This is a genomic window from Nocardiopsis metallicus, assembly GCF_014201115.1.
Classification (GTDB): Bacteria; Actinomycetota; Actinomycetes; order Streptosporangiales; family Streptosporangiaceae; genus Nocardiopsis; species Nocardiopsis metallicus.
Genome location: NZ_JACHDO010000001.1, coordinates 5,494,933 through 5,608,948, shown reverse-complemented (window position 1 = coordinate 5,608,948; position 114,016 = coordinate 5,494,933). Strand labels below are relative to the sequence as shown.

Annotated in this window: 100 protein-coding genes, 4 tRNA genes, 3 rRNA genes and 1 pseudogene (1 of these 108 cut by a window edge); 51 read left to right on the top strand and 57 right to left on the bottom strand. The window is 69.1% G+C overall.

The window, feature by feature from the left end; translation table 11 throughout:
* Together HNR07_RS24590 and HNR07_RS24585 are read right to left on the bottom strand one after the other, a co-directional pair.
* Positions 1–431, bottom strand: the 5' end (the start) of a protein-coding gene (locus HNR07_RS24590) for a helix-turn-helix domain-containing protein (protein WP_184366988.1). The gene continues 1,570 nt to the left of window position 1, outside the view; the window shows 431 of its 2,001 coding nt (coding positions 1–431); its start codon is at positions 429–431; its stop codon lies off the left edge, out of view.
* Positions 416–1,273: a 3-hydroxybutyrate dehydrogenase gene (locus HNR07_RS24585; protein WP_184366987.1), complete on the bottom strand. Its 858-nt coding sequence runs from the start codon at positions 1,271–1,273 to the stop codon at positions 416–418. The genes HNR07_RS24590 and HNR07_RS24585 overlap by 16 nt, the downstream gene beginning before the upstream one ends.
* A 235-nt stretch (positions 1,274–1,508) precedes the next feature.
* Here HNR07_RS24585 and HNR07_RS24580 point away from each other — a divergent pair, with 235 nt between their 5' ends.
* Positions 1,509–2,783, top strand: a complete 1,275-nt coding sequence (locus HNR07_RS24580; RefSeq protein WP_184366986.1) for an extracellular catalytic domain type 1 short-chain-length polyhydroxyalkanoate depolymerase — start codon at positions 1,509–1,511, stop codon at positions 2,781–2,783.
* On the opposite strand, the gene HNR07_RS24575 is transcribed toward HNR07_RS24580, so the two are convergent.
* The 6 genes from HNR07_RS24575 to HNR07_RS24550 form a co-directional block, all read right to left on the bottom strand.
* Entirely contained in the window at positions 2,780–3,010 is a 231-nt protein-coding gene (locus HNR07_RS24575) for a hypothetical protein (protein ID WP_184366985.1), read from the bottom strand. The genes HNR07_RS24580 and HNR07_RS24575 overlap by 4 nt on opposite strands.
* A 148-nt stretch (positions 3,011–3,158) precedes the next feature.
* Entirely contained in the window at positions 3,159–3,644 is a 486-nt protein-coding gene (locus tag HNR07_RS24570; RefSeq protein WP_184366984.1) for a MarR family winged helix-turn-helix transcriptional regulator, read from the bottom strand.
* A 188-nt stretch (positions 3,645–3,832) separates the two neighbouring features.
* Complete coding sequence (locus HNR07_RS24565; RefSeq protein ID WP_184366983.1) at positions 3,833–5,506, bottom strand: AMP-binding protein; 1,674 nt, start codon at positions 5,504–5,506, stop codon at positions 3,833–3,835.
* A 238-nt stretch (positions 5,507–5,744) separates the two neighbouring features.
* The gene (locus tag HNR07_RS24560; protein ID WP_184366982.1) at positions 5,745–6,416 is read right to left on the bottom strand and encodes a hypothetical protein; all 672 of its coding nucleotides are present in this window, start codon (positions 6,414–6,416) and stop codon (positions 5,745–5,747) included.
* A 205-nt stretch (positions 6,417–6,621) separates the two neighbouring features.
* A complete protein-coding gene (locus tag HNR07_RS24555) occupies positions 6,622–7,125 on the bottom strand; it encodes a DUF6114 domain-containing protein (RefSeq protein WP_312893969.1) in 504 nt (167 codons plus the stop codon).
* On the bottom strand, positions 7,116–7,778 hold the full coding sequence (locus HNR07_RS24550; protein WP_184366981.1) for a DUF6230 family protein: 663 nt from the start codon (positions 7,776–7,778) through the stop codon (positions 7,116–7,118). The genes HNR07_RS24555 and HNR07_RS24550 overlap by 10 nt, the downstream gene beginning before the upstream one ends.
* 1,217 nt (positions 7,779–8,995) lie before the next feature.
* On the opposite strand from HNR07_RS24550, the gene HNR07_RS24545 reads away from it, so the two are divergent.
* From HNR07_RS24545 to HNR07_RS24520, 6 genes are all read left to right on the top strand, one after another.
* Positions 8,996–10,528, top strand: a 16S ribosomal RNA gene (locus HNR07_RS24545).
* 332 nt (positions 10,529–10,860) lie between these two features.
* Positions 10,861–13,956, top strand: a 23S ribosomal RNA gene (locus tag HNR07_RS24540).
* A 91-nt stretch (positions 13,957–14,047) separates the two neighbouring features.
* Positions 14,048–14,163: ribosomal RNA gene (gene rrf / locus HNR07_RS24535) — 5S ribosomal RNA — on the top strand.
* The 16S, 23S and 5S rRNA genes sit together here, the layout of an rRNA operon.
* Positions 14,164–14,462: 299 nt before the next feature.
* Complete coding sequence (locus HNR07_RS24530; RefSeq protein WP_184366980.1) at positions 14,463–15,500, top strand: iron ABC transporter substrate-binding protein; 1,038 nt, start codon at positions 14,463–14,465, stop codon at positions 15,498–15,500.
* The gene (locus HNR07_RS24525) at positions 15,497–17,167 is read left to right on the top strand and encodes an ABC transporter permease (protein WP_184366979.1); all 1,671 of its coding nucleotides are present in this window, start codon (positions 15,497–15,499) and stop codon (positions 17,165–17,167) included. Before HNR07_RS24530 ends, HNR07_RS24525 begins: the two co-directional genes overlap by 4 nt.
* A 4-nt stretch (positions 17,168–17,171) precedes the next feature.
* Positions 17,172–18,302 carry an ABC transporter ATP-binding protein gene (locus HNR07_RS24520; protein WP_184366978.1) on the top strand — a complete coding sequence of 377 codons (1,131 nt, stop codon included), beginning with the start codon at positions 17,172–17,174 and terminating at the stop codon, positions 18,300–18,302.
* 422 nt (positions 18,303–18,724) lie between these two features.
* Here HNR07_RS24520 and HNR07_RS24515 read toward each other — a convergent pair whose 3' ends face one another.
* The gene (locus HNR07_RS24515) at positions 18,725–19,033 is read right to left on the bottom strand and encodes a hypothetical protein (RefSeq protein WP_017584205.1); all 309 of its coding nucleotides are present in this window, start codon (positions 19,031–19,033) and stop codon (positions 18,725–18,727) included.
* Between the two features lie 447 nt (positions 19,034–19,480).
* On the opposite strand from HNR07_RS24515, the gene HNR07_RS24510 reads away from it, so the two are divergent.
* The 3 genes from HNR07_RS24510 to HNR07_RS24505 all read left to right on the top strand — a co-directional run bounded on the left by HNR07_RS24510 (position 19,481) and on the right by HNR07_RS24505 (position 20,963).
* Positions 19,481–20,314 (top strand): helix-turn-helix domain-containing protein, encoded by an 834-nt coding sequence (locus HNR07_RS24510; RefSeq protein ID WP_184366977.1) that lies wholly within the window; start codon positions 19,481–19,483, stop codon positions 20,312–20,314.
* 189 nt (positions 20,315–20,503) lie between these two features.
* The gene (locus HNR07_RS35945; protein ID WP_014912962.1) at positions 20,504–20,626 is read left to right on the top strand and encodes a DLW-39 family protein; all 123 of its coding nucleotides are present in this window, start codon (positions 20,504–20,506) and stop codon (positions 20,624–20,626) included.
* 264 nt (positions 20,627–20,890) lie between these two features.
* A tRNA-Ala gene (locus tag HNR07_RS24505) sits at positions 20,891–20,963 on the top strand.
* 242 nt (positions 20,964–21,205) lie between these two features.
* On the opposite strand, the gene HNR07_RS24500 is transcribed toward HNR07_RS24505, so the two are convergent.
* A complete protein-coding gene (locus HNR07_RS24500) occupies positions 21,206–21,601 on the bottom strand; it encodes a RidA family protein (RefSeq protein WP_184372598.1) in 396 nt (131 codons plus the stop codon).
* 97 nt (positions 21,602–21,698) lie between these two features.
* Between HNR07_RS24500 and HNR07_RS24495 the strand changes: the two genes are divergently transcribed.
* The 3 genes from HNR07_RS24495 (at position 21,699) to HNR07_RS24485 (ending at position 24,703) form a co-directional block, all read left to right on the top strand.
* The gene (locus HNR07_RS24495; RefSeq protein ID WP_184366976.1) at positions 21,699–22,685 is read left to right on the top strand and encodes a helix-turn-helix transcriptional regulator; all 987 of its coding nucleotides are present in this window, start codon (positions 21,699–21,701) and stop codon (positions 22,683–22,685) included.
* A 672-nt stretch (positions 22,686–23,357) separates the two neighbouring features.
* Positions 23,358–23,714: a WhiB family transcriptional regulator gene (locus HNR07_RS35680; RefSeq protein WP_184366975.1), complete on the top strand. Its 357-nt coding sequence runs from the start codon at positions 23,358–23,360 to the stop codon at positions 23,712–23,714.
* Positions 23,715–24,040: 326 nt separating this feature from the next.
* On the top strand, positions 24,041–24,703 hold the full coding sequence (locus HNR07_RS24485; RefSeq protein WP_184366974.1) for a DUF1707 and DUF4870 domain-containing protein: 663 nt from the start codon (positions 24,041–24,043) through the stop codon (positions 24,701–24,703).
* A 97-nt stretch (positions 24,704–24,800) separates the two neighbouring features.
* Here the strand turns inward: HNR07_RS24485 and HNR07_RS24480 are convergent, their stop codons facing one another.
* Entirely contained in the window at positions 24,801–25,391 is a 591-nt protein-coding gene (locus HNR07_RS24480) for a hypothetical protein (RefSeq protein ID WP_184366973.1), read from the bottom strand.
* A 315-nt stretch (positions 25,392–25,706) separates the two neighbouring features.
* On the opposite strand from HNR07_RS24480, the gene HNR07_RS24475 reads away from it, so the two are divergent.
* Complete coding sequence (locus HNR07_RS24475) at positions 25,707–26,231, top strand: peptidylprolyl isomerase (protein WP_184366972.1); 525 nt, start codon at positions 25,707–25,709, stop codon at positions 26,229–26,231.
* Positions 26,232–26,277: 46 nt separating this feature from the next.
* Positions 26,278–27,216, top strand: coding sequence for a rhomboid family intramembrane serine protease (locus HNR07_RS24470; protein ID WP_184366971.1), 939 nt, complete (start codon positions 26,278–26,280; stop codon positions 27,214–27,216).
* 304 nt (positions 27,217–27,520) lie between these two features.
* On the opposite strand, the gene HNR07_RS24465 is transcribed toward HNR07_RS24470, so the two are convergent.
* From HNR07_RS24465 to HNR07_RS24430, 8 genes are all read right to left on the bottom strand, one after another.
* Entirely contained in the window at positions 27,521–27,775 is a 255-nt protein-coding gene (locus HNR07_RS24465) for a cell division protein CrgA (protein ID WP_026117153.1), read from the bottom strand.
* A gap of 200 nt (positions 27,776–27,975) precedes the next feature.
* Positions 27,976–29,781, bottom strand: coding sequence for a Stk1 family PASTA domain-containing Ser/Thr kinase (gene pknB / locus HNR07_RS24460; RefSeq protein WP_184366970.1), 1,806 nt, complete (start codon positions 29,779–29,781; stop codon positions 27,976–27,978).
* A gap of 80 nt (positions 29,782–29,861) precedes the next feature.
* Positions 29,862–31,367, bottom strand: coding sequence for a serine/threonine-protein kinase (locus HNR07_RS24455; RefSeq protein ID WP_184366969.1), 1,506 nt, complete (start codon positions 31,365–31,367; stop codon positions 29,862–29,864).
* A complete protein-coding gene (locus HNR07_RS24450; protein ID WP_184366968.1) occupies positions 31,367–32,833 on the bottom strand; it encodes a peptidoglycan D,D-transpeptidase FtsI family protein in 1,467 nt (488 codons plus the stop codon). Before HNR07_RS24450 ends, HNR07_RS24455 begins: the two co-directional genes overlap by 1 nt.
* Positions 32,830–34,236, bottom strand: coding sequence for an FtsW/RodA/SpoVE family cell cycle protein (locus tag HNR07_RS24445; protein WP_184366967.1), 1,407 nt, complete (start codon positions 34,234–34,236; stop codon positions 32,830–32,832). Before HNR07_RS24445 ends, HNR07_RS24450 begins: the two co-directional genes overlap by 4 nt.
* Before the next feature lie 4 nt (positions 34,237–34,240).
* Positions 34,241–35,614, bottom strand: a complete 1,374-nt coding sequence (locus HNR07_RS24440) for a Stp1/IreP family PP2C-type Ser/Thr phosphatase (protein ID WP_184366966.1) — start codon at positions 35,612–35,614, stop codon at positions 34,241–34,243.
* The gene (locus HNR07_RS24435) at positions 35,611–36,111 is read right to left on the bottom strand and encodes an FHA domain-containing protein FhaB/FipA (protein ID WP_184366965.1); all 501 of its coding nucleotides are present in this window, start codon (positions 36,109–36,111) and stop codon (positions 35,611–35,613) included. The genes HNR07_RS24440 and HNR07_RS24435 overlap by 4 nt, the downstream gene beginning before the upstream one ends.
* Before the next feature lie 293 nt (positions 36,112–36,404).
* The gene (locus tag HNR07_RS24430) at positions 36,405–37,169 is read right to left on the bottom strand and encodes an FhaA domain-containing protein (RefSeq protein WP_425572587.1); all 765 of its coding nucleotides are present in this window, start codon (positions 37,167–37,169) and stop codon (positions 36,405–36,407) included.
* A gap of 230 nt (positions 37,170–37,399) precedes the next feature.
* On the opposite strand from HNR07_RS24430, the gene HNR07_RS24425 reads away from it, so the two are divergent.
* A tRNA-Leu gene (locus HNR07_RS24425) sits at positions 37,400–37,482 on the top strand.
* Between the two features lie 445 nt (positions 37,483–37,927).
* On the opposite strand, the gene HNR07_RS24420 is transcribed toward HNR07_RS24425, so the two are convergent.
* The 8 genes from HNR07_RS24420 to HNR07_RS24385 all read right to left on the bottom strand — a co-directional run bounded on the left by HNR07_RS24420 (position 37,928) and on the right by HNR07_RS24385 (position 48,645).
* On the bottom strand, positions 37,928–38,827 hold the full coding sequence (locus tag HNR07_RS24420; protein ID WP_184366964.1) for a DUF6807 domain-containing protein: 900 nt from the start codon (positions 38,825–38,827) through the stop codon (positions 37,928–37,930).
* 3 nt (positions 38,828–38,830) lie between these two features.
* Entirely contained in the window at positions 38,831–40,750 is a 1,920-nt protein-coding gene (locus tag HNR07_RS24415) for an ABC transporter substrate-binding protein (protein WP_246420483.1), read from the bottom strand.
* Positions 40,750–41,790: an ABC transporter ATP-binding protein gene (locus HNR07_RS24410; RefSeq protein WP_184366963.1), complete on the bottom strand. Its 1,041-nt coding sequence runs from the start codon at positions 41,788–41,790 to the stop codon at positions 40,750–40,752. The genes HNR07_RS24415 and HNR07_RS24410 overlap by 1 nt, the downstream gene beginning before the upstream one ends.
* Positions 41,780–42,787 carry an ABC transporter ATP-binding protein gene (locus tag HNR07_RS24405; protein ID WP_184366962.1) on the bottom strand — a complete coding sequence of 336 codons (1,008 nt, stop codon included), beginning with the start codon at positions 42,785–42,787 and terminating at the stop codon, positions 41,780–41,782. The genes HNR07_RS24410 and HNR07_RS24405 overlap by 11 nt, the downstream gene beginning before the upstream one ends.
* Positions 42,788–42,797: 10 nt before the next feature.
* On the bottom strand, positions 42,798–43,940 hold the full coding sequence (locus HNR07_RS24400) for an ABC transporter permease (RefSeq protein ID WP_184366961.1): 1,143 nt from the start codon (positions 43,938–43,940) through the stop codon (positions 42,798–42,800).
* Between the two features lies 1 nt (position 43,941).
* Complete coding sequence (locus HNR07_RS24395) at positions 43,942–44,943, bottom strand: ABC transporter permease (protein ID WP_184366960.1); 1,002 nt, start codon at positions 44,941–44,943, stop codon at positions 43,942–43,944.
* Positions 44,944–44,980: 37 nt separating this feature from the next.
* On the bottom strand, positions 44,981–46,117 hold the full coding sequence (locus tag HNR07_RS24390; protein ID WP_184366959.1) for a Gfo/Idh/MocA family protein: 1,137 nt from the start codon (positions 46,115–46,117) through the stop codon (positions 44,981–44,983).
* Between the two features lie 77 nt (positions 46,118–46,194).
* A complete protein-coding gene (locus tag HNR07_RS24385; RefSeq protein ID WP_184366958.1) occupies positions 46,195–48,645 on the bottom strand; it encodes a beta-xylosidase/alpha-l-arabinosidase in 2,451 nt (816 codons plus the stop codon).
* Between the two features lie 307 nt (positions 48,646–48,952).
* On the opposite strand from HNR07_RS24385, the gene HNR07_RS24380 reads away from it, so the two are divergent.
* Positions 48,953–49,564 carry a TenA family protein gene (locus HNR07_RS24380; protein ID WP_184366957.1) on the top strand — a complete coding sequence of 204 codons (612 nt, stop codon included), beginning with the start codon at positions 48,953–48,955 and terminating at the stop codon, positions 49,562–49,564.
* Positions 49,565–49,669: 105 nt separating this feature from the next.
* Here the strand turns inward: HNR07_RS24380 and HNR07_RS24375 are convergent, their stop codons facing one another.
* A complete protein-coding gene (locus HNR07_RS24375; RefSeq protein WP_184366956.1) occupies positions 49,670–50,173 on the bottom strand; it encodes an SSI family serine proteinase inhibitor in 504 nt (167 codons plus the stop codon).
* A gap of 82 nt (positions 50,174–50,255) precedes the next feature.
* Between HNR07_RS24375 and HNR07_RS24370 the strand changes: the two genes are divergently transcribed.
* From HNR07_RS24370 to pheA, 7 genes and pseudogenes are all read left to right on the top strand, one after another.
* Complete coding sequence (locus HNR07_RS24370; RefSeq protein ID WP_184366955.1) at positions 50,256–50,588, top strand: rhodanese-like domain-containing protein; 333 nt, start codon at positions 50,256–50,258, stop codon at positions 50,586–50,588.
* A 108-nt stretch (positions 50,589–50,696) separates the two neighbouring features.
* Positions 50,697–52,622: a sensor histidine kinase gene (locus tag HNR07_RS24365; protein ID WP_184366954.1), complete on the top strand. Its 1,926-nt coding sequence runs from the start codon at positions 50,697–50,699 to the stop codon at positions 52,620–52,622.
* Between the two features lie 227 nt (positions 52,623–52,849).
* Positions 52,850–53,464 (top strand): ATP-binding protein, encoded by a 615-nt coding sequence (locus HNR07_RS24360; RefSeq protein WP_184366953.1) that lies wholly within the window; start codon positions 52,850–52,852, stop codon positions 53,462–53,464.
* Between the two features lie 153 nt (positions 53,465–53,617).
* Complete coding sequence (locus HNR07_RS24355; protein ID WP_184366952.1) at positions 53,618–53,974, top strand: STAS domain-containing protein; 357 nt, start codon at positions 53,618–53,620, stop codon at positions 53,972–53,974.
* 56 nt (positions 53,975–54,030) lie between these two features.
* Positions 54,031–54,829: pseudogene (locus HNR07_RS24350) on the top strand (glycosyltransferase family 2 protein).
* 42 nt (positions 54,830–54,871) lie between these two features.
* Positions 54,872–55,510, top strand: a complete 639-nt coding sequence (locus tag HNR07_RS24345; protein WP_184366951.1) for a DUF4446 family protein — start codon at positions 54,872–54,874, stop codon at positions 55,508–55,510.
* A 37-nt stretch (positions 55,511–55,547) separates the two neighbouring features.
* Positions 55,548–56,495 carry a prephenate dehydratase gene (gene pheA / locus HNR07_RS24340; RefSeq protein WP_184366950.1) on the top strand — a complete coding sequence of 316 codons (948 nt, stop codon included), beginning with the start codon at positions 55,548–55,550 and terminating at the stop codon, positions 56,493–56,495.
* 269 nt (positions 56,496–56,764) lie between these two features.
* Here pheA and HNR07_RS24335 read toward each other — a convergent pair whose 3' ends face one another.
* A complete protein-coding gene (locus HNR07_RS24335; RefSeq protein ID WP_184366949.1) occupies positions 56,765–56,947 on the bottom strand; it encodes a hypothetical protein in 183 nt (60 codons plus the stop codon).
* A 147-nt stretch (positions 56,948–57,094) separates the two neighbouring features.
* On the opposite strand from HNR07_RS24335, the gene serS reads away from it, so the two are divergent.
* A complete protein-coding gene (serS, locus tag HNR07_RS24330; RefSeq protein ID WP_184366948.1) occupies positions 57,095–58,375 on the top strand; it encodes a serine--tRNA ligase in 1,281 nt (426 codons plus the stop codon).
* A 115-nt stretch (positions 58,376–58,490) separates the two neighbouring features.
* Here the strand turns inward: serS and HNR07_RS24325 are convergent, their stop codons facing one another.
* A complete protein-coding gene (locus HNR07_RS24325; protein ID WP_184366947.1) occupies positions 58,491–59,045 on the bottom strand; it encodes a bacterial proteasome activator family protein in 555 nt (184 codons plus the stop codon).
* A gap of 33 nt (positions 59,046–59,078) precedes the next feature.
* Positions 59,079–60,053, bottom strand: a complete 975-nt coding sequence (locus HNR07_RS24320) for an NAD(P)H-quinone oxidoreductase (RefSeq protein WP_184366946.1) — start codon at positions 60,051–60,053, stop codon at positions 59,079–59,081.
* Between the two features lie 182 nt (positions 60,054–60,235).
* Here HNR07_RS24320 and HNR07_RS24315 point away from each other — a divergent pair, with 182 nt between their 5' ends.
* The 3 genes from HNR07_RS24315 to HNR07_RS24305 all read left to right on the top strand — a co-directional run bounded on the left by HNR07_RS24315 (position 60,236) and on the right by HNR07_RS24305 (position 64,191).
* Positions 60,236–62,113: a MinD/ParA family ATP-binding protein gene (locus tag HNR07_RS24315; protein WP_184366945.1), complete on the top strand. Its 1,878-nt coding sequence runs from the start codon at positions 60,236–60,238 to the stop codon at positions 62,111–62,113.
* 106 nt (positions 62,114–62,219) lie between these two features.
* Entirely contained in the window at positions 62,220–63,140 is a 921-nt protein-coding gene (locus HNR07_RS24310; RefSeq protein WP_184366944.1) for a universal stress protein, read from the top strand.
* Positions 63,141–63,258: 118 nt separating this feature from the next.
* Positions 63,259–64,191 carry a universal stress protein gene (locus HNR07_RS24305; protein ID WP_184366943.1) on the top strand — a complete coding sequence of 311 codons (933 nt, stop codon included), beginning with the start codon at positions 63,259–63,261 and terminating at the stop codon, positions 64,189–64,191.
* 64 nt (positions 64,192–64,255) lie between these two features.
* Here HNR07_RS24305 and HNR07_RS24300 read toward each other — a convergent pair whose 3' ends face one another.
* Complete coding sequence (locus tag HNR07_RS24300; RefSeq protein ID WP_184366942.1) at positions 64,256–64,471, bottom strand: hypothetical protein; 216 nt, start codon at positions 64,469–64,471, stop codon at positions 64,256–64,258.
* 1,278 nt (positions 64,472–65,749) lie between these two features.
* A tRNA-Ser gene (locus HNR07_RS24295) sits at positions 65,750–65,838 on the bottom strand.
* 139 nt (positions 65,839–65,977) lie between these two features.
* Between HNR07_RS24295 and HNR07_RS24290 the strand changes: the two genes are divergently transcribed.
* Together HNR07_RS24290 and dnaN are read left to right on the top strand one after the other, a co-directional pair.
* Positions 65,978–66,436, top strand: coding sequence for a DUF4442 domain-containing protein (locus tag HNR07_RS24290; RefSeq protein ID WP_184372589.1), 459 nt, complete (start codon positions 65,978–65,980; stop codon positions 66,434–66,436).
* A gap of 183 nt (positions 66,437–66,619) precedes the next feature.
* On the top strand, positions 66,620–67,762 hold the full coding sequence (gene dnaN / locus HNR07_RS24285; protein ID WP_184366941.1) for a DNA polymerase III subunit beta: 1,143 nt from the start codon (positions 66,620–66,622) through the stop codon (positions 67,760–67,762).
* Between the two features lie 212 nt (positions 67,763–67,974).
* On the opposite strand, the gene HNR07_RS24280 is transcribed toward dnaN, so the two are convergent.
* The 3 genes from HNR07_RS24280 to HNR07_RS24270 form a co-directional block, all read right to left on the bottom strand.
* Positions 67,975–68,787 (bottom strand): DUF2786 domain-containing protein, encoded by an 813-nt coding sequence (locus HNR07_RS24280; RefSeq protein ID WP_184372585.1) that lies wholly within the window; start codon positions 68,785–68,787, stop codon positions 67,975–67,977.
* Positions 68,788–68,934: 147 nt separating this feature from the next.
* Positions 68,935–69,372 (bottom strand): membrane protein, encoded by a 438-nt coding sequence (locus HNR07_RS24275; RefSeq protein WP_026117087.1) that lies wholly within the window; start codon positions 69,370–69,372, stop codon positions 68,935–68,937.
* A 293-nt stretch (positions 69,373–69,665) separates the two neighbouring features.
* Entirely contained in the window at positions 69,666–70,157 is a 492-nt protein-coding gene (locus tag HNR07_RS24270) for an NUDIX hydrolase (RefSeq protein ID WP_184372582.1), read from the bottom strand.
* 112 nt (positions 70,158–70,269) lie between these two features.
* Between HNR07_RS24270 and HNR07_RS24265 the strand changes: the two genes are divergently transcribed.
* The gene (locus HNR07_RS24265) at positions 70,270–71,577 is read left to right on the top strand and encodes a hypothetical protein (RefSeq protein WP_184366940.1); all 1,308 of its coding nucleotides are present in this window, start codon (positions 70,270–70,272) and stop codon (positions 71,575–71,577) included.
* A gap of 1 nt (position 71,578) precedes the next feature.
* On the opposite strand, the gene HNR07_RS24260 is transcribed toward HNR07_RS24265, so the two are convergent.
* The 4 genes from HNR07_RS24260 to HNR07_RS24245 all read right to left on the bottom strand — a co-directional run bounded on the left by HNR07_RS24260 (position 71,579) and on the right by HNR07_RS24245 (position 74,940).
* Complete coding sequence (locus tag HNR07_RS24260; protein WP_184366939.1) at positions 71,579–72,145, bottom strand: hypothetical protein; 567 nt, start codon at positions 72,143–72,145, stop codon at positions 71,579–71,581.
* Positions 72,146–72,467: 322 nt separating this feature from the next.
* Entirely contained in the window at positions 72,468–73,082 is a 615-nt protein-coding gene (locus HNR07_RS24255; RefSeq protein WP_184366938.1) for a hypothetical protein, read from the bottom strand.
* 1 nt (position 73,083) lies between these two features.
* Positions 73,084–73,689, bottom strand: a complete 606-nt coding sequence (locus HNR07_RS24250; protein ID WP_184366937.1) for a hypothetical protein — start codon at positions 73,687–73,689, stop codon at positions 73,084–73,086.
* A 117-nt stretch (positions 73,690–73,806) separates the two neighbouring features.
* Positions 73,807–74,940: an ISAs1 family transposase gene (locus tag HNR07_RS24245; RefSeq protein ID WP_221318711.1), complete on the bottom strand. Its 1,134-nt coding sequence runs from the start codon at positions 74,938–74,940 to the stop codon at positions 73,807–73,809.
* A 704-nt stretch (positions 74,941–75,644) separates the two neighbouring features.
* On the opposite strand from HNR07_RS24245, the gene HNR07_RS24240 reads away from it, so the two are divergent.
* Positions 75,645–75,797: a hypothetical protein gene (locus HNR07_RS24240; RefSeq protein WP_184366936.1), complete on the top strand. Its 153-nt coding sequence runs from the start codon at positions 75,645–75,647 to the stop codon at positions 75,795–75,797.
* Positions 75,798–76,002: 205 nt separating this feature from the next.
* A complete protein-coding gene (locus tag HNR07_RS24235; RefSeq protein ID WP_344076766.1) occupies positions 76,003–78,903 on the top strand; it encodes an AfsR/SARP family transcriptional regulator in 2,901 nt (966 codons plus the stop codon).
* A 37-nt stretch (positions 78,904–78,940) separates the two neighbouring features.
* Here HNR07_RS24235 and HNR07_RS24230 read toward each other — a convergent pair whose 3' ends face one another.
* Together HNR07_RS24230 and HNR07_RS24225 are read right to left on the bottom strand one after the other, a co-directional pair.
* Positions 78,941–79,744 (bottom strand): oxygenase MpaB family protein, encoded by an 804-nt coding sequence (locus HNR07_RS24230; protein ID WP_184366934.1) that lies wholly within the window; start codon positions 79,742–79,744, stop codon positions 78,941–78,943.
* An 88-nt stretch (positions 79,745–79,832) separates the two neighbouring features.
* Positions 79,833–80,921 carry a DUF4037 domain-containing protein gene (locus HNR07_RS24225; protein ID WP_184366933.1) on the bottom strand — a complete coding sequence of 363 codons (1,089 nt, stop codon included), beginning with the start codon at positions 80,919–80,921 and terminating at the stop codon, positions 79,833–79,835.
* Between the two features lie 627 nt (positions 80,922–81,548).
* On the opposite strand from HNR07_RS24225, the gene HNR07_RS24220 reads away from it, so the two are divergent.
* From HNR07_RS24220 to HNR07_RS24210, 3 genes are all read left to right on the top strand, one after another.
* Positions 81,549–82,073 (top strand): lytic polysaccharide monooxygenase auxiliary activity family 9 protein, encoded by a 525-nt coding sequence (locus HNR07_RS24220; RefSeq protein WP_184366932.1) that lies wholly within the window; start codon positions 81,549–81,551, stop codon positions 82,071–82,073.
* Between the two features lie 281 nt (positions 82,074–82,354).
* The gene (locus tag HNR07_RS24215; protein ID WP_246420481.1) at positions 82,355–83,299 is read left to right on the top strand and encodes a hypothetical protein; all 945 of its coding nucleotides are present in this window, start codon (positions 82,355–82,357) and stop codon (positions 83,297–83,299) included.
* 74 nt (positions 83,300–83,373) lie between these two features.
* A complete protein-coding gene (locus HNR07_RS24210; RefSeq protein ID WP_184366931.1) occupies positions 83,374–84,099 on the top strand; it encodes a hypothetical protein in 726 nt (241 codons plus the stop codon).
* Here the strand turns inward: HNR07_RS24210 and HNR07_RS24205 are convergent.
* The 3 genes from HNR07_RS24205 to HNR07_RS24195 all read right to left on the bottom strand — a co-directional run bounded on the left by HNR07_RS24205 (position 84,083) and on the right by HNR07_RS24195 (position 85,686).
* Complete coding sequence (locus HNR07_RS24205; protein ID WP_184366930.1) at positions 84,083–84,529, bottom strand: hypothetical protein; 447 nt, start codon at positions 84,527–84,529, stop codon at positions 84,083–84,085. The genes HNR07_RS24210 and HNR07_RS24205 overlap by 17 nt on opposite strands.
* An 88-nt stretch (positions 84,530–84,617) precedes the next feature.
* Positions 84,618–84,691, bottom strand: a tRNA-Pro gene (locus HNR07_RS24200).
* Between the two features lie 74 nt (positions 84,692–84,765).
* A complete protein-coding gene (locus HNR07_RS24195; RefSeq protein ID WP_184366929.1) occupies positions 84,766–85,686 on the bottom strand; it encodes a metallophosphoesterase in 921 nt (306 codons plus the stop codon).
* A gap of 99 nt (positions 85,687–85,785) precedes the next feature.
* Between HNR07_RS24195 and HNR07_RS24190 the strand changes: the two genes are divergently transcribed.
* Positions 85,786–86,238, top strand: coding sequence for a GatB/YqeY domain-containing protein (locus tag HNR07_RS24190; RefSeq protein ID WP_184366928.1), 453 nt, complete (start codon positions 85,786–85,788; stop codon positions 86,236–86,238).
* A 210-nt stretch (positions 86,239–86,448) separates the two neighbouring features.
* Here HNR07_RS24190 and HNR07_RS24185 read toward each other — a convergent pair whose 3' ends face one another.
* Positions 86,449–88,845 (bottom strand): penicillin-binding protein, encoded by a 2,397-nt coding sequence (locus HNR07_RS24185; RefSeq protein ID WP_184372575.1) that lies wholly within the window; start codon positions 88,843–88,845, stop codon positions 86,449–86,451.
* 437 nt (positions 88,846–89,282) lie between these two features.
* Between HNR07_RS24185 and HNR07_RS24180 the strand changes: the two genes are divergently transcribed.
* Entirely contained in the window at positions 89,283–89,600 is a 318-nt protein-coding gene (locus HNR07_RS24180; RefSeq protein WP_184366927.1) for a WhiB family transcriptional regulator, read from the top strand.
* A 69-nt stretch (positions 89,601–89,669) separates the two neighbouring features.
* Here the strand turns inward: HNR07_RS24180 and HNR07_RS24175 are convergent, their stop codons facing one another.
* Complete coding sequence (locus tag HNR07_RS24175) at positions 89,670–90,878, bottom strand: ArsA family ATPase (protein ID WP_184372573.1); 1,209 nt, start codon at positions 90,876–90,878, stop codon at positions 89,670–89,672.
* 50 nt (positions 90,879–90,928) lie between these two features.
* Positions 90,929–91,996 carry an ArsA-related P-loop ATPase gene (locus tag HNR07_RS24170; protein ID WP_184366926.1) on the bottom strand — a complete coding sequence of 356 codons (1,068 nt, stop codon included), beginning with the start codon at positions 91,994–91,996 and terminating at the stop codon, positions 90,929–90,931.
* 262 nt (positions 91,997–92,258) lie between these two features.
* Between HNR07_RS24170 and HNR07_RS24165 the strand changes: the two genes are divergently transcribed.
* From HNR07_RS24165 to HNR07_RS24150, 4 genes are all read left to right on the top strand, one after another.
* On the top strand, positions 92,259–92,432 hold the full coding sequence (locus tag HNR07_RS24165; RefSeq protein ID WP_017546677.1) for a DUF4177 domain-containing protein: 174 nt from the start codon (positions 92,259–92,261) through the stop codon (positions 92,430–92,432).
* Positions 92,433–92,894, top strand: coding sequence for a RidA family protein (locus tag HNR07_RS24160; RefSeq protein ID WP_184366925.1), 462 nt, complete (start codon positions 92,433–92,435; stop codon positions 92,892–92,894).
* Positions 92,895–92,953: 59 nt separating this feature from the next.
* Positions 92,954–93,856: an NUDIX hydrolase gene (locus HNR07_RS24155; protein ID WP_184366924.1), complete on the top strand. Its 903-nt coding sequence runs from the start codon at positions 92,954–92,956 to the stop codon at positions 93,854–93,856.
* Positions 93,857–93,964: 108 nt separating this feature from the next.
* Complete coding sequence (locus HNR07_RS24150) at positions 93,965–94,771, top strand: MBL fold metallo-hydrolase (RefSeq protein ID WP_184366923.1); 807 nt, start codon at positions 93,965–93,967, stop codon at positions 94,769–94,771.
* Between the two features lie 196 nt (positions 94,772–94,967).
* On the opposite strand, the gene HNR07_RS24145 is transcribed toward HNR07_RS24150, so the two are convergent.
* Entirely contained in the window at positions 94,968–95,651 is a 684-nt protein-coding gene (locus HNR07_RS24145) for a Crp/Fnr family transcriptional regulator (RefSeq protein ID WP_017583862.1), read from the bottom strand.
* Between the two features lie 278 nt (positions 95,652–95,929).
* On the opposite strand from HNR07_RS24145, the gene nth reads away from it, so the two are divergent.
* The 3 genes from nth to HNR07_RS24130 all read left to right on the top strand — a co-directional run bounded on the left by nth (position 95,930) and on the right by HNR07_RS24130 (position 98,793).
* Complete coding sequence (nth, locus tag HNR07_RS24140) at positions 95,930–96,718, top strand: endonuclease III (RefSeq protein ID WP_376769941.1); 789 nt, start codon at positions 95,930–95,932, stop codon at positions 96,716–96,718.
* A 219-nt stretch (positions 96,719–96,937) separates the two neighbouring features.
* Positions 96,938–97,591, top strand: a complete 654-nt coding sequence (locus HNR07_RS24135; RefSeq protein ID WP_184366922.1) for an NUDIX hydrolase — start codon at positions 96,938–96,940, stop codon at positions 97,589–97,591.
* Positions 97,592–97,614: 23 nt separating this feature from the next.
* On the top strand, positions 97,615–98,793 hold the full coding sequence (locus HNR07_RS24130) for a MarP family serine protease (protein ID WP_184366921.1): 1,179 nt from the start codon (positions 97,615–97,617) through the stop codon (positions 98,791–98,793).
* 139 nt (positions 98,794–98,932) lie between these two features.
* Here HNR07_RS24130 and ltrA read toward each other — a convergent pair whose 3' ends face one another.
* The 3 genes from ltrA to HNR07_RS24115 form a co-directional block, all read right to left on the bottom strand.
* Positions 98,933–100,180, bottom strand: a complete 1,248-nt coding sequence (gene ltrA / locus HNR07_RS24125) for a group II intron reverse transcriptase/maturase (RefSeq protein ID WP_184361336.1) — start codon at positions 100,178–100,180, stop codon at positions 98,933–98,935.
* A 652-nt stretch (positions 100,181–100,832) separates the two neighbouring features.
* Positions 100,833–101,387: an ATP-binding protein gene (locus HNR07_RS24120; RefSeq protein ID WP_184366920.1), complete on the bottom strand. Its 555-nt coding sequence runs from the start codon at positions 101,385–101,387 to the stop codon at positions 100,833–100,835.
* A 13-nt stretch (positions 101,388–101,400) separates the two neighbouring features.
* Positions 101,401–101,748: an STAS domain-containing protein gene (locus HNR07_RS24115; protein WP_026117083.1), complete on the bottom strand. Its 348-nt coding sequence runs from the start codon at positions 101,746–101,748 to the stop codon at positions 101,401–101,403.
* A gap of 232 nt (positions 101,749–101,980) precedes the next feature.
* On the opposite strand from HNR07_RS24115, the gene HNR07_RS24110 reads away from it, so the two are divergent.
* The 5 genes from HNR07_RS24110 to HNR07_RS24090 all read left to right on the top strand — a co-directional run bounded on the left by HNR07_RS24110 (position 101,981) and on the right by HNR07_RS24090 (position 106,180).
* On the top strand, positions 101,981–104,362 hold the full coding sequence (locus HNR07_RS24110; RefSeq protein ID WP_184366919.1) for a DEAD/DEAH box helicase: 2,382 nt from the start codon (positions 101,981–101,983) through the stop codon (positions 104,360–104,362).
* Between the two features lie 151 nt (positions 104,363–104,513).
* Positions 104,514–104,702: a DUF4244 domain-containing protein gene (locus HNR07_RS24105; RefSeq protein ID WP_184366918.1), complete on the top strand. Its 189-nt coding sequence runs from the start codon at positions 104,514–104,516 to the stop codon at positions 104,700–104,702.
* Positions 104,680–105,036 carry a TadE family type IV pilus minor pilin gene (locus HNR07_RS24100; protein ID WP_184366917.1) on the top strand — a complete coding sequence of 119 codons (357 nt, stop codon included), beginning with the start codon at positions 104,680–104,682 and terminating at the stop codon, positions 105,034–105,036. Before HNR07_RS24105 ends, HNR07_RS24100 begins: the two co-directional genes overlap by 23 nt.
* The gene (locus HNR07_RS24095) at positions 105,033–105,452 is read left to right on the top strand and encodes an Rv3654c family TadE-like protein (RefSeq protein WP_184366916.1); all 420 of its coding nucleotides are present in this window, start codon (positions 105,033–105,035) and stop codon (positions 105,450–105,452) included. The genes HNR07_RS24100 and HNR07_RS24095 overlap by 4 nt, the downstream gene beginning before the upstream one ends.
* Before the next feature lie 494 nt (positions 105,453–105,946).
* Complete coding sequence (locus tag HNR07_RS24090; RefSeq protein ID WP_184366915.1) at positions 105,947–106,180, top strand: hypothetical protein; 234 nt, start codon at positions 105,947–105,949, stop codon at positions 106,178–106,180.
* On the opposite strand, the gene HNR07_RS24085 is transcribed toward HNR07_RS24090, so the two are convergent.
* The 5 genes from HNR07_RS24085 to HNR07_RS24065 form a co-directional block, all read right to left on the bottom strand.
* Complete coding sequence (locus HNR07_RS24085) at positions 106,158–106,889, bottom strand: type II secretion system F family protein (protein WP_184366914.1); 732 nt, start codon at positions 106,887–106,889, stop codon at positions 106,158–106,160. The genes HNR07_RS24090 and HNR07_RS24085 overlap by 23 nt on opposite strands.
* A gap of 10 nt (positions 106,890–106,899) precedes the next feature.
* Positions 106,900–107,601, bottom strand: a complete 702-nt coding sequence (locus HNR07_RS24080) for a type II secretion system F family protein (RefSeq protein WP_184366913.1) — start codon at positions 107,599–107,601, stop codon at positions 106,900–106,902.
* The gene (locus HNR07_RS24075) at positions 107,589–108,758 is read right to left on the bottom strand and encodes a TadA family conjugal transfer-associated ATPase (protein ID WP_221319804.1); all 1,170 of its coding nucleotides are present in this window, start codon (positions 108,756–108,758) and stop codon (positions 107,589–107,591) included. The genes HNR07_RS24080 and HNR07_RS24075 overlap by 13 nt, the downstream gene beginning before the upstream one ends.
* A 104-nt stretch (positions 108,759–108,862) precedes the next feature.
* Positions 108,863–110,026, bottom strand: coding sequence for a septum site-determining protein Ssd (ssd, locus tag HNR07_RS24070; RefSeq protein WP_184366912.1), 1,164 nt, complete (start codon positions 110,024–110,026; stop codon positions 108,863–108,865).
* 893 nt (positions 110,027–110,919) lie between these two features.
* Positions 110,920–111,732: a Fic family protein gene (locus HNR07_RS24065; protein WP_184366911.1), complete on the bottom strand. Its 813-nt coding sequence runs from the start codon at positions 111,730–111,732 to the stop codon at positions 110,920–110,922.
* A 206-nt stretch (positions 111,733–111,938) separates the two neighbouring features.
* Between HNR07_RS24065 and acs the strand changes: the two genes are divergently transcribed.
* Positions 111,939–113,909, top strand: coding sequence for an acetate--CoA ligase (gene acs, locus HNR07_RS24060; RefSeq protein WP_184366910.1), 1,971 nt, complete (start codon positions 111,939–111,941; stop codon positions 113,907–113,909).
* The last annotated feature ends 107 nt before the right edge of the window (positions 113,910–114,016 follow it).

The window sequence follows — 114,016 nt, the reverse complement described above, 5'->3', positions numbered from 1 at the left end:
GTGGCGGAGACCGACCCCGACGTCACCCGCATGTAGGTGTCGCCCGCCTCCGGGTCGCTCAGCGTCAGATAGGCGACGTCCGTCCCCAGCAGGTGCCGGGCCCGCTCCACGATCGCCCGCAGCACCTGGTCCAGGCTGCGCATCCCGGCCAGGTCGTTGGCGGTCTCGAACAGCGCGCTCAGCTCCGACTCGCGCCGCTGCCGGTCCCGCAGCACCGTTCGCACCCGAAGCGCGGCCAGCTTGGCGTTCTCCAGGGCCGCGACCGTCGTGCCGTCCGCACCGCCGGAGCGCGCGCGAAGCACCGGCCGCTCGTACTCCACGGCCGGCGCGTCGCGCAGCAGCAGTTCCAGGAAGAGCGCCTGCTGCTCGGCCCCCGACCTCTCGGGGGAGGTGTCCTGGGGGTCAGGGGTGGTGTTCAGCTCGAACTCCAAGCTCCGTCGATGGGCAGGGACGCCCCGTTGACGAACGAGGCGTCGTCGGAGCACAGGTAGGCGACCATCTCGGCGACCTCGTACGGTTCGATCAACCGCTTCACCGGGCTGCGGGCCAGCAGCACCTCCGACACCACCTGCTCCTCGGGGATGCCGTGCGCCTCGGCCTGGTCCGCGATCTGCCGCTCCACCAGAGCGGTCCGCACGTAGCCGGGGTTCACGCAGTTGGAGGTCACCCCGTGCGGCGCGCCCTCCAGCGCGACCACCTTCGAGAAGCCCTCCAGCCCGTGCTTGGCCGCCACGTACGCCGACTTGTAGGCGGAGGCGCGCAGCCCGTGCACCGAGGAGATGTTGACGACCCGGCCCCACCCCCGCTCGTACATGTGCGGCAGGGCCCCGCGCACCACGCGGAACGGTGATTCGACCATGAGTCGAAGGATGAGGGAGAAACGCTCCGGAGGGAAGTCCTGCACGGGGGAGACCGTCTGCACCCCGGCGTTGTTCACCACGATGTCCGCGCCCCGGGCCGCCGCCTCGGCCGCGTCCAGGTCGGTCAGGTCTAGCTGGACCGCCTCGCCCACACCCTGTTCGGCGAGTTCGGCGAGGGCGGGTCCGTCGATGTCGGCCAGCCGGACGTCGGCCCCGGCGGCGGACAGGCGCAGCGCGCACGCCCGGCCGATCCCGCCGGCCGCCCCGGTCACCAGCGCGGTCCTTCCGGTCAGGTCGACCCGCGTGGTGTGCGGGGGCGGGGCGGGGTCGACCCGGCCGGAGGGCGCGGAGTCGTCGGCGGGGGAACCGGGGGCCTGCCGCGCGGTGTCCGGCAGGAACTCGTGCGTCGTCATGCCAGAAAACTAGGCCGGGCCCGCATCCCGGGGGATAGGGCATGGGAACACACCCCCGGCGGCGCACATGTGGCCCTCGCCCATGCGGGGAAAGGCGACTGTGGACTTCCCACGGGCCAGGGGTAGGTGACCAGAGTCCCTCCTACATGGTGCGCGGGCCACTTCGACTCTAGGCTTCGGGGCACCGGTTCGGCCGAACCTCCCCCCGCTCACCGTCCGATCCCGGAGCCGCACCATGCACTCCCCCACTCACTCCCCAGCCCTGAGACCCCTGCCCGTACTTCTCGTCCTGGCCGCCGTCCTGCTGCTGACCGCGGCCGCCCTGGTCGTCGCCGCGCCGCGCGCCTCGGCCGCCGAACTCGCCCCGGTGCCCTCCTTCGGCGCCGACCCCGGCAACCTCGCCATGTACGAGTACGTACCCGACGCCCTCCCCGCGGGTGCTCCCCTGGTCGTGCTCCTGCACGGCTGCGCCCAGGACGCCGCCGCCTACCACCGGCACTCCGGCTGGGCCGAACAGGCCGAGGAGTCCGGCCTCGCCCTCGTCTACGCCGAACAGAGCAGAGCCAACAACGCCACCGGCTGCTTCAACTGGTTCGAGTCCGGCGACGTGGCCCGGGGCTCCGGGGAGGCGCAGTCGGTGGCCTCGATGGTGCGGCACGCCGTCGCTGAACACGGCCTGGACGCCGACCGGGTGTACGTCTCGGGTCTGTCCGCGGGAGGCGCCATGGCCGCCGAACTCCTCGCCGCCTACCCCGACCTCTTCGCGGGCGGCAGTATCGTCGCGGGCATCCCGGTCGGCTGCGCCACCAGCATGGTCGACGCCTTCATCTGCATGAACCCCGGCAAGACCCAGACACCCGAGCAGTGGGGCGACCGGGTCCGCGCCAAACTCCCCGACGGCGCCGGCCTGCCCCGGGTGGCGGTCTGGCACGGCACGTCGGACACCACGGTGGCCCCGGCCAACGGCGACGCCAGCACGGCCCAGTGGGTGAACGCGTGGGATCTGCCCACCACCCCCGACAGCACGGTGAGCCTGCCCGGCTCCACCACGGCCGAGTACTACGGTGGCGGCGCGGGCGACGCGGCGGTCGCGTACTTCTCCGTCTCCGGAATGGGCCACGGCACCCCCGTCGACCCGCCCGCGGGCTGCGGAACGGCGGGCGCCTACTTCCTCGACACCGTCTGCTCCACCGGCTACACCGCCCAGTTCTGGGGCATCGGGGGCCCTGCCGGCGGAGAGCCCACCGACCCGCCCACGGAGGAACCGACCGACCCGCCCACGGAGGAGCCCACGGACCCGCCGACGGAGGAGCCCACGGACCCGCCCGCCGGTGAGTGCGTGACCGCCAGCAACTACGCGCACGTCAGCGACGGACGCGCCGAACACCGGGTCGGAAACGCCTACGCTCTGGGCTCCGACGACCTGCTCGGACTCTGGAACGTCGCGGTCACGACCTCGGTGACCGAGACCGTACCGGGCTACTGGGAGCTCACCCCGGGCGGCTGCTAGGGCGCTCCGTCGCGGGCCAGGTCGCCGAAGTGCGCGGTCGCGGCGCCCAGGGCGAAGTGCGCGGCCTGATGCTCGGTCATCGGGATGATCCCGGCCGGCACCTGAACCCGGAAGGGGAACTCGTCGTCCGGACGGATCCGGAAGTCGTCGATCACCCCCTGGGACAGCAGGAGGGTCAGGGCCTCGCGGACGTGGCCGTTGCGGTTGTCTGACGCCCATATCGACATGTGACCACGGTAACCCGAAGAACCCCGGAAAAGCCGGTGCGGGCGGGCTTTCCAGCCCGCCCGCACGGTTTCCCCTCCCCTGGTCCCGGGGCGGGCACGACCCCCGTGGTGCCCCTCCTCCGAACGGCGCCCACGCGGTGGGGTCGCCCTAGGTCTCCTCGCTGACGCGGGCCTCGCCCGCCAGCACGTGGGAGGTCAGCCGCCGCAACGCGAGTCTGGTGGCCTCGAACTCCTCCTCAGGGAGGTCGATGACCCGCCCGATGGCCTCCGGGATGCCCCGGGTGCGCGCTCGCAGCGCGGCCCCCTCCTCGGTGGTGGTCACCAGCACCGAGCGTTCGTCGGCGGGGTCGCGGTCCCGTCGCAGGAGGCCGTTGGTCTCCAGGCGTTTGAGCAGCGGGGTGAGCGTGCCGTAGTCGAGCTGCAGCACCGCACCGATCTCCTTGACCGCGCACTCCCCGCGTTCCCACAGGAGCATCATCACGAGATACTGCGGGTAGGTCAGGCCGAGCGGGTCCAGCAGCGGGCGGTAGAGGTTCGTGACGGCACGCGAGGCCGCGTACAGCGCGAAGCACATCTGCTCGTCGACTGCCGGAAGTTCGAAGTCGCCCACGGGGGCGGGGGGTCGCTCGGGCATCAGTCATCATCGTAGTAACCACGCACCCGATGTCAAAGCCCACAATTACCTTGCGCACGAGTGAAAAATGGACAACGGGGACAGAGGGTTGCAGGCGAGTACACGACGACGCCGACGCGCTGCGGCACCGGCGTCGTCACGCGAACATCGAGGTTCGTGGCGGCTGGCCGCGGAAGCGGGCCGCGCCGCTACTCCTGCTTCGGCAGACTGCTCGGCAGCCGCCGCTTGACCACCTTCCCGGTGGCGTTGCGCGGCAGCTCCCCCAGCACCACCACGTCACGCGGCACCGAGAACCGGCCCAGCACCTCGCGCACGTGCATCCGGAGCTCGTTCGGGTCCACTGAGGAACCCTCATACGGCACCACGTAGGCCGCGAACCGCTGCCCGAACTCCTCGTCCGGGACACCGGTCACCACCACCTCCCGCACCGCGGGCATCGTCACGATCGCCTCCTCCACCGGACGGGGGAAGACGTTCTCACCACCCGAGACGATCATGTCGTCGTCCCGTCCGGCCACGTGCAGCAACCCGTGCGCGTCGACGTAACCCCGGTCGCCGGTCTCCATCAGCCCGTCGGCCATCCGCTTGGTGTTGCCGTTGGTGTAGCCGTCGAAGAGCATCTCGTTGCCGACGTGGATCGCGCCCTTGCTCCCCCGCGCTACCTCCTCGCCCCGGTCGTCGAGCACCGCGATCCGGGTCCCCAGCGGCGGCCGCCCCGCGGTGGTCGGTGCCAACCGCAGGTCCTGCGGGGTCGCGATGGTCGCCCATGACACCTCCGTCGACCCGTAGAGGTTGTAGACCACGTCCCCGAACGCGTCCATGAAGTCGCTGATCAGCTGCGGGCTCATCGCCGAACCGCTGCACGCCACGATCCGCAGCGACGAGGTGTCGTACCGGTCCCGTGTCTCCCGGGGCAGGTCCATGATCCGCCGCAGCATCACCGGCACCGCGAACAGCGCCGTACACCGCTGCTCCTGGATCGTCCGCAGCGCGTCCTCCGGCTCGAACAGCCTGCGCATGACCAGGGTCGCCCGCATCGACATCCCCAGCTGCAGCCCGGCCAGCCCCCAGGTGTGGAAGACCGGCGCCGACACCAGGATTCGATCCTTGGAGTTCAACGGGATCCGGGACAGCACCGAGGCCGCGTCCTGCGGCCCCTTCGGCGTGGGACGGCGAGCGCCCTTCGGTGTACCCGTCGTCCCCGAGGTCAGCACGATCAGTTTCCCCGGCCGCTCCGGCGGCTCCGGATCCGCCTCCGCGGAGTCCTTCGCCTCGGTCGGGATCCGGGGCCCCGGAACACTCGGCTCGCCCCACGCCGTCACCCGGGGGATCTCCGGCGGCAGCTCCTTGTACAGCTCCTCGAACTCGGCGTCCGCGATGAGCAGCGACACCTCGTTCCGCCTCACCACGTCCAGCAGCTGACCGGCCGCCAGCCCGGTGTTCAGCAGCACCGTGTCCGCGCCCAGCCGGCCACAGGCGACGGCTGCCTGAACCATCCCGCCGTGGTTGCGGCACAGCAGCCCCACCCGGGACCCCTGCCGCACACCCATGCGGTGCAGTTCGCGGGCGAGCTGGCGTCCGAGCAGGTTCATCTCGCCGAAGGTCGTGCTCCCGGCCTCGTCGACCACCGAAACCTGGTCGGGCACACGCTCACCGGCGGCGGCGTACCCGCCCGCGATGGTCGCGCCCCATGTCCTCAACGCCCGCAACTGACGGACGATCTTGTCCGGGCGGGCGGGAGAGAGCACCCCGGCTCTCACCAGGACCCGCACCACCCTGAGGGTGTGGCGCAGCTTGGACGGAGCGGGCGCGTTCGAGGACGGGCCGGACGGCGTGGGCGGGCTGCTGGCTTGGGACGCCATGGGGTCTCCGGGGTTCTACGGGTCCGGGCGAAGCGGTCCGCGCCCTCCGGGGAGCCTTCGCCTCGTGACTCCACGGAGTACTGCGACCGTAGGCGAGGCGGACACGGAGTTTCTTCTTCACCGGGTGAGTGACTACCCGCGCGTAGTTGTCACCCGGGAGAGTGACGGGGGCCGGGCCAACACGGTCGGGCGCGCTGGCCCCGCCCCCTCTCAGCGGTCAGGAACAGGGGTCAGCGGTTCAGCCGCTCACCGTGATCGGAGCGGCGGGGTCGTCCGCGTTGGTCACCGCGTAGGTGGCGCTGAACCCGGCCTCGTTCGTGTTCGGGCAGCCGAAACCGCCCTCCACCGAGACCGGTGTCGTGGTGTCGAAGGCCAGCGAGGACACGGGATCGCCGTTGGTCCACTCGCCCTCGATCGGCGCGTCGCCATCAGGGCTGACCGTCGCGGTGCAGGTGGCCAACCCGGACGTGCTCACCACGATCCCCGCGGCCGGGACCAGCATGGTCGCGACGGAGGGGGACCCGTGCCGCATCGTCATCTGCCACACGGGGTCGTTCACGGTGACGGTCGCGTTCACGAGGAAGACGTTGGTCGTGCAGTCGGTGAAGTCCGGGGCGTTGATGGGACCGCCGACGGCGCCGTCGGGGTTGTGGTTGTCGGGGGCTTCGGGGACCAGGTTGTTGCCGTCCCCCGGGGCGCTGGTCGACACGTCGCAGGTGATCGTGACGTCTCCGGCGGTGAAGACGGCCGAGCCGACGAGCTCGGCGGAGAAGGCGGCCCCGGCGGGCTCGACCGTGGTCGGGCCCTGCTGGGCAGCCAGGGCGGTGCCGCCCCAGGCCAGGACGAGCGTTCCGGCCGCGGCGACGGCGAGGAAGGAGCGGTTGCGGGATCTCGGTCGCGGAACCGACATGGGTACTCCTTGGTTTTTGCGGCTTGTGCGTGGCGGCCGGGCGGCACGCGAAGCGGACGCCCGGCGCAACGGGGGTTGGGTACGCGCCGACGTAGGTAGACGTCACTTGCCTGACAGGGAACCGGGGCCACGCGGGCGGGGTAGGAGCTCCCGCACGCCCCGGCCGATCAGTCGATCGCCCGGTGGAACCGACCCGATGTGCGAGTCAGCCCTCGGACCGTGCGACCGGAGGCAGGGGCTCGGTCCTGTCCGTCTGGTCCGTGCTTTCAGCCATGCCTTCCTCCGTGCCCCGCTCCTGTTCCTGCGCCCGCCTGCGGCGCCGACCCCTCCGTTCGCGCGGGGGCCGGGCGACCGGCCGCCAGGCGAAGGCGAGCCCGCCTCCGGCCAGGGCCAGCAGGGTTCCGATCACGAGACCGCCGAGGTTGGACAGGATCAGCGCGCCCAGCGCGATGAACCCGGCGAAGCTGCCGGTGATCATGTGCTGGTTCGGGGTGAACCAGGTGACCAGCCCGAGGACGACCAGCATTCCGCTGAACACGAGCGTGGACACCGCACCGACACCGAGGTAGACCATCATCTGGACCGGTATCTGGGTGATCAGGACCATCTCGATCCCCGCGAGGATCATCAGCAGGCCCCCCAGGAAGGGGCGCCGCTTGCGCCACCGCCCCCACCCGGCCCACAGGTTCCGGGTTCCTCTCAGAAGCACTCGTCGTCCCCGAGGGAGATACCGAGGCTCAGGTTGTGCAGTTTGAAGGTTCCTGCGGAGGCCGCCCGTGCGGTCTGCTCCAGGTCCTGCACATAGATGGTGTCGGACTGCATGCCGAACAGATCGGTGTAGCCGCGCCCCGAACCGAACCCGTCCGGTCCCTTGTCCAGGGTGGAGGCGTCCCGGCCGATCTCCATGTTGGTGAACTGGGCGTTGCCGTCCATCTGCTCCATGTCGATGACCAGGTCTGAGGCCTGGACCGGGGTACCGGCGTCACCGGCGGTCAGCATCAGCGAAACCGGGCCGACCAGGGGGAACTCGGTGGTCAGCACCGACTGGCACAGGCCGTGGATCTCGGCCTCGCTGATGCCGGCGGTCGCCGTGGGAACCGGTTCATTGCGGACGGTCGCGTTGATCCAGCCGAACTGGCTGAAGCCCTCGCCGTACATCTCGTCGGCGGAGATCTTGAACTGCTGACCGGAGATGCTGAAGGAGGCGGCGAGAGCCCCGCTGGCCATCGCCACCAGGATGCCGCCGATGGCGGCTCCAGCCGGGACGGAGAAGAGCGCGAAGCGCTTCCAGCTGGTGTGGCTCTCCGGTGTCTCCGTGGCGTCGGTGGAGCCGTCGAGCACGTCGGGGGATGTGGTGTCCATGCGTGTCCTTCCAGGGTGCATGGCCGCGCTGCGCCTGCCGTCCCCCCGAACATCCGGCACGCGGCCTGGTCTGATTCCTCCCCGCGTACGGGGCGGCACCGGAGCAGAACCTGTTCCGGTAACGCTGCACATCATGTATCGGGCCCAGCTTAATTACAAGGGTGTTTCCAGAACTTTCCCGCCTTTCCCATCAATGATCTTGAAGCAGATTCTGGCGCCCCTGACGTGCGGTGATGTTAATGGGAGAAGGTTGTTCCGAATTGGTTGCGGGTTGAGGAAGCGTGTCATCCGGAAAGGCGTGAATTTTTGTCAACGAGGTGAGGAATCGGGCAGTGCGGATTCGTCATCGCGGTGAGTGGTAGTGACGGCTGGGGTCGGAGAGGCGGGAACGGGGGCAGGGAACGGGGGCGGTCGGGGACGGGAGGATTGGCCGGGGTCGTGGCCGACAGGAGGGGCGCGGGGAGACCAGAGACGGACGCGCGTTTCCGCGCGCACGCCCGCGCGCGGAAGGGCGGAGAGAGCGAGCGCGTGGGGACGTTCTCGCGGGACGGGGGTCCGGGCGCTGCGGAGGGGGAGAGCGGCGGTGACCGGTGACACAGGAGTTCCGGTTTGCTTGGGCTGGGGGCGGCGGGTAATGTTCTCCAGGTCGCCGCGGAACGGTGAGCGGCCCGCGAGGGTCGACTCGGAACCGGGTCGCGATCACAGACACCCTCTTCCAAGCGAGATGGTCCGAGCACACACTCGGAGCATGTAGGCTCGGGGAGTTGCTTCGAACAGGCCAGCGGAAACAACGCGGTGAAAACACCGCCGAGGAAACGCTAGGCTGGGAAAGGCACAACGGGCTTTACCCCGATTAGGAACAACACAAACCGCCGATTTGGCGGGGCGCGGAACACCTGATAAAGTAAAGACACAACACAGCGTATCTGCCGCTCACGCGGTGGACCGGACGCGAAAGCGGCCGAAACGCAGAAAGCCTTCCGCGGAAGAGCAGACGGAACCAGCTGGTTCCGGCGCTTGTACGGGAAGAGTGATTGTTTCTTGAGAACTCAACAGCGCGTGTTTGATTTTCTTTAAGCCATGTTTGTTTTGGCCCCGACGCACTTCGGTGCGTAGGGTTCCTTTGATTGGTCATCGCGAGATGATCGGTCAGGATTTCTTCTAGGTTTACTCACCCCAGGCTGACCCTCGCGGTCGCCGGGATGGGTTGTTTGACCTTTATGGAGAGTTTGATCCTGGCTCAGGACGAACGCTGGCGGCGTGCTTAACACATGCAAGTCGAGCGGTAAGGCCCTTCGGGGTACACGAGCGGCGAACGGGTGAGTAACACGTGAGCAACCTGCCCCTGACTCCGGGATAAGCGGTGGAAACGCCGTCTAATACCGGATATGACCTGTCACCTCATGGTGGCGGGTGGAAAGTTTTGTCGGTCAGGGATGGGCTCGCGGCCTATCAGCTTGTTGGTGGGGTAACGGCCTACCAAGGCGATTACGGGTAGCCGGCCTGAGAGGGCGACCGGCCACACTGGGACTGAGACACGGCCCAGACTCCTGCGGGAGGCAGCAGTGGGGAATATTGCACAATGGGCGAAAGCCTGATGCAGCGACGCCGCGTGGGGGATGACGGCCTTCGGGTTGTAAACCTCTTTTACCACCAACGCAGGCTCCACGTTTTCGTGGGGTTGACGGTAGGTGGGGAATAAGGACCGGCTAACTACGTGCCAGCAGCCGCGGTAATACGTAGGGTCCGAGCGTTGTCCGGAATTATTGGGCGTAAAGAGCTCGTAGGCGGCGTGTCGCGTCTGCTGTGAAAGACCGGGGCTTAACTCCGGTTCTGCAGTGGATACGGGCATGCTAGAGGTAGGTAGGGGAAACTGGAATTCCTGGTGTAGCGGTGAAATGCGCAGATATCAGGAGGAACACCGGTGGCGAAGGCGGGTTTCTGGGCCTTACCTGACGCTGAGGAGCGAAAGCATGGGGAGCGAACAGGATTAGATACCCTGGTAGTCCATGCCGTAAACGTTGGGCGCTAGGTGTGGGGACTTTCCACGGTTTCCGCGCCGTAGCTAACGCATTAAGCGCCCCGCCTGGGGAGTACGGCCGCAAGGCTAAAACTCAAAGGAATTGACGGGGGCCCGCACAAGCGGCGGAGCATGTTGCTTAATTCGACGCAACGCGAAGAACCTTACCAAGGTTTGACATCACCCGTGGACCTGTAGAGATACAGGGTCATTTAGTTGGTGGGTGACAGGTGGTGCATGGCTGTCGTCAGCTCGTGTCGTGAGATGTTGGGTTAAGTCCCGCAACGAGCGCAACCCTTGTTCTATGTTGCCAGCACGTTATGGTGGGGACTCATAGGAGACTGCCGGGGTCAACTCGGAGGAAGGTGGGGACGACGTCAAGTCATCATGCCCCTTATGTCTTGGGCTGCAAACATGCTACAATGGCCGGTACAATGGGCGTGCGATACCGTAAGGTGGAGCGAATCCCTTAAAGCCGGTCTCAGTTCGGATTGGGGTCTGCAACTCGACCCCATGAAGGTGGAGTCGCTAGTAATCGCGGATCAGCAACGCCGCGGTGAATACGTTCCCGGGCCTTGTACACACCGCCCGTCACGTCATGAAAGTCGGCAACACCCGAAACTTGTGGCCTAACCCTTCGGGGAGGGAATGAGTGAAGGTGGGGCTGGCGATTGGGACGAAGTCGTAACAAGGTAGCCGTACCGGAAGGTGCGGCTGGATCACCTCCTTTCTAAGGAGTCTTTTGAAGGCCAACGCTTCCTATTGTTGGTCGGACTCGAAAGTGGACCTGAGCGTCCGGGCCTTGAGGGTCTGGTGCGACTCGGGAGTGGCTGAAGTGAAATCGGACTTGAACCCCTGGCGACTAGAAGCGTCGGGGGGCGCGCTGTTGGGTATCTGAGGAAGCAATCCCGGCCATCGGCTCCTTTCGGGGGGCGGGTGGTCGAGTTGGTTCCCGCTACCACCTCTGAGAACTCCCAGCTTTCGGGTTGGTGTGAGGTATCGGGGTTTGTGGTTGGTGTTTTGATTTGTGAATAGTGTGCGCGAGCATCTTATTATCTGTAGTGGCCAAGTGATAGTGGCACACGGTGGATGCCTTGGCATCAGGCGCCGATGAAGGACGTGGGAGGCCACGATAGGCCGCGGGGAGCTGTCAACCGAGCTTTGATCCGCGGGTGTCCGAATGGGGAAACCTAGCCCGAGTTGTGTCGGGTTGCCGCTACCTGAATGTATAGGGTAGTTGGTGGTGACGCGGGGAAGTGAAACATCTCAGTACCCGTAGGAAGAGTAAACAACAGTGATTCTCCTAGTAGTGGTGAGCGAACGGGGAAGAGGCTAAACCGCATGCGTGTGATAGACGGCAGTCGTTGCGTGTGCGGGGTTGTGGGATGCATCTTTTCAGGTCTGTCGGCCTGGAGCGCCGATGATTTTTCTAGCTGAATCCGTTGGGAAGCGGTACCGGAGTGGGTGAGAGTCCCGTAGGTGAAGGAAGAGTCTAGGTGTTGATGTTCTCCCGAGTAGCGCGGAGCCCGAGAAATTCCGTGTGAATCTGGCAGGACCACCTGCTAAGCCAAAATACGTCCTGATGACCGATAGTGCACTAGTACCGTGAGGGAAAGGTGAAAAGTGCCCCGGTGAGGGGTCGTGAAATAGTACCTGAAACCGTGTGCTGTCAAGCCGTCAGAGCTGAAGCTTGTCTTTGGTGATGGCGTGCCTTTTGAAGAATGAGCCTGCGAGTCATGGTGTGTGGCGAGGTTAACCCGGGTGGGGTAGCCGTAGGGAAACCGAGTCTGAATAGGGCGTTTGAGTCGCATGCTGTGGACCCGAAGCGGAGTGATCTACCCATGTCCAGGGTGAAGCGGGGGTAAGACCTCGTGGAGGCCCGAACCCACCAGAGTTGAAAATCTGGGGGATGAGGTGTGGGTAGGGGTGAAAGGCCAATCAAACTCCGTGATAGCTGGTTCTCCCCGAAATGCATTTAGGTGCAGCGTCACGTGTTTCTTGCTGGAGGTAGAGCTACTGTTTGGCTGATGGGCCCTACAAGGTTACTGACGTCAGACAAACTCCGAATGCCGGTTAAGTGAAGCGTGGCAGTGAGACTGCGGGGGATAAGCTTCGTAGTCGAGAGGGAAACAGCCCAGATCATCAGCTAAGGCCCCTAAGCGTGTGCTAAGTGGGAAAGGTTGTGGAGTTGCTGAGACAACCAGGAGGTTGGCTTAGAAGCAGCCATCCTTTAAAGAGTGCGTAATAGCTCACTGGTCAAGTGGTTCTGCGCCGATAATGTAGCGGGGCTTAAGTACACCGCCGAAGCTGTGAAGTTCAGTCCTTAGGGACTGGGTTGGTAGGGGAGCGTCGTGCATCCAGTGAAGCTGCCGAGTGATCGAGTGGTGGAGGGTGTGCGAGTGAGAATGCAGGCATGAGTAGCGAAAGCAACGTGAGAAACGTTGCCGCCGATTGACTAAGGGTTCCTGGGGCAGGTTAATCCGCCCAGGGTGAGTCTGGACCTAAGGCGAGGCCGACAGGCGTAGTCGATGGATAACGGGTTGATATTCCCGTACCCGTGCACGAGCGTCCAGTACCGAATCAGGTGATGCTAACCACGCTGGATCCTTCAAAATCCTTCGGGAGATTGTTGGTGTCTGGTCTGGGACCCGAGCTTGTAGTAGGTAAGTGATGGGGTGACGCAGGAGGGTAGCTCTACCCGGCGGTGGTTGTCCGGGGGTAAGCGTGTAGGCCGAGGGGTAGGCAAATCCGCCTCTCATGAAGGTTGAGACGTGATGCCGAGCCGTTTTCGGTGAAGTGAGTGATCCCATGCTGTCGAGAAAAGCCTCTAGCGAGTTCGTGTGTGGCCAGTACCCTAAACCGACGCAGGTGGTCAGGTAGAGAATACCGAGGCGTTCGGGTGAACCATGGTTAAGGAACTCGGCAAATTGTCCCCGTAACTTTGGGAGAAGGGGAGCCCTGTCTGGTGACGGATCTTGCATCCTGAGCTGGGTGGGGTCGCAGATAGCGGGGGGAAGCGACTGTTTATTAAAAACACAGGTCCGTGCGAAGTCGTAAGACGCTGTATACGGACTGACGCCTGCCCGGTGCTGGAACGTTAAGAGGACTGGTTAGTTGGGGTTCGCCCCGGCGAAGCTAGGAATCTAAGCGCCAGTAAACGGCGGTGGTAACTATAACCATCCTAAGGTAGCGAAATTCCTTGTCGGGTAAGTTCCGACCTGCACGAATGGCGTAACGACTTCCCCACTGTCTCAACCATGGGCCCGGTGAAATTGCACTACGAGTAAAGATGCTCGTTTCGCGCAGCAGGACGGAAAGACCCCGGGACCTTCACTATAGCTTGACATTGGTGTTTGGGATGGTTTGTGTAGGATAGGTGGGAGCCGGTGAAGCTGTCACGCTAGTGGCGGTGGAGGCGTTGGTGAAATACCACTCTGACTGTTTCGGGCATCTAACTTTGGACCGTGATCCGGTTCGGGGACAGTGTCTGGTGGGTAGTTTAACTGGGGCGGTTGCCTCCCAAAGAGTAACGGAGGCGCCCAAAGGTTCCCTCAGCCTGGTTGGTAATCAGGTGTTGAGTGTAAGTGCACAAGGGAGCTTGACTGTGAGACGGACGTGTCGAGCAGGAGCGAAAGCTGGGACTAGTGATCCGGCACCGGCGTGTGGAAGCGGTGTCGCTCAACGGCTAAAAGGTACCCCGGGGATAACAGGCTGATCTTCCCCAAGAGTCCATATCGACGGGATGGTTTGGCACCTCGATGTCGGCTCGTCGCATCCTGGGGCTGGAGTTGGTCCCAAGGGTTGGGCTGTTCGCCCATTAAAGCGGCACGCGAGCTGGGTTTAGAACGTCGTGAGACAGTTCGGTCCCTATCCGCTGTGCGCGTTGGAGACTTGAGAAGGGCTGTCCCTAGTACGAGAGGACCGGGACGGACGAACCTCTGGTGTGCCAGTTGTCCTGCCAAGGGCATGGCTGGTTGGCTACGTTCGGGAGAGATAACCGCTGAAAGCATCTAAGCGGGAAGCTTGCTTCGAGATGAGGTCTCCTGCCTCCTTTGAGAGGGTAAGGCTCCCTGTAGACGACGGGGTTGATAGGCTGGATGTGGAAGCCCTGTGAGGGGTGGAGCTGACCGGTACTAATAGGCCGAGGGCTTGTCCGCTGCAGATAATTGGATGTTCGCGCACGCTTGTTCACGAAAGCTTGGCTGTCGTGATTCCCTTTCGGGGTTGAGTCATGGTGGTTGTTGGTTTCCGTGGTGGTTTTAGCAGGAGGGTCACACCCGGTCTCATTCCGAACCCGGTCGTTAAGTCTCCTTGCGCTGATGGTACTGCTCTGTGATGGGGTGGGAGAGTAGGTCGCTGCCACGGTTTTTCTTGAGGGGAGGGGGTTCGTTCTTCGGAGCGGGCCTCCTCCTTTTTTGTATTGTTCTTTTTTCATGGGGTCATCCTATTGTCGGATGATCCCTTGTTTGTTTCCAGTGTTCCCCCTGTGAACTAATGTGCAGATGGTGACTGTTGACCTTATTTGTAATGTGTGTCACTAGGGTAAACGTTGATTACCGTCGGGTTTAACGTTGTAAGGACAGCCTTCCCTGAGTTAGGCTCGCCTTCGTTGTGTACTCGGGCCGGCCGAGTCTAATACCCATGAACCTCGGTAGGAGAACCCGATGAACGCCCTCCCCCAGCGATTCAGGCTCGCGCTCGTCGCGGTGCCCGTTTTCGCTCTGCTGGCCACCGCCTGTGGCGGCGACGACTCCGCCTCCGGCGAGAACGGTGACGCCGACGAGGCCATCACCATCTACTCCGGTCGAGACCAGGAGCTCATCGATCCGCTCATCGACATGATGCGCGAGTCCACCGGCCTGGAGATCGACGTCCGTTACGGCGACACCGCCCAGATGGCCAACCAGATCGAGACCGAGGGCGAGGACACCAACGCCGACCTGTTCATCGGGCAGGACGCGGGCGCTCTCGGCTTCCTCGTCCAGGAGGGTCTCCTCGCGGAGCTGCCGCCCGAGATCACCGACCAGGTGCCCGCCGAGTACCGGGCCACCAACGGCGAGTGGGTCGGCATCTCCGGCCGCTCCCGGGTCATCGCCTACAACCCCGAGAACGTCGACGACCTCCCGGACAGCGTGCTGGATCTGACCGACCCCGAGTGGGAGGGCCGGGTCGGCATCGCCCCGACCAACGCCAGCTTCCAGGCCTTCGTCACCGGCCTGCGCGTGATCGAGGGCGAGGAGGCCGCCCAGCAGTGGCTGGAGGACATGGTCGCCAACGACGTCCAGACCTTCGAGAACAACCGCGCGATGCTCGACGGGCTTGAGACCGGCGAGATCGACATCAGCCTCAACAACCACTACTACTGGTACGAGCGCATGAAGGAGACCCCGGACGAGGTCACCTCCGAGCTGCACTACCTGCCCGCGGGCGACGCCGGTGGCCTGGTGAACGTGGCGGGTGCGGCCATCACCGCCAACGCCTCGAACCCCGAGGGCGCCCAGACCGCTCTGGAGTACCTCCTCAGCGACGAGGCCCAGAGCTACTTCACCAACGAGACCTCTGAGTACCCGCTGGTGGACGGGGTGGAACTGGGCGAGGGCCTGCCCGAGGTCGACACCCTCGAGCAGCCCGACATCGATCTGAGCGACCTGCACTCCCTGGACGAGACGGTCGAGATGCTCCGCGAGGCGGGCCTGGAGTGACCGACGTCCAGCACGGACGCACCAAGCCGGAGCCTTCCCAGAAGAGGGGGGGCTCCGGCCGTGTTGTCTGCCTACCCTTCTCCCCGCCGCTCACCCTGCCCCTGTACCTTCTGGCCGGGGCGACGGCGGTACTGGCGGTCCTGCCGCTGCTCTACGTGCTCTTCCAGGCCTTCTCGGAGGGCCCGTCCTCCCTGGTCGAGGCGCTCACCCGGGGCCGGACCGTCGAACTCCTGGTCAACAGCCTCACCCTGACCGCGACCGTCACCGCGGGCTGCCTGGTCCTCGGGGTCGGGCTGGCCCTGCTCGTGTCCCGGGTACGCCTGCCCGGAAACCGGTTCTGGGCTCTGGTCGCCACGCTCCCCCTGGCCATCCCGAGCTACGTCGCCGCGATGGTGTGGATGGAGGCGGTCCCCGAGGTCCGCGGTTTCGTCGGTTCGGCGATCGTCCTCACCCTGTGCACGTACCCCTACGTCTTCCTGCCCGTGGTCGCCGCCCTGAGCCTGGCCGACCGGGACCAGGAGGAGGTGGCCCGTTCCCTGGGCCGCGGCCCCTGGTACGTCCTGACCCGGGTGACGCTCCGGCACGTACAGCCCTCGGCCGCGGCGGGTTCGCTGCTGGTCGCTCTGTACGTACTCTCCGACTTCGGTTCCGTGGCCACCATGCGCTACGACACCATCACCAGGGCCATCTACAACGACTACGCCAACCGCTTCGACATGGCCAGCGCGGCCTCGCTGAGCGCGGTCCTGGTCGCCGTCACCCTCCTGGTGCTGTGGGGCGAGGCCCGAGCCCGCGGCCGCGCTCGGTTCAGCCGGGTCGGATCGGGTGCCACGCGGACTCGCCCGCCCCGTGACGTGTCGGCCGAACTCCTCGAACAGCTCCCCCCGAAACTCACCCGTGCGCCGGGTCTGGCCCCCGCCGTGCGGGCGCTGGCCAGCGCTCTGCTGGTGCTCCCGTTCGTCCTGGTCGCCGCGGCCGCCCTGGTCTTCCCCGTGGTCAGCCTCAGCTACTGGATCGCCCGGGGCTCCTCGGCCGGGGTGGACCTGCCGCGGATGGTGGAGACCGCGCTGACCACGCTCGGCGTCTCGGCGGCCGGTGCCGTTGTCACGCTGGTCCTCGCGCTGCCCGTCGGCATCCTCGCGGCCCGCCACCGCGGCCGGGTCCCCCGCCTGCTGGAGGGGGCCACCTGGATGGGCTACTCGATGCCCGGCGTGGTGGTCGCCGTGGCGCTGGTCTACTTCGCGGTGAACCACGCCTTCGCGCTGTACCAGCAGCTCCCCCTGCTGATCTTCGCCTACGCACTGCTGTTCCTGCCCGCGGCGGTCGGCTCGGTGCGCAGCGCGGTCGCCCAGTCCCCGCCGGGGCTGGAGGAGATCGGCCGTTCGCTGGGCCGCACTCCCCCGCAGGTGTTCACCCGCATCACGCTTCCCCTGGCCTTCCCCGGAGTGGCGGCCGGTGCCACACTCGTCTTCCTGACCTGCATGAAAGAGCTCCCGGTGACGCTGATGCTGCACCCCACCGGGATGGAGACCATCGCGATGCGGCTCTGGTCGGCCACCAACGTGGGCCGCTTCGCCGCCGCGGCGCCCTACGCGATGATGCTCATCGTCCTGGCCTCGGTGCCCGCGTTCGTACTCGGCCGCAAGGCCACGGCAATGGAGAGGTGATCCCGTGAGCGGTCTCGTCGTCGAGGGCGCGGAGAAGTCCTTCGGTCGCACCGGTGTGCTGCACGGGGTCGACATGTCGGTTCCCGAGGGCTCGCTAGGTGCCCTGCTCGGCCCGTCGGGCTGCGGGAAGACCACCCTGCTCCGGCTGGTCGCCGGGTTCGAGCGGCTGGATTCCGGAACGATCCGGATCGGTGAACGCGTCCTGGCCCAGGGGCGCGGATCCCATGTGCGCCCCGAGCGCCGGGGCGTGGGCGTGGTTCCCCAGGAGGGCGCTCTCTTTCCGCACATGTCCGTGGCCCGCAACGTCGCGTTCGGTCTGGGCCGGGGGTGGCGGGAGCGGGTGGGCGGCCGTACTCGTCGCCGGGCCCGTACAGAGGAGGTCCTGGAGCTGGTGGGGCTGACCGGGTACGCCGCTCGGATGCCGCACGAGCTGTCCGGCGGTCAGCAGCAGCGGGTCGCCCTGGCCCGGGCCCTGGCCCCCGAACCGGCCCTGATCATGCTGGACGAACCCTTCAACGCGCTCGACCCCGCACTGCGGTCGGGGCTGCGGGAGGAGGTACGGCAGGTACTGCGCACCGCCGGGGTGACCGCCCTGCTGGTGACCCACGACCCCGAGGAGGCGCTGTCCACCGCGGACAGCGTGGCGCTGATGCGCGAGGGCGAGATCATGCAGAGCGGGACACCCCGTGAGGTGTACGAACGCCCTGGCGACGCGGGGCTGGCCAAGTACCTGGGGGAGACCGTGGTGATCCCGGGCGAGCTGGGTTCCGCGGGGGTGGAGTGCGCCCTGGGAACGCTGGCCCCCTACACCGAGGGCCAGCGGGGCGGGGGATCGGTCGTGCTGAGGCCCGAACGCATCGAGTTCGACCTGGCGGACGAGGTGCCGGTCGACGTCGACGAGGGTGTCCCCGGCCGGGTGGCGGACGTGGTCTTCGCCGGGCACGACAGCGTGGTCTACCTGGCGGTGGACGGTTCCGGAACGCGGGTCAGGGCGCGCTCGCACCGTCATCCGGCCCCCGCGGTCGGCGCGCGCGTGCGGATCCGGGTCTCCGGGGAGGTCGCCTTCTTCACCGGTGAGGCGGCGAGCGCGCACGGCTGGGAGACTCGGCCGACGGTGACGGCGGGGCACAGCTGAGAACACCAGCCGTGCGTTCGCCGGAACCTTCGGGGGAGTTACCGCCCCTGTCTCCGAGGAGCGCGGGGCGGTCAGGTGCGTGTCCGCCGAACACGCACCGGGGGTAGGGGAACCGTCGTAGCGACGGGACCGGACGGCGGTACGGGACCGCCGGGGTCCCGCGCTAGTCCTCGTCGGCTTCCGGAATATCGATGAGCTGCCTCAGCAGCGCAACGAAGTCGTCCTCGCTCATCGCCGACCAGTCCACGTGCTCGTTCATGTCAGCGGTCTCCCCCGAACTCTCGCCCCATAAGCCTCCGCAGGGCGTATTGGTTCGAGAAGTCTGGGTTAACAGCGCGTTTATGCAGGTCGTGGCAGTGGCCGGAATGGGCCGGGGTGTTCGGGACCAGGTTTCGGACCGGGTCCCGAACGGTTCTAACGGTTCAGACGCGTTGTTGGAGGGCGCTCCTGCACTCGGGGCAGCGGCAGCGCTTGTTGTACCCGGTGACGCTGCCGTGGGGCAGGGACGGGTCGCGCTGGTCGGTGAGGGTGGCGTCGAGCTGCTCACCGAAGGGCTTGAGGACGCGCGCGGTGGAGAAGACCTGCTTGGGGCTGATGCCCAGCTCTCCCGCCGCGTCGTCGATGTGCTTACCCATACGGAGTTTCGCGATGAGGCGTGACCGGGTACTCGGAGGCATCTGGGCCTCCGCGTTCGCGATCAGCTGCTCGGCGTCGTCAAGCGGGTAGCTCATGGGTTTCCTCTACGTGTGCGGGTAGGCCCGCCGGGACGGGCACCTCAAGCATCGTACGCGCTTTCCTTCCCTGAACAGTGGAATGCGGCAAACGCGACACAAGGTCACAAAGTGCGCCTCGTGGGCATTGGCGGGGTACTCGGCTCCTCCCAACTCCCGGCCCATCCCTCCCGCCCGACCGTGTCCCGGTGCCGGTGGGGCTGCTGTGGCCCGAGGACCGTGACCCGAGTAAAGGGCGTTGGGCGCTCACTCTCGTGTGACTCCCTGGTGCGCAACTCCAGTGACTTATTGTAACAAAGCTGCGGATTTCCCCAGAGGGCCGCGTATCCCGCCCCTCCCCTAATGCATCGAAACGGTCGCTCTTTTCTAGAGACTCATTGCTAGATGCTAGATGCCGTGTTTCTCTGGTGAGATACCTCCGACACTCTGCGTCATTGGATCAGTGTTATGACCAGCCCCACGGTTCGCCGTCGGCGACTGTCCGCCGAGCTCCGCCGCCGCCGTGTGCAGGCGGGCCTGACCCTCAACGACGTGGCGGAGGAGCTCGAGTGGTCGCCCGCCAAGCTCGGGCACATCGAGACCGGAATCCGTAAATGGCCCTCGGTCATGGAGATCTCCGCGCTGCTGCGCCTCTACGGGGTCACCGGCGGACAGCGCGAGGCCATTCTGACCCTGGTCCGCGAGTCCCGGCTGCGGCCGTGGTGGACCGAGTACGAGGACGTCCTCTCCTCCGCTTACGTCGGCAACGAGGCCGGGGCGGTGTCCATCCAGTCCTACGCGGGCATCCTCGTCCCGGACCTGCTCCAGACCCCGGACTACACCGCCGCCCTGGCGCGCTCCCTCGGCCGCGACGGGAGGGCTGCCGAACGGATGGTCGCCGCCCACCTCAAACGCCAGGAGATCCTCGACTCCGGCTCGCTGGTCCGCTACCACGCGGTGGTGGAGGAGGACGCCCTCCAACGCGTCTCCGCCGATCTGGGCCTCTTACGGGCCCAGGCCAGCCGGATCGTCGAGCTGGCCACCCAGTCCGAACGCGTGACGGTCCAGTTGCTGCCGACCTCCGCCGGACCGCACGCCGGCCTGGCCGGACCCTTCTCCATCCTGGAGTTCGAGGAGGACGAGGCCGACCTCGCCTATGTCGAGGCCACCCAGGGCGGCGGAATCATCGAAGCCGAGGAATCAGTCCGCTCCTGTCGCCGGGTCTGGCAGGATCTGACACGAATCGCCGCGTCTTCGCAGGCCACAGTCGGGATTCTGCGTCGGATGGCGCTGCTGACATGAGCGTACGGAACCGCCTCCGGACGGATCAGGCGCACAAGCCGGTGTGAATCGGTCCACCATGGCGGGGACAGCCCGCCATGGCTTGCTAGTCTGCTAGGTGACAACCTCATAAAGTTGCCCTCGGAGCCCCGCCCCCGGGCGGGCATCCGTGAGTACGACCGGTTTTCCAACAGAGAAAGGGTCCGGACAGTGAAGAAGATCATCGTTCTGGCGCTGGTGGCCCTCGGGGCTTTCGCCGTCTACCGCAAGATCCAGGCGGACCGTGCCGAGCTCGACCTGTGGACGGAAGCCACCGCGGCCAGCGAGAGCTGATCAGCGGATCCCAACGGCCACCGTGAGGGGGCCGGGAGGTTTCCAACGGGTCGACGGTGTACACCCGCGTGTGTCACCGAGCGTCCGTTTGAGAGTGACACGAAGACGTGGGTGGGCCGACAATCCCGTGGTGCGACCCACGGCTTTGTGCTGCATCGGGTCCCTGGCAGCCCCCGGACCCCGGGTTTTCCCGCTCCGTGACCGAGGCAGCTTTCCGATGCGGGTATGCTCTCCAGGTGACCAGGGATCCATCCCCGGTCTGGAGGGGCCATAGCTCAGTTGGCAGAGCGCCGGTTTTGCATACCGGAGGCCAGGAGTTCGAATCTCCTTGGCTCCACTCCGCTCTGGAACGACCCTGCTCGCGCGTGATCGCGCTCGCCGGGTCGTTCCGCTGTTTCTCCTGGGGGACGGCCCCCAGACCCCCGCTACTTGGCTCTGGAACGACCCTGCTCGCGCGTGATCGCGCTCGCCGGGTCGTTCCGCTGTTTCTCCTGGGGGACGACCCCCAGACCCCCGCTGTGGTCAGCGGGGCCCGAATCTCGACTGAGATTCGGGCCCCGTGGTGTTCTACGGGCCGGATTACGCCACGGCGGTGCCCTCGAGTTCGACGATCAGGCTCGGGACGGCCAGGCGGGTCACGCCGAGCATCGTGGTGGACGGGGCCGCGCCTGCGGCGCCCAGCCTGGCGGCGAGGACGCCGTAGTGCTCGAAGAGCCGGTCGACGTCGGTGGTGTAGACGTTGAGCCGGACCAGGTTCGCCAGGGACAAGCCGCCCTCGGCGAGCACCGCTTCCAGGTTGTCGAGGGTCAGCGTCAGCTGCGCCGCCATGTCCTCGGGGTGCTCTGGCTCGCCCTCGGCGTTCATGGCGGCCTGTCCGGAGCAGTACAGGGTCCGGGTGTGCCCGCAGACGCGTTCGCCCTGGTTGTAGCCCAGCTCCGTGGACCAGGTCCACGGGTTGACCGCGGTTCGCTCGATGGCCATGTCAGCTCCCAAAGGTGTCGTTTGCCGTTGCTCCGCCCAGCCTCTCCACGAATCACGACATCCCCTGTCGGGTATTCAGTAGGTTTTTTCCATGCGTGCCGATCGTTTGGTCTCACTGGTGTTGCTGCTGCGTCAGCGAGGGCAGCTGACCGCGGACACGCTCGCGCGTGAGCTGGAGGTCTCCACCCGCACCGTGCTGCGCGATATCGAGGCGCTGTCCGCGGCGGGGGTGCCGGTCTACGCCGAGCGCGGCCGGCACGGAGGTTTCGCGTTGCTGCCCGGTTTCCAGACCGAGCTCACCGGACTCAACCACGACGAGGCCCTCGCCCTGCTGGTCGCCGGTGCGGCCCGCGGCGACCAGGTACTCGGTCTCGGGTCGCCGCTCGCCTCGGCGATGCGCAAGGTGGTGGACGCGCTGCCCGAAGGTCACCGGTCCACCGCGAGCGACGCGGCCCAGCGGTTGCTCGTCGACCCGGAGACCGACCTGCTCTCCCGCCCGGTGGTCACCGAGGGCACCACCGAGACGGCCATGGCCGAGATCCGGCGCGCGGTGTTCTCCGGGCACCGGCTGCGCATCCGCTACGCGGCAGTGGACCAGGCCCCGAAATGGCGCACGGTGGACCCGGTCGGTCTGGTCACCGTGGGGGACCGGAGCTACCTGCTGGCCACGAGAGCCGGGCAGGACCGCACCTACCGGCTGTCGCGGGTGCTGGCCGCCGAGGAACTCTCCGAGCCCGCGCGGCGGCCGGACCGGGTCGATCTGGACCGGGTCTGGCGGGAGCGCTGCGAGCAGTTCCTGTCCGGCGTCGACCGGGTCACGGTACGGGCCCGGGTGGACCCGGCGCGGCGCGAGGAACTGGTGAGCAGCGCTCTGGCCGTCCGCTCCGGGGAGACCGGGGAGGAAACCGGCGCGGACGGCTGGCCGCGGCTGGAGGCGACCTTCCAGGACGCGCGGCACGCCGGATGGGCGCTCTGGCAGCTGGGTGCGGCGGGCGAGGTCCTGGCCCCCGGGTGGTTGCGTGCGGTCCTGCGCGACCGCGCCCTAGCGATGGCCGCCCGCTACCGGGCGCCCTCCTGAGAGCACGGTTGTCTCGAATCGCAGCCTATGAACTATTCGGGTGGAAATATATATTCTGGGACTTTTGGTCAGATTGATAAGGGACCTCCTGCTCAAAGAGGGCGATTTTTCGGGGTTACCAAACGGTAGTTCTGGAACTGTTCGTGCGGGTGGGAAATGGGTGACCTGTGGGGTTGCGCAGTGTGTCTGTCCGGGGGGTCCGCATAGCCCGTTCGGGTGGGGTCGGTGACAGGGTGTCCTGTTGGGGTGGGCCTGTCGCAGTGGGGTGAGTCCCTCATGGGATGACGTGAAGTCGCAGGTCATGGCGGATTCAGGGTAATGGTCTGAGGCTGACCTTTCATTGCGGTTGCATGGGGGTGCTTGTATCACATGCAGTGACTCTCCGTGTGTGTATGATGACACTTCCTTAAGAGGCAATGGTCCTAGTGGGCCATATGAGAAATAGGCCTCTTGGGGCCTGTTGGTGAACTCCGGCGATCCGTAGTTTCGACACCAACGACAACGAGGAACACAGCGCGCCGAAACGATCGACCCCCGAAGACGAGCCGCGCGGCCCCCCGCCCGGCATCGTGCACCGTCCTCGCATCGGCCAACTGTCCCTCGTGCCACCGGCGGCCGTACCGCCCGGTGGGTTCCGATCACCACACATGCTGATCTTGGGAGTGGGGCAACATGTGGAATGAGAAGATGGCGGCTCGTGCCAAGTGCCGTGAAATCGACCCCGACGCCCTGTTTGTTCAGGGTGCCGCGCAGAACCGCGCCAAGTTGATCTGCCGGGGCTGCCCGGTACGTACCCAGTGCCTCGCCGAGGCGCTGGACAGCCGGATCGAGTTCGGTGTATGGGGAGGCATGACCGAACGCGAGCGCCGCGCCCTGCTGCGCCGGCGCAAGGACGTCACCAGCTGGTACGACCTGCTCACCAGCGCGGAGAAACGCTACGAGGAGGAGCGGACCCAGCCGGAGCCGGTACGCACCGGAGCGCCTGCGGTGTCCGCAGAGCCCGCGGTACCCGCCGTCGCACACCAGTGACGGGGACCGCCGCCGGGGAGGGGAGCCCGGGCGGTTGAGCTGGACGGCGTGAGAGCAAGCTGCTGAGGCTGGGGGCGAGTTCGTCGAACCCGCCCTGAAGATACGAGGATGCCCGCGTGGCACGCCCACGGGCGTGACGGTGATCGCGGCGGTGCACGGCGCGTCCCGACCAAAGTCGATGCCGTCCTCCTCCTTTCGGGGGAGGGGCGGATCAGGGGAGGATCAGGGACGCCCCCCATACCGGTACCCCGCGTTATGCCGCATCATGGAGGAGGGCGCGGTCATCCTCGTACGGCCGTGCTCGTCAGAGCAGCTTGGGAGTGGGGATGGCCGTGCAGAACCCGCAGAACCCGCAGTGGCGGAACCCGTGGGATCGAAGCCCCGCCACGCACGCACCACAGATTCGGCTCACCCACGCAGATCGGGACGCCGTGGCCGAGGTGCTGCGCGAGGCCTACTCGCAGGGGCAGTTGGACGAGGACGAGTTCGAGGAACGGCTCGACAAGGCGATGCGGGCCAAGGTCAGCAACGACCTCGCACCCCTCACCACCGACCTCGGGGTCCAGGTCTCCCCCGGCGGGACCGGGAACGCCCCCGGCGTCACTCAGCAGAACGGGAACCAGGCCAAGGACAAGGCCAAGGACCGCGGACCGACCACGGACAACCCGGTGGAGAAGGTCGGCGCCGCCGCAGGGCACCTGTCCGCCTGGTTCCTGCCCTTCCTGGCGCCGCTGGTCCTGATGATCATCGGCGGGGAACTGTCGCCCTATCTGAAGCGGCAGGCCATGGAAGCGCTCAACTTCCAGCTCTTCTGCCTCATCGGCGCGGTCGTGAGCGTACTGCTCTTCTGGCTGGTCGTCCCGCTGATCGCCCTGGTCCTCATCGGCCTGGGCTGGGTCGTCCTGCCGATCATCGCGACCATCGCCAGCCTGCAGGGCGCCAGATGGAGGTACCCGATGGTCTACCGCCTGATCAAGGACAACAACTGATCAGGGACAGCAGCTGAGCCCGGACACCTGGAGAAACAGCTGAGCCGCACCGAGCGCCCCATCAGATCAGGGGCTCCCGGCGCGGCTCAGTCGCGTGTCAGCTTCCGGAGCGGCCGTTGTCCTTCGCGCGGCTCTCTGCGGTCGCCGCACGCACCTTCTCCTTCGCCTTGGCCTTGGTGGCCTTGGCCGTCTCGGCCGCGCTGTCAGCGACGTCCCCCGCCTTCTCCTCCAGGTTCTCGCGGGTCTCACGGACCTGCTCGCGGGCCTGGTCCAGGTGTTCCTGCCACTCGGCGTCCTGGGAGGCCTGGCGCATGCGGATCAGCGAGTACACGATCACGCCGCCCACCACGGCCGCGCCGCCGATCAGCGCACCGCGGGGGATGCGGCGGTTTCCTCGGCGGAACAGCCGCAGACCGCGGCGACCCGGGCTCGGGTCGATTCGCTGTGCGGCGGTGGTCAGGAGTTCGGCCACCCGTGGCGCCACTGTGTCCTCGACACGGAGCGCCGCGGTCTCCAACCGGGGGGCCGTCCAGCCACGCGCCTGGAGGAGCTTGATTGCGGCCTGGTCCCGCGCCTGGTCGGCGTAGGGGCCCAGCCGGTCGGCCTGCTCCTTGGCCAGGTCCTGCAGGCGGGCGAGGGTCGCCTCCGCCTCCTTGCGTGCCTTGCGACGCTTGGCAGTGATAGGCACGTCGTCAGCTCCTTCGATCGTTCACCGGTTCGTACGGTCCCACCACCCCGGGGCCGACGCGTCACGACCCCGTTCTGGGCGGCTTCTCGTCGTCCTTCCCCGTTATCCGGGTGTTATCTCAACATACGTCCTCTGCGTCTGTGATCTACGTTTCGACACCGGCCGCCGCTCCATGTCTTCGCCGACGGTTCCACCCGACCCGGAATGACCCCGACTCGGTCTTGCCACCGGCCGCGGCAGGTCGGGTTGAGACGAAACGCGGTGGACGGAACGGTAACGTGAGCACGTAAATCTCACTCGACGAAAGGCACTGAGGTGTCGGACTCCACGGGTCAGCCCACCGCGCGGCTGAACACCTCCAAGGGAACCATCGTTGTCAAGCTCTTCGAGAAGGAGGCGCCGGAGACGGTCGCCAACTTCATCGGGCTGGCCGACGGTTCGAAGCAGTGGATGGACCCCAGCACGGGCAAGCCGTCCAACAACAGCCTCTACGAGGGCACGATCTTCCACCGTGTCATCGACGGCTTCATGATCCAGGGCGGGGATCCGCTGGGTTCCGGCCGCGGCGGCCCCGGCTACAAGTTCGGCGACGAGATCCACCCGGACCTGCGTTTCGACCGTCCGTTCCTGCTGGCCATGGCCAACGCGGGCCCGGGCACCAACGGCTCGCAGTTCTTCATCACCGTCGGTGAGCCCAACTGGCTCAACGGCCGTCACACCATCTTCGGCGAGGTCGTCGAGGGCACTGACGTCGTCACCGAGATCACCAAGGTCCCCACCGACGCCCAGGACCGCCCCCACGAGGACGTGGTGATCAACAGCGTCGAGATCACCCGATAGAGCGGAAGTTCCAGCGGTGAGACCCTGAAGGAGTGACGATCCACCCATGACCGCATCTCCCCCTCCGCCCGGAACCCCGTCCGGGCCCGGCTCCGAGCCGGACGCGCCCCGAACCTGCTATCGGCACGGCGACCGCGAGACCGGGGTCAGCTGCACCCGCTGCTCGCGGCCGATCTGCCCGGACTGCATGGTCGAGGCGTCGGTCGGGTTCCAGTGCCCCGAGTGCGTGGCGGAGGGAAACCGGAAGGTGCGGTCCGCACGGACCACCTTCGGGGGCAAGGTCGTCGAGAAGCCGTACGTGACCTGGACGATCCTGGTCATGATGGCGGTGGGTTTCCTCGTCCAGACGGGTACCTCGGACCCCGTCGGGCAGGCCGGACAGTCGCCGCTGGTCGTGGCGTTCGGCATGCACGGCGGGGCCGCGTTCTTCAACGACGAGTGGTACCGGCTGATCACCGCGGCCTTCCTGCACGGCGGGGTCATGCACCTGCTGTTCAACGGGTACGCGATGTACCTCCTGGGACAGCAGCTGGAACGCTGGCTCGGCCACGGACGCTTCCTCGCCCTGTGGGTGGTGGGCGCCCTGTCCGGGTCCGTCATGAGCCTGCTCTTCGCCCGGGACCAGCTCTCGGTCGGCGCCTCCGGCGCGATCTTCGCCCTCTTCGGGGCGGTGTTCGTGATCGGTCGGCGGCTGCGACTGGACATGCGGATGATCCTGGTGCTGCTCGCGCTCAACCTGGGCATCACGTTCCTGGTCCCCGGCATCTCCTGGACCGCCCACATCGGCGGTCTGGTGGCCGGGCTGGCCGTCGGCGCGGTGTTCGCCTACCTGCCGACCGGCGCCGCCCGCGGCGCGGGTTCCGGTACCGGGCAGGCGAAGAGGCGCACGCTCGTGCACGCGCTCATGGTCGCCCTGTACGTGGCGCTGCTGGCTGTCCTGGTGGTCCTGGCCCCGATGGTCTGGTACGCGCTGGTGCCCGCCTGAGCGGCTCTCCCGGGGTGGTCCGGGCACGGCGAAGGCCCTGGGAGAACCCGAGCTGCTCGGGTTCTCCCAGGGCCTTCGTGCTGAGCGCCCACCGTGCCTGGACCAGGCGGAGTACCCGTTGGAGCGGCGGCACGACCGAACCGCGGCAGCTGGTTCAGGGCATGCGAACAGAGCTACCCACAGCCTGTGGATAACCCTGTGGAAAACATGGTGAAGGCCGACGAACGCTCAAGAGGGGACGTCGGTGCCGTTGTCGGATCCCGCTACGACCGGGGGCGCCGTAGCCGCGTGCGGCAGGGCCGGGTCAGTGCCAGCGCGTCGACAGGATGACGGCCGCGATGATCCCGCTGAAGCCGATCAGCAGGTTCCAGTTGTGCCAGTCCTGCATGAAGGGCACCTGGGACCCCGCGATGTAGTAGACCGCGATCCAGAGAATGCCCAGGATGAAGAAGCCCAGCATCGTCGGCACGAGCCAACGCGGACTGACCTTCGGCTTCTCTTTGGAAGGAGGCGGTGTGTAAACAGCCTTCTTCTTGCGATCGTTGCGGGACTTGGGCACGGTCGCTGCTCCAGGATGTGGGGCGGTTCGGAACGGAACACAGTCTACGCGCAGGGCGGGGCGCGAGTCACCGGCGGGAGATTCCAATCCCCCAACGGCCGCGGGACTCCGGAGCCGCGCACAGGGCCCGCACACACGAGGACGGGCGGGCGCTCCGGAGCGCCCGCCCGTCCTCGTGTCCTACCGCCTGCTACCGGCCGCTAGTCCCGTCGGAAGACGAAACCGTCCTCACCCGGCGGCGGCTCCTCCGGGTCCCCGGGCTCCTCGGGATCCGTGGGCTCCTCCGGGTCCGTCGGCTCATCGGGCTCGGTCGGCTCGTCGTCCGGGGCCACCGCGATCGTCACGGTCACCGTGGTGCCCGCGTTCACGTTCTGCTGGGGGCCCGGCGACTGGCTGACGACGGTGTTCTCCGGCGCCCCGCCGTTCTGCTGCTCCTGGAACTCCGCGTTCAGCCCCGCCTGGCTCAGCGCGTTCTGCGCCTGCTCACGGGTCATCCCCTGCAGGTCCGGTACCGCCACCTGCTCGGGGCCGGAGGAGATGAGCAGCGTGATCTCGTCGGAGGGGTCGGCGTCAGTACCCGCAGACGGCTCGGTGCCGATCGCGTTGCCCTCGGTGACGGTGTCGCTGGCCCTGCGTTCCGTGGTGACGTTCTCGAACCCGGCCTCGGTCAGCGTGTTCCTCGCGTCGGACTCGGCCTGGTTCTCCACGTTGGGGACCTCCAGGGAGCCCGGGCCGGAGGAGACGTAGATGACGATCGTGTCAGTGGCCTCGATCTCGGCACCGGCCTCGGGGTCGGTCTCGATGACCGTCCCCTCCTCGACCTCGTCGTCGGCCCGTTCCTCGGAGCGGTAGTTCTCGAACCCGTCCTCGGTGAGCTGGGACTCCGCCGCCTCCAGCGTGCTCCCGGCCAGGTCCGGGACGGCGATCGTCTCGGTCTCGGTCACGTTGCCGCGGTTCAACAGGAAGAAGACCAGGACGAGGGAGCCGATCACGCCCAGAGCGAGCAGGGCCCACAGGGCAGCCTTGCCCCCGCCGCCCTTCTTCTGGTCCCGGTCGTCGTAGTCGTCGTAATCGTCGTAGTCGTCGTCGTACCGGCCGTCGTCCGCGGGTGGCAGCGCCGTGGTCGCCCCCGCCGCCGCCATCGCCATCGTGCCCGCCTGAGTGGGCATTCCGGCCAGGCCGCGCTGGATGTCGGCACGCATCTCCGCGGCGTTCTGGTACCGCTCCTCGCGGTCCTTGGTCATCGCGCGGAGGGTGACGTCCTCCAGCCAGTCCGGGATCCGCTGGTCCACCTCGGTCGGCGGTACCGGCTCCTCGCGCACGTGTTGGTAGGCGATCGAGACGGGGGAGTCACCGGTGAACGGTGGACGGCTGGTGAGCAGTTCGTAGAGCACACAACCGGTGGAGTAGATGTCGCTGCGCGGGTCGACCCGCTCACCGCGCGCCTGCTCCGGGGACAGGTACTGGGCGGTACCGATGACCTGCGAGGCCTGGGTCATCGTCGCCTGGTTGTCGTCCATGGACCGCGCGATGCCGAAGTCCATCACCTTGACGTCGGCGGCCTTGGTCAACATGACGTTCGCGGGCTTGATGTCCCGGTGGACGATCCCGTTGTCGTGGCTGTACTCGAGCGCCTTGAGGATGCCGTCCACCAGCTCCGCGGAACGCTCCGGCAGCAGCTTGCGGTCGTCGTCCAGGAGCTCCTTGAGCGTGCGCCCGTCCACGTACTCCATGACGATGTACGGGATGGACACCCCGTCGACCGTGTCCTCGCCGGTGTCGTAGACCGCGATGATCGCAGGGTGGTTCAGGGAGGCCGCCGACTGCGCCTCCCTTCGGAAGCGCGCCTGGAAGACGTGGTCGCGGGCCATGTCGTGTCGGAGCGTCTTGATCGCGACGAGCCGATCGAGCCGTAGGTCGCGTGCGCGGTATACCTCGGCCATACCGCCGCGCCCGACCACCGTGTCGAGTTCGTAGCGGCCACCGAGAAGCCGGGGTTGGGACATGTCGTGCACTAATCCTCGTGTCTTCCGGAAGCCGCCCGCGGGCCGCCGCCTACCCTGATCGTCTCTCGCTCATCAACTGGTCACGCATTGCCCGGCCACGGAATGTTCCTTCCGTCACCGTCTTCGCCGCCGCCGTCGCCGCCACCGCCACCGTTCCCGCCACCGTCGCCACCGGGGTCCCCTTCCCCGGTATCCCCGTCACCGGGATTCTCCTCCTCGGAACCGTCGCCCTCGTCGTGCTCCGGATCCGTGGCTTCCTCGTCACCCTCGCCGTGGTCAAGATCCTCCGTCGGTTCCCATGTCTCGGGCTCGGGGGTCCATTGGGGGGTGTCCTCGACGTAGACCGGATCCTCGGCGGGCTCTTCCTCCTCCGGCTCCTCGGTGGGAGTGGGCGAGGGGGAGGCTTCCGAAGCCGGGGGCTCCGTGCTGTCGTTGACGGCCTCGGCGCCGCCCAAGTCGCCGAAGACGAACCCGGCCACGGCCGCGGCCACGATCAGGACCGTCGCGGCCACCGCGGCCAGGACAACGGGTGCCTTCACCCGGCGCCCGGACCCCGAATCCTCCGCCAGCCTAGCCGAGTCACCGTCCTGAACAGGGGAGACGGCGGGCTGTCCGGCGGTTCGCCGTGCCGTTCCGGACGCCCCGCTGCGCGGACCGCTGTCCGGGACCGCGCCGACCACCATCGTCTGCGCCATGCCGTTGAAGCCGGTGGACGGAGTCGGCGGGCCGGTACCCGCGTTGGAGCGGATGACCGCCGCCAGGTGCGCGACCTCGCCGGCCGAGGACGGACGGTCCTCCGGGTCCTTCTGCAGCAGCGAGAAGACCAGGTTGTCGATCTCGGCGGGGACGTGCTCGGGGAGCTCGGGCGGATCGTCGCGGGTGTGCGCCAGCGCCAGCGCCACGGGACTGTCCCCGGTGAACGGCGGCGTCCCGGCCAGGCACTCGTAGGCCACCACACCGAGCGCGTACAGGTCGGAGGCGCCGCTCGCGGGTCGACCCGACGCCTGCTCGGGCGAGATGTACTGGGCGGTGCCCATCACCATGCCGGTCTGGGTCAGGGTGACCGACGTGTCGCCCCGCGCGATACCGAAGTCGGTCAGCTTGAGCTGGCCGTCCTCGGTGACCAGCAGGTTGCCGGGCTTGATGTCACGGTGCACCACCCCGCGGGCGTGCGCCGCGGCGAGCGCTTTGGCCGCCTGGCACACGAAGTCGAGGGTCTGGTCGGCGCTCAGGTGGCCCTGCTCACGCAGCACCTGGGAGAGGGGCTCGCTGACCACCAGCTCCATGATCAGGAACGCGCGGCCGTCCTCCTCGCCGTAGTCGTAGACCTGGGCGATGCCCGGGTGGGACAGGCCGGCGGTGATTCTGCCCTCGGTCCGGAACCGTTCGCGAGCCGTCGGCTCGGCCATCTGGGCCGGGTGGAGCAGTTTGACCGCCACGGAGCGGTTGAGCAGTGTGTCGGTCGCCCGCCACACGGTGCCCATCCCGCCGGAGCCGATCTGCTCCTCGAGGCGGTAACGGTTGCTCAGAACGGCCCCGGCCAGTCCACCGGGGCTGTTCTGGGAAGACGGCTCGTAGGCGCTCACTACAGGACCACTGCCTCCATCATCTGGCGGGCGATCGGCGCGGCCAGCTCACCACCGCTGCCACCGCCGTGCTCGATCACCACCGCGACCGCGATCTGCGGGTCGTCGGCGGGGGCGAAACCGATGAACCAGTTGTGGGTTCCGAGGTCGCTACCGGTCTCGGCGGTACCGGTCTTGCCCGCGACGTCCATGCCGTCGATGGCGGCGTTGGTGCCGGATCCGCCCGGCCCGGTCACCAGGACCATCATGTCCGTGAGAACGGAGGCGGTGCTGGCGCTCGTCGCCTGGCTGTAGACCTCGGGGCTGGTCTGGGTGACCACCGAGCGGTCGCTGTCGCGGACCGAGTCGACCAGGTAGGGGTGCATGACCTCGCCGGAGTTGGCCACACCGGCGGCGACCATGGCCATCTGGAGCGGCGTCGACTCCACGTTGGACTGGCCGATGCCGGCGCGGCCCAGGATGCTGTCGTCGGCCTCCACCGGGGAGCGGCTCGGGATCACGTTCAGCGGGATGTTGAGATCCGACTCCTCGCCCTCCGGGGTGAACCCGAAGGCGTAGGACTGCTCGGCCAGGGCCTCCCCGCCCATCTCGATCGCCCAGTTGGCGAACGAGGTGTTGCAGGAGATCTTGATCGAGTTGGCCAGGGTGTCGGGGGCGCCGCCGTTGCAGGTGCCGCCCGGGGTCGCGTTGGGCAGCGCCGGGCCGCTGGCGAACTGCAGGGTGTCGGGCGCGTCCATCGTGCTGTCCGGACCGGCGTCCAGGTGCTCGATGGCGGCCGCGGCGGTCACGATCTTGAACGTCGAACCCGGCGCGTACCGCTCGCGCAGCGCGCGGTTGAGCAGCGGCTGGTCCGGGTCGTTCTCGAGCTCGACGTAGTTGGCGTTGGCCTGCTCGCCGTCGGTGATGCTCACGACGTCGTTGGCGTCGTAGGACGGGTAGGAGACCGAGCCGAGGACCGCGCCGGTGCTGGGTTCGATGGCCACCGCGGCGCCCTTGAAGCCCCGCTCCTGGAAAGCGTTGAACCCGGCCTCCTGCACCGCCGGAACGATGGTCAGCTCGACCCGCGCGCCCTCGGGCTCGCGGCCCGTGATGACGTCGCGGAAGTTGCGCACGGCGAGCCGGTCGTCGCTGCCGTCCAGCAGCGAGTTCTCGGTGGACTCGATCCCGGAGGCGCCGAAGCTGCGGAAGGCGCCGACGATCGGGGTGTACATGGCGCCGCCGGCGTACTCCCGCTGGAAGCGGGCCGGATCGTCGCCCTCGGAGATGTCCGTGGAGAAGGCGACGTTGTCCTCACCGATGACGATCGGGCCGCGCTGCTCGGTGAGCCGCTCGGTGTACTGGCGCCGGTTCAGCTGGTCGTCGCGGATCGCCTCCGCCTGGAACCCCTGGATCCAGGTGAGCTGGAGCATCAGGGCGCCGAACAGGATCATCGAGAAGACGCTGAGGCGTCGGATGGGTGTGTTCATCGTCGGATCACCTGGGTGGCCCCCTCGTCCTGGATGGCCTGCGGGGCGGGACGCCGCGCGTTGTCGCTCATCCGGAGCAACAGGCCGATCATCAGCCAGCTGGCCATCAGGGCGGAACCGCCTGCGGCCAGGAAGGGCGTGGTCATACCGGTCAGCGGGATGATCCTGGTCAGGCCGCCGAGCACCACGAACACCTGGAAGCACATGACGAAGGCCAGGCCGCTCGCCAGCATCTTGATGAACAGCTCACGGGAGGCCAGCGCGATGCGCATGCCCCGCTCCACCAGGATGAAGACGACGACCAGGATCGCCATCACTCCGGTCAGCCCCAGGTCCTCGGCCAGGGAGGCGAGGATGAAGTCGCTGTCCGCGGCGAAGATGTGGTGCGCCTGGCCGCCGCCCATGCCGGTGCCGAAGATACCGCCGTAGGCCATGCCGATCTGGCCCTGCACCAGCTGCGCGCTACCGCCCAGCCGGTCGTAGACGTCGGGGTCGTAGGCGTGGAACCAGATGTCCACGCGCTGGCGGAAGTGCCAGAAGAGCCGGAAGGCGACCGCGGCGGCGGCCAGGAACAGCGTCACGCCGATGATCACCCAGGACGAGCGCTGCGTGGCGACGTACAGCATCGCCAGGAAGGTGCCGAACAGCAGCAGTGAGGTACCGAGGTCCTTGGTGATGACCAGCAGGCCGATCGCGGCGACCCAGCCGACGACCATCGGCATGAAGTCTCGGGCCCGGGGCAGGTCCAGGATCTTGAACCGGCCGATCTTCACCTGCCTGGCCGCCAACGACAGCACCTGTCGTTTGGTGACCAGATACGACGACAGGAAGACGACCAGCGCGATCTTGGCGAACTCGGACGGCTGCACCGTGAAACCGCCGAAACCGATCCAGCGGCGGGCGCCGAACTCGGAGATGCCCAGCCCGGGGACCATCGGCAGCGCGATGAGGACCAGCGCCGCCAGGGCGCTGATGTAGGTGTAGCGCTGCAGCACCCGCGGTTCCTTGAGGAAGAACAGCAGGGCGATGCACATGACCATGCCGACCGCGGTCCAGATCAGCTGCATGCCGACGCCGGCGTGCTCGATGTCGCCGGAGTCAGCGGCGTCCAGCCGCCAGATCATCGCGACGCCGATGCCGTTCAGGAACAGCGCGCAGGGCAGGATCAGGGGGTCGGCGTAGGGCGCGATGAAGCGCAGCGCCACGTGTGTGGCCAGCGCCATCGCGCCGAAAATCAGGCCGTAGCCCCACATGGCGCCGGGGACCTGGCCGTTGAGGTTCAGCCCCGAGATCATCATCGCGCCCATGGTGATGACGACGGTGACCCCGATCAGGACCAGCTCCGCGTTGCGGCGCTGGACCGGGGGTAGCGCTGTGGGTGCCTCCGGGGCCGTGGTGCTCACAGGGTCACCCCGATTCCTCGGTATCGTCGTCGGCGTTCGCGGCGGTCTCTCCCGAGGCCTCCTCGAGCTCACCGACGACGCGGGCCGCGTCGGCCTCGTCCTCCACCGTGATGGTGTTCCGCAGCAGGTCCCGGTCGGCCTGGGTGAGCGATTCCACCTGGATGTCGGTGCTCTCGATCTCCTCGGACAGACTCATGGTCCCGATGCTGGTGTCGATGCCCTGGTAGACGCTGACCGTCTGACCGTCCGGGGACAGTCCCACGTAGTACTGGCTCTCCACGTACTGGCGGCCGAAGAAGTAACCGCCGCCCGCGACCAGACCCACCACCACGAGGAAGACCAGGATGATCGGCCACCAGCCGCGCCTGCGGTACTCGGGCTCGGCCGAGCGACCGCGCGCGGGCGGGGCGTCGTAGTCGTCGTGGGTTCCGTACGGCTGCTCCTCGTAGGCGGCGTCACCCGGGCCCGGGTGCTCCTGCCGGCCCGGGATGTCGGCCGGGATCGGGTCCATCTCGGCGGTGTCGCCGCCGTTGCCGCGCAGCTCCTGGGCTCGTCTGGCCGGGCTGGTCTCGTTCGGGCCCGTCGACTCGTCCCGCTGGTCCGCGGCTCCCACCGTCTGGGAGGACGGAGTGGGGCCCTGGGCGTCGGTGTCCGTCTCGATGACGTCCGCGATGACCGCGGTGATGTTGTCCGGACCGCCGCCGCGGATCGCCAGCTCGATGAGCTTCTTGGCGGCCGCCCGCGGGTCGGTCACGGTCGCGAGGGTCTCGTGGATGGTCTTCTTGCTGACCACACCGGACAACCCGTCCGAGCAGAGCAGGTAGCGGTCGCCGACCTTCGCCTTGCTGATGGAGATGTCCGGGTCGACCGGGGTCTTGCCGTCCAGTGCACGCAGGATCAGGGACCGCTGCGGGTGGGTGGCGACCTCCTCCTCGGTGATCTTGCCCTCGTCCACGAGGGTCTGCACCAGGGTGTGGTCGTGGGTGATCTGCTCGAAGCGCGGACCGCGCAGCAGGTAGGCGCGCGAGTCGCCGATATGGATCAGGGCGACCTGGGAACCCGACCACAGCATGGCGGTCAGGGTGGTGCCCATGTTCTCCAGCTGGGGTTCCTGGCGGATGCGGACGGCCAGGGACTCGTTGGCCCGTTCGACGGCCCGCTGGAGGACCTCGGCCATCTCCTCGGCTCTGGGGTCGTCCTTGGTGTCGAGCTGGCGGATGGACGAGATGGCGATGGAGCTGGCCACCTCACCGCCCGCGTAACCGCCCATGCCGTCGGCTACCGCGAGGAGGTGTTGGCCGGCGTAGCCGGAATCTTCGTTGCCTTCGCGGAGGCATCCTACGTCGGAGTACGCCGCGTATCGGAGAGCGATTGTCATTTGCGCAGTTCCAGGACGGTTTTGCCGATACGGATGGGCTGACCCACCGTGATGGGCTGGGGGCGGTTCAGCTTCTGCTGGCCGAGGTAGGTGCCATTGGTGGAGTTCAGGTCCTCGACGAACCAGCGGCCGTTGTCGGAGTAGACGCGCGCGTGGCGGCCCGACGCGTAGTCATCGGTGATGACCAGGGTCGAGTCCGGGGCGCGTCCGATGAGGATGGGTTGGGAGGCCAGGTCGACCGTGGTCCCTGACAGCGGGCCCTGAGTGACGGCCAGGACCGTGGGATCGTTGCGGCGCTGGCGCTGCGGCCGGGGCTGCTGCGCCGACGACCGAGCACGGCGCGGGGCCGGACGCGCCGAGGGGCGGGGCTTCTTCTTGGTCTTCTTCTTCGACTGACCGAAGAGGTCCGTGCGAATGACGCCGACCGCCATGAGGACGAACAGCCAAAGCACTGCGAGGTACGCGATCTTGATCAATATGAGGGTCAAGTTGGACATCGAACTGCTCTTCAGCCCCTGTCGTGCTTCGGCCGGGGTGGCGGTCATCGGCGCCGCCACCGTGTCTGCCCCACCTTCGGGTCGGTGAGTCTAGGTCGCTGGTCCGCGGCCCAGCCGGCCGCGGCCATTCTGCCCGATCGGTCAGGTCTTGCGGAGACTACCCTCCCGGCCGGATATCCGACACAGGCCCACTATCGGTCCTGACCCGGACGTCGACCTTTCAGACGCCGGATCCGGGCGGTTGGTTGCGGTCCGGTTGGTCCGGATCATCCAACTGGTCGGACTCTTGAGGTTCAGTCGCGGCGGAAGGTCATCGTGGTACGACCCAGGCTGATCCTGGTCCCGTCCACCAACCTCGCCTGCCGGACCTGCTGTCCGTTGACGAAGGTCCCGTTCGTGGACCCCTTGTCCTCCAGGATGACCTCGTCGCCGTCCACCCGGATCTCCACGTGATGACGCGAGACACCGTTGTCGACCAGGCGCAGGTCACAGTCGGTACCGCGGCCCAGCAGGGTGACCGGTGTGGTCAGCTCGAAGGACTGCTGCATTCCCTGACTGGCGATATTGCCCTCAGCGGTCGCGCCACCGGGTGAGATGAGCAGACGGGGACGGCCGGTCTGGCGCTGCCCTCCGCCCGGGCCCGGGTCACCGACCGGCTGGCGGACCTCGCCGTCCTTGACCATCGTTCCGCGGACCACACCCGAACGGATCCGGAAACGGCCCGTCTTCAGGCCGTCGTCCGACCTGAACTGGACCCGCACCGGACCCACGAACGAATAACCCTGCTCGGTCGCGTAGTCGCGGGCCAGCTTGGACAGCTCCTGACCGAGGCTGTCCGCGTAGACCTCAAGGCGCTCCTTGTCACTGGCCGAGAGCTCGACGATGAAATCGTTCGGGACCAACGTGCGTCCCTGGGCCACGATCGCTGCCCGCTCGTCCATTTCCCGCTGGACAGCGCTCGCGACCTCGACCGGCTGGAGCTCCGACTTGAAGGCCATCGCGAAGGTGCCTTCGATCATGCCCTCGAGCCTGCGCTCGAAGCGTTGGAGCACTCCCACGAGGTACCTCCCTTTTGTACTCCACTCCGTATGTGTAGACGATCGTAACCGGGCCCAGGTGCCCCTGGTTTCAGGCGCACCCCCGTGAAGGCCCTCCCGGGGCCCGGAACAGGGGCCAGCACAAACGGTGTGCAACCCACCTCCAAGCCGTGCTAGCCTTATTCATGTCGCCAGGGGGAACAGGCAAAAAGCCCGAACCGCCTGGCAAAACAACTGGATGCATGTCACTCGGGCGGGTGGCGGAACGGTAGACGCGCACGGTTCAGGTCCGTGTGTCCGAAAGGATGTGAGGGTTCAAATCCCTCCTCGCCCACTCAAATCTAAGACGACCCTGCTCGGCGGCCTGACGGCTGCCTGGCGGGTTCGTCTTCGTTGTGCCCTTGGGGGGACGACCCCCAACCCCCCGGTGCGCCGCTCGGCCCGCGGCCGTCGTTTTTCGCGGCCCGCTGCGGCTGAGCTGGTCTTTTGGCACCTGGTGGCTCCTTGATGGGGCTTGCTTGAACTACGGGCCTGCGGCCTTCGAGGCCCCGTCTCGACTCTTGTCGACCCCGGTGCGCCGCTCGACCCGCGGCCGTCGCGCTTCGCGGTCCCGTGCGGTAGGGACTCACCTCGCTTGACGCCGTTGGACTGCTCGCGGGGGTTTCGGCTTTTTGAGGTTCCTTGGGTGGGCGTGTTGAAACTGCGGGCCCCGCTGCTCCGTGGTGGCCGCTCAGCCCTCGGATTGGCGGCCACCACCCGGCTTCTTCTTAGTTGGATTGTTAGGTGGGGCCGGTTGCGGCCAGGTTCTGTAGGCCCAGATCGGCGAGGGGTTCGGGGTCGGGGTCTCCGTCGGCGATGACCACCGCGTAGCGGTAGGTGAGGGTCTCGCCGGGGTGTGCGTGCTTCTCTTGGTCGAAGAACGGGGCCGGGCAGACACAGGCGAACATGCCGTTGCGGACGAACCACTGGGTGGGGTGGTTGGTGTTGGTCGGGCAGTCGACGAAGACCAGGGTCGAGCTGTCGTCGGTGCCGTCGTGCTTTCCGGTGAAGGACAGCCAGGGGGAGCGCTCGCCCATCAGGTCGTCGCCGCCGGTGTTGTGCACCGTGCGGGCGGTGCCACCGGTGAAGGATCGCGGACCGCGCCAAAAGAGGCCGCCGTAGCCGGCGTTGGGCCGCCCTTCGGTGGTGGGGCTGCCGAGGGCGATCACCCGGTCGGTGAGGTTGGTGAAGGACGTCTCGAAGGTGAGGGTCCAGGCTTCCGGGGCGGTGGTGGCGGTGAAGCCGCGGTGCTCGGAGAACCAGGTCTCCTGGGACTGGGTGACCCATTCGAGGAGTTCGGTGAAGCGCGCCTGAGTGGGCGTGACCTTGATGTCCTCGAACTCCTGGTGGACGGTGCTGCCGTTGTTGTCGAGCTGGTGGTAGCCGCCCTTGAGGAAGGTGGGGCCGCCCCAGAAGTTGGCGGGGCCGACGTTGGGCAGGGACCAGGCGATGCCCTTGTGCCAGACGTGGTCGTGCGGCCGGTAGAGGCTGACCTCGTTGCCGGAGAGGGTACGCAGGGGGTGGAAGTAGGGGCGGGGAGACTCCAGCTGGGCGTCCCACGGGTTGTAGACGTAGCGCAGGAGCTCGGTGTCCTCGTGGATGAGGCGTAGGGACTTGTCGTGTTCGTGGATGAGGTCCATGGCTCACTCCTCGATGAAGTACTGCTCGGGGTTGGTCGGGCCGGGGTCGTTGTAGACCGAGGAGGAGGGCATTGAGGCGGGGACGTTGCGGAAGTCGTTCGCGACGATCCCGTAGCCGGGCGGGGTGAGACTGATGCCCATCGCGTAGAACTGCTCCTGGGACTCGGCCAGGAACTCCTTCATGAGCTCGATGCGGACGTCGGGATCGGATTCTCCCTGGATCGCGTCGTACATCGCCATGTGGTCCTGGACGTCCTGTGGCGGCTCGATGGAGCGGCTGTCCTCGCCGCCGGAGGTGTACCACTGGGCCCACGGGATGGCGAAGTTCGATTCGCCGCTGTGCAGCGGTCCGTACCAGCGGGGGTCGTGGACGGCGTCCATCAGACCGGCGTCACCGGACCACACGTTGGCGTCATGGGTGTTGTTCTCCCGGTTGTTCTGCCACAGGGAGCGGTCCTCGGTGTTGAGGTCCACGTCGATGTCCAGGTCCTGCCAGAAGCCCACGACCATTTCCATGGAGTCGACGATGTCGGTGCGGAAGTCGGTGGGCACGGAGAGGCTGAAGCGGACCGGGGTGCCGTCCGGGCTGACGCGGACTCCGTTTTCGACGGAGTAGCCGGCTTCGTCGAGGATCTCGTTGGCCAGGTCGATGTCGTACTCGGTGTACTGCTTGGCCAGCTCCTCGTTGAAGAAGGGGCTCTCCGCGCGGGGAGCGCCCTGCCAGGGTTCGCCCTGTTCCTGGTAGACGACGTCGATGATGTCCTGGCGGTTGATGGCGTGCGAGAGGGCGATCCGGAAGTCCTTGTCGTTGAAGATCGTCCGGAGGCCGTCGTCCTCGTGGGTGAGGTTCAGGGAGATCATCGCCGTGTTCATCTCACCGGGGACCATCTCGAAGAAGTCGTAGCCGCCGGACTCGCGGTTCTCGGCGAGGGTGGGGCGGTTGCCCAGGGTGTTGATGTGTCGGGCGTGCATGTCGATCTCGCCGTTGAGGGCGCGGACCAGCATGACCTCCTCGTCCTGGAGGATGTGGAAGTTGACCCGGTCGATGTAGGGCAGCTGGTTGCCCTCGGTGTCGACCTTCCAGTAGTAGGGGTTGCGCTCCACCACCATGCGGCCCGAGTCCGCCAGGGGCTCCACCACCTGCCAGGCGCGGATGGTGGGCATGTCCGGGTTCTGCCAGTACTGGGCCGAGCTCAGGACGCCGGCCTTGTCGTCCAGCATCTCGATCCAGTCGGTGTAGCCCTCCTGCGCGGCGAGTTCGTCGGCGTCCGGGTTGTGGTCGATGTGGAACTCCGCGAGGTAGTGCTTGGGCTTCTCGAGGAGCTGGTAGAGGATGAAGTCGTTCTCGATCCACAGGGCGTTGGGCTCGTCCCAGCTGATCGTGAAGGTGTGGTCGTCGACCTTCTCGCCGTCACCGGGGTCGGCGGCCGCCATCGGGCTGACGTCGTGGTTGTTGAAGATGTCGTTGAGCGCGAACAGGATGTCGTCGGTGGTGAAGGGCTCACCGTCGGACCAGCGAATGCCCTCGCGGATGGTGACGGTGAGCTCGGTGGCGTCGTCGTTGTACTCCCACTCGGTGGCGATGTTGGGTACGGATTCCTCCCATTCGGGGTCCCAGCGCACGAAGTTCTCGTAGGCCACGGTCCGGCCGAGCCAGGGCCAGTCGTGCACGCCGAGGATGGCGGTGTTCCACTCGCCCCCGTACCGGCCGATCTCCTCGTGCGGCTCCACGACGAGGGGTTCGGTGGGCAGACGCTCCTCCAGGGGCGGGAGGTCGCCGCTGTCGACGAGGGTGGCGAGCATGGGCGCCTCGCCTTCCCCTTGGATCTGGTCGCTGCTCTCGGTGTCGGGGTCGAAGGAGAAGAACGAGCAGCCGGTGGCCAGCATGACCGCCGCGGCGCCCGCGAGGAAGGGTTTTCGCATTACCTGTCCCTGTCTGTGTGCGGTGGGGGATCGCCGGTGATTCCGGCTAGTCGGAGGTCCTCGGCGTGGTGGCAGGCGACCGTGCGCCCCTCTCCCAGGGGGCGAGGGGCGGGTACCTCGGTGGCGCAGAGTCCGGTGGCGTGGCGGCACCGGGGGTTGAAGGGGCAGCCGGAGGGTGGTTTCGAGGGGTCGGGCACCTCTCCGGTGAGGCGGACCCGCTCGCGTGAGCCGCGCAGGCGGGGGTCGGGGACGGGGACCGAGGAGATCAGGGCTTCGGTGTAGGGGTGCCGGGGGTTGCTGAAGAGCTCGGTGGTGGGTGCGATCTCGACGATTCGGCCGAGGTACATGACCGCGACCCGGTCACAGACGTGTTCGACGACGGAGAGGTCGTGGGAGACGAACAGGTAGGTGAGCCCCATCTCGTCCTGCAGGTCCTGGAGGAGGTTGAGGATCTGGGAGCGGACCGAGGTGTCCAGGGCGCTGACCGCTTCGTCCGCGACGACGAGGCGGGGGCCCGGGGCGAGTGCGCGGGCGATGCTGACGCGTTGGCGCTGGCCGCCGGAGAAGGCGTGCGGGTAGCGGCGTAGGTGGGAGACATCGAGGCCGACGCGTTCGGTGATGTCGCGGACCCGGTGGTCGATCTCCGGTTCGGCGAGGTCGGTGAGCATGCGCAGGGGTTCGCTGATGATGTCGCGCAGGGTCATCCGGGGGTTCAGCGAGGAGTGCGGGTCCTGGAAGACCATGCGCACCTCGCGCTGGTAGACGCGTTCGTCGGTGCGGGCGAGGTTGAGGGCGTCCAGGAGCCGGTTGCGGCTGTCGCGGTAGCTGATGGTGCCGGTGGCCTCGGGGCGCACGCGCATGACGCTGGAGCCGAGGGTGGTCTTGCCGCAGCCGGACTCGCCGACGAGGCCGAGGGTTTCCCCGGGGCGGATGTCGAGGTTGACGTCGGTGACGGCGCGGACGTAGCGCCGGGGGCGGCGGCCGCGAACGGGAAAGGAGACCTCGAGGTCGCGCACGCTCAGGATGCTGTCAGTGGGCACGGGCGGGCTCCTCCTGGAGCAGGCAGCGGACCTGGTGGTGGGGTTCGGGTTCGGTGACGGGCGGAACGGTGGTGTCGCACAGGCCCTCGATCGCCTCGGGGCAGCGGGTGCGGAACACACACCCGGTGGGCTGGCTGGTGGGGACGGTGCCCCGGATGGTGGGGAGCCGTCCCTTGCGGGAGGCGCCCAGACGGGGGACGGCTTCGAGGAGCGCGCGGGTGTAGGGGTGGCGGGGGCTGTGGAAGATCTCGTCCACGGGCCCCTGTTCGACCACGGTGCCCAGATACATGACGGCTACGTCGTCGGCGATCTCGGCGACCACGCCCATGTCGTGGGTGATGAACAGGACGCCCATGCCGCTCTCGCGTTGGAGGTCGGCCAGCAGGTCCAGGATCTGCGCCTGGGTGGTCACGTCGAGGGCGGTGGTGGGTTCGTCCGCGATGAGCAGACGGGGAGAGCAGGAGAGCGCCATCGCGATCATCACGCGTTGGCGCATGCCGCCGGAGAGCTGGAAGGGGTAGGAGTCCACGACGCGTTCGGCCCCGGGTACCCGCACGTGGTTCAGGAGCTCGATCGCGCGCAGGCGCGCCTCCTTGCGGGAGATACCGGTGTGGATCCGCAGGCCCTCGCCTATCTGGTTGCCCACGGTGTGCACCAGGGAGAGGGAGGACATGGGTTCCTGGAAGATCATGGCCACGTCGTTGCCGCGCACGGAGCGGATCTTGCGGCCGGTGGGGCGCAGGGCGGCGAGGTCGGTGGGCTCGTCGCCGGTGGTGGGGTGCAGGAGGATCTGACCGGCCACGATGCGCCCGGGAGGTTCCACGAGTTGGAGGACCGAGCGGGCCGTGGCGCTCTTGCCGCAGCCGCTCTCTCCGACCACGCAGAGGGTGCGGCCGCGGCGGACCCGCAGGTCCACCCCGTCCACGGCGCGGATGGTGGTGTCATCGGTCTGGAAGTGCGTGCGCAGCCCGCGGATGTCCAGGAGGGTGTCGTGCATCGTCGGCCTCCTACCGGTAGGGGTCGGCGGCGTCGCGGACGCCGTCGCCGACGAAGTTGAGGACCAGAACCGCCACGGTCACCGCGACCCCGGGCAGCAGCACCCAGGGGGCGCCCGCGATCGAGTGGATGTTCTGCGCCTCCTGGAGGAGCACGCCCCAGCTCACGACGGGGGCTTGTAGCCCCAGGCCGAGGAAGGACAGCGAGGTCTCGGCGAGGATCATGAACGGCACGGCCAGCGTGAGCGAGGCGATGATGTGGCTGGTGAAGGACGGCAGCATGTGCCGGCCGATCACGCGTCCGCTGCGGCAGCCGTCGAGTCGGGCGGCGGTCACGAAGTCCTCCTGGCGTAGGGACAGGAAGCGGCCGCGGACCACCCGGGCCAGGTCGGTCCAGCCGATCAGCGAGAGGATGACGGTGATCGCGAGGTAGGTCTGGATCGGTCCCCACTCGCGGGGGACGGCCGCGGACAGGCCCATCCACAGGGGGATGGTGGGCACCGACATGAGGAACTCGATGACGCGCTGGATGAGGTTGTCGATCCGGCCGCCGAAGTAGCCGGAGATCCCGCCCAGGACCAGACCGAGGACGAACGACATCGCCACCCCGGCGAGGCCGATCGACATCGAGACCCGGGTGCCGTGGATGATCCGTGAGGCCATGTCGCGGCCGTTGCGGTCGGCGCCGAGGAAGTACACGTCGTGGTCGGGGTCCTTGGCGCCGATGAAGTGCCGGTCCGAGGGGATGAGCCCCCACATCTCGTAGGACCGGCCCTGGACGAGGAAGCCGACGGGGATCTTCGTGGACTCGTCCACGGTGTACTGGTTGGCGAAGGTCTCCGGGTCGCGTTCGACGCTGTAGTCGTACACGTACATGCCGACCTGGAAGCCGTCGCTGGTGTCCACGAAGTGCAGCCGCTGGGGAGGGGCGTGGGTGCGGGCGGCGTCGTAGGCCTGGGGCGTGCTGGGGGAGAGGAACTCGGCGAAGACCGAGACCAGGACCAGCCCGGCCAGCATCAGTGCGCCGGCCACCGCGAGTTTGTTGCGGCGGAAGCGCCGCCAGATCAGGACCCGCTGGGGGACGTCGCCCGGGTCCCGCTCGGGCTCGGTCTCTGCGCCGGGGGCCGGGGTCGGGAGCTCGGGGGTGCGGACCATGTCAGACCCTCTCCACGTGTTGGTGCCGGATACGCGGGTCCCACCAGGCCAGGAGCAGGTCGGACAGGAGCGTGCCGATGACGGTCAGCGCGCCGAGGACGAGGATGAAGCTCCCGGCCAGGTACATGTCCTGGCTGCGCAGCGCCTCCACCAGGAGCGGGCCGGTGGTCTCCAGGCTCAGGACGATGGAGACCAGCACCTCGCCGCCGATGAGGGTGGGCAGGATCCAGCCGATGGTGCTGATGAAGGGGCTCAGCGACATCCGCACCGGGTACTTGAGGACGAGCCGCCACTCGGGCAGGCCCTTGGCCCGCGCGGTGGTCACGTAGGGCTTGCGAAGCTCGTCCAGGAGGTTGGCGCGCAGCACCCGGATCAGCGCCGCTGTTCCCGCGGTGCCGATGATCAGCACCGGGATCCACAGGTTGGAGACCGCGTCCAGGAGCTTGCCGAGGTTCCACGCGGCGTCGGCGTATTCGGCGGAGAAGACCCCGCCGACGCTCTGCCCGAAGTAGCGGAAGGACACCCAGGCGAACAGCAGCGCCAGCATGAAGTTCGGGGTGGCCAGCCCGACGAAGCCGATGAAGGTGACCACGTAGTCGCCCACCGAGTACTGGCGCACCGCCGAGTAGACGCCGATGGGGAAGGCGATCAGCCAGCTCAGCAGGAGGGTGCTGACCGCCAGGACGACGGTGAGGCCGATCCGGTTCCAGATCAGGTCCGAGACGTCGCGGCGGTACTGGAAGGACTGGCCGAAGTCGCCACTGGTGAGGATCCCGGAGATCCACTTCCAGTACTGGACGATGACCGGGTCGTTGAGCCCGTACCTCTCTTCCAGGGCGCGGATCTGCGCGCCCTCCACACCCTGGCCCTGCGCGGACAGCTGGGCGATGTAGGCGGTCAGGAAGTTGCCCGGCGGCAGCTGGATGACCAGGAACGCGACCACGGAGATCGCGAACAGGGTCGGCACCATGTAGAGGCAGCGCCGGATTATGTAGCCGCGCACGCGGAACCTCCCACCGCGATGGCTCCCCCACGGGTTTTCACAGCGAGCGGCCCCCGTTCATCCGCTCGTGGAAGGGGGATCCGGGGGCCAGATCGGCGGGGGTGACCGGCCGCTGCTCGAAGGAGGAGGCGTACACGGCCGCGACCAGGCGCAGGGAGCTCAGGGCGTCCCGGGAGGTCACCGGCGGCGGGCTTCCGGCGCGCAGCGCGTCCAGCACCTGGACGATCTGCGAGTGGTGGCCGCTGTTCACCCCGTGCTCCCCGGCCTCCCAGGCGGTCGTGATCTCTTCTTCGAAACCCGGAGCCGGGGTCAGGCGCCAGTCATCGTCCCCGTAGCCGTACAGGTGGGCCAGTTCGACCGTGGCGCGCTCGAAGTCGATCCGGATACGGCTCTCCTCCTGCGGGGACAGCAGGCTGGTGACCACGCTCGCGATCGCGCCGCTGGCGAAGTCGACCCGGGCCAGGGACACGTCCTCGGTCTCGACGTCCCGGGCCTGGCGGCGGACCACCGCGGAGACCTGCGTCCACTCCCCCAGCAGGGCGAGGAGGAGGTCGGTCTGGTGGATGCCGTGGCCCAGGGTCGGACCGCCGCCCTCGGTCTCCCACTTCCCGCGCCAGGGGAGGTCGAAGTACTCCTGCGGGCGGAACCACGTGGTGTGGCAGGTCGCCAGCAGGGGGCGCCCCAGCACACCGGAGTCGATGAGCGCGCGCAGGCGCAGCGCCCCCGAACCGAAACGGTGCTGGAAGACCGTCGCCATCCACGGTCCGCGGTCCCCGCCCTCGGCGGCGGCCATCTTCTCCGCCTCGGCCAGGCTCAGCGCCGGGGGTTTCTCCACGAGGACCGAGGCACCGGCACCGAGGCAGGCCTCGACCTGGGCCCGGTGGATCCCGGGCGGGGTGCACACGTGCACCAGGTCCGGCCGTTCGGCGGTGAGCATCCGGTCGAGGTCGGCGTAGCCACGCGGGATCGTGTGCCGGGACCGGAAGGACTCCAGGGCCCCGGGGTCGACGTCGACGGCCGCGACGAGTGCGGCGCGTCCGGGTTCGGCGAGCAGGGCCTGGGCGTGGAAGCGGGCGATGTTCCCGGTACCGACGATGGCCACGCGCAGCGGTTCGGGGACAGGGGACGGCGCTGATGCGGTGACCGGGGCGGGGGCCGATGACGAAGAGCTCATGAGGGGGTCTCCTCGGGGTTCGGGGCAGGGGGTGCGGGGTGGCGGGCCGAGCCCGGTCACCTCCGGCGCGGCCGGGGCTAGGGGCCGGCGGGAGCCTCGGAGTCGAGCTGGATGTCGCAGGTGAGCCTGCGGGTGTGGTCCACGGTGCGGACGGGGCCGGTCAGGCGTACCGGGAAGGGGAGACCGGGGTCCGCGCTGGAGGCGGCCAGGGTGAGGACGAGCTCGCCGGGTTCGACGGTCCGCTTCCTGTCGGGACCGGTGTAGGACGCCAGGTCGGCGTGGACGGTGAAGCGCGCGGTGCGCGCCCGGCCGGGTTCGAGGAGCACGCGCGTGTAACCGATGAGGCGGCGGACCGGCTGGGCCACCTGGGCGACCGGGTCGGACAGGTACAGCTGGACGACCTCGGTGCCTGTCACGGTGCCGGTGTTGCGGACGGTGCACTCGACCGTCACGGAGCCGTCGGTGGTGGTCGGTGTCGGTTGGTCGGGATTGGGTGGAGTGCCGTCGATCCGGGGGGCCTCCCAGTCGAAGCTCGTGTAGGACAGGCCGTGGCCGAAGGGGTGCAGCGCGGTCGGGTCCACCGAGCTGACCTGGTTGCGGTGGGCCAGAGGCGGGCCCAGGTAGGTGGCGGGCTGGCCGCCGGGGTCGCGGGGGACGGACACGGGCAGGCGGCCGCTGGGGTTCACCCGCCCGGAGAGCACACCGGCCAGAGCGCTCCCGCCCTCTTCGCCGGGGAAGAAGGCCTGGACGGAGGCGGCCAGCCGGTCGGCGGCCGCGCCCAGGGCGTAGGGGCGTCCGGAGACCAGTACGGCCACCACGGGGGTGCCGGTCGCCACCAGTTCCTCCAGGAAGCGTTGTTGGACTCCGGGCAGGGCGAGGTCGGTGGCGTCGCAGCCCTCGCCGGTGGTGCCCCGGCCGAAGAGGTCGGAGCGGTCGCCGAGCACCGCCACGCACACGTCGGCGGCGCGGGCCGCGACCAGGGCTTCGGTGAACCCCTCGGTGCTCTCTCCGTCCACCGAACACCCCTCGGCGTGGTTGATCCGGGTCTTCGGCAGCTCCTCGACCAGGGACTCCAGGAGGGTGGGGATCTCCACGCCCCGGGCCGTGTCCGGGTGGTGGCGGCCGACGTGGGCGGGGAAGGAGTAGCAGCCGAGCGCGGCGTCGGCGGTGTCCGCGAGCGGGCCGACCACGGCCATGGTCCCGGGCCGGTCGAGGGGCAGCAGCCCGGCCGGGTTGTCCAGCAGGACCACGGACTCCTCGGCCAGGCGCCGGGCGAGGGCGCGGTGCTCCGCCGGGTCCAGGTCGGGGGCCCTGCTGTGAGCGGGGACGCTGCCGTGACCGGAGACACCGCCGTTGCCGGAGACCCGTGCGGTGGCGGGCCCCTCGGGGGTCCAGTCCGGGTCGAGCATGCCCAGTGCGCACTTCTGCCGCAGGACGCGTCGGGCCGCCCGGTCCACCAGTTCCTCGGGGACCCGGCCGGCGCGGACCTCGGCGACCAGTCGGTCCCCGTAACAGGCCACGGTCGGCAGTTCCACGTCCACGCCCGAGGCCAGGGCCAGCGCCCCGGCCCGGGAGGGGGACTCGGCCACCCCGTGCAGGGTGTGCAGGAAGGAGACCCCGAAGTAGTCGGCGACGACGGTCCCCTCGAAGCCCCACGTGTCCCGCAGCAGGCGGGTGAGCAGGCCGTGGTCGGCTGCGGCGGGGAGGCCGTCGTTGTCGTTGTAGGCGTGCATCACCGAACCGGCGCCGCCCTCGTGCAGGGCCATCTCGAACGGAGGGAGCAGGACGTCGGCGAACTCTCGCGGGCCGACGGAGACCGGGGCGAGGTTGCGTCCGGCGCGGGAGGCCGAGTGCCCGGCGAAGTGCTTGAGGGTGGCCACGATTCCGGTGGACTGCAGGCCGCGGACGTAGGCGGTGCCCACGGTGGCGACCAGGTGGGGGTCCTCGCCGATGGTCTCCTCGATACGGCCCCAGCGGAGGTCCCGGGCGACGTCCAGGACCGGGGCGAGCCCTTGGTGGACGCCCACGTCGCGCATGCTCCGCCCGATCTGCGCGGCCATCCGCTCGACCAGGCCGGGGTCGAAGCTCGCACCCCAGGCGAGGGGGACGGGGTAGACCGTGGCGGTCCAGGCGGCGAAGCCGGTCAGGCACTCCTCGTGGGCCAGGGCCGGGATCGCGAAGCGGTTGGCCGCCATGATCTCCCGTTGGCTCCGGGCCAGTGAGGCGCGCCCGGCGGCGGGGTCGACCGGGACCGTGCCGAAGGGGCGGGTGAGCTGGCCCAACCCCTGGGCGATGGCCTCCTCCCACACGGGCGGTTCTTGGGACAGGTCGTGCTGGTGGGGTGCGACGGGGGCGCCGGAGGTGTCCGCGCTCACCCACAACCCGTGCAGCTGGGCGATCTTCTCCTCCAGGGTCATCGCGGCCAGGAGCAGTTCCACGCGCCGGTCGGCCGGGGTGGAGGGGTCTCGCCAGTCAGGGGCCGCCGACGTCTGGTTCGCCGTGTTCGTGTCACCGGTGGGTCGGGTCAAGGAATGCCTTCCTCGGATGGGGCCGGGGCCGTCCCGGGGGCGTGGGGACGCATCGAAAGTTTCGTAAATTTTCGCGAAACTTGTTGGCGGTGAATGTATGTCCGCGATATCGACAGGGTCAACCCACCCAGAGACTCAAATCACATTGGATTTGCACTGTTCCTGTTCAGCGAGGTCAGTGTTCCAGGGAATCGGGTTCCGAAATTTCCGGGAGTGTGGCGGCCGAATCCTCGGGAAGTTTCGAAGACAAGGCTCTGGCAGGGGCTCAGGGCTTGGGTCGAAACCACCCGGATGGGACACTCCGGGCGTGGGAATCATCGAGAGACTTCATGAGATCGGGCGGCCGCTGGTCGCCGAACAGCTCGCGCACCCGACGGTCGCCGGGATCGCCCGCGGCGACCTCGACGAGCGGGCCTTCCGCTACTGGCTGGAGCAGGACCACCTCTACCTGCTCGACTACGCCAGGGCCTTCTCCCGGCTGGCCTGGCAGGCGCCGGACGGACACCTGGCGGACCTGGTCGGGATCGCGCACAGCACCCTCACCGAGGAACTGGAACTGCACCGTTCCCTGTCCGGGGAGTTCGGCGCCGACCTGACCACCAGGGACAAGGGCCCCGCCTGCGAGGCGTACACGTCCTGGATCCTGGACGCGGCGGCCGACTACCGGGACGGGCTCGCCGCCGTATACCCCTGCATGTGGGGCTACAACCAGTTGGGCATCGAGCTGGCCAGGACCCGGCCCGAGGAGCCGCGTTACCGCCGCTGGGTGGACACCTACGCCGACCCCGGCTTCACCGAGCTGACCGAGAAGTACGGGCGCATGCTGGAGGAGGCGGACCCCGACCCGGAGCGCGCCGAGCGCTTCTTCCTGGAGGGCATGCGCCACGAGGTCGCCTTCTGGGACACGCCCTACACGTAGGCCGCACGCGGGCCCCGGGCAAAGGAGAGGAGGGGCGGACCGGCCGGTCCGCCCCTCCCTCAGGGGCCATCGGTTGTCAGGGGGATTCAGCGGTCATCGGGGGATTCAGGGGTTGAGCACCGTCTCGACCTGCTCGAAGCGGTCGATCTCGCAACCGTTGCGCTTGTTGAACTCGGTGTCGATCTCGGTGCCGTTCACGTGCCCGGTGACGTGCGCGACCTCGGGGCCGCCCATCTGCATGGTGCACATCATGTCGCTGGTGTCCATGGTGAACGGCTCGGTCCCGGCCTCCTCGATCTCGGCGCAGGCCGCCTCGGGGTCGGGATGGTTACCGCCCACGGGGGCACAGGTCAGGGTCCATTCGCCTGGTTCGAACCCCTCCTCGGCCGTCAGGCCGTCCTCATCGGATACGGAGCGTTCGATGACCAGTTCCACCTCGGCGGAACCGTCCTCGGCGGCGGTGTCTTCGTTGGGGGCTTCGTTCTCGGTCTCGGGTGCCGGCGCGTTCACCTCGGTGGGCTCGTTGCCGCAGGCCGTGATAAGCAGGCCAAGAGCTGCGAGTGCGGCGAGGCGGGTCGGCAGGGCCGTTGCGAAGGTGTGCTTACGCATACCGTTTGGACGTGGAGCGCCCACCCGCGGTTCCACGGATTCTCACTTTTTTCGGACACGCCTGACACAGGGGGTCACCATCATGTTCGGTGGACAGGTCGCAGAGGTTCTCGTGAACGAGGTTCCCGAGGACGGATACCTTCTCGACGTCCGCGAGGACGACGAGTGGCGTGCGGGCCACGCGCCCGACGCCGTGCACATCCCGCTGGGCACGCTCGGCGAGCGAGCCGCGGAGGTGCCCAAGGACGAGAAGGTCTACGTCATCTGCCGGGCGGGCGGCCGCTCGGCCCAGGCCGTCATGGCGCTGAACCAGGCGGGCTGGGACGCGGTGAACGTCGCGGGCGGCATGCAGGCCTGGGACCACGCGGCCCGGGACATGAAGGCGGAGGACGACGGCGAGCCCCGGGTCATCTGAGGTTTCGGTCGGCCCGTCAGGCCGGTTCGGCCGGGGCGCGCGCGTCGAATTTGGTCGGATTGTGCGAAGCCCTGCCACTCGGGGCCCTTCGGGTGGCACTATGGCGACGTGAGTTCCGAGCGCGCGCCCCTCAGCGCCGAAGCCGTGCTGGCCTCTTCAGCTGACGCGGTGATCGGCATCGACGGCGAGCTCAGAGTCACCCTCTGGAACCCGGCGGCCGAGCGGATGTTCGGCTGGACCGCGGCCGAGGTGCTCGGCGGCGGGCTGCCGATCATCCCCCGCGAGCTGCGGCCGGAGTACAGCGCGGTGCTCGAACAGGTACGCGCCGGAACCCCGTTGACGATCTTCACCCGCCGCCTGCGCAAGGACGGCACCGCCGTCGACGTGCGGGTCAGCACCAGCTGTGTGCACGACGACCAGGGGCGGCACGCCGGGTGGGCGCTCGTGCTCTATCCGAGCGAGAAGGAGGGGCAGGCGCAGACCTCCGCGATGGAGCGCGCCCGGCTGGTACGCCGGCTCACCGACGTGGTGGCCGACATCAACGCCGACCTCAGCCTCAAGTCTGTCCTGGACCGCATCATCAGCAGCCTGACCGAGCTCACCGGCGCGGACGCGGGCGGATTCGTCCTGCTCAACGAGAACCGGGTGAAGCTGGTCAGCCTCACCCACCTGTCCGAGGAACTGCACGGGGTCAGCGCCTCCCTGGAGTCCAGCCTGTTCGGCGAGCTCCTGCGCAGCGGCAAGTCCGTGCTGCTGGCCAACAGCGACACCCGCAGCCTGGAGGACCTGATCTGGGCCGACCTGCCCGGGCTGCACACCATCGCCCTGTGCGTGTCCAACGTCCGGGGCCGCCCCTACGGCGCGCTGTACGCGCTGTACAGCCAGCGCAAGGTGGGGCACGTCGAGCTGGAACTCCTGGAACTGCTCACCGCGCACGCCGGGGTGGCGATCGGCAACGCGATGGCCTACGAGGAGCTCAAGCTCCAGCGGCTCAGGGAACAGGCGGTCGTCGACTCCAGCGCGGACGGGATCGCTGTGCTGGACTCCCACGGCAGGGTTCGCAAGTGGAACCGTTCGGCGGCGGAGCTCACCGGTTACTCGTTCGAGATGATGGAGGGGCGGCACCCGCCGTTCCCGATCCCCGACGCGCACGGCGAACCCGTCAAGCACCGCAACGAGGGCGGCCGGTGGCTGGAGATCCTCATGGCGCGGATCCCGGACACCGACGAGTGGGTGGTGGACTTCCGCGACATCTCCGCGCAGAAGGCACTGGAGGAGGAGCGGGAGTTCTTCCTGGCCAGCACGGGGCACGAACTCCGGACCCCGGTCACGGTGATCCAGGGGTACGCGGCCCTGCTGTCCCGCAAGGGCGAGCGGCTGGGGCCGGAGGGGCGTCAGGAGGCCAGCGAGATCATCCTGGACCGCGCCCGCTCGCTCGCCAAGCTGGTGGAGCGGCTCCGGTTGGGGTCGGACGTGGCCAGCGGCGAGATGACCGTGGACCGGGTCCCCTTCGACCTCGTGGAGCTGCTCGGCCAGTCCGTCACCGCCTTCCGCCCGCTGGCCGAACTCCAGGACCTGACCCTGGACACCGACGGCACCCTCTGGACCGTCGGGGACCCGCTGGTCACCGGCATGGTCATCGACCAGCTGCTGGAGAACGCCCTGAAGTTCTCACCCAGCGGCGGGACGGTGCGAGTCAAGGTGGTGGAGGGCGAGGACACCGTCACCATCCACGTCGACGACGAGGGCATCGGCATCGACCCCGGCGACGAGGAGCGGATCTTCGAACGCTTCTTCCAGAGCGGCGAACGCGGCGACCGCCGGGGGTACAGCGGATTGGGGATCGGCCTGTACATCGTGCGCCAGCTGGTGCGTGAACAGGGCGGTGAGGTGACCGCCCACCGTCTGGAGAACGGCACCCGGATGCGGGTCACGCTGCCCCGGCACCGGGGCGAGGAGAGCGAACTGGGCGCCGTCGTGTCCGAAACACCTCAGGGGAGGGGCGGAACGGAGGTTTCGTCAGTAAAGGCGTAGAGCGGACACTGGGCGTCACGGGAAACAACAAAAACCTCATGGACTCCAGAAGCCCTGTCACGTCGCGGATGCGCGCGTCCGAAGCGCGGATCGTCCCGGCGGATTCACCTCCCGGCGGGTTTCCGCTGTGGGGGATCGGGGCATTTCCACCCCTGGTGGAATTCGCTGGCACACAACGGGCGGGTTCCGGGCTGACCGAGAAGTACGAACTCGCAGGGACGAAAGCTGTGTCAGGAGACAACGCCGCACGCGACAACGGGGACCTCCGGAACCCTCTGAAGGTCGAGCGAAGCGTCGTTCTTCCCTATGCCCCGGAAAGCGTCACCGTCGCCCGACAAGGGCTGTGTACCGACCTGCGCGCCCTGGACGTATGCGCCGACCGGGTCGACGACGCCGCCCTCGTCCTCAGTGAACTGGTCAGCAACGCCCTCAGGCACGCGAGCCCCCTGCCCGGCCACGCCGTGGGCGTGTCCTGGCGGGTGGAGGTCGCCCCCGGCGCGGCCCCGGCCGACAGCTGGCTGGAGATCTCGGTGCGCGACGGCGGTTCCAGCACCATGCCGCGGGTGTCGCGGCCCTCCCTGTCCGGCCTGGGCGGCCGCGGGCTGAGCATCGTGCAGATGCTGGCGGGGCGTTGGGGCACCGAGATGGACGCGACCACCACCACGGTGTGGGCGGTCCTGGAGGTCGCCACCGAGGGGCACGGCGGCCTCGACCCGAACGACGCGGGCACAGTGGACGCGGCCGCGGTGGACACGGGTGCGTTGGATGCGGACGCGGCCGACATGGTCGAGCTCGAGCTGCGGATCGAGCGGGGCGAACCCGCCTGGAGCGGTCCGCTCTGAGCCCTCGCTGAGCAGCGCCGCCGTATCCCTTCGCCGCCCTCGCCCCGGGCCCCGTCTCATGCCCTGGGGTACTGGGCGGAGGAACGTGACCGATGTGGGGAAACGCCGCCAACGAGGTGGCCCGGCCCGGCTCTGGCCGCTACAGTCACGTCTGTGGAGTTGAAGATATCAAGCCGATCTCAAGATGACGTCGCAGTGGTAACCGTTGGCGGTGAGATCGATCTGTACACGGCACCCCAGTTGCGCAACGAGCTCGTCGAGTCCCTGGAGGCAGGGGCACGGCGGCTGGTCATCGACATGTCCAGGGCGGAGTTCTGTGACTCGACCGGCATCAGCGTCCTGCTCTCCGCGATGAAGCGTTCCCGCGACCGCGGCGGCGACCTGGAACTCGTGGCGCCCAAACCGGCGGTCATGAAGGTCCTCCAGGTCACCGGCCTGGACGAGGTCTTCGTGATCCACCCCGACCTCGACGCGTTGCCGGTGGCCGCGGGGACCGGCACCGCGCAGTAGCGCCGGTGGCACAGACGCGGCCGGAGCCGCGGGACCCGGGCGGTGCCGGGGTCGCCGTGGTGATCGCCGCCAAGAACGAGGCCGAACGCATCGGCACCACCGTCACTGCGGCGCGCACACTGCCCGGGGTCGACCTGGTCGTGGTGGTCGACGACGGTTCCAGCGACCGCACGACGGCCCTGGCCCTGGAAGCCGGGGCCAGGGTGCTCAAACACGGCCGCAACCGGGGCAAGGGCGCGGCCATGGAGTCCGGCGCCGACGGCGTGCGCCGGATCGAGGCCGCCGAGGCGGCCGAGGGGGTCGCCCGCGCCCCGCGCCACCTCCTCTTCCTCGACGCCGACCTCGGGGTGACCGCCAAGGACGCGGCACCCCTGGTCGAGCCGGTCCTGGAGGGTATGGCGGACATGACCGTCGCGCTGTTCCCGGCCACCCGGATGCGTCTGGGCGGACACGGCTTCGTGGTCCGCCTGGCCCGGGAGGGTGTGCGCAGGACGACCGGTTGGGAACCCGAGCAGCCGCTGAACGGCCAGCGCTGCCTGACCCGGGAGGCCTTCGAGGAGGCCCGTCCGCTCGCCCCCGGTTTCGGGGTGGAGACCGGGCTGACCATCGACGTCCTGCGCGGGGGCATGCGGGTGGTGGAGGTCGAGGTCCCCCTGGAGCACCGCGCGACCGGCACGGACCTGCGGGCCCAGCTGCACCGGGCGCACCAGTTCACGGACGTGGCGCGGGCCCTGGCCGTGCGGGAACTGCGGCCGGCTCTGAGCCGGGCCTGGCAGGGAGTGGCGGGACGGACCCGCCGGTACCGGTCATGAATTGACCAGAAAAATCGGGCACATTGCTCGCAAAAATCGCTAAGAGCGACCCCATGGGTGCGATGTGTAGCGATACGCTCGCGCTGTGTTCACTACGATCATGGCTTCCATCGCTCTGCTCATCGGGCTGGGCGGGCTCGCCCTCGGCGTGTACGCGCTGTACCGGACCCGCGAGGTCCGGGGGGAGTACCGTGCCCTGGCGCAGCGCGCCCTAGCGGTCAACTCCTCGGGGGCCGATCCCCGGGCCGTCCGCGACGTGGCCGTTCTGCACTACGACGCCCTGGAGGAGATGTCGGGCGCCCGTTCCTTCTCCCTGGCCATGCTCAACGCCTACGGTGACGGGGTGGTCGTCACCTCCATCAACGGGCGCACCGAGACCCGCACCTACGCCAAGGCCGTCACCCGGGGTGAGGCCGACCACCTGCTCAGCCCCGAGGAGTACCGGGTGATCCGCTCGGCCCGCCTGGGCAACGGCATCGGCTTCGGGATGCCCGGACCCGAGGCCGCGGAACCGGCCCGCCCCGCGACCGCCGACCCCGCCCCGGATACGGAAGCGCTGGTCACGGTGGTCCAGGGTCCGGAGGGCGCCGAAGGCGGGCCGGACAGCGCCTCGGCTGGCGAACGGGCCGGGGCGGCGGACGGGGACCGGGCCGGCGAACCGGCCGAGGAGCCGGTCAGCGCGGACAGCGGACCCCGCGCGCCGAAACCCCGCCCCGAGAACTGACCGCCCCCGGCCGCCCCGGCCGTATAGCCTGAACAGCATGCCCAACCGTTACGCCTACCTCGGCCCCGAGGGCACCTTCACCGAAGCCGCCCTCCGCGACCTGCGCCCCGACGCCGACGACCGGGCCCGCGTCCCGTGCGACGGGGTGGCGGCGGTCTTCGACGCGGTCCGCGCCGGTGTCGTGGACGGCGGGGTCGTCCCGCTGGAGAACTCGGTCGAGGGCGGCGTCACCACTACCATCGCCGAACTCATCAAGGGCGAACCCCTGCTGATCACCGGTGAGACCGCGGTACCGGTCGAGTTCGCGCTGTTCGCCCGGCCCGGGACCGTGCTCGAGGACGTCAAGCGGGTGGCCACCCACCCCCACGCCCTCGCCCAGTGCCGGGGCTGGCTCGCGCGCAACCTCCCGGACGCGGACGCCCACACCGTCTCCTCCACGGCCGCCGCCGCGCGCGCCGTCTCGGAACCGGGCGCACCCTACGACGCCGCCATCTGCGCGGTCATCGCGGGGGAGCGCTACGGCCTGCGCGCCCTGGCCTCCGGCGTGGGCGACCGCTCCGACGCGGCCACCCGCTTCATCTACCTCTCCCGCGCCGGAACGCTCCCCGAACCCACCGGCGCCGACCGCACCTCCCTGGTCGCCTTCATCGCCGACGACCACCCCGGCGCGCTCATCGAGGTGCTCAACCAGTTCGCCGTCCGCGGGGTCAACCTCACCCGCCTGGAGTCCCGCCCCACCGGCGACGGCCTGGGCAGCTACTGCTTCTGCATCGACGCCGAGGGCCACGTCGCCGAGGCCCGCGTGGGCGAGGCGCTCATGGGCATCCGCCGGGTCTGCCGGGACGTGCGCTTCCTGGGCAGCTACCCGCGCGGAGGGCGCGCCACCGAGATCATCCCGGCGATGAGCCCGCGCTCCACCACCGACGCGGACTTCGCCGAGGCCGAGCTCTGGCTCGCCCGCATCCGCGCCGGCGCCGTGGACTGAGAGGCGCCGTGGACTGAGTTCCTTTGCGCCGCCGCTCCGCCTCGGCGCGTGTTCTCGGCGTTTGCGGAGGGATTCGGGTTCAGGCAGACACAGCATCCCCGCCCGCGCCCACCCGTCACCCGCCACCACCCGCAACGGGCGCCTTCGGCGCAGTCCATGTTCCGGCACGTTCCGCGCCGGCGGCTTGTCCCGCCGTGCACTGTGTTTCAGGGGATCGGCCTCCCCGGCGAACGAACGCAAGAGAACCCTCCCCTTAGGGATGAGGCCCTTCAGGCATCGACGGGGGCCTCAGCGCCGGTCTGGCCCTCTTCGAAGAGCCACTCCTCCGCGGCGGCGCGGCGCAGTTCCAGGTACAGCGCCAGCCGCAGCGCGGTGTCCTCCGGGCGCGCGTCGTCGAGCGCCTCCAGCGCTTCGGCGAGTTCCTCCGTGGTCATCTCACCCAGCGGTTTCACGACTACTCCCCATGGTCGGTGTGCCGCCGGAAGCCCTCACTCCCCCGGTCGGCCCTTCGTAGGGGATACGGGGCGCGGGACGTTTCATGACGTGACTGTCGGCAAAAGATGTGGGTCCGGGCCGGGGCGGGCGGTAACCTGCAAGACGTGATCGACCTTCGCGCTCTTCGAGAAGACCCCGAACGACTCCGTGCATCGCAGCGGGCCCGCGGTGAGGACCCCGCTGTGGCCGACAAGCTGCTCGAACTGGACGCCAGTCGCCGCTCCGCGCTGACCCGGTTCGAGACACTGCGCGCCGAGCAGAAGAGCGTGGGCAAGTCCGTCTCCAAGGCCTCCCCCGAGGACCGCGAGGAGCTCCTCACCCGGGCCAAGGCGCTCTCCGCCGAGGTCAAGGAGGCCGAGGCCGAGGCCGGACGGCTCGGTGACGAGCTCGACGCCGTCCTGAAGCGGGTACCCAACCTGGTCGAGGAGGGCGCTCCCTCCGGCGGTGTGGACGACTTCGTGGTGCTGGAGACCGCGGGCGAGCCCCGCGAGTTCGACTTCACCCCGCGCGACCACCTGGAGCTGGGCGAGATGCTCGGCGCCATCGACATGGAGCGCGGCGCCAAGGTCTCCGGCGCGCGGTTCTACTTCCTCAAAGGCGTGGGCGCCCAGTTGGAGCTGGCCCTGCTGAACATGGCGATGAACCAGGCCATCGAGGCCGGTTTCACCGCGATGATCCCGCCGGTCCTGGTCAAGCCCGAGACGATGGAGGGCACCGGGTTCCTCGGCGAGCACTCCGACGAGGTCTACAACCTGCCCGCCGACGACCTCTACCTCGTGGGCACCTCCGAGGTGGCGCTGGCCGGGTACCACGGAGGCGAGATCCTGCCCGCCGACGCGCTGCCCCACCGCTACGTCGGCTGGTCGTCCTGCTTCCGCCGCGAGGCCGGATCCTACGGCAAGGACACCCGCGGCATCATCCGCGTGCACCAGTTCAACAAGGTGGAGATGTTCGTCTACACCACTCCGGAGCAGGCGCACGAGGAGCACCAGCGGCTCCTGGCCTGGGAGCGGGAGATGCTGGACAAGCTCGAACTGCCCTACCGCGTGGTGGACATCGCCGGCGGCGACCTCGGCACCAGCGCGGCCCGCAAGTACGACTGCGAGGCGTGGATCCCCACCCAGGAGACCTACCGCGAGCTCACCTCCACCTCGAACTGCACCGAGTTCCAGGCCCGCCGCCTCAACGTGCGCTACCGGGACGAGGAGGGCAAGCCCCGCTTCGCCGCCACCCTGAACGGTACGCTCGCCACGACGCGGTGGATCGTCGCGATCCTGGAGAACCACCAGAGGGAGGACGGCTCGGTCGTCGTCCCCGAGGCCCTGCGGCCCTACCTGGGCAAGGACGTCCTCGAGCCGGTCCAGGCGTCCAAGGCCAAGAAGTAGGCACAGCGGTAGTCAGAAACGCACGAGCGGAGCCCGTCCCCGGTGGGGCGGGCTCCGCTCGCGTCTACGACAGGCTTGGGCCTCCGTTGCGGGGGGCTACAGGGTTGTAGGGGCCTTACAGGTACGGGCCCGAACCCATGTGCGGCTGCTCATCCTGGCCCGGGCCCTGGGCGCCGGGGCCCCGGGCCTGGAGCCCGGACATCCCCGGGGGAAGCGCCTTGCGCATGTTCTCCAGCTGGGCGCGGGCCGCCATCTGCTGGGCGAACAGTGTGGTCTGGATGCCGTGGAAGAGTCCTTCCAGCCAGCCCACCAGCTGGGCCTGGGCGATGCGCAGCTCGGCGTCGCTGGGCGCGGCACCCTCGGCGAAGGGCAGGGTCAGCCGGTCCAGCTCCTCGATGAGCTCGGGGGCGAGCCCGTCCTCCAGCTCCTTGATCGAGGAGGTGTGGATCTCCTTCAGCCGGGCGCGGCTGGCCTCGTCCAGCGGGGCCGCCTTCACCTCGTCCAGCAGCTGGCGGATCATGCTGCCGATCCGCATCACCTTGGCGGGCTGCTCCACCATGTCCGCGAGCGAGCGCGGCTCTCCCGAGCCGTCCTCGGCCCCGGTCCCGTGGTCGTCCTCGGTCCCCACCACCAGGACCTGTGGTTCCTTCTGGCTGTCTGCGTTGCTCATCTATCCCCTAGTTCGGCTGTATACGGCACGCGGTCAACGGGTGAGAAGGATCTTGCCGGTGTGCGCGCTCGACTCCATGACACGGTGCGCCTCCGCCGCGTCCCGCAGGGGCAGGGTGCGGTCGACGACGGGGCGGATGGCTCCTCCCTCTACCAACGGCCAAACCTGCTCCAGTACTCCCGAGACGATGGCCGCCTTCTCGGCCTCGGGCCGGGAGCGCAGCGTGGTCGCCTGGACGGAGAGGCGTTTGGCCAGCATGCGGCCCAGGTCGATCTCGGATCGCCGCCCGCCCATCAGCCCGATGATCACCAGACGGCCGTTCGTGGTCAGCGAACGCAGGTTCGCGTCCAGGTACGAACCGCCCATGATGTCGAGGATCAGGTCGGCGCCGCCCTCGGCCCGCAGACGCTCGGTGAAGTCCTCGGTCCGGTAGTTCACCGTGATCTCGGCGCCCAGCTCGCGGCAGCGCTCCAGCTTCTCGTCGCTGCCCGCGGTGACCGCCACCCGCGCGCCCAGGGCGCGGGCGAACTGGACGGCGAACGTGCCGATCCCGCTGCCGCCGCCGTGGACCAGGACGGTCTGCCCGCAGCGCAGGCCGCCGACCATCACCAGGTTCGACCACACGGTGCAGGCCACCTCGGGCAGCGCGGCCGCCTCGACCAGGTCCACCCCCTTCGGAATCGGCAGGAGCTGGCCGACCGGGACGGCGACCTGCTCGGCGTACCCGCCGCCGGTCAGCAGGGCGCAGACCGGGTCCCCCACGGACCAGCCGGAACCCTCGGCTCCGGGGCCGAGTCCGGTGACGGTGCCCGAGCACTCCAGGCCCGGATACTCGGACGCGCCGGACGGCGGCGGATAGTTGCCCAGGCGTTGGGCCACGTCAGCCCGGTTGACCGCGGTGGCTGCCACGTCCACCAGGACCTCGCCCTCCTGGAGGACGGGGTCGGGGACCTCGGACCAGGACAGGACCTCGGGTCCGCCCGGTTCGGTGATTCGGATCGCGTGCATGGGGCCGACAGTACCCAGCCCGTGGAGGGGACGGGAGTGGGGGAACACTGTTCAGCGCCCATGAAGGGATGCTTTGCTTGGTCTGTGCGGGTAAGAGAACCCCGAGGGCCCACCCCGACACCCCGAAACCCCGAAAGGGCCCGACCTCCACAGCACGCCCCCTTGACGCAGGAGTAGCCCCGGTGGCACAGCACGAACAGAACGGGTCAGGCGCCGAACCGGAGTCGTACGAGCGCACGGAGTCGATCCGGCGCCGGACGGACGACTCGGCGGAGTTCGGCGAGTCGGCGACCGAGGTCACCCAGGGCCCGTCCACGTCCGAACCCGCGCCCGCCCCCTCGCCCAGGGAACAGTGGTTCGGCGGGTTCGAGGGGGCGCCGCCGCCACCGCCGCCCTACGCCCAGGTCCCGGAGGACACCCCGCCCCCGCCGCGGGGGACCCCCTTCCGGGCGCCGGCCCCGGAGGAAGCCGCGGGACACGCCGAGGACGACGGGGCCACCTCCGACGAGCCGTCGGACGACCCGGCTGACGACGCCGACGACCCGGAGGAGATGCGCAGTAGTACGGTCCGCCTGATGCCCGGCAGCCGGAACCGCCCCCGGCCCTCGGGGCCCTGGCAGGAGGAACGCCGCCCGCAGCGCCCCCAGCGTCTGGGACAGGACCCGCTGGGCCCGCGCAAGCTGCGCGGCGACTCCGACGTCCCCGAACCCGAACAGCTGCCCCCGCTGGAGGCCGAGCGCACCGAGCGCCTGGGACCGGGCACCCCTCCCCGCAACGCACCCCTGGCACCGTGGAGCACCGAGGAAACCGGGCCCTCGAGCGCCCCAGCCGCCGACGCCGGGCCCACCGGAGCCGAGCCGGTCGGTACCTGGTCTGTCGGTACCGGGTCTGTCGGTACCGAGGCCACGGGCACGGAGAGTCTGGGCACGCCCAACCCCTGGGGCGCCCCCAGTGGCGGAAACGCGGTGCAGCGGACCGAACCGCTCCCCGAACGTCCGAACCCGCCTCGCTCCCTGACCGGGCCGCGCGACCCCGGATCGGCACACTCACCCCGGGCCGGGACCGGAGCCCCGGGACGGCCGCCCGCGCCCACGTCATCCCCCGCCCCCGCCACCCGTAACGACGCGGACCAGGGCGAGACCTCCGACTCCCTCAACGCCGCCACCCTGGTCCGCAACCGCCGCCAGGGCCCCAGCACCGGGTGGCGCAAGGCCGTGCACACCGCCAGCCTCGGCCTGATCAACCCGGGCGAGTCCGCGCGCGTGCTGCGCCAACGCGAGCTCGTCGCCCGAGCCTGCACACCGGTCGCCTCCGGCCACCACCGGGTGGCGGTCCTGAGCCTCAAGGGCGGGGTCGGCAAGACCACCACCACGGTCGCGCTGGGCGCCACCCTGGCCTCCCTGCGCGGCGACCGGGTCCTGGCGGTCGACGCCAACCCCGACCGCGGGACCCTTTCGGACAAGGTGCGCCTGGAGACCGCTGCGACCATCCGGGACCTGCTCAACGAACGCCACCTGGTGTCCCGATACGCCGACATCCGCGGCTTCACCTCCCAGGCGCCCAGCCGCCTGGAGATCCTCGCCTCCGACCGGGACCCGGCGGTCTCGGAGGCCTTCAGCGACGCCGACTACCGCGAGGTGGCCAGGATCGTCGAGCACTTCTACTCCATCTGCCTCACCGACTGCGGCACCGGACTCCTGCACGACGCCATGCGCGGGGTGCTCGGCCTGGCCAACCAGGTGGTGCTGGTCAGCTCGGCCTCCGTGGACGGGGCGCGCAGCGCCAGCGCCACCCTCGACTGGCTGGAGGCCCACGGCCACGTCGACCTGGTTCGCGGCGCCGTCGTGGTGCTGTCCATGGTCCGCTCCAACGCCAAGAGCAGCGTCGACCTCAACCGGTTGGAGGAGCACTTCGCCGGACGCTGCCGCTCCGTCGTGCGGGTCCCCTGGGACGGCCACCTGGAGGAGGGCGCCGAAGTGGACCTGGAGCAGCTCGCGCCCGCCACCAAGGACGCCTACCTGCAACTGGCCGCGAGCGTGGGCGAGGCCTTCGCCCGCTAGCCGGAGCGGGGGGCCGACGAGGGGAGGCCGGACAACGCGCGGGTCTCCCCTCCCTAGGTTTCCCACCGCTCGATCCCGACAATGGAAGGGAGGGGAAGAGGTGGACATGAACGCACAGGAACGCCCGCCCGCGGTCATCGTGGGGGTGGACGGCTCACCCACCGCTCACGCGGCACTGATCTGGGCCACGGAGGCCGCCGCCCGGCGCCGGCAACAGCTCCGGATCGTGCACGGCCTCGGTGTGCCGATGGTGATGGGGACCTTCTCCGACTCCAAGTCGGAGCGGTACAAGGCAGGCGAGGCGGCCCGGGAGGCCGGGCACACCGTCCTCACCGAGAGCTCCGACTACGCGCGCGGCGCCCGGCCGGAGCTGGACGTGGCCACGGTACTGGCCCCGGAGGACGCCCCGGCGGTCCTGCTCAACGAGGCCCGGCGCGGGGACGTGATCGTGGTCGGCTCCCGTGGTCTGGGCGCTGTGCGCGCCATCATGCTCGGCTCGGTGAGCGTGCGGACCTCCTCGCACGCGCCCTGCCCGGTGGTGGTCGTGCCCGAGTCCGACGACCGCGACCGACACCGGGGGAAAGTCGTCGTGGGCGTGGACGGCTCGGACTCCTCCCGCCGGGCCCTGCGCTTCGCCCTGAACCACGCGCTGGCCACGGAGTCGAAGGTCGTGGTGGTCAACAGCTGGGAGGTGCCGCTGCCCGCGGACGAGGCCTCCCTCGCGGCCGACGCCCAGTCGCTGCACGAGGAGGTGTTCGACCGCCAGTCCGAAGAAGTCGTCGCCGGGGTACTGGCCGAGGTGATCGACGACCGGACCCAGGAGCTGGACATCAGCGCCGTCCGGATGCAGGCCAACGCGGTGGAGGCCCTGCTCGAAGCCGGTGAGGACGCCGACCTCATCGTCGTCGGCTCCCGCGGCCGCGGTGGCGTCCGGGGCCTGGTCATGGGTTCCACCAGCCAGGGGGTCCTGCACCACGCCCGCGGACCCGTCGCCGTACTCCCGCCGCACTCCGACGAGACCGACTGACTGCCCAGAGGCGAAGGTCCCTGCCGCAGGGACCTCTTTCCCCGCGCCCTTCCCGCATGATCCTGCTCTACTTGGTGATGATGGTGTGCAGCGCTGGATCACGTCCCAAGGGGGAACAATGGCAAGTAGTCAGGCCCGGCAGGCCAAGGTCATCGTGGGTACGGACGGGTCGGACCACTCCGGTGCGGCGCTCGAATGGGCCGCCGCCGAGGCCGTACGCCGCGGGGTCCCACTGCACATCGTGCACGCGCTCGGCATGCCGCTGATCGTTTCGGCCTACGGCGGACCGACTCGCTTCGGGCCCACCGACGAGATCTCCGACCAGGCCACGGTCGTGCTCACCAACGCCGTCGCCCAGGTCCAGAAGTCCCAGCCGACCCTCGAGGTCGATTCGATGACCGCCCTCGAAGAGGCTCCGCTGGCCCTGATCCGGCAGGCCCACCCGGGCGACCTCATCGTCCTGGGCACCCGTGGCCTGGGCACCGTCGCGTCGATGTTCGTCGGCTCCGTGAGCGTGCGCGTGGCCGCCCAGGCCCCGTGCCCCGTCGTGGTGGTCCCCTCCGACGAGGAGGGCAAGCCGGCGACCACCAAGCTGGACCGGATCGTCGTCGGCGTCGACGACTCCACGACCGCCCGCCGGGCCCTGGGCCTGGCCGTCAGCCTCGCGGCCGAGGCCGACGCCGAACTCGTCGTGGTTCACAGTTGGGAACTGCCCTACCCGTACGACCCCGTCGCGATGACCGCCGCGGGCTACCGGCCCCAGCCGGAGGTCCTCGAGCAGCACGCCGACGAGTTCGTGGCGGCGCTCATCGCCGAGGCCATGGACGAGCAGCGGGACGACGTCGACGTCCAGGTCACCGTGGTCAAGACCGAGACCAACCCGGTCGACGCCCTCCTCGAAGCCTCGAAGGAGGCCGACGCCGTCGTCGTGGGCTCACGGGGCAGGGGCACCGTCCGCGGATTGCTTCTCGGCTCCGTCAGCCAGGGCATCCTGCACCGCAGCAAGATCCCCGTGGTGGTACTGCCCAAGCACGCCGAGGAGAGCGATTAGGGGTTCGTCGCACCGCTCGGGGCCGTCCGCTCTCGCGGACGGCCCCGAGCCGTGTCGGAAGGGCCTACCCGTCGCGCTCTGACCCGCCCGATTCGCGGGCGCCGTGACCGGCCAGGACGTAGGCGCCGCTCACGACGAAGGGCGCGAGCACGAAGAAGTAGACGACCCACGTACCTCCGAAGTAGGGGACCAGCACCGCCAGGGCGCCGGCCGCGAAGATGATCCCGAGGATGACCCACAGGACCTTCTGTCTCCAAGGGGCTCTTCTGATCGTCCTCACCTCGAACTCTCGTGGACGTACCGCCGGGCGATGTGTATCGGAGCGGTGACTCCGGGGCATACCTGTGTCAGAGCGGCCCAAACCACCGCGAGGGTCCGCACAGGGGGACCGGCCGTGCGCGAAGCCTCCCCACCTGCACGGACCCAGCCCGTCAAGCTCCCGAATTCGCAAAGGATCCCGCCTCCCGAACACGGGGCCCGTTCCCCGAACCCGGGACCCGTACCGGGCCCTGGAAGCGACCTGTCGACGAAGCGGCCTCGGGCCTGCGCCGCTTGTCTCTGCCCCGGCTGCGACCTCGACGACGTGCGCCACGCCTGCGACCTCCTCGAGTGTCCGTCTTGCGGAAGCTCCCTAAGCGAGCCCACAGCGAACTACACCGCCGTCTGGCCCCCTCGACGAGCTCTACCTTCGCCGCACCCTCCCCAACCCCTTCGCCGATCTCGACCACCCCTGGTGTCGCCGCCGCTTCGAAGCCGACTGAACAGGTCCTAGCCACGGCGCCAGAACTTGGGAAGCCACCAGCAGAGCACGGAACGATCCTCGGGCCATGGGAGGCGGTCAGCCGCCTCCCAGCCCTCTCCGGTCTCCGAGGCACTACGCACTCCTTCCACCGGGACCATCCGCTGAATTGTTCGGCCAGCGGTCCGTTCGGCTCTCCCGTGGGGTGTCCTCAACCCGGGCGGATGCGTGTCCGCTGCTTCCGAAACCCACCCCTTCCCGGTGATCTTGCTACCAGTAGCAAGTTCGGCGCCCTCGACTTTCGCGCTTTCTGGAACTATGGGAACTTATGTCCTTTATCTGCCGCTCTGCCTATTTCGCCGGTATTGATGTATCCGAAGGCGACATGAGCGTTCGACCACTGGCAAACGTGGGCATAGCAGCCCAACTGGCCTGGACGGATGCCGTGTCTAGAGCCTGCGCGCCCCCTGGTCCGTGAGCCCCACGGAGCCAGGGCACTTCATCGAGAGCCACCAGACATAACGGTCATTAGGCAACACAACCTGACAAAACTTCGAAAACCACGAAAGTCGAGGGCGCCGACTTCGCTCCTGGTAGCAAGATCACCGGGAAAAAGGGGCCGGGATACTCGGGGTGCTGACTGTCGGGCCGGAAAACCCAGAGCATGCCTCAGATAGCCTCGCGTGCCCTGACGTCTCGCCCGAGACCACGGAGGCCAGGGCACGAGGGCCCTCCTCAGCACGGGGCGGGGGTTCCTCCGGTAAGCCCTTGAGCATGGCGAAGAGCCGCCTGCCTGTGTGGCAGACGGCCCTCGGACTGCGGAGGGTATGGGATTTGAACCCATGAAGCCCCGTCAAGGACTTGGTGCTTTTCAAGAGCACTGCACTCGGCCGCTATGCGAACCCTCCCTGGGAGAGTGTGACTCTCCGCCAGACATGGTAGCCCACCGCGGGGACGGGTTCGCGGGGATGTTCCGGGTTCTCACATCTGAGCGGCCCGGGGTGGCGCAGGTGGGTTACTCGTGAGTAACCTGGGGGTATGACGAAAATGGACGCCGAGACGGCGGAGATGGTCAAGTCCGGGTTCCTGGCCTCGGTGCCGTTCGCGCGCACGCTGGGCGTGACCTTCACCGACCTGGACCACGGGCGCGCCGTCATGCGGCTGCCCGACAACGCCGACCACCACAACCACGTGGGCGGTCCGCACGCGGGCGCCATGTTCACGCTGGCCGAGTCCGCCTCGGGTGCCATCGTGATCGGCACCTTCGGCGACCAGCTGGAGCGTGCCGTGCCGCTGGCCGTCAACGCCGAGATCCGCTACCTCAAGCTCGCCATGGGCGACGTCACCGCCGAGGCCACCCTGGGCCGTTCGCGTGAGGAGGTCGTCGCCGAGCTGGACGAGGGCAAGCGCCCCGAGTTCCCCGTCGACATCGAGCTGCGCACCGACGACGGCACCGTCACCGGCAAGATGACCGTCCTCTGGACGCTGCGCCCGAACAGGAAGTAGTTCTCCTCCGGGCCCGGTAACCCCCGGTTCCGGCCCTGGTCAGGCACCTCTTCCGCCCGTCTGACCAGGGCCTTCGTGCGTCCGGGGCCTGATCCGGTCAGGCCCTGCCAATTGTCGGTACCGCTGGGTACGTTGACCCAAAGGGAAACAGGTCGAGCGGAAGGCAGTCCAGTGCGACTTCGAGTGGATCGAGACGCGTTCGCGGAGGCGGTCGCATGGACCGCTCGCGCCTTGCCGGCCAGGCACGCCGTCCCTGTTCTCGCTGGGATGCGGATGGAGGTCTCCGAGGACGGGGGCTCCCTGCACCTGTCCGGTTTCGACTACGAGGTCTCCACCCGGGCCTCGGTGGAGGTGCTGTCGGAGGAGCCCGGGGCCCTGCTGGTGCCCGGGCGTCTGCTGGCCGAGATCGTCAACAACCTCCCCTCGGGCACGGTGTACATCGACACCGACGGCCCCAAGGTGCTGATCAGTGCCGGGGCCGCCAAGTTCACCCTGATCACCATGCCGTTGGAGGACTACCCGAGCCTGCCCGGGATGCCGGGGAAGATCGGCTCCGTGCCCGCGGACGCGTTCACCGCCGCGGTGCGCCAGGTGACCCCGGCGGCCAGTCGGGACGACACCCTGCCGATGCTCACCGGCGCCTACCTCGACTTCTCCGGCGACACCCTCAAGGTCGTGGCCACCGACCGCTACCGCATCGCGGTCCGCGAGCTCTGGTGGCGCCCGGAGGACCCCGGGATCGACGTCGCCGCGCTGGTGCCCGCGCGCACCCTGGCCAACACGGTTCGCGGGCTGATCAACCAGAGCAACGTGGACATCGCCCTGTCCACCGTCCCGCTGGGCGAGGGGGTCAGCCTCTCACCGGGCGAGGGCATGATCGGCTTCGAGAACGGCGTGCGCCGGACCACCACCCGGCTGATCGACAGCGACTTCATCAAGTACGCCACCTGGTTTCCCACCGAGTTCTCCGGGCGGGCCGAGGTCGCGGTCTCGCCGTTGGTGGAGGCGATCAAGCGGGTCGCTTTGGTGGCGGACCGAAACACGCCGCTTCGGCTCGCCTTCACGGAGGGTGAAGTGGTGTTGGAGGCCGGTTCCGGGGATGACGCCCAGGCCGTGGAGGCCATCGAGGTGGGCTACCAGGGGGACCCGATTCGGGTGGCCTTCCGCCCCGACTACCTGGTGGACGGGCTGGGCGCGGTGGAGTCCGACACCGCCTACCTGAACTTCACCGAGCCGATCAAGCCCGCGGTGTTCACCGACGTTCCGGCGAAGGAGGGCGAGGAGCCCTCTTTCCGCTACCTCGTCCAACCACTGCGGGTTACTTGACCAGCGGTTTTGCTGCTCTTGGGAAAGTTCTCCACAGGACTGTCCACAGGTTATCCACAGGCTTCTTCCTCAGCCTGTGGATAACCCCGGGTGATCGGCCCTCCCAGAGACCCGAACGCCCTCTCGAATCGGCTCGTATTTCCGCTTTGACATGGGAAAACGGTGTGCCTGTGGAAACTGTGCACAGCCTGTGGATAACTCGCGGTGAAGAGCTATTCGCCCTCGGCCAGAGTGGAGGCCCGTCCGCTGGTCACCGGGGTCTCCAGACCCAGCTCGGCCTGGCGTCCACGGCGGTATCCGGCACGGTATCCGGCGGCGCTGTGGGTGCGCTCGGGGCGGTGTTTGCGCAACTGTGGGAATTGCTTGTGGAACTCTTCGTTCACCCGGTTCACGTCGTCCCGCAGAACCAACTCCGCACCACGTACCGAACCGTTCTGTCCGCTACCCTCAGTGACCCCTGACTCTCCGTCATGGGTGGCCATTTCCTGGAGCCGTGCCCGGAACTCACGAATGCGTTCGGCCACCGCCTGCCCGTAGGCGCGCACGAACGACCGGTAGTAGCGCTTGCGCTCGGTCTCCAGTTCGGACCGCGTGTAGTTGCGCAGTTCCCGGATATCGGAGACGTGCGCCGAACTCATGAACTTGGCCGAGGCCTCCATCTGCATGGAGATCGACGGCATGAGCATCCGCAGTGCCTCCAGGGCGCTGACCGTCCCCACCAGGATGATGGTGCGTTCTGTGTTCTCGGAGTTGTTTCCGCGCACCGCCGACTGGCAGCCGTAGGCGGCGGCGATGTCGGCCAGGGCCTTGACCCGGGCCTTGCCGTGGCCGCCCACACCGGCGACGGTGTAGTCCATGCGGCTGATCGCGTCCGGTTCCTCGCCCCTTTCGGCGCGGGCCTCGGCCTCGGCGATCGCGTGGCGGGTCATCAGCTCGGCGGCCTTGGCGGTGAACGCCTGGCTCTCGGCATCAGTGACCGAGGGGTCCTCCGCCATGCGAAGGAGCCCTCGGACCCGCTCGACCATCTTCTGACGAGCAGCTTCAGTCATCGGCGCCGGTTGTCTCCCGTAGGTGAGGTGTGGTCCATCCGCTCCTTGGCGGAAAACATCGAGCCTAGGCCCTTCTGTTCCCCACCTTCATCACGGTGGCGCAGAACCACCACCCGAAAGCCCCTACTTCTTGTTTCCGGCGACCGCGGCCACGACACCGATGATGACCCACAGGGTCAGGCCCACGCCGAGTCCCGTCCAGAGGCCGCCGAAAATCCCGCTGAAGATCGCGAAGCTGGTGACAACGCTCACGATGTAGCTCACGATAGCGGCGGCCCCGCCGCCGATCATGGCCGGGGCGGCCGCGTAGCGGAACGGGTAGGTGGCCGCCCAGCGGCGGCCGCGGCGGTCGCTCTTCTTGCTGATCACGCCGCCGATTCCGCCGATCAGGGCGAAGAAGAAGATGCCGGTGGTGACCGCGACGGGGACACCGGCCAGGCCGAAGTTGGCCAGGAAGGAGAGCGCACCGGCTACGGTGCCGCCGACCACGGACGGCCCCCACGGCCAGATCATCGCCGCCGAGGCGACGGGAGTGAATGCGTTACCGCGCTCCAGCGTCATGTTCACAGCTCCAGTCGAATCGCGTGGCTCCCGCTCTTCGCAGGGCCGTTCCCTACAGCATGCAGGGCCGGGGCGGCCAGCACATCAGGGCCCGTCCCTGGTTTTACCCCTGAGACGGTGCCCTGGCACCTCACCCGGCGGGCGAAGCCGACACCAATCATCTCAGAGCGGTGCGAGTACTGCCCCTGCCGGTACCAACGATCATCCCGATCCGGAAGTGCCCGTACGACGGGACTCATGAGGGCCCGCACCGTCGGCCCCCTACGGGCCGGGCCTCCACCGCCCGCCGCCGATCACAGCAGATCGCCGCCGACCGTCGCCGAACGCAGGTCGGCCAGCAGGTGCGGCCAGACGGTACGGAAGGCGGGCAGCAGGGGGAGAGCCTCTGCCTCGTCCACCCCGACCCACCTGATCTCCTCGCTCTCGGAATTACCGGGACGGAACGGGGTCAGGGCTGGCACGCGCAGCAGGAAGGTGTCGTAGCGCCACACCGTCAGGTCCTGTTCGTGGCTGCCCAGGACCGTGTAGTCCTCGAGGTCACCGGAGACCTCCTCGCGGAACTCGCGCACGGCGGCCTCCAGCGGGGTCTCGTCCCGGTTGCGGGCCCCGCCGGGGATGCCCCAGGTGTCACCCATGTGCGTCCAGCCCGCGCGGTGCTGGAGCAGTACGTGACCGGATCCGGCCATGTCGGTGGCGTACAACAGCAGCCCGGCGGCACCGTACAGCCCCCACCTCCGGGAGCCGTCGGCCAGCTTCACCCAGCCGTTTCCGTCGCCCTCCTGCATCAAGCCCTCCAACCAGAGCGGTCGCTCGTGTCCGACGATCACACCTTCGTCCGTCCACGACCCGTGGACAAGCGGAAAGCACGGGGATCGTTCCCGCTAATCTCTTGAACCTATGCCCCGCGCGACCTCTTCCACAGCGATTCTGCCCGCTTACACCTTCGTTCTCCTCGGACGTTACTGGGCCCCTCTGCTGTGCGCCTTCAGCGTCGGTTACCTGGTGCACTGGTCGCTCATGCGCGGGCTGGTCCGGGTCGCCGGAGTGCACCAGGCGATCGGCCTGGCCGGGCTGGGGCTGACCCTGCTGGTCACCCTGGCCACCACCATCGTCATGTTCCATCTGGTCAGGCCCAGCCTCCAGCTGGTCGACTCGGAACTGAGCAACGACCCCGTCTCGAAGAGCCGCACCACGATGGCCCAACGGGAGCGGCGCGTGGTGGACGGGGTGGTCCTGGCGATCCTGCCCTTCCTGATCTTCTACAGCGCCTGGGGCCTGATCGGCGAGGAGTTCGAGACCTACAGCGTCGGGTTGCTCAACGACGGCGGCCTCGAATCCTTCGCCGCGCCGCACGAGGTGAACGCGGTGGGCCTGCCGCTGGTGATCGCGCTGGTCGCGTGGCTGATGCGCCGGGTGTGCGAGTTCTTCTACCGGAAGAACAAGAACGGTGTGCTGGGTGTGCTCACCGCGCTGTTCGAGGCCGTGTGGATGTTCATGGTCGTGTTCTCCATCGGTGTGGCGCTCAACCGCCTGGAGGCGTGGGCGAAGGGACGAGTGGTCTGGGCGCAGCTCCAGGAGGCGCTCAGCCTCTCGTTCGACTGGGCGGGCGGCCTCGTCGGCCTCACTGACGTCGACGTGTACGTGGCGCTGCTCGCGGCGTTGGCGTCCCTGTGGGCCGCGGTCAAGTCGGGCCTGCTGGCCCCGCTGTTGTGGCTGACCATCGCGGCGGTCGTCTACCGCGCCGAGATCGACGAGGACGCGGTGCTGTTCGAGCGGCGCCGCAGGTCCCAGCTCGGCCAGGCGCTCAGCAGGTTCAGCCGGTTCAGCCGCGGCTTCGGCCGGGCGGGCGGACAGGACCTGATGGACAAGTACACGCCGTTCCTGAACGCCTTCCGGTTCGTCCTCACGGTCGGACCGGTGTTCTACCTGACCTTCGCCTTCTACTACGTGCTCGTCGAGGTCGGGTTCAGTCAGCTGCACCGGCTGGTGTTCGTGATCGGTGGCCCGGGGGACTTCCTGGCTGACTGGTGGCTGTGGCTGGGGCCGATCGACTTCCTCGTGGGGGCCGCGCGAGAGCTGGTGCGCGTCTGCCTGCTCGCAGCGGCGTTCGAGATCGCACTGCGCAAGGTCGACGAGGGGTCGAGCGGGAGGCGGGAGCGCACGGCCGTCACACACGTGTTCAGCCGCTCGGCGCGCCGCCGCTGAGTCAGTCCCCCGCGCCCAACTCCTCGGCGGAGAACAGCAGCGCGGCGGGCCGGGGCGCGTCCGCTTCGGCCTCGGTGGCGACACGCACCTCGTAACGGAGTTCCTCCACCACGTCGGCGGGGACCGCGAACGTCACGATCAGCAGCTGGTCCTTCCCCGGGGGAATCGGTTCGAAGTCGGCATCCCTGCAACCAAACGAGATGTCCCCGGGGTCGAGGTCTGCGGTGTCCCGGAACGAGAACTCGGTGGTGGGCTCCCAGAAGCGCCCCTGCTCGTCCACCGCGCGGAACTGACACAGGTTCTCCAGCAACCCGCTCGCCCGGTCGTCACCGGGAATGACGTGGAAGCCGACGTCGACCGCGGCCGTCCCCGCCAGGTCGGACTCGTCTCCGAAGACGTTCGGGCTGTACCCGGTCACGTACCACTCGCTTCCGGCGAGTTCGACGGTCTCGCCCGCCGCGACCGGCTGCGGCTCGGGGTGGAACCACCTCCGGTCGGTTTCGCGTGAGGCCTCGGCCCAGTACGGTACGCCGAGCGCGAGGGGCAGCAGGACCAGCAGGGACGCCACGTAGGGGAGTTTGAGCTCCTTCCACAGGGGGCGCGCGTGCTGGGGTCCGCCCGTGCCGCGGGCGGGTTGCGGCCCGAGCGGTGGTGGCGGTGGTTGCGCTCCGAGCGACGGTCGCGGGACTGGCGGGCCCGGCCGCTGTCCGGGCCCCGGCCCCTGCCCGGGCTGCTGAACCGGCCACTGCACGGGCTGCGACCTCTGTCCGGGCTGCTGAACCGGCCACTGAACGTGTTGCGGGAGCGGACCGGGACCGGAGGGCGGGCTCGGTCGCCCCGGGCCCGGGGGAGGTTGGCCCCATGGGGGGCGGTGCCGGGGGTCGCGGGGGTCAGGAGGGTGCATCGGTGCTCTCCCCCATTCGGGTCTCGGGTTCGGTCAGCTCGACCTCACCGAGTTCACCTTCCAGGTCCTTGGCGTCGATCCCGAGGTCCACGGCGGCCTGGGCGGCCAGCCGCGACCCGGTCCCGTTCGTGTTGGTGAACACCATCGTCGGGGAGTCCAGCCGGTCCTCGGGGACCTCGAAGACGAAGGCGCCGTGCGTGGGCAGAGCGGTGGGGAACCCCTCGGACCCGCGCAACGAGCTCTGGAACCAGCTCGCCGTCGAGTAGGTCGTGCCGTCGGCCGTCTCCAACACGACCCGGGTGGAGCGGATGGGGGAGTGCGTCGCGGTGACGCGCGTCCACACGACGACCCACACCCCGTTGGCCCCGACCGGTTCCGGTTCGATACGGGCGGTGTCGATGACGGTGTCGGCCAACTGCACGTCGGTCACCTCGATGGTGAAGTCGTCCGTGGCCACCACCTCGCCGAGCTCTCCGGACGTGGTGATGGGGCCGACGATGTCGTGGTCGGCGACCTGGAACCGTTGGAGGGCCAGTGTCGCCACGACCAGGACCAGGCACAGCACGAACCGGAGCGGGGTGCTGCGGGCGTGAGAGGGCACGTCAGCCCTCTTCCAGGGGCAGCAGGACGGAGCCGACCACCGTGTCGCCTCGGACCCACAGGGGCTCGGTGCCGCCGCTGCCCGGGACCTTCTCCGCCTTGTGCACCGTGAGGAGTACCTCCGACGCGCCGTCGAGGTCGCCGGGGTTCTCCACGGTCCAGGCCAGGACGGCCTCCTCGGGCATGTGCGGCTGGAGGTCGATGGCATCGCGGGAGGGGTGCCGGAGGAAACGGAGCGAGGGCGACTCCAGCTCGGCGCCGCCGGGCTGGAGGGCCAGTCGGGAGGTGGTCCCGATGTCGGGGAAGGGGATCGGCTCGGAGTCGCCGTTCTCGATGTCGACCCTGACCTGGACCTCGGTGGCGAATTCCGCCTCGACCACCGCGGCCCCGATCGGGGTGATCTTGTAGCGCCCGCTGTCCAGTTCCGTCTCCGGCGGCAGGGACCCGGTCCGCGCGTCCGCGGGTTCGAGCCCGCCGAGCAGGGTGACACCGAGGAGGGCCACCGCAGCCACCGCGGCGGTGCACGACACGAGTGCGAAGCGTGCGTACGGGTCCTGGGGGAACCAGGACCGGCTGGGTGCCTCTTCGGGGAGCGCATGGTGGACCACGAGGGGAGAGTCTAGAGGTGAAGCGGGTCGATACCCCTGGAATCACCCCGTATCGCCGAAGGTGGCCGAAAGAGGACAGTGAGATCAGGGCGGGTCCAGGGCAGGGCTCCGGCAAAGTCAGGTCTGTAGGAGTCTGAGTGGGCGAGCCTCGTCGCGGATCATGTGACGGTTGGCCTGGGCGATGTTGTCGAACCCGGCTGCTCGCAGCAGTCCGATCGCGGTGTTGCGCAGGGTCGCCATGACCTGGGGAGCGCTGCCCGTGCGCACTTGGGAGCGGTCCTCGTCGTAGGTCACATCCCGCACGTGATGGAGCTTGTTCTCGATCCCCCAGTGCTGGCGCACCCACCCGGACAGCACCAACGCAGGAGCAACGCGGTGGTCGGCCGAGGTGATCAGGTAGACGACCTCCACGCTCTTGCGTTTGGGTGAGCCCTTGGACTTCTTGCGCCAGGTGGTGCGGCGTAGCTGGGCGATCTGAGCGGCGCCTTCGAAGGTGACCCATGCCGGGACCTGGGCGGTCTTGATGGTGCGGGTCTCTTTGCGCCCGTGCCCGGTATCGCGTGTGGTGTGTACGGGCACGTGCTTCCACGGCACCTTCTTGAGCTGGGCGTACAGGTTTTTGTTGTTGGCCTTGACTGTGAAGACGTAGTGGGCGCCCCCGGTCCGGATGGTGGTAGCGGTGTCGGTCTGGGTGTGCATCGCGTCAAGGGTGACGACCGCTCCGTCGATGTCCAGGAGGCCGAGCAGGTCCCGCACGGCGGGAATCTCGTTGCTTTTGGCGTCCACCGCGACCTGGCCCAGGGTGGTGGTGCCGCACAAGGCGGCGACCAGGTGCGGTGCCCGTTCGGTTCCGGTACGGGCACCGCGCAGGGTCTTGCCGTCCAAGGAGATGACCCGCAGCCCGTTGACCACCATCAGGCGGGTGGCGGCCCAAGCGCCCAGCACCTGATCGAGCAGGTCGGCGTCCAAGCGGGCGAAGGTGCGGCGAAAGGTCGCCTCGTCGGCGGCTCCCCGGAGCATGCCCAGGGCGGTGAGGGTGTGGGTGGTGGTCTCGGCGGCCCACTGGCCGATCGCGGTGAACCCTTTGGCTCCGGCCAGGGTCGCGCAGACGGCCACGGCGATCAGCGCGGCCAGGGTGTGGCGTCGTCCGCGGGGTTTGCGTGGGTCGGGCACACCTTGAAGGACCTGGATCAGGTGATCCTGGCGGGAGACGGGCTCGACGATGAGCTCGCCGGGGTGAGACGATGACATTCGCGGGCGTGTTCCTCGGTTGGGCGAAAGCGTGAAGAACTTCCATCCAACCGGGTCGGACACGCCCGCTTCTGCTTGTTCGCCCTACGAAGACGCAGGTCACATCCCTACAACCCGACTTTGCCGGAGCCCTGGGGTCCAGGGGAGGTCCTTGGCGGCCAACGCGCCCTCCTGGCATCCGGCGGCCATGTCTTCGAGGCGACGGCGGCCTGAGGGTTCGTTCTGGCCCAGAGGGGTAGGTGGGGCAACTGTGCCGCCGTGGATTCACCGATTCTCGAAAACTCGCGACTTCCCCTTCCGGGGTTTCTTCTCCGAGGGGCGAAAACCCGAAGAAGTGTGCTCGACTGACTACTCGAAGTGTTGGTCGACTCGTGGGAAAGCTCCCAGGGCTCAAAAAGCGAACAACGGGTAGCTACCGTGTGACCTTGGGTTTTCCGCTTCCGTTGAAAGCCGGTTGAAAGCGCGGCACAAGAAGATCTCTCTAGTGTGAAGCACGTTCGCCGGATCGGTAGCTGCGTGAGGACGGCTCGCGGCTCCCAGCAGGGTTCGGTGCCTGTCGGACACATGCCATCCGTGGTGTACTCATGGCGGAAGCACCGCGGATGGCCGTTCCGCCGGAAGGCGGTGAGTCCCCCATGATGCTTCGTAGACGACGTAGGGCTACATTGCGGCTCTACACGAGTGCTGTGCGTAAAGGAGTTCGAGTGCCGAAGATGCTGACCGTGGACGAGCAGTTCGAGGCGATCGTCGCCGACGTGGCGCCGGTGGCGAAGCTGGACCCCTACCAGGAGCCGGCCCCCAAGGAGAGCGTCCCGGCTGAGCAGGACGACAAGCCGGAAGAGAAGGAAGAGAAGTAGGACTTCTCATCTCGGGGCCGAAGCTCCGAGTGCCGATTTAGAGGGGGGCACTCGGCGCTGTCGGCCCCTTCGGTATTCCCATTTACAGGGGTGGGCCTTGCTAGGGTTGCTCCTTGTGGATTTCGGCGTGCTTGGCCCCATTGCCGCGTGGTCCGAAGGACGGCCCCTCCCGGTCGGTGGACCACGCCAACGTTGTGTGCTGGGCGTGCTCCTGGTGCACGCCGGGCGAGAGGTCACCTTCGACCAGCTGATCGGCTACCTGTGGAGCGATGACCCGCCGCGAACCGCCCGGTCGGTTATTCAGGTGCAGATCTCCCACCTGCGCAGAGCGTTCCCTGGAATGATCAGCACCACCTCCGGCGGGTATCTGGCTGATGTCACCCCCGAGCGCGTTGACCTACATCGATTTCGCAGACTGCGTGAAGAGGCGGATCCCAAGGACCCGGAGATCGCCTTTTCCCGGCTCTCCGAGGCGCTTGAGTGCTGGCGCGGGGTTCCGTTCTCCGGAGTCGGTTCTGAGCACCTCTACTACTCGGTGGTGTCCCCGCTGCTGGAGGAGCGCTGGTCCGCTGTGGCTGAGTGGGCCGCCTGCGCGCTCTCCCTCGGCCGGGCGGCGGAGGTGGTCTCCTACCTGACACCGATCGCTCGTGAGGAACCGCTCCGGGAGCGGTTGCACCACCTCTTCATCACAGCGCTCTGGCATGTCGGGGAACGCGCCGCTGCGCTTTCCGCCTACGAGGAGATTCGTTCCCGGCTGGCGGAGGAACTCGGGGTAGACCCCGACCCGGACCTCACGGCGTTGCACACGCAGATCCTCAGAGCGGACACCTCGGAGCTGACGCCGCCCAAGGGCATGAACGCCCCCTTCCCTGACCGGAAGGACGTATTCGTTGTCCGTAACGATCTTCCGCGTGACATCCCGGACTTCGCTGGGCGTCGGGAGACCCTGGAACACCTCGTCGGCGTCGGTACCTCGAAGGATGAACGGGCCAAGGTCTGTGTCATCTCAGGCAGCGGTGGTTCCGGCAAGACCACGCTCGCTGTGCGCGCGGGACACGAACTGGTCTCCCACTTCCCAGATGGTCAGCTCTTCATCGACCTCTACGGTTACACAGCTGAGAAGAAGCCTCTTGATGAAAGGGCTGCCCTCGGGGCACTGTTGCGTGCGGTGGGAGTGTCCTCCGACAATCTTCCCGACTCGGTGGACGAGCGTTCGGCGCTGTGGCGGGCGACTCTTCGGGGCAAGCGCCTGCTCGTGGTTCTGGACAACGCTGTCAGCTACGCGCAGGTGAACCCCATCCTGCCGTCAGCGGAGGGCACACTCACCCTCATCACGACTCGGAACGATCTCGCTGGCCTCAGTGGTACTGACTACATTTCCCTGAGCATGTTGGCTGAGGAGTCCGCGCTCGAGCTGCTGGCCAAGGTGTTGGGTGAGGAGAGAGTCGTTCGGGAGCGGGAGCGCGCCCTCCGGGTGGTCCGGATCTGCGGCGGGCTCCCTCTGGCTCTTCGTGTAGTGGCTGGGAGAATGCTCAGCCGGCCGAAGTGGTCCTTTGGCCACGTCGAACGCCGGCTGAGTGAGCAGAGCAGGCGTTTTCGTGAGCTCCAGGTGGACGGGCAGAACGTCGAGGCCGCGATCGACCTCTCCTACCAGAGCCTCAACCAGGACCAGCGGCGTGCTTTTCTGCTCCTAGGTGACATGATCGGGAACACGGTTGATCTGCACGGTGCTTCGGCGCTTCTGGACGTGGAACCCGAAGAAGCGGACGATCTTCTCCAGGGACTTGTCGGAGTCTGCCTTCTGGAGGAACCAGAGGGTGACGTCTACCGCCTCCATGACCTGATAGGTGACTTCTCTCGCTACCGTGGATGGAAGGACCTGGATCCGGGAGAGTCTGATGAGGCCAGGTGGAGACTGGCCAACCACTACATGGTGGTCGCCCAACGTGCCGCTGACCTGTTGGGTCCACGTGCGCACGGGAATTCCGATCACATCAGTGGATCGCGTTACACGACCGAGTTGCTTGATCGATCCGAGGCCGAAGCCTGGTTTGACATCCATCAGGACAACGTTGCCGATGTCATCGACTTCTTCAGCGCGGGAGATAGCGAGGAAGAGGTCTGGCGCATGGCAGACGCGGTGTGGCGATTCTATGCGCAAAGCGGAAAGATGGGTCTCCTGCTGACCTCGCAGGAGAAGGCGCTGCGCGCCAGTGAGAAGCAGGGAAGCCAACGTGGGCGCGCGGTCACGCTGATTGGTATGGGTATCGCCCAATGCCTTTCGGGAAGGTTCGAAAGCGCACTCTCCCTGCTGGTCGAAGCAAAGGATCTTCTCACTGATCTGGGCGATGAGAGCGGGATGATCCGAGCTCTGGCCAACCTGGGAATCGTCTACGAACGCATGGGCCGATTCCGAGAGTGCGTTGAGTGCATCGAAGGCGTCCTGGACTATGCGGTATCCCAGGGAGACAAACAGCTTGAGGCGATGCAGCGGGGAAACCTGTCCGTCCTTTATCTGACTCAAGGAAAGCCCCGCGAGGCCCTCGAGATGAGCGAGCTGCTATTGGCCATGGAGCCGGACGATCGGCTTGATGCCAGTCGGATCCAAGCTATGCGGGTCTCTGGTGAAGCGAGGACGGCTCTAGGTGATTTCGAAGGCGCATACAAGGATTTGCATAAAGCTGTCGAGATGGCTAAGGGCAAGAGCATGAAGGAGATCTACGCCCAAAACTCCCTCGGAGTCGCTTACCGGGCGGGTGGGAGGTTCTCCGAAGCCATCACGGAACACCAGACGGCCTTGGACCTTGCTGGCAAGAGCGGTAATCGAAGTGGTGACGCCGAAATCTTGACGGACCTGGGGATCACTTACTCCGCTGCCTCTCGCTATGAAGAGGCCCTCGAGACTCTGGAGAAGGCCCTGGTGACCGCGACCGAGCGGGAGGAGCGGTACATGGTCGCCCGGGCATCGCTCGCGCTGGGGAAGCTTCCGGAACCGATCGTTACCGCTGACCGGGTCCGGGATCTGCTTAACGACGCACTTCGGATCTTCGATGAGCTCGGACTACCCGAGGCGGACCAGGCGCGGGAAGCGCTGAAGAACCTCTAGGCCCTCGATCCCCCGCGGCCCGGTTCCACGGCCCGGTTCAGCCGGTGACCTTCGTCGCTCTGCTCGGCTTCCAGCCGCCGTTCTTGCGCAGCGAGCGCATGTACATCGCGGTGGGAAGCCCCCGAACCCCCTTCGGCAGGCGCGGATAGACGGCCCGGGTGATTCGCATCAGCCGATCGAACCGGCGCTGGTGCGCTTCCGACCAAGGGATTCCGAACGCCTCCCGCAGCTCCGGATCCAGCAGCCCTCCGGTGAGGAAGCGCTGGGTCAGGGTCAGCGGCCACAGCAGTCGGTTCTTCGGGCGGAAGAGGCCCCGGGCCAGGCGCCTAGCCTCGTCTCCGACCTCCAGACGCGCGTAGGCGCGCTCCCAGTAGTCCGCGAACTCCTCCGGGTTTCGCGGCCACTTTTCCGGGGGTAGGCCGAGAGCCGTGGCGTACACCGCGGCCTCGCCCAGGAACTCGGTATGCTCCTGTTCGGTCAGTTCGGTGACGGTCAGCTCGTACAGGCGCACCGCCGACCGGTACAGGGTCGCGGCCACCCACAGCAGGAGCTCGGGGTCGAGGGCGTCGTAACCGGGTCCGCGCACCTTGCGGTGCATGGCGCGCACGATCGCGTGCACGCGATCGCGTTCCTCCGGGGTGCCCTGGGCGGTCGCGTAGATGAAGTACAGCGTGCCGCGTAGGCGGTCCAGGGGGCGGGCGGCGAAGTCGCTGTGTTCAGCCACGCCCCGGGCGACGCTGGGGTGGGCGATCTGGAGCAGGACCGCGTAACCGGCCCCGGCGAGGAGGCTGGCCTCGGAGTTGAGCCGTCGCAGGACGGATTGGTCGGACGATCGGGCCATGTCTGGATCGTATGACAGCGCCCGTGGCCGCCGCCCGTGACGCGCCCACCCGGGTTTGCGGTGTTTCCTCCTGTTCTCTTCCCGGCCCCTATCCGGGCCGCAGTCGGTCCACCGCCGAGGACACCTTCCGGGCCAGGGTGACGTTCTCCAGCGCGTCGGTGCCGTCCAGGTACTGGTCGACGGCTCCCACCGGCGGCCTGCCGACGAGTTCGGGGTCCTCGACCCTCGCCAGGAGCGCCTCGGTGAACCGTCCTGCGTCCAGCACCGGGTAGGGACGCGAGTGGAAGGGCCGTGGTTCGGGGGTGAGGGCTTCGGCCAGCCCGGTCCGGTTCTGCCACTGCGCGACGAGACGGTAGGCCTCGGCTAGCTCCCGCTGGGGGTCGGACGACACGAGAGCCCGGCGCAGCACCGGGGCCACCCCGGCCGCCTCTGGCAGTCGGGCGAAGGCCGACCCCAGCCACTTGGAGTAGGGCGGGTAGTGGCGGGCCAGCAGCAGGCACAGCCGCATCAGGTCGCGGACCAGCCGGGCGGTGACCACCCGCTCTCCCAGGTCGTCGCCGACCTCCGTGCAGCGGCCCGCGAAAGCCTCCTCCTGGGCGATCCGCTGCCACTGGCAGGCCAGTACGTACCGCCAGACGTCGCTCGGATACCAGGCCAGGGCCTCGCGCGCGCCGATGAGTTCTCCGGTGCCGTCGCTGAACACCGCCCCGCCGACAAACCCGGCCAGCCGTTGGGTCGGTGTGGCCAGCCAGTCGGCGGTGGTCACCCCGGCGCGCGGGTCGAACCCCAGCCACTCGACGAACCAGTCCCCGAAGTGGACGACCTCCACGAGGTGGCGCCCCTCCGGCGCGTCGGTGAGCCGCCAGACCCCGGGGTCGCCGGGGGCGGGCGTGTACCGGGTGGGCCAACCGCGCAGCCGCCGGGGCAGGGCCGCGGCGATTCTCCCGCGAAGCCGTTCGAGGGCCTCGGGCTCGAAACCCTCGGGAAGGAACAGCTGGAGCCGCGGTCCCCAGTCGTGGTCGGTGGAGCGCTCGGTGTCCAACCCGAGTACCTCCGAACCCGCACCCACCCGTGCCGCCGCGTGCGGTGTCCCGGCCAGCAGCGGGGCGACGCACTCTTCGTAGAGGACGCGGGACAGCTCCACACCGGGCAGGAACGGGGGGCGTTCGTCGGGCATCAGCGCTCTCCGCACTCGAATCTCCGGTCGCGGCTCTCCGGCCCCGCGGCCGTGGCTCTCCGCTTCGTTCTGTCACCTTCCAGCCGGTTCCGTCCACGGGTTTTCCACCCCTCCGGGCAGCCGCCCCCTCGACGCCCCGCCGTTGACGCGTCGCCGGCCTTCGCCAGGTTCCCGGCAGAACCCCGCGATCCGCGAGGGGAAGGAAACTCTTACCTCCAGGTGAGGTCTGGCGGGACGCGCGAAGGGCCGACCAATTGGTCTAGTCCTCTCCCGGGTAGGCCGGTGCCCAGCGGAGCCGGTCATCGGACCAGTTCGGAAGCGCACCAGCCCGAGCAGGCCCGCCAGTACCAGTGCCCGAAGCCCGGTCACTGGGCTCTTCCACCGGTACGGGAGCCCCACCTTTCCCGCTGGCAACAGGGGCCTTGACGCCCCGTTACAGCCTCCTTACCGTCTTCGGCACCGGGTGGACGGACCTTCCCGAAACCCACGGGAACGCTCCCGGGCACCCAGTCCGGGACTCACGGAAATAACCGGCCGTGAGCGCCTCCCACCCGCCCTGGGCCGGAAACGGTCCGGGTCACCCCGCTACGGCCCCCGAGGTCGTGACCCAGAAGAAGGGCTCTCCTCATGAGCATCAGCAGTAAGTTCCGCTCCACCGCGGCCGTCGGCGCCGCGACGGCCCTGGCCTTCACCCTGATGCCCGCGGGCACCGCCAACGCCCACGGCTACATCGACACCCCCGCCAGTCGGCAGGCGCAGTGCGCCGCGGGGGTCGTCGCATGCGGCCCGATCCAGTGGGAGCCGCAGAGCGTCGAGGGCCCCAAGGGCCTGATGAGCTGTTCCGGAGGCAACGCGGCCTTCTCCGAGCTGGACGACGACGGTTACGGCTGGGACGTCACCCCGGTCGGCACCACCGCCACCTTCGACTGGACCATCACCGCCGCCCACTCCACCGCCACGTGGGAGTACTTCATCGACGGCAACCTGATCGAGAGCTTCGACGACGGCGGTGCGCGGCCGCCGTGGAACTTCTCCCACGACGTCGACCTGTCCGGCTACAGCGGCGAGCAGACCGTGCTGGCCCGCTGGAACGTCGCGGACACCCCGATGGCCTTCTACGTCTGCGTCGACGTCAACGTCGGCGCCCTGTAGCGACCGGGCCCAGGGCTTCGGAGGGAGCCTCCCGTACGTCGTGACGCCCCGCGCCAGCGCGTTGTGACACCAGCCCCGGTCCGGCCCCGCAGCCGGGCCGGGGCGTCTCCGTGCACGGGGCGTCCCGCCCGGGGGCCGGGTCCCCGGACGGCTTCTCGCGGCCGGATCCGGCCGCGATCGACTGTGAACGGTACGACGGTGACCGCTGCCCGGTTTGCCGGCAGCCGCGTGGGATCATGCCTGGGGTCAGGTCACGACTACTCCTGGACGGACCCTCTCGTATGGGACAGCCCTTCCCGCCGCCCCCACCCGGTCATTCCGGCCACCAGGGGCAGCAGAACCAGTTTCCGCAGCAGCCGCCGGGCCAGCCCCAGCAGCACCCCCAACAGCCGGGGCGCCCCCAGTACTCGGGGCAGCCTCAGCAGCCCCAACCCCAGCAGCCCCAACCCCAGCAGCCGGGCCTGCCCCAGCCGCCGTTCCAGAACCAGCCGCCGCAGCAGCACGGCCCGCCCCCGCAGCAGTCCGGCTACCCCGGCACGCCGCCCGGCCAACAGCCCCCGACCGCCGGGCGCCGCCCCCGGACCGCGCTGACCGTCGCCCTCACCGCCGGTCTCACCCTCGCCGTGCTCGGCTCCCTCACCTGGGCGTTCGCCTCCTCCTACGGTTCCTCCACCGGGGTGGGCGCAGCCAGCGGCCTGCCGACCGACGACCCCTGCGCGGGCGTCGACGAGGTCACGCTCTCCAGGATGGACGGCGAGATCTCCTCCTGGCAGGCGGACACCTACAACAACGGGTGCAGCTGGGTCGTCACCCTGGGGGAGCACGAGGACACCAGCCTCTCCTACAGCCGTTCCGTGCCGATGTCCGGCGCCGACGCCGACTTCGCGGAGGAACTGGACGATGAGGTCGAGGTTCCCCGCGACGTCGACAGCCTGTACGAGCTGATGGTCGAGGACGCCTCCGAGCTCTCGTACGAGTCGGACTCCATCAGGATCTTCGACAGCCGGGACCGGCAGCTCGACTTCGGGGACGAGAGCGTGATCGTCCTGGCCGACATCTCCTACTCGGATGACGAAATCAGCAGCCAGCGCGTCAACGTCATCGTCCGTGAGGGCCGGGTCGTCAGTCAGCTCAGCTACAGCCTGAGCGTCTGGAGCATCGAACCCATCGATCTGGACGAGGCCGAGGACCTGGTCCGCGACATCACCGTCGACCTGTTCGGATGACGGACAGCGCTCTTCCTCCTCGGCCCCACTTCCCCTGAAACGTGCATGGACGACGTCCAGAACAGGAGACCGCCGTGTACAACGGCCCATCCCAGCAGTTCCCGCAGCAACCTCAGCAGCAGCCCCAATCCCATCCCCACCAGGGCCGACCGGCGCCGTCTCCGCGCCGGGGCGGTACCGGACGCACCATCGGGATCACCCTGGCGGCCACGACCGGTGTCTACGCCCTGATCGCCGGGGGTTTCTGGCTGGTCTCCTCCCCCGGCGCCGCCGTGGCGGGACCCGAGTTCGAGGGTCTGCCCACCGACCCCTGCTCCGTACCGAACGGCTCCCAACTCAACTCCGTCTCCGCGAGGCTGGCGAGCGCGCACCTGACCCCGAGCAGCTCCCGCTGCGTGTGGCACGTCGAGTGGTCGGACGGTTCCCAGGGAAACCTGAACGTCAGGTACCGCTTCCCCGTGGACAGCGACAACGAGCCCCAGCGGCGCGCGTCGGACGTCGAGAGGGAGTACGAGGAGCGGTTCGAGCAGCTGACCGAAGGCGAGGTGGACGACTACTGGACGGTGGAGGTCCAGGAGTCACGCGAACTGGACGTCGGCGAACAGGCGGTGGTGGCGCACGTCCGGGAGGGCTACGAGGACCTTCGCGGCAAAGCCGAGGTGCTGGTCCTGGCGGACGGTGTGCTGATCGACGTCTGGGCCAGCGAGGCCTGGGACGAGAACCCCGGCCGCCCCGACTTCACCGATGACGAGGACACCCTGATCTCCATCGCCGAAAGCGCCGTCAGCCACCTGGGGTGACCGCCGTGCCAAGGGCGGGGAGAACTTCTTCCGGGAGGCCTCCGGGGAGGTCGTCGAAGCCGTGTTTCCCGTGCCGCTCAGACACACCCGGCCTCCCGGTGCGCGGCTCGCACGATCTCTCCGGCGGTTCGGATCGCCTTACCGCGGACACGGGGTCCTCGTCATTGACGGCTCGCTCGGCTTCGCGTAGCTGGTGGGCGGTGGCGGGGCGGCGCTCGATGGCGACCGTGACCGCCCACTTGCGATAGAGCACGCGGATCGCAGCGACGCTGTCCTCTTCACCCGCTCGGCTGAACGCGATCCGTATCTCCTCGAAGAACTCACTCAGAGGGGAGGGCGCGACCGTCGCCACAGCCTGCCGGAGTTCGGGAAGTCTCTGCGCGGGTGGCGGGATGACCGCGTCCGCGTCGTCGATGATCGGAAGAGTCATCTGCATCTCCCGATTCGCGTCAACGCACGAGCCGCATCAACGCCAAAGGCCCGGCAAGGTGTGAACCTTACCGGGCCTTCTGCCTCTGTCGGGGTGGCGGGATTTGAACCCACGACCTCTTCGTCCCGAACGAAGCGCGCTGCCAAGCTGCGCTACACCCCGAAGCAACGTCCCCAAGTCTAGCGGACTCCGGGAGTGCTTGTGCACGTCAATATCTTCGGGGCGGAATCAGCAGTTCAGGAGGGTGCGACCAGGTCCAGGAGCGAGGCCTCGGGGCGGCAGCAGAAGCGCACCGGGGCGTACGGGGACGTGCCCAGGCCGCCGGACACGTGCAGCCACGCGTCGCCGTACCCGTTGAGCCCCCAGGCCCGCTTGCGGTCGATCCCGCAGTTGGTGACCAGCGTCCCGTAGAACGGCAGGCACAGCTGGCCGCCGTGCGTGTGACCGGCCAGCAGGAGCTGGTAGCCGTCGGCCTCGAAACGGTCCAGGTTGGCGGGTTCCGGCGAGTGCAGCACGCCCAGCCGGATGTCGGCCGCCGGGTCGGCCGGGCCCGCGACGTCCTCGTAGCGGTCCAGCTTGATGTGCGAGTCGTGTACCCCGGCCAGGGCCACGTCCAGCCCGTTGGCCTTCAGCGCACCCTTGTGGTTGTTCAGGTCCAGCCAGCCCGAGGCCGACATCGACGCGCCCAGCTCGCGCCAGGGCAGGTCCGGCACCCGGCGCTTGTTGTAGTCCGTCTTGCTGGTCCGCCACAGGTAGCGCGCCGGGTTCTTCAGCTGCGGGGAGAACAGGTCGTTGGACCCGTACACGAACGCGCCCGGGCGGTCCAGGAGCGGACCCAGGGCGTCCATGAAGGGCCCGACCGCCTCCGGGTGCGCCAGCGAGTCGCCGGTGTTGACCACCAGGTCCGGCTCATAGGCCTCCAGCCCCCGGATCCAGTCGATGAGCATCTTCCGGCCGGGCGTCAGGTGAGCGTCGGACAGGTGTAGGATCCGCAGGCGCGGGCTGCCGGGGGGCAGTAGGGGGAGTTCGTACCGGCGCAGCCGGAACCAGTTTCGTTCGATGACCGAGGCGTACCCCAGCCCGGCCACACCGACCGCGCCGGTGATCGCGGCCGCGCGCCCGATCCGGCGCAGGAGTGGTCTGTTGTCGGCGCCCATCCGGCCCTCCTTCGTCGTCGACTGATCGTCTCAGATGCCGGGGCCGCCCCGTACGCAAACCGTTGGGCCGGTCGGGTCGGGCAGCCGTAGGATCGAGCCATGTCCGAACTCAAAGCCCGCCTCAAGTCCGACCTCACCACCGCCATGAAGGCGAAGGACAAGGTCCGCACCGCCACCCTGCGCATGGTGCTCACCACCATCGCCACCGAGGAGTCCGCGGGCTCGTCCCAGCGGTCCCTCGACGACGACGAGGTCACCAAGCTCCTCATCCGAGAGGCCAAGAAGCGCCGCGAGGCCGCCGAGGCCTTCGACAAGGGCGGCCGCCCCGAGGCCGCCGCCAACGAGCGGGCCGAGAGCGAGGTCCTTTCGGACTACCTGCCCAAGCCCCTCACCGACGACGAGCTCTCCCAGCTGGTGGCCGCCGCGATCAGTGAGACCGGAGCCTCCGGGATGAAGGAGATGGGCAAGGTCATGAAGGTGGTCAACGCCCGGGTCGCGGGACGGGCCGACGGCGCCCGCGTGGCGGCCGAGGTCAAGGGCCAGCTGGCGTAGCGGTTCCCGGGGTTCCCAGGGCTCTCCGGTGCCCTCCGGGTCCTCCGGGCCCGGCTTCTCCCGTGCGGCTCCCTCGAACAGGCCTTCCGGGCCCTCCCGAGGTGCCGTGGCACAACGTGAAGGGGGCGGTGGTGACCTGTCACCACCGCCCCCTTCCGTATGCTCTCCGGCGCTACCTCACCGGGGCCGGTCCCTCAGGGTTGTAGGGGATCAGTCCCCGTCCCCCCGGGTGATCGGGCCCGCCGGGGTCACCGGGTACCAGTCCCCGCCGGGAGCGTCGTCGGTGCTGGCCCGGCCGCCGCCGCTGCTCAGGAACACGTTGACCGTGGCCCCCTCGGGGAGCCGGGTGCCCGGGTTCGGGTTGACCGCGGCCACCGAACCCTCGGACTCCGACGACCGGACGGTCGTCCCGGACACGTTCACCACGTAACCGGCGGCCTCCAGCGCGGACACGGCGTCCGACTCGCTCATACCCACGACGTTCGGCACACCGCCGTCGTCACTGGCGGGGCTGGCCTCGTCCTCGTCATCGTCGTCATCGTCGTTGCGGGGCGGGGCGGGCTCGGAGGTCGAGCCGAACTTGCCCGGCGCGGACGCCAACTGCTCGGTCTCCAGGCCCTCGTGGGCGCCGCGCATGGTCTCCTGCCAGATCGGGCCGGGGATCGTCGCCCCGTACACGACCCCGAAGTAGCGGTCGCCGATCCGGACGTTGCGCAGCGGGTGCTGCTGGGGGCCGCGGGGGTCCCCGACGAACACGCTGCTGGCCATCTGCGGGGTGAACCCGGCGAACCAGGCCGCCGCGGAACCGTCGGTGGTGCCGGTCTTGCCCGCGGCCGGACGGCCGATGCCCAGGCTGGAGGCGGTGCCGCCGTTGAAGGTCTGCGCCAGCAGGTAGCTGGTGCCGTCGGCGACGTCCTCGTCGATCACGCGCTCGCACTGCGGCTCGATGTCGATGGTGGTGCCCGCCTGGCGGTCCTCGATCTGGGTGATGGCCTGCGGCTCGCAGTACACGCCGCCGGAGGCGAAGGTCGCGTAGGCGTTGGCCACCCGCAGCGGGGAGACCTCCTCGCTGCCGAGGGTGAAGCTGCTGTTGGCGAGGGTGTTGTCGTTCTCGGTGAACAGGGTGCCGTCGGCACGCTTCAGCCCGAGCTTCTCGGCCATCTTGATCGTGTCGCACAGCCCGGCACGCGCCTGGAGCTGGGCGAAGTAGGTGTTGGAGGAGGACTTGGTGCCGGACACCATGTTGTGGTTGCCCGCGTTGCTGTCACCGGCGTTGCTCAGCGTCCACGACTCGAGCCGACCGCCGTTGCAGGAGACCTGCCCGCTCACCGTGGTGGTGCTCGGCGAGTTGAACGAGGTGCTGAAGGGCATGCCCTTGTCCAGCGCCGCGGCGAGGGTGATCGCCTTGAAGGTCGACCCCGCCTGGAAGCCGCTGCTGCCGCCGCGGTCCGCGTCGGTGACGAAGTTGATGGACGTCTCGCCGAGCTTGCTCTCGTCGGGTCCGTAGTTGCGGCTCTGCATCATGCCGAGGATGCGGCCGGTGCCCGGCTCGATGACCGCCTGGGCGGCCACCTTGCGGGCGTCGTTCTTGCGCGGCACCCACTTGTCCACGGCCTTCTGACCCGCCTCCTGCGTCTGCGGGTCCAGGGTGGTGTGGATCTCCAGGCCCGCGGTGCGCAGCCAGCGCGCCCGCTCGGTCTCGTTGGGGCCGAAGCGCTCGTCCTGCTCGATCTCCTGCACCACGTAGTCGCAGAAGAAGGGCTGGTCGCTGGGGACGCACCCGTTGGGCGGGGTGTCCAGGTCCAGGTCCATCTCCTCGGCCTTGGCCTCCTCGGCCTCCGCCTCGGTGATGGCCTCGGTGGCGACCATGCGGTCCAGGACGACGTTGCGCCGATCGGTGGTCTGCTCGGGGAAGAAGCGCGGGTTGTACAGGTACGGGTAGCGGACCAGGCCGGCGATGGTCGCGGCCTGGTGCAGCTCCAGCTCGCTCGCGGGCACCTGGAAGAAGTGCTGCGCGGCGGACTCGACGCCGTAGGCGCCGTCACTGAAGTAGGCGATATTGAGGTAGCCCTCGAGGATCTCGTCCTTGGACATCCGCTGTTCCAGGGCGACCGCGTAGCGCAGCTCCCGGATCTTGCGGGCGATCGTCTCCTCGCGTGCCTCGTCCAGTTCCTCCTGCGAGGTGGCGGCCTCGATCTGGACGTTCTTCACGTACTGCTGGGTGATGGAGGAGGCCCCCTCGGTGTTGCCGCCCGCGGTCCGGATGGCGGCGCGCAGCGTGCCGGACACGTCCAGGCCGCTGTGCTCGTAGAAGCGGGAGTCCTCGACCGCCAGGATCGCGTCGATCATCACCGGGGAGATGTCGTCGATGTCGACGAGCTCACGGTTCTGGTCGAAGATCTCGGCGATCACGCCGCCTTCGCGGTCATAGATGGTGGACCGCTGCGGGGGCGGCGGTGTCTCCAGTTGACTGGGCATGTCCAGGAAGCCGCTGGCGACGTTGCGGGCGGTGATCCCCATGCCGCCGACCGCCGGGAGGGCGAGCGCGGCGACGAGGAGGCCGGCGATCACGCCGACGACCACCAGCTGGCTGATTCTTTGAAGCAATGTCCCCTGACCCACCCCATCAGACTAAGTGACCGCGAACGCGTAAAAGCGGTGCGATCGGTAACGGACGGTGCGCTTTGGCGCTGAATCGCCCATGCCGACGCGCGAGCCGTGCCCCCGGACCATCTTTCCACGGTTAACGCTGACCGGCCTCTGCCCGGTTCGTCCGGCCTGTGTCCCTTCCCCCGCTCGGGGAGGGGAGGGCCGGTCGCGCAATGGCCCGCTCGGGCCATATCCATGGGACGGAAAGTGGGTCGAGTGGGTTCTGTTGGCGCGGCGATCCGAACCGTACTTTCGAGATACGGGGGTGTCGTGACAACACGTGCACGTAGCACCCCACGCGGTAGCGGGAGGCCACCGTGTTCACCTCCACTCAACCAGAGCACAACAACCACCTGGGACCGCGAGCGCAACCATACGTCTGGGAAGTGGGCCACATGTGGACCAACCAGTGGACGACGAAGGCACTGTGCCGACAAATCGATCCCGACGCACTGTTCGTCCAGGGGGCCGCGCAGAACCGGGCCAAGCTCTTCTGCCAGGGCTGTCCCGTACGCACCGAGTGCCTGGCGGACGCGCTGGACCACCGGGTCGAGTTCGGGGTCTGGGGCGGCATGACCGAACGCGAGCGCCGCTCCCTGCTGCGCAAGCACCCGGAGGTCACCGACTGGGGACCCCTGCTGAAAGGGGCGCGGGGACAGGGCGCGGACGACCTGTCCCGGTTCGTTCGCGTCCTGGGGGAGGCGCTCGCCTGAGTCCGGCGGGCCTCCAGGGCCCGGCTGAACCCGGCTGAGTCCGGTGCGCCCACCTGAGCCCGGCGGGACTCAGCGGGCGTCCGGGGTCTCCTCCGCCGCTGTCCCCTCCGGTCCCTCCACCGGGTCCTGAGGCCCCCCGGCGAGCGCGGACCCCACCCCGCGCAGCCCGGCCAGGTCGTGCACGTCCTCGGGCCGCGCCGCGACCTCGGTCACCCGCACCCCTGGGTGCGCGGACAGCAACCGGGACCGCAGCCGTGCCTCGCGTTCGTGTGTGCGTACCCGCTCCGCGTGCAGCCGCAGCGCCGCCTCCGCCAGCGGGTGGGTGCCCGCCTCCGCGAGGGCCCCCGCCGCGGCCGACGCCTCGACCGCGCCCAGACGTCCCCCGGGACCGGTCGGCAGCGGGTGCGTCCGGTTGATCACCAGCCCGGCCAGCGGCATGGACTCCTTCGCCAGCCGGTCCATGAAATAGGAGGCCTCGCGCATCGCGTCCGTGTCCGGGACCGCCACCACCACGAACGCCGTCCCGGGTGTCTGGAGCAGCCGGTAGGTGCGCTCGGCGCGCTCCTGGAAACCGCCGAACACCGTGTCGAAGGCCGAGACGAAGGCCCGTAGGTCGCTCAGGAACTGGGCGCCGACGACCTTGCCCACCACCGAGCTCACCACGTTGAACCCGGCCCCCAGCAGCCGGAACGCTCCGGTGGCGGGGGTGCTCAGGAAGCGGATGAGCTTGCCGTCCAGGAACCGCCCGAGCCGCTTGGGGGCGTCGAGGAAGTCCAGCGCTGACCGGCTGGGCGGGGTGTCCACCACGATCAGGTCCCACTCGCCGGACTGGCGCAGCTGCCCGAGCTTCTCCATCGCCATGTACTCCTGCGTGCCGGAGAAGCTCGTGGAGAGGGTCTGGTAGAAGGGGTTGGCCAGGATCTGCCGGGCCCGCTCGGGGTCGGCGTGCTCCCTGACCACCTCGTCGAAGGTCCGCTTCATGTCGAGCATCATGGCGTGCAGGCTGCCCTCGCCCGGCTCGCCCGTCCCGGGCAGCGGCACCGGGCGCGGGGTGTTGTCCAGCTCCGCCAGCCCCATCGACTGCGCCAGCCGCCGGGCCGGGTCCACGGTGATCACCACGGTCCGCCTGCCGCGTTCGGCGGCCCTCAGGCCCAGCGCCGCGGCGGTGGTGGTCTTGCCGACCCCGCCCGCCCCGCAGCACACGACGATCCGGGTCCGCGGGTCGCCCAGGAGCGCGTCCACGTCCAGACGGCCGCCCTCTCTCTCGTCCGGCTCCAGACGGTAACCCTCCCCCGCGCCGACGTCCCGCCGGGCGCTCGCCTGCTCGGTCACCGTCCCACCCCCTGCTCGGTCAGCCGCCGTGCCAGGTCGGCCAGCGCGGCGCGGTCCACCCCGCCCTCCAGCCGGGGGAGTTCCACCAGCGGTCGGCCCAGCGCTTCGAGCTCACCCCGGACCCGCTCCTCCAGACGATGGCGCAGGGCGTGGGCCCGCACCTCCCCGGCCAGGTCCGCGGCCAGCTCCTCGTGGTGCTCCGACAGTGCGGGGTCCAACCGCGCGGCCTTCAGCCCTGAGGCGAGCTCGGCGGTGTCCAGGTCCGCGGCGGCCGCGGCGGCCAGGTCGGTCTCGTCGAGCAGCGGCGCGGCGACCATGTTCACCACGACCGCGCCCAGGTCGAGGCCCAGTTCCCCGATCTCGGCGATCCCGTCCCGGGTCTCCTGGGCGGGCATCTCCTCCAGCGCCGTCACGAAGTGCACCCGGGTCTGCGTGGAGCGGATGACCTCCATGACCCGGTCGGCGTGGTTGCGGATCGGGCCGACCTTCGCCAGCCCGGCCACCTCGGAGTTGACGTTCAGGAACCGCCCGATCCGCCCGGTGGGCGGGGCGTCCATCACCACGGCGTCGTAGTGGTAGGGCGCGTCGGAACGGGTGTCCGTGGCACGGCGCCGCGCTCCCGCGCGCCGCCGGACCGCCTCGGTCGCCTTGCCGGTGAGTAGGACGTCCCGCAGCCCGGGGGCGATCGTGGTGGCGAAGTCCACGGCGCCCAGCCTGGTGAGCGCCTGACCGGCCCGCCGCATCCCGTAGAACATCTCGAGGTATTCCAGCAGGGCCGCCTCGGCGTCCGCCGCCAGCACGTGCACGGAACCGCCGTTCGGCGCGGAGATCATCTCGCGTTCCTCGTAGGGCAGCGAGGGGCTGCCGAGCAGGGTGGCCACCCCCTGGCGGCCCTCCACCTCGACCAGGAGCACTCGCCCGCCCCGGGAGGCCAGGGACAGTGCCAGCGCCGTGGCGGCCGTCGTCTTCCCCGTACCGCCCTTGCCCGTCACGATGTGCAGCCGGGCACCGGCGAACGCCGCCGCCGGATCGGCTTCTCGCGGTCCCTGTTCACGATCGTTCACCCCACGGAGTCTATGTGCGGGCCCTCGTCGGGGGCGGTCGCGGGCGGGGCGCGCCCCGCCCGCGACCGCCCCGGAGACGTACCGAAGGCGTGGGGCGCGTGCGGCGCGACCTACCCGGGGCCCGTCGGGAGCGCGCTGCGGAGTCGGCTCCCGGCCCAGGCGTGACCCGGTACGCCTGGCCTGCCGGGTGGGTGCGGGTGAGTAAGGTGAGCGGCGTTGAGGTGCGGCCCCACGGGCCGCCGGTGACCGAGAGGGGTAGACGATGACCAAGTGGGAGTACCAGAGCGTGGCACTGCTGTCGCACGCCACCAAGCAGATCCTGGACAACTGGGGCGAGGACGGCTGGGAGCTCGTCTCCGTCGTGCCCGCGCCGCTGCCCGAGGGCACCGACCCGCGCAACCAGCAGTACGTGGCCTACATGAAGCGGGCCAAGTAGATGGCGACCCCCGAGGAGCGCATCGCCGAGCTGGGACTGACCCTGCCCGAGGTGGTTCCCCCGGTCGCGGCCTACCAGCCGGCCGTCCGCAGCGGTGACCACGTCTACGTCTCCGGCCAGCTGCCGTTCGTCGACGGCAGGCTGCCCGCGACCGGCAAGGTCGGTGCCGAGGTCGACGCCGATACCGCCAAGGAACTGGCCGCCCTGTGCGCGCTGAACGCCATCGCCGCGGTGCGCGCCGAGGTCGGCGAGCTGACCAATGTGGTGCGGATCGTCAAGGTGGGCGGTTTCGTCGCCAGCACCCCCGACTTCACCGGCCAGCCCGGTGTGATCAACGGGGCCAGCGAGCTGCTCGGCAGCGTGTTCGGCGAGGCCGGGGTGCACGCCCGCGCCGCCGTCGGTGTCGCGGCCCTGCCGCTGGACGCCCCGGTCGAGGTTGACATGATCGTCGAGGTCCGCTGACCGGACCCGAGGACCTCCCGGGCCACAGCGCGGCTTTCGTGAACGACAGGAGTACGTCGATGACCGAGAACGACGGTGTGGCCCGCGAGGACGGTGCGGCCCGGCCCCGCCCCGCCGCCACCGTGATGCTGCTGCGCCCCGCGGCGGGCACCACGGCCGCCGCGGACACGGCCGGTACGACCGCCGCCGGGGCCGCCACGGGCGCCCGGGCGGAGCGCCCCATGGAGGTCCTGCTCATGCGCAGGGTCCCCTCCATGGGCTTCGCCCCGGGCGCCTTCGTGTTCCCCGGCGGCCGGGTGGACGAGCGCGACGCCGACGGCGACCTCCCGTGGACCGGCCCCAAGCCCGAGGAGTGGGCCGGTGTCCTGGGCACCGACGTGCCGATGGCCCGGGCCCTGGTGTGCGCCGCCGTCCGGGAGACCTTCGAGGAGACCGGCGTCCTGCTGGCCAGCGAACCGGAGCGGGCGGGGGAGGAGGCCATCACCCTCGACACCGCCACCGACGACTGGGAGCGGGACCGGCTCGGCCTCATCGACCACACCCACTCCTTCACCGAGGTACTGAACCGGCGCGGGCTCGTGCTGCGTTCGGAGTGGCTGCGCGCGTGGTCCCGGTGGATCACCCCCGAGAACCAGCCGCGCCGCTTCGACACCTGGTTCTTCACCGCCGAACTCCCGCCCGGGCAGGCTCCGCGCGATGTCGGCGGGGAGGCCGACCTCACCCAGTGGACGGATCCGTCCGTGGTCGCCGCCGAGTGGGAGGCGGGGCGGATGCCGATGCTGCCGCCGACCGTCATCGCCTGCGCTGAGCTGGCGGAGCGGCGGACCCTCCGGGGTGTGAGGGAAGCCCTACGGGATATCGTTCCCATCGAACCGGACGTTCGGGAAATCGACGGTCAGATCCGTGTCGTTGCCCCGGACGGCAGCGACTTCCCCCTACCGAGGCCCAACGCGAATCCGTGAGTGTCCGCGCCCGCTGGTGTGGAGTGCTCTGTCGCGGAAAGGTTTCCCAGCATGTCCTCTTGGCCGTCCTTCAGACCAGTCCGGTTTCGGCGAGCGAAGCGAGGTGCGATGAGGATCGACGGTTCCGGGACACTGCGCGCCGGCTGCGTACTGTGCCCCAACCCAGGCCCGATGACGTTGGAGGGAACCAACACCTGGATCCTGCGGGAACCGGGTGCGCGCGGGGTCGTGGTGGTCGACCCCGGGCCGCACCACGAACGGCACCTGGAACGGGTGGCGCGGACCGTGCAGGAGCAGGGCGCCCAGGTCCTGATGACGCTGGTGACCCACCGGCACTTCGACCACTGCGAGGGCTCCCGGTACTTCTCGGAGCTGACCGGCGCCCCGGTGCACGCGGTCGACCCGCGGACGCGGGTGAGCGGTTCGGGGCTGGAGGACGACCAGCTGATCCGCGCGGACGGTCTGGAGCTGCGGGTCCTCGCGACCCCCGGCCACACCGACGACTCGATCTGCCTGTTCCTGGAGGCCGACAGCGCCATCCTGACCGGCGACACGGTTCTGGGCCACGGCACCACGGTGATCGACGGTGACGACGGCCTGGCCCCCTACATGGACTCGCTGTACCGGCTCAGGGACCTCACCAGGGAACACCAGGTGCGGACCCTGCTGCCGGGCCACGGCCCGATCCTGACGTCGCCGCTGGCGGCGCTCAACTCCTACATCGACCACCGCGAGGCGCGCCTGGCGCAGGTCCGCGACGCGGTGGAGGCCGGCGCGACCAAGGTGGACGAGGTCATCGACCGGGTCTACCCGGACGTCGTGGAGAGCGTCCGTCCCGCGGCCGCCTCCTCGGTCCGGGCGCAGCTGCGCTACCTGGCGGCCAAGGGGGAACTCCCGGAGGGCGTCGAGAACTGACGCCGGACATGAAGAAGTAAGACGTGCACCGGCGGGCCTGCCGACCACAGCGGGCCCTGCGCGGTCCTGTAGGCCCCCTGACAGCGCTGCGGCCGTCACCCCGAAGGGCGACGGCCGCACAGCGTCTCGGGTCCCGCTGAGGCGTTCTGGCGTGTGCCAGAGCCGACCGGAGCCAGCCGGAACCCGCTGGAATCCGTTAGCGGGCGCGGCGGCGCATGCGCTCGACGTCCAGCAGCACCACGGCCTTGGCCTCGATCCGCAGCCAGCCGCGCAGAGCGAACTCGGCGAGGGCCTTGTTGACCGTCTCACGGGAGGCGCCCACCAGCTGGGCCAGCTCCTCCTGGGTGAGGTCGTGGTGCACGTGCAGGCCGTCGTCGCCCTCCTTGCCGAACTTGTCGGCGAGCTCGAGCAGGGCCTTGGCCACACGGCCGGGCACGTCGGTGAAGACCAGGTCGGCCATCACGTCGTTGGTCCGGCGCAGACGGGCGGCCAGTGACTTCAGCAGCTGCAGACCCACCTGGGGGCGGCTGGACAGGAACGGCCGCAGGTCGTCGTGGCCGAGCCCGGCGAGCACGGAATCGGTGACGGCCACGGCGCTCGCGGTGCGCGGGCGCGGGTCGAACAGGGACAGTTCACCGAACATCTCGCTGGGGCCGAGCACGCCCAGCAGGTTCTCGCGGCCGTCGACGGCCGTGCGGGTCAGCTTCACCTTCCCGCTGAGGATGACGTACAGGCGGTCGCCCTCGTCACCTTCGTTGAACAGGGTCTGACCGCGACCGAGGCGCACCTCGTTCACCGAGGAGCGGAGCGCGGCAGTGTCCTCCTCGTCCAACGGCTCGAACAGAGGGGCCTTCCGGAGCACCTCGTTGATCTCGTCCACACGTCCTCCTAAAACCTGACCGTCAACAGTGTGACTTATATCGCAACCGGGTGTGAAACCAGGTCGTTACCTCGGCTTGTCCGCCGGGAGACAACGTGCCCACAACAGCCGACGTCAGCCCATGCGATCCTAGTCGTAATCGGCCTGTGTCAGGGCTTGTCCGCGCCGTGCGACCGGACATTGGTTACATAATCTCGGTCACCAGGCCAAACGACGGCGCGCCGCCGAATTCCGACGACCCGGGTGTGCCCCCGCACCCTGACGCCTACCCTGTGACGATGCCTCGTGACACCCCAGAGCCCGGTGGCTCCGAGCCCCTTGACACCGCGACAACCGATGCGGTCGTACCCGCGGAGAAGGCGACGCCCACCGGCGAGAGCCGACTCGCGCTGGTCCGACGCGCCCGGAAGATGTACCGGGAGCTCTCGGAGCTGTATCCGGACGCCCACGCCGAACTGAACTTCACCACCCCGCTGGAGCTCCTGGTCGCGACGATCCTGTCCGCGCAGTGCACGGACAAGCGGGTCAACCAGGTCACTCCGGCGCTCTTCGCGCGCTATCCCGACGCCGAGGCCTACGCCTCGGCCAGGCGCGAGGATCTGGAGGAGATGATTCGTTCGACGGGGTTCTTCCGGGCCAAGGCCAACAGCCTGCTGGGGCTTGGTCAGGCCCTGTGCGAACGACACGGTGGCGAGGTTCCTGGAAACCTCGCCGACCTGGTCAAACTACCCGGTGTAGGACGAAAGACCGCAAACGTACTGCTCGGTAATGCCTTTGATGTGCCAGGGATCACCGTGGACACCCACTTCGGGCGTCTCGTCCGCCGTTTCGGGTGGACCGACGAGCAGGATCCGGTCAAGGTCGAGCACGCGATCGGTGAGCTCTTCCCGCCCAAGGACTGGACGATGCTGTCCCACCGCGTGGTGTGGCACGGCCGCCGCGTCTGCCACGCCCGCAGGCCCGCCTGCGGCGCCTGCGTCCTGGCCCACTGGTGCCCTTCCTTCGGCGAGGGCCCCACGGACGAGGCCACCGCCACGAAGCTCCTCCGCATGCGCTCGTTCGCCTGACCCAGAGGCACTTCGCGCTCGTGTCCTGGCCACAGGGCAGGGCGCCTCCCGTCCGGGACCTGCGCCGCCCTCAGCCCCCGTCCTCGCCCCGGGCTCACCGCGGGCGGGTTCAGGGGGCGGCAGTTTGTACCCTGATCACGTGAGAGCGCACACATCCGGCCCCCTGCGAACTCACCCGTACACCCGTCGGCGCGACAACCCCCGGAACAGGTTCTGCGTATGAACTCGACCCCGCTCTGGCTGTCCGCGCTCGCGGACGCCGCTCAGGCGATGCCGGTACCCCCGCCGATGCGTCCGCCCGCACAGGGAGGCCGCGAGTCGGCCGTACTCATCCTCTTCGGCGAGACCGACCGGGGTCCTGACCTGCTGCTCATCCAGCGCAACGACGGACTGCGCCGCCACGCGGGACAGCCCGCCTTCCCCGGCGGGCGGATCGAGCTCACGGACCCCTCCCCGGAGGCCGCAGCGCTGCGCGAGGCCGAGGAGGAGACCGGCGCCGTCCCCGCCGGGATCGACGTGGTCGGCCGCCTGCCCGAGCTCTACCTGAGCTTCAGCGACTTCCGGGTCGCCCCCATCCTCGGCTGGTGGCGCGAGCCCTCCGAGGTGCGGGCCGCCGACACCGGCGAGGTCGCCGCGGTCTCCCGGGTGCCCGTCACCGACCTGGCCGACCCGGCCAACCGGGTCAAGGTCCGCTACGGGGGCGGCCCGATGTGGGGACCGGGCTTCCGGGTCGACAACATGCTCGTGTGGGGCTTCACGGGCGCGATCATCGACAGCCTGCTCACTCTCGGGGGATGGGAACTTCCCTGGCGTGACGCGGCTCTAACAGACGTGTTCGAAGCCACCCCGCAGGGCCTCCGGCCGGTCGGGTAACGCTCACTTCTTGGAGGGCATCCGTGCTCGACGCGGTTCTGGTCGTCCTGTTGCTGCTGTTCGCGGTGACCGGCTACCGGCAGGGTTTCATCGTCGGCGTGTTCAGCTTCGTCGGCTTCATCGGAGGCGGGATCCTCGCGGCGGTCACCGCGCCGGGACTCATCCAGGACTGGGTGGCCGACCCGGGGCGCCAGGCACTGCTGGCGATCGCCGTGGTGTTCCTGTCCGCCGCGCTGGGCCAGTTCATCTCCTCCTACCTGGGCACGCTGGTCCGCAACAGGGTCACCTGGGACTCGGCTCGGGTCGTGGACGCGCTGGGCGGGGCCGTGGTCAGCGGGATCTCGGTGCTCCTGGTGGCCTGGTTCATCGGCAGTACGGTGGCCAACTCGGCCCTGCCGTACGTGTCCAACCAGGTCAAGGACTCGCGGATCCTCCAGTCGGTGGACTCGCTGATGCCGCCCGCCGCCCACCAGGGTTTCTCGACCTTCCGCCGGGTCGTGGACCAGAGCGCGTTCCCGCAGGTGTTCAGCGGACTGGGCACCGGCGAACTGGCCGAGGTCGAGCCGCCCGACCCGGACGTGCTCACCACCCCCGAGCTCATCGAGTCCAGCCGCAGCGTGGTCAAGGTCCTGGGCACCGCGCCCAGCTGCCAGCGGCGGGTCGAGGGCACCGGCTTCGCCTACGGCGACGACCGCATCATGACCAACGCCCACGTGGTCGCCGGGGTCACCGAGGACCTGCGCGTGGTCACCAGGGACGGGTACCAGCTGGAGGCCACCCTGGTGCTGTTCGACGCCCAGCAGGACCTGGCCGTGCTGCAGGTGCCGGGGATGGAGCTGTCGCCGCTGGAGTTCAACGGTGGGGCCGCCCAGGGCGACGACGCGGTCGTGGCGGGTTTCCCGCGCAACAGCGGCTTCACCGCCGTTCCCGCGCGGATCCGGGCCAAGCAGACCGCGCAGGGCTCGGACTTCTACCACTCGCAGCAGGTGAGCCGGGAGATCTACCAGGTCCGCGCCGTGGTGCGCCCGGGCAACTCCGGCGGCCCGCTGCTGGCCCCGGACGGCACGGTGTACGGCGTCGTGTTCGCCGCGGCCACCAACGAGGACGAGACCGGTTACGTGCTGACCGCGGACGAGGTCGCCGAGAACGCCGAGGCGGGTCTGAGGGCCACCTCGGAGGTCTCCTCCCAGACCTGCGACTGAGCCGGGGCCCGGGGCCGGGAGCGGCGCCCTCGGCCCCGGGCACCGAACGGTCCGGACACCGAACGATCGGGTAGGAGGGCCGGGTCGCCCGGCCCTCCCCCCACACCACCGGACATGCGGGCCCGCATCCGGCGGTTCGTCAAACTGATCTCAACCGCTGCCAGGTCGGCTTGAGCATCCGCAGACCAAAGCCCTCCCAGTAGGAGTTGGGCAGCGCCTGCTGAAGGACGACCGAGCCACCGATCCGCCAGTACCCCTTGCTGCTGATCACCCAGTCCCGGGCCACACGATCCGAGATACCGAGCGAGCGCAACATCCGGCGGCGGGTCCTGGCCCGCTTCCATTCCTTCCAACGGACCTGCCGCATCCTGCGGCGGAGCCATTCATCCAACCCCTGGAACACCCTGGGGGTGTCCGCGAGCCGGAAGTAACCCATCCACCCGACGATGAACCGGTTCAACCGGCCGATGCGATACTCCATCGCAACCGACCACCGGCGCGAGGTCAGCTCCCGGATCCGCACCTTCCAGCGCCTGAGCGCCTTGGGATCGACCCGGATACGCACCCCGGCCCGGGTGAAGTAGAAACCGAACCCCAGCAACGTCGCGACGGATGCCGGAACCACCTTCGACTTCTCCCGGTTCACCTTCAGCTTCAACCGCTGCTCGACCACGACCGTGATCGAGTCGAGCACCCTGTGAGCGGCCCGCCTGCTACGCGTGAAGACACGGATGTCATCGGCGTAGCGCACGAACCGGTGACCGCGACGCCACAGCTCCCGATCCAGGTCGTCGAGCATGATGTTGGACAGGACCGGCGAAAGCGGAGACCCCTGCGGGGTCCCCTGCGCGCTCGGCATCTTGACCCCGTCCGCCATGATCCCGGCTTCCAGAAAGGACCGGATCAGTCGCAGCACCCTGCGGTCGTCAACCCTGCGCGCCACCCGGGCCATCAACACATCGTGCTGGACCCGGTCGAAGAACCGGTCCAGGTCGATGTCCACGACCCATCGGTGGCCGTCCTCAATAGCCCGCCGCGCGACCCGCACCGCCTGATGGGCGGACCGGCCGGGACGGAACCCGAACGAAGACCCGGAGAACTCCGGGTCGAAGATCGGGGTGAGGACCTGCGCGATGGCCTGCTGGATCAAACGGTCCAGCACCGTGGGAACACCCAGCATCCGCTCGCCGCCCCCGGGCTTGGGGATCATCACCCGGCGGACCGGCGAGGGCCGGTATCTCCCCGCGTCGAGTTCTTCCCGAACGCCCTCCCAGTGCTCGCGCAGCCATCCCCGCAGATCAGCGGTAGTGACTCCATCCACACCCGGGGCACCCCGGTTGGTCTCGACCCGTTCGAGCGCCGCGGCCAGGTTCGCGCTGGACAGCATTCGCTGCCACAGATCCCCCTGGCCGTGGTGGACATCGTCTCCAGGCCGCGCCGACAGGTCACTACGCTCTACGGCGGTACTCAACGGAAATGCACCGTCCCCTCCCACCGCAGGCCCGCCTTCGGCGGGGTGGCTGCGATCTGTGTGACCAGCACGAGCGGCACCGGTTCCTCTGTCCCATTTGACGTTCGGCCCTTCCCAGCCCACGAGCGATCCCGGCTGGTACTACGACCTCTGCTGACTTCTGCCCGGTCAGCCGCTCCCTTGCGGTCGCGGCCGTCGGCGCGGCGACATACTCAGCACAACCGACACCCGGACAGACCTCCCCAGGTAAGAACAGCTACTTTCCCCCTACGCCTGCCGCATCTACACCCCGGCCGTCTTGGCAGTGACGGGCTTCGCCATCCATGGCTGGCTCACCCCGACCGGACTGCCTTGTATGCGGTTCGTGTTCCTCAGTGCAGGGTTTCGCCTCGGGCTTCCTCCCGACCCCACCTCGCGGTGACGCCGTTGCCTCCGGCTCAGAGTTAGCACTGCCGCTTCCTCTAGAGGACTTCCACCTCCAAGCAACTGCCCATGCTGGGCACACCACGACGAAGGGGCGCCTCCCGCACCGGGAGGCACCCCTTCGTTACGTGCTGTCTGCTTCGAGCTAGTTCGAGCTCGGGTTCTGGGTCTGGTCCGCCTGGAGCGGCCAGCTCATCCGGACCACCGTGCCCGAGTCCTTGGGATCGATGGACACCTCGTCGGCGAGGCCGGTGATCACCGCCAGACCGAGGCCGGGCGAGAACCCGGAGATTCCGCCGGGAGGGGTGTCCTCGCCGTCCAGGAAGAGGCCGTCGAGCAAGGGCTCCAGGTGGTTGGCCGTCTCGTCGGTGTCCTTGGCGGGGGCACGGTCCGAGACGACGACCTCGAAACGTCGTGTAGCGCTCCCGTTGGCGCGCAGCGTTCGGCTCGAGGTGTCGGTGCGGGGGTCCGACACCGGATCAGGTCCGCTTCCGTCGATCAGCTGGAGCAGGATCGGCTGTGTGGGGCAGTGCAGCTTGTGGGCCGCCACCGCCCGGGAGCAGGCCTCTCCGACCGCCAGCCTGATCTCGTCGATCGCGGAGGCCGCGATGCCCGCCCGGCGTGCGACGGTCGCGGCCATGAGCCGCGCCGTGCGCACGTGGGCGGGAAGCGCGCTGATCGTGAGCGTGATGGTTGCCATCGCTCGCTCTGGGTTACTTCGAGGAGCGCTTGTCGATGGCTTCCTGCACCGAACCGTGGATGCCGAACACCTTGGTCAGGCCGGTGATCCGGAAGATCTTCAGGATCCGCTCCTGGGTGCAGACCAGGTCCAGGGTCCCGTCGTGAGCACGGACCCGCTTCAGGCCGCCCACAAGCACGCCGAGGCCCGTCGAGTCCAGGAACTCCACCTTCTCCATGTTGACCACGAGGTGGAAGTTGCCCTTGTTGACCAGGTCGATCAACAGCTCACGGAGCCGGGGCGCGGTATAGACATCGATCTCACCCTCAACGACGACGATCTCGGTGTCGCCCTCGGTGTAATGATCAAGCTTCAAATCCACAAGTCCTCCAGCGCCGAACCGCGAAATATCGCGAAGTATCTCTGCCGGGCGTTACCCCACCAGCACGCATTCAACCACGGGTCTCGTGAGTGTCTTCCCGCTATGCACAGGAAAACAGTCACCCCGCGCCACTCCTACCCCGGATGCCACACTGAAACCGATGTCGACCGTTGGCCCGACCTCGGGGCGAGGGCCGACGGCTCGTGAACGTGTCCAGTGAGGAGGGGACTCGATGAGGCGATCGGAGCCCGTGCTCCCCGGCGTGTGGCGTGACGACAACCGGTACCCGCAGGTCACCCATATCGAGCATGTGGCCCGGAACGCGGGTGTGAGCGGGGACTGGCCGGAGTGGACAGCCCCCCACCTGGTCGAACGACTGGCCGAACGGGGGATCACGGGTCCGTGGTCCCACCAGGCAGCCGCCGCCGACCTCGCACGCTCGGGCCGTGATGTGATCATAGCCACGGGTACCGCCTCGGGGAAGTCGCTTGCCTTCCTTATGCCCGCGGTGGAGGCGGTTGACTCCGGCGAAACGGTTCTGTACCTCTCACCGACCAAAGCGCTCGCCCAGGACCAACTCAGAGGGATTACGGACCTGGGGCTTTCGGGCATGCGGGCGGCGGTCTATGACGGGGACACCACCGCCGAGGAGCGCTCCTGGGCGCGCGAGCACGGCAACTACGTCCTGACCAATCCGGACATGCTGCACCACGGGATCCTGCCCAGGCACGGGGCGTGGTCCAGGTTCCTGCGGCGGCTCCGCTACGTGGTGATCGACGAGGCGCACCGGTACCGGGGGGTCTTCGGTTCGCACGTCGCGCAGATCCTGCGGCGTCTGCGCAGGGTGTGCGCCCGCTACCGCTCGGAACCGGTGTTCGTCCTGGCCTCGGCGACCTCGGGCTCACCGGCCCAGAGCGCCACCCGGCTGACCGGGGTCCCGGTCACCGCGGTGAGCGAGGACGGATCGCCCCGGCCGGGGATGTCCGTCGCCCTGGTCGAGCCGGAGATGACAGATCTCACCGGCGAGCACGGCGCCCCGGTGCGCAGGACCGCGCCCTCCCAGGCCGCCGAAATGCTCGTTGACCTGGTTCGGGACGGAGTCAGAACGCTGGTGTTCGTGCGTTCGCGCCAGGGCGCGGAGGTGGTCGCGCTGAACGCCCAGCGGATGCTCACCGAGAACGGCGAGCACGACCTCGCCCGCCGGGTGGCCGCCTACCGCGGCGGCTACCTGGCGAACGAGCGCCGGGAACTGGAGGAGGCCCTGCGCTCGGGTGAGCTCCTGGGCCTGGTCAGCACCAACGCCCTGGAGCTCGGGGTGGACATCAGCGTCCTGGACGCCGTGCTCATCGCCGGCTGGCCGGGCACGCTCGCGTCGCTGTGGCAGCAGGCGGGCCGGGCGGGGCGCCGCGGGGAGGACGCCCTGGCGGTCTTCATCGCGCGGGACGACCCCCTGGACACCTACCTGGCGCACCACCCGGAGGCCATTTTCGGGCGTTCGGTCGAGGCCACCGTCCTCGATCCGGAAAACCCGCACATCCTCGGTCCTCACCTGTGCGCGGCGGCCCAGGAACTACCGATCACCCGTGCCGACTTCGACCTCTTCGGCGAGACGGCCGAGGGGCAACTGGCCGGACTCGTGGCCCGGGGACTACTCAGAAAGCGCCCACGAGGCTGGTTCTGGACAAGCCACGAGCGAGCAAGTGACCTAGCCGATATTCGCGGGGCGGGCGGCCCACCGGTCCAGATCGTCGACACCGCCAGCGGCCAGCTGCTCGGCGAGATCGACGATGCGGCCGCGCACGGCACCGTCCACGCGGGGGCGGTCTACCTCCACCAGGGCGCCACCTACCTGGTCGACGAGCTCGACCTGGACGAGGGCGTGGCCTTGGTGCGCGCCGCCGAACCGCCCTACAGCACCTGGGCCAGGGACACCACGGACATCACCGTGAAGTCCGTGCTGCGCGAGGAGGCCTGGCCGAGCGGCGCCACGGTCTGCTTCGGCGAGGTGGAGGTCACCCGCCAGGTGGTGGGCTTCCTCAAACGCGACGTGCGCACCGGTTCTGTGCTCGGAGAACAGCCGTTGGACATGCCCGAGCGCACCCTCCAGACCCGCGCGGTCTGGTGGACCCTGCCGCACGAGGGGGAGAACCGGCTCCGCAAGGAGGACGTGGCGCTCCTGGGCGCCGCCCACGCCGCCGAGCACGCGGCCATCGGCCTGCTCCCGCTGCTGGCCACCTGCGACCGCTGGGACATCGGCGGCGTCTCCACCGCCGTACACGGGGACACCGGGAAGCTGACGGTGTTCGTCTACGACGGCTACGACGGCGGCGCGGGATTCGCCGAACGCGGCTACGCCCGGGCCCGCGAGTGGCTGGGCGCTACCCGGGCGGCGATCGCCGACTGCGAGTGCGAACAGGGCTGTCCCTCGTGCGTCCAGTCACCCAAGTGCGGAACCGGCAACGAACCCCTGAGCAAACCCGGGGCCCTCCGCCTCCTCGACGAGGTCCTGGGAACCGGTGCTCCGGACCCCGAGGTGGGCCCCGGGCACACGGAAGGCGGGAACTCCGCCGAGGGGGCCGAGGAGACCGGGACCCCCGCGACGGACAACGGCTGACCGGGAGCCGTTTCCCAGGAGCGGATGGCGGGGCGTGCGGGCGGGGAAGTTATCCACAGGCTGTGGGCAGCGGCTTTCGCTCCGGACCGGAACGGCGCAACCTGGAATGGCCGCACGGAACCCTCTCCGTCCGGCCCACCCGGGAGGCCCCATGTTCTCTTTCCCGTGCCCGATCCCGCCCTCGTTCGCTTCTGACCGGGGCATGAGCACCGCCGAGTACGCGATGTGCACCGTCGCCGCGGTCACCTTCGCCGGCGCCCTCATCCTCATCCTCGGCAGCGAACCCGTCAGTTCGGCTCTGCGAACGATCATCACCGATGCCCTCCACGCCCGCCCCTGACCGCGGCTCCGTGACGATGGAGACCGCGATGGTGCTCCCCTCGCTGCTGCTCATGCTGGCCATCGCGTTCAGCGCGCTGAACGCGGCGGCCGCACAGCTCTCCTGCGCCGACGCCGCCCGGATCGGGGCCCGGGCCCTGGCCCGGGGAGAGCCACCCGAACACGCCCGAGCGCTGGCCCTGGCCGCGGCCCCGGAACAGGCCAGGGCCGAGCTGACCGAGAGCGCGGGCATGGCCAGGGTCACCGTACGCGCGGAGCTGGGCCTCGGGCCGCTCCGGGCCCCGCCCCTGGGGGTCGGCGGCAGCGCGGCGGTCCCCTTGGAACCGGGCGGATGAGGCCGCCGGGACCAGGAGAGCCCGGTCCCAGGGAACCCGGCCGCTGCCAGGCCAGACCTCGGCCGCCGGACGCCGGTTCGGCCACCGCCTGGTGGATCTCCCTGTGCGTCCTGCTGTGGTTCCTCACCTACGCGCTGCTCCTCACCGCCACGGCCCGCCTGGACCGGGACCGCGCCTCGGCCGCCGCCGACCTCGCCGCCCTCGCGGCGGCGGCGCGGGCCCACGAGGGGACGGGGACGGTCTGCGCGGCGGCCCGGCGCACCGCCGAGGCCAACGGCGCCACCCTCGACACCTGCGAGCTGAGCGGCCTCACCGTCACGGTGACGGTCTCGCTCCCCGCGTCAGCTCTGCCCCGGGAGGTCAGCGCTCGCGCAAGGGCCGGACCCGTCCACGACCCCAGCGAGGAGGTGGAGTGACCGTCCACCCGGCCCTGGCCTGCGCCCTCCTGCTGTGCGGCCCGGTCCTCGCCGAACCCGAACCCTGCTCCGGGGACTCCGCCGCAACGCCCCTGCCCGCCCCCGCGCTCCTGCACGACTCCGAACCCTCGCCCGCTCCGAGCACCTCGCCCGGCCCCTGCCCACCCGGCCTCCACCCCCTGGACGCACCAGCGCGGGGCCCGTCCACGAGACCGGCACCGGGGCCGCCGGGCCCCGAACCAACACCGGACAGTTCCCCCGCAACCCCTCGATGGCCGGTGCCGCCACCCTCCCGCCCCACCCGTCCGCAGCCCTCGGAGGGCTCCAAGCCTTCAGGGGGCACCGGGTTCTCGGAAGGCCTGGCCCCTTCGGAGGGCACCGCGGCTCCGGAAAACACCGCGCCTGCGGAAAACACCGCGTCTTCGGAGAGCAGCACGCCAGAGCCGGCCCCGGAGCGGGGCCCGCCGAGGGCCAGCGCCACGATCCGGGCACCGGTGCCTCCCGAATCAGAAGCCGCCCCGAACCCGGTCGGCCGCTTCGCCCACGAGGACCCCGCCCGGCCGAGCACGCTCTCCCGCCTGGTGGGAACCGTCTCCACCACCGTGCTGGTCCTTGTGCTGACCACCGCCCTCGCCCTGCGCCTGACCGTCGGCTGGCCCCGTTTCCCGGTCCGCTACCAGGGCCGACGCCGAACCAGACCACCGACTAGTAGGACAGGGCCGTGGTGAGGAGGTCGGCGGCCATGGGGACCACGCCGATCAGGATGAAGGCGGGCAGGAAACACAGGCCCAGGGGAGCGACCACCAGGACTCCCATGCGCTCGATCCGGGCGGTGGTCCGGGCCTTCAGCTGCCTGCGCAGGTCGGCGACGTGCCGGTCGAGCTGGTCGGCCACCGGCGCTCCGGTCTCGGTGGCGCGGATCAGGTCCCGGCCGACCTCGGCCAGCGGCTCGGGCAGTGCCTGCCTCCGCCAGGCCAGGGCGGGTTCGGCACCCAGTCTCAACTGCTCGGAAACGGCCGCGATCTCTTCCCCCAGACCGCCGCGGGCGGCGCCGGACACCGCGGTCAGGCAGGCCGGAAGCGTCACCCCGGCCCGAATACCCGAGGCGATCAGCCCGATCAGCACCGGCAGGTCGTCGGTGACCGGTAGGCGTTCGGGGCGCCTACGGCGCTCCCGGGCCCGTAACCACAGGAAGGCACCGCCACCGGCCGCGGCCAGACCGCCCACCGCACCGAGCAGGGCCACCGACAGGGTCGCGGCACCCAGCCCGGCGAACAGCCGGAGCCACGGTCCGAGCGGCCGCCGGGCGGACGTCCTTGTGCCCGCGTCGTGTTCCGGCGCAGCGGCCACCAGCCTCAGCACCCGTCGTTGGTTCGAACCGAACAGGACCCACACGGCGGTCACCGCGCACAGCACGGCCGCCACTTCGAAAACCATCCTCCACCCCTCAGGACACCGCGCCCCGGACCATCCGCAGGGTCCACCAGGCGCCCAGTAGGTCGAGCAGCACACCCAGGACCAGGCACAGCACACCCAACGGTGTGGTGAACAGGAACACCAAGGGCGATCCGCCGAGCGCCGCCGACATCGCCACCCCGACCACCGGCAGACCGACCAGCACCAGCGCGGTGGTGCGCGGCCCGGCCGCCCTGGCGCCGACCTCGGCCCGCTGCTCCTCCCGTTCGGTCAGGCTGACCGCCAGCGCGTCCACCACCCCGGCCAGCCCCGCACCGGTCTCCGCCGCCACCTCCCAGCACGCCGCCAGATAGACCAGCGCCCACAGGTCCTCGTCCCGCTCGGCCACCCGGCGCAGTGAGGCCGCGTCCGACACCTCACCGACCATCGGCCCCGCCTCCAACGCCGCGACCCGCAGCGCCGTCTCCGGGGGTTGCCCGGCCCTGAGCTCGGCCGCCATCACCCGGCACAGCAGGATCACGGCCCGCCGTCTCGCCTCTCCCGCGCTCCGACGGGCCAGGGCGGTTCGCAACGACGGCACGGGGGCCGCCCGGAGCAGCCTCCCGGTCACGGCCGGAGCCGACCGGAACCGGTCGGGGAACAGCCCGGCCAGACGATGGCGGCTGTCACCCGGTAGCGCCCACAGCAGGGCCGCCGCCAGGGTGAAGACCACCAGGAGGGTCACCGCCGCCACTCCTCGCCCAGGCGGGAGACGACCTCGGCCACGCCCGGGTACTCGTATCGGCGTCCGTCCGGGGTGAAGGCCACCGCCGGTTCCGCCCGAACCAGGCCGGATGACCCCTGTCGCAGTACCCGGATCTCGGACAGGCGGCGCCCACCAGCGTCCCGGACGAGGTGGACCACCATGACCCGGGTCGCGGCGAGCTGGCTGTGCACCGCGCCCCGGTCGAGCCCGGCGGCGCACCCCATCGCCTCCACCCGGGCGGGCACGTCCTCGGCCCCGTTGGCGTGGAGGGTCCCGGCACCGCCCTGGTGCCCGGTGTTGAGAGCGCCCAGCAACGACACGATCTCCGGCCCCCGCGCCTCGCCGACCACCAGCCGGTCCGGGCGCATCCGCAGTCCCTGCCGGACCAGCGTCTCCAGGGAGACCTCCCCGCTGCCCTCGATATTGGCCGGGCGGGTCTGGAGCCGCACGACGTGCGGGTGCTCGGGGCGCAACTCGGGGGAGTCCTCGGCGAGCACGATCCGTTCCTTCGGGTGCACCAGCGACAACAGCGAGGAGAGCAGGGTGGTCTTGCCGGTGCCGGTACCGCCACTGACCAGGAAGGGAACGCGCTGGGCGATCAGGGAGCGCAGCAGCTCCGCCCCGGCGGGGGTCAGGGTTCCGCAGGCCGTCAGCCGGTCCAGCCCGAACACCTTCCGGGGTGGGATCCGCAGGGAAAGGCAGGCACCCTCGGGGGAGATCGGCGGCAGTACGGCGTGCAGCCTGATTCCGTTCGGCAGCCTCGCGTCCACGTAGGGCGCGGCCGCGTCGAGCCGTCGCCCGGCTTGGAAGGCCAGCCGCTGGGCGAGTCTGCGTACTTCCTCGGCGGAACCGAAACGCACCTCGCGCGCCCGGCGCAGCCCGTCCCCGGCATCCACCCAGACCTGGTCCGGTCCGTTGACCAGGATGTCGGTGACGTCCGCGGCCAACAGGTCCTCCAGCGGCCCGGCTCCGGAGAGTTCGGCGGCCAGTCTGCGGGTCATGGCGAGCAGCTCCCGGTCACCCAGGGCGCCGCCCTCGGCGCGGATCGCGGCCGCGACATTGGCCGGGGTCACCGCAGTCCCGGCGGCCACGAACCGGTCGCGGACCCGCTCCAGCACAGCGCTCTCGTCCCGGCCCGCGGCCAGGGGGGCGGCCCCGGGTCGCGCGTCCCCGCCCCGGCGGGAAGCGACCCCCGCCCACCCTCCCCACGCGGTCGACCCGCCCCGGTCGCTCCTCCTCGGCGCCCTGCTCACCGGGCCTCCTCCGTGCTGACGAGGGCGTCCACCACGCGGTCGGCGTACCTGGCCAGCGGGGACCTGGGGTGCTGTGCGGGCACGTCACCGGCCCGCAGCAGCCGGGACAGCCCGGGCTCGGCCGGCAGGTCGGCCCCGAGCCGTACTCCGAGGCTCTTGGCGACGACCTCGGTGGACAGACCGCCCCTGGCCCCGCGGACCACCACCCGGACCCGGTCGGACTCCTGTTGGAGGCGGTGGGTCATGCGGGCCGCGGAGACCACCGAGTACACGTCGGCGGGGACCACCACGAGCACGAGCGCGGAATGGTTCAGGAAGACGGTGGTGGCCGGGTCGAAGGAGCGGGGCAGGTCCACCACGACCAGGTCGGTGCCGCGTCGTGCGGACGCCAGCGCGGACCGGACCGCGCCGACCGGTAGAGGGTGCCCCCGGTCGCTGCCGCCGCCCCGGGACCAGGTCAGCACGTCCACCCGGCCGGCCTTGGGCAGGCCGTCCCGCAGGGTCCGCCAGGGCATCCGGCCGCGCTGGCGCAGCAGGTCGTCCCAGCCGGTCCGGGCGTCCGCGCGGGTGTGGTCGCAGCCCAGGTAGATGTCGGGGCCACAGCCGAGGGGGTCGGCGTCGAGCAGGGCGGTGGACCGCCCGGCCCGCTCGCCGGCCAGGGAGAGCGCGACCGCGAGCAGGCTCGCCCCGGCACCGCCCCGGCCGCCGACGACGGACACCACGGGTGCGGGAGGGCGGTCGGAGACGGAGGCGAAGAGGTCGACGAGGGCCGACTCGTCCCGGGGTAGCAGGTAGGCGGTACCCCCTTCCCGCATTTCCCTGCCGTTCCTGGTGTTTGTGCCGTCCCTGCAGTCCAGGGAATCGGCCGTCCGGACCTCATCGGCCCCACCGGTGCCACGGCCGCCGTTGGCGGCGGACTGGGGAACCCCGGAGCGGGAGACGACCGCGACCCGCGGGTGGGGCGGGGGTTCGGCGGCGCGGAGGGCGCGCTCAAGGTCCTGCCCGACCACGACGAGAGGGGCGCGGTCCCAGGCGCGCAGTGCCTGTTCGGGACTGGAGGAGATGGAGACCTCGGTGGCGGCCGCGGCGGCGAGCCGGAGCAGGTCGTCGAGGAGGTCGGGGTCGGAGGTGGCGATCAGGGTGCGCTGCGGGACGTCCATCGGACCTTCCGGGAAGTGCGGAGAACCTGCACTTTCGACCTTCGCCGAACGGCGGTCGCCGCGGAAGGGACCAGTTCTGATCTGTGGATAACTCCGCGGGGCCCGGAAGGGAAACGTCCTCACCCGGCGGGCGGGACACACGTACGGGGGCTGTCGTGTGTCCCAGCCCGTCAGGCGAGACGGAGCGCGTCGGGCGGTCCCCACAGGGGGAACTGGGGCCGACCGGTTCCGGCCTTGGGGGGATAGGCCGGACTCCGCTCTCTTGGGAAGGGTCCGTCGGGAGCGGCCGCGCGAACCGGCACCGCCTGGAGCGGGGTATCCGAGTTCGCACTTCCCGCGAAGAACGACGGCGGTTCCGTTCCAGGGCGCAATGTCCGCATTGGCGCTCTGCACCCGTAAAAGCCGGGAACCCGGGACTTTAGCCCTGCGCTGTCGGCGCTTCGCTCAACTCCAGAACAGACGCTACCACGCAATGCTGTGTATGGGTTCGGGAATCCAACATAAAAACTTCGGTCAACCACCTTTTGGAAGAAGGGTCCCCGGCGTAGAAAGAAAGCAGTCGGTGGCGAAGACCCACCCCGACACGGAGGGCGGGAACCCACGCTCCGCTGGGCCCCGTAGGGCGTGTCCAGGCTTGATGGAACTGGGTTCCACCAGGTCGGACTAGAGATAGTGACGCTTGCTAACCCGCACCTGCGAGCCGGAAACGGCGCCCCGGACCAACGGTCCGAGGCGCCGTTCGACATGCACGTGCACCGACTCGAGGCAAACCGGAAACATGTGCCCGCGTTCAAGTGTGATCGAACTGATATGAATCCGAGTTACTACTTGTTGGTAAATGAACTACTTTCGCGAACTTGAGGGTTTTCCACTGGATCGCCCGAGCGGCGACATCAGCCGCGCTTGAGCGCCTCACACGTGGCCAGCGAGTCCTGTGCACCCGCCCGCACCGCACGGCAGCAGTACACGACCCACTCAGCGACGCCCTCGGGGGTGCCAGCCATGTATCCGCGCAGAGCCGGACCGTACTCGTCCTTCAGGGTCTGGTGCCCGAGCTCCGACGTGACCAGCGACTTGGGGTCCAGGCCGCGCTCGACGAGAGTGAGCCGCTCGGCGGCGCGCGCCACCAGACCGTCCCCCCAGCCGAACGGCCGGATCGCCATCAGCTCGCCGTGCACCAGCGCGGAGGTCACCAGTGCGGGCACCTTCGTCCGCGAGCCCAGCAGCGTGTACAGGCCCTCCAGGCGGGCGGCGGCACCGGCGGCGCTCGGCGCCGGGCCGAGCTCGAGGGGGTCCTCGATCCGCTCGCCCTCCAGCCGGGGGCGGCCCAGCGCTTCCTCGGACACGGCGTCGGCCGCGGCCAGCGTGTGCAGCCGCGCCAGCGCCTGGCGGGGCGCCTGGGGCCAGGTCTCCACCAGGGTGCCCAGCTCACCGCCGATCCGCAGCGCACCCTTGATCCGGGTGTCGTACACGTGGCCGTCCCGGATCTCGTCCATCGAGACCTCGGCGCCCTCCAGCGCGGCCGACGCACACGCGCCGCGCAGGGAGGACTCCATGGACACGTCGCTGCTCCGGCGGCGCAGGATGCGGTGTCCCAGCAGCCGGTCGACCAGGGTCCGCGTCTCTTCGACCGCGTCGCTCACCCCCGGCAGTTCGGCGATTCGGGACAGCGGGTCGGGCACGGAGGCAGAAGTCGATTCGCTCACGAAAAACAACACTACGCGGCGGTAACACCGTGTGCTCCCACCCCCGGACCGGGCACCACGGAACCGCTCGTCGCGGACCGGCGACCGTTCACCGACCGTTCGCCGCGTGCCCGGCCCCCGCTGCCGCTGGACGGCGCCCCAGCTGTTCACGCGGTATGGACCACATGATTAATTGGGTGTTAACCGCCAACGTAAGGAGAATCACAGTGGCCGACAGCACTCCCCCGAGCCAGGAGACACTGTCCAACCTTCTCCACGAGACCCGCAGCTTCCCGCCGCCCGCGGACCTCGCAGCGAACGCCAACGTCAAGGCGGACGCCTATGACACCGCGGCGCGGGACCGCCTCGGTTTCTGGGAGGAGCAGGCCCGCAGGCTCCAGTGGGAGCAGCCCTGGGACACGGTCCTGGACTGGAACCCGCCCTACGCCAAGTGGTTCGTCGGCGGCAAGCTGAACGCCTCCGTCAACTGCGTGGACCGGCACGTCGAAGCGGGCATCGGCGACCGCGTCGCCCTCCAGTGGGAGGGAGAGCCCGGCGACAGCCGCGCCATCACCTACGCCGAGCTCAAGGACCAGGTCTCCCAGGCGGCCAACGCCCTCACCTCGCTGGGCGTGGCCAAGGGCGACCGCGTCGCCATCTACATGCCGATGATCCCCGAGACCGTCGTCGCCATGCTCGCCTGCGCCCGCATCGGCGCCGTGCACATGGTCGTCTTCGGCGGCTTCTCCGTGGACGCCCTCGGCCAGCGCCTGGACGACAGCCAGGCCAAGCTCGTCATCACCGCGGACGGCGGCTACCGGCGCGGCAAGCCCAGCGCCCTCAAGCCCGCCGTCGACGGCGCCGTAGCGGACCGCCCCGCGGTCGAGAACGTCCTCGTCGTCCGCCGCACCGGCCAGGACGTCGAGTGGAACGAGCGCGACGTGTGGTGGCACGACGTCGTCGGCTCCGCCAGTACCGAGCACACCCCCGAGGCCCACGACGCCGAGGACCCGCTGTACATCATGTACACCAGCGGCACCACGGCCAAGCCCAAGGGCATCCTGCACACCACCGGCGGCTACCTCACGCAGGCCTCCTACACCCACTGGGCGGTCTTCGACCTCAAGCCGGAGACCGACGTCTACTGGTGCGCCGCCGACATCGGCTGGGTGACCGGCCACTCCTACATCGTCTACGGCCCGCTCTCCAACGGGGCGACCGTCGTCATGTACGAGGGCACCCCGGACACCCCGCACAAGGGCCGCTTCTGGGAGCTCATCGAGAAGTACAAGGTCACCATCGCCTACATGGCGCCCACGGCGATCCGCACCTTCATGAAGTGGGGCGACGAGATCCCCGCCAAGTACGACCTCTCGAGCCTGCGCGTCATCGGCTCGGTCGGTGAGCCGATCAACCCCGAGGCCTACATGTGGTACCGGGAGAACGTCGGCGGTGGGAACACCCCGGTCGTGGACACCTGGTGGCAGACCGAGACCGGCGCGATCATGGTCAGCCCCCTGCCGGGCGTCACCTCGGGCAAGCCGGGCGCCGCGATGCGCGCCATCCCGGGGGTGGCCGCCGACGTGGTGGACGAGGAGGGCAACTCCGTCCCCGACGGCGATGGCGGCTTCATCGTCATCCGCGAGCCGTGGCCGTCCATGCTCCGCGGCATCTGGGGCGACGACCAGCGCTACAAGGACACCTACTGGTCGCGTTTCGAGGGCCTGTACTTCCCGGGCGACGGCGCCAAGAAGGACGAGGACGGCGACCTGTGGCTGCTCGGCCGCGTCGACGACGTCATGCTCGTCTCCGGCCACAACATCTCCACCACCGAGGTGGAGTCCGCGCTGGTCTCCCACCCGAAGGTCGCCGAGGCCGCGGTCGTGGGCGCCGCCGACAAGGTGACCGGTCAGGCCATCGTCGCCTTCGTCATCCTGCGCGGCGGCCTGGAGGAGGTCCCCGAGGACCTGGTCCAGGAACTGCGCAACCACGTCGGCACCTCGCTCGGCCCGATCGCCAAGCCCGCCCGGCTCCTCGCCGTACCCGAACTGCCCAAGACCCGCTCCGGCAAGATCATGCGCCGGCTGCTGCGCGACATCGCCGAGAACCGGGACATCGGTGACACCTCGACCCTCACCGACTCCTCGATCATGGACGTGATCGCCAAGCAGCTGCCCTCCGCCAAGCAGGGTGACTGACCCTCTCCCAGCCGCACCGTCTCCCGGTCACCGTCCAGCCGGGGGACCCCGGCGCCCCGTTCCTTCCTTCCGAAGGGGCGGGGCGCCGTTCCCGCTCACCTACGTGA

What these genes read in the sequence shown, in the direction of transcription:
- HNR07_RS24230 (WP_184366934.1), bottom strand. Translation starts at nt 79,744, where the DNA reads ATGGCCCGATCGTCCGACCAATCCGTCCTGCGACGGCTCAACTCCGAG.
- HNR07_RS24510 (WP_184366977.1), top strand. Translation starts at nt 19,481, where the DNA reads ATGACCAGCCCCACGGTTCGCCGTCGGCGACTGTCCGCCGAGCTCCGC.
- ltrA (WP_184361336.1), bottom strand. Translation starts at nt 100,180, where the DNA reads ATGCTGTCCAGCGCGAACCTGGCCGCGGCGCTCGAACGGGTCGAGACC.
- HNR07_RS24585 (WP_184366987.1), bottom strand. Translation starts at nt 1,273, where the DNA reads ATGACGACGCACGAGTTCCTGCCGGACACCGCGCGGCAGGCCCCCGGT.
- HNR07_RS24195 (WP_184366929.1), bottom strand. Translation starts at nt 85,686, where the DNA reads ATGGGCGCCGACAACAGACCACTCCTGCGCCGGATCGGGCGCGCGGCC.
- HNR07_RS24215 (WP_246420481.1), top strand. Translation starts at nt 82,355, where the DNA reads ATGGGACAGCCCTTCCCGCCGCCCCCACCCGGTCATTCCGGCCACCAG.
- HNR07_RS24485 (WP_184366974.1), top strand. Translation starts at nt 24,041, where the DNA reads ATGGCCGTGCAGAACCCGCAGAACCCGCAGTGGCGGAACCCGTGGGAT.
- HNR07_RS24515 (WP_017584205.1), bottom strand. Translation starts at nt 19,033, where the DNA reads ATGAGCTACCCGCTTGACGACGCCGAGCAGCTGATCGCGAACGCGGAG.
- HNR07_RS24110 (WP_184366919.1), top strand. Translation starts at nt 101,981, where the DNA reads ATGAGGCGATCGGAGCCCGTGCTCCCCGGCGTGTGGCGTGACGACAAC.
- HNR07_RS24305 (WP_184366943.1), top strand. Translation starts at nt 63,259, where the DNA reads ATGGCAAGTAGTCAGGCCCGGCAGGCCAAGGTCATCGTGGGTACGGAC.
- HNR07_RS24225 (WP_184366933.1), bottom strand. Translation starts at nt 80,921, where the DNA reads ATGCCCGACGAACGCCCCCCGTTCCTGCCCGGTGTGGAGCTGTCCCGC.
- HNR07_RS24165 (WP_017546677.1), top strand. Translation starts at nt 92,259, where the DNA reads ATGACCAAGTGGGAGTACCAGAGCGTGGCACTGCTGTCGCACGCCACC.
- HNR07_RS24570 (WP_184366984.1), bottom strand. Translation starts at nt 3,644, where the DNA reads ATGCCCGAGCGACCCCCCGCCCCCGTGGGCGACTTCGAACTTCCGGCA.
- pheA (WP_184366950.1), top strand. Translation starts at nt 55,548, where the DNA reads ATGCCCAACCGTTACGCCTACCTCGGCCCCGAGGGCACCTTCACCGAA.
- HNR07_RS24205 (WP_184366930.1), bottom strand. Translation starts at nt 84,529, where the DNA reads ATGACTCTTCCGATCATCGACGACGCGGACGCGGTCATCCCGCCACCC.
- HNR07_RS24405 (WP_184366962.1), bottom strand. Translation starts at nt 42,787, where the DNA reads ATGCACGACACCCTCCTGGACATCCGCGGGCTGCGCACGCACTTCCAG.
- HNR07_RS24550 (WP_184366981.1), bottom strand. Translation starts at nt 7,778, where the DNA reads ATGGACACCACATCCCCCGACGTGCTCGACGGCTCCACCGACGCCACG.
- HNR07_RS24150 (WP_184366923.1), top strand. Translation starts at nt 93,965, where the DNA reads ATGAGGATCGACGGTTCCGGGACACTGCGCGCCGGCTGCGTACTGTGC.
- HNR07_RS24470 (WP_184366971.1), top strand. Translation starts at nt 26,278, where the DNA reads ATGACCGCATCTCCCCCTCCGCCCGGAACCCCGTCCGGGCCCGGCTCC.
- HNR07_RS24420 (WP_184366964.1), bottom strand. Translation starts at nt 38,827, where the DNA reads ATGGACCTCATCCACGAACACGACAAGTCCCTACGCCTCATCCACGAG.
- pknB (WP_184366970.1), bottom strand. Translation starts at nt 29,781, where the DNA reads ATGTCCCAACCCCGGCTTCTCGGTGGCCGCTACGAACTCGACACGGTG.
- HNR07_RS24435 (WP_184366965.1), bottom strand. Translation starts at nt 36,111, where the DNA reads ATGTCCAACTTGACCCTCATATTGATCAAGATCGCGTACCTCGCAGTG.
- HNR07_RS24370 (WP_184366955.1), top strand. Translation starts at nt 50,256, where the DNA reads ATGTTCGGTGGACAGGTCGCAGAGGTTCTCGTGAACGAGGTTCCCGAG.
- HNR07_RS24415 (WP_246420483.1), bottom strand. Translation starts at nt 40,750, where the DNA reads ATGCGAAAACCCTTCCTCGCGGGCGCCGCGGCGGTCATGCTGGCCACC.
- HNR07_RS24320 (WP_184366946.1), bottom strand. Translation starts at nt 60,053, where the DNA reads ATGCACGCGATCCGAATCACCGAACCGGGCGGACCCGAGGTCCTGTCC.
- HNR07_RS24310 (WP_184366944.1), top strand. Translation starts at nt 62,220, where the DNA reads ATGAACGCACAGGAACGCCCGCCCGCGGTCATCGTGGGGGTGGACGGC.
- HNR07_RS24325 (WP_184366947.1), bottom strand. Translation starts at nt 59,045, where the DNA reads ATGAGCAACGCAGACAGCCAGAAGGAACCACAGGTCCTGGTGGTGGGG.
- nth (WP_376769941.1), top strand. Translation starts at nt 95,930, where the DNA reads ATGCCTCGTGACACCCCAGAGCCCGGTGGCTCCGAGCCCCTTGACACC.
- HNR07_RS24580 (WP_184366986.1), top strand. Translation starts at nt 1,509, where the DNA reads ATGCACTCCCCCACTCACTCCCCAGCCCTGAGACCCCTGCCCGTACTT.
- HNR07_RS24190 (WP_184366928.1), top strand. Translation starts at nt 85,786, where the DNA reads ATGTCCGAACTCAAAGCCCGCCTCAAGTCCGACCTCACCACCGCCATG.
- HNR07_RS24085 (WP_184366914.1), bottom strand. Translation starts at nt 106,889, where the DNA reads ATGGTTTTCGAAGTGGCGGCCGTGCTGTGCGCGGTGACCGCCGTGTGG.
- HNR07_RS24120 (WP_184366920.1), bottom strand. Translation starts at nt 101,387, where the DNA reads ATGGCAACCATCACGCTCACGATCAGCGCGCTTCCCGCCCACGTGCGC.
- HNR07_RS24495 (WP_184366976.1), top strand. Translation starts at nt 21,699, where the DNA reads ATGCGTGCCGATCGTTTGGTCTCACTGGTGTTGCTGCTGCGTCAGCGA.
- HNR07_RS24155 (WP_184366924.1), top strand. Translation starts at nt 92,954, where the DNA reads ATGACCGAGAACGACGGTGTGGCCCGCGAGGACGGTGCGGCCCGGCCC.
- HNR07_RS24180 (WP_184366927.1), top strand. Translation starts at nt 89,283, where the DNA reads ATGTGGACCAACCAGTGGACGACGAAGGCACTGTGCCGACAAATCGAT.
- HNR07_RS24160 (WP_184366925.1), top strand. Translation starts at nt 92,433, where the DNA reads ATGGCGACCCCCGAGGAGCGCATCGCCGAGCTGGGACTGACCCTGCCC.
- HNR07_RS24270 (WP_184372582.1), bottom strand. Translation starts at nt 70,157, where the DNA reads ATGCAGGAGGGCGACGGAAACGGCTGGGTGAAGCTGGCCGACGGCTCC.
- HNR07_RS24560 (WP_184366982.1), bottom strand. Translation starts at nt 6,416, where the DNA reads ATGTCGGTTCCGCGACCGAGATCCCGCAACCGCTCCTTCCTCGCCGTC.
- HNR07_RS24390 (WP_184366959.1), bottom strand. Translation starts at nt 46,117, where the DNA reads ATGAGCTCTTCGTCATCGGCCCCCGCCCCGGTCACCGCATCAGCGCCG.
- HNR07_RS24135 (WP_184366922.1), top strand. Translation starts at nt 96,938, where the DNA reads ATGAACTCGACCCCGCTCTGGCTGTCCGCGCTCGCGGACGCCGCTCAG.
- HNR07_RS24280 (WP_184372585.1), bottom strand. Translation starts at nt 68,787, where the DNA reads ATGGTCGAGCGGGTCCGAGGGCTCCTTCGCATGGCGGAGGACCCCTCG.
- HNR07_RS24105 (WP_184366918.1), top strand. Translation starts at nt 104,514, where the DNA reads ATGTTCTCTTTCCCGTGCCCGATCCCGCCCTCGTTCGCTTCTGACCGG.
- HNR07_RS24575 (WP_184366985.1), bottom strand. Translation starts at nt 3,010, where the DNA reads ATGTCGATATGGGCGTCAGACAACCGCAACGGCCACGTCCGCGAGGCC.
- HNR07_RS24220 (WP_184366932.1), top strand. Translation starts at nt 81,549, where the DNA reads ATGAGCATCAGCAGTAAGTTCCGCTCCACCGCGGCCGTCGGCGCCGCG.
- HNR07_RS24100 (WP_184366917.1), top strand. Translation starts at nt 104,680, where the DNA reads ATGCCCTCCACGCCCGCCCCTGACCGCGGCTCCGTGACGATGGAGACC.
- HNR07_RS24265 (WP_184366940.1), top strand. Translation starts at nt 70,270, where the DNA reads ATGCCCCGCGCGACCTCTTCCACAGCGATTCTGCCCGCTTACACCTTC.
- HNR07_RS24275 (WP_026117087.1), bottom strand. Translation starts at nt 69,372, where the DNA reads ATGACGCTGGAGCGCGGTAACGCATTCACTCCCGTCGCCTCGGCGGCG.
- HNR07_RS24440 (WP_184366966.1), bottom strand. Translation starts at nt 35,614, where the DNA reads ATGACAATCGCTCTCCGATACGCGGCGTACTCCGACGTAGGATGCCTC.
- HNR07_RS24400 (WP_184366961.1), bottom strand. Translation starts at nt 43,940, where the DNA reads ATGGTCCGCACCCCCGAGCTCCCGACCCCGGCCCCCGGCGCAGAGACC.
- ssd (WP_184366912.1), bottom strand. Translation starts at nt 110,026, where the DNA reads ATGGACGTCCCGCAGCGCACCCTGATCGCCACCTCCGACCCCGACCTC.
- HNR07_RS24245 (WP_221318711.1), bottom strand. Translation starts at nt 74,940, where the DNA reads ATGTCATCGTCTCACCCCGGCGAGCTCATCGTCGAGCCCGTCTCCCGC.
- HNR07_RS24450 (WP_184366968.1), bottom strand. Translation starts at nt 32,833, where the DNA reads ATGAACACACCCATCCGACGCCTCAGCGTCTTCTCGATGATCCTGTTC.
- HNR07_RS24095 (WP_184366916.1), top strand. Translation starts at nt 105,033, where the DNA reads ATGAGGCCGCCGGGACCAGGAGAGCCCGGTCCCAGGGAACCCGGCCGC.
- HNR07_RS24565 (WP_184366983.1), bottom strand. Translation starts at nt 5,506, where the DNA reads ATGGCGTCCCAAGCCAGCAGCCCGCCCACGCCGTCCGGCCCGTCCTCG.
- HNR07_RS24530 (WP_184366980.1), top strand. Translation starts at nt 14,463, where the DNA reads ATGAACGCCCTCCCCCAGCGATTCAGGCTCGCGCTCGTCGCGGTGCCC.
- HNR07_RS24375 (WP_184366956.1), bottom strand. Translation starts at nt 50,173, where the DNA reads ATGCGTAAGCACACCTTCGCAACGGCCCTGCCGACCCGCCTCGCCGCA.
- HNR07_RS24290 (WP_184372589.1), top strand. Translation starts at nt 65,978, where the DNA reads ATGGACGCCGAGACGGCGGAGATGGTCAAGTCCGGGTTCCTGGCCTCG.
- HNR07_RS35680 (WP_184366975.1), top strand. Translation starts at nt 23,358, where the DNA reads ATGTGGAATGAGAAGATGGCGGCTCGTGCCAAGTGCCGTGAAATCGAC.